This window comes from Micromonospora sp. NPDC085948 (assembly GCF_040686315.1).
Classification (GTDB): domain Bacteria; phylum Actinomycetota; class Actinomycetes; order Mycobacteriales; family Micromonosporaceae; genus Micromonospora.
In genome coordinates this window covers 55517-170859 of record NZ_JBFBJW010000014.1, presented here as the reverse complement: position 1 = coordinate 170859, position 115343 = coordinate 55517, and the positions used below count along the sequence as shown (strand labels likewise).

The 115343-nt window shown below is 71.5% G+C and carries 95 protein-coding genes and 3 tRNA genes (1 of these 98 cut by a window edge); 39 read left to right on the top strand and 59 right to left on the bottom strand.

Annotated elements, in window-relative coordinates; translation table 11 throughout:
- On the bottom strand, positions 1-987 hold the 5' portion of the coding sequence (locus AB0O48_RS28225; protein WP_357250529.1) for an NAD(P)H-dependent glycerol-3-phosphate dehydrogenase. The gene continues 21 nt to the left of window position 1, outside the view; 987 of the gene's 1008 nt are visible here — the first part of the coding sequence; it begins with the start codon at positions 985-987; its stop codon lies off the left edge, out of view.
- Positions 988-1045: 58 nt separating this feature from the next.
- Positions 1046-1783, bottom strand: a complete 738-nt coding sequence (locus tag AB0O48_RS28220) for a lysophospholipid acyltransferase family protein (protein WP_357250532.1) — start codon at positions 1781-1783, stop codon at positions 1046-1048.
- Positions 1784-1910: 127 nt separating this feature from the next.
- Between AB0O48_RS28220 and cofC the strand changes: the two genes are divergently transcribed.
- The 5 genes from cofC (at position 1911) to AB0O48_RS28195 (ending at position 7656) form a co-directional block, all read left to right on the top strand.
- Positions 1911-2558: a 2-phospho-L-lactate guanylyltransferase gene (gene cofC, locus AB0O48_RS28215; protein ID WP_357250535.1), complete on the top strand. Its 648-nt coding sequence runs from the start codon at positions 1911-1913 to the stop codon at positions 2556-2558.
- Positions 2559-2620: 62 nt separating this feature from the next.
- A complete protein-coding gene (locus AB0O48_RS28210; protein ID WP_030335323.1) occupies positions 2621-2818 on the top strand; it encodes a hypothetical protein in 198 nt (65 codons plus the stop codon).
- Between the two features lie 54 nt (positions 2819-2872).
- The gene (locus tag AB0O48_RS28205) at positions 2873-5245 is read left to right on the top strand and encodes an RNA degradosome polyphosphate kinase (RefSeq protein WP_365069217.1); all 2373 of its coding nucleotides are present in this window, start codon (positions 2873-2875) and stop codon (positions 5243-5245) included.
- 24 nt (positions 5246-5269) lie between these two features.
- Complete coding sequence (locus AB0O48_RS28200) at positions 5270-6790, top strand: CYTH and CHAD domain-containing protein (RefSeq protein WP_365069216.1); 1521 nt, start codon at positions 5270-5272, stop codon at positions 6788-6790.
- Complete coding sequence (locus tag AB0O48_RS28195) at positions 6778-7656, top strand: NUDIX hydrolase (RefSeq protein WP_365069215.1); 879 nt, start codon at positions 6778-6780, stop codon at positions 7654-7656. Before AB0O48_RS28200 ends, AB0O48_RS28195 begins: the two co-directional genes overlap by 13 nt.
- Positions 7657-7679: 23 nt before the next feature.
- On the opposite strand, the gene AB0O48_RS28190 is transcribed toward AB0O48_RS28195, so the two are convergent.
- The 4 genes from AB0O48_RS28190 to leuC form a co-directional block, all read right to left on the bottom strand.
- Positions 7680-9677, bottom strand: coding sequence for an endonuclease/exonuclease/phosphatase family protein (locus tag AB0O48_RS28190; RefSeq protein WP_365069214.1), 1998 nt, complete (start codon positions 9675-9677; stop codon positions 7680-7682).
- A 141-nt stretch (positions 9678-9818) separates the two neighbouring features.
- Positions 9819-10511: an HU family DNA-binding protein gene (locus tag AB0O48_RS28185; protein ID WP_357572148.1), complete on the bottom strand. Its 693-nt coding sequence runs from the start codon at positions 10509-10511 to the stop codon at positions 9819-9821.
- 172 nt (positions 10512-10683) lie between these two features.
- Complete coding sequence (gene leuD, locus AB0O48_RS28180; RefSeq protein WP_357250557.1) at positions 10684-11271, bottom strand: 3-isopropylmalate dehydratase small subunit; 588 nt, start codon at positions 11269-11271, stop codon at positions 10684-10686.
- Between the two features lie 14 nt (positions 11272-11285).
- On the bottom strand, positions 11286-12731 hold the full coding sequence (gene leuC, locus AB0O48_RS28175) for a 3-isopropylmalate dehydratase large subunit (protein ID WP_365069213.1): 1446 nt from the start codon (positions 12729-12731) through the stop codon (positions 11286-11288).
- Between the two features lie 49 nt (positions 12732-12780).
- Between leuC and AB0O48_RS28170 the strand changes: the two genes are divergently transcribed.
- A complete protein-coding gene (locus tag AB0O48_RS28170) occupies positions 12781-13467 on the top strand; it encodes an IclR family transcriptional regulator (RefSeq protein ID WP_110562481.1) in 687 nt (228 codons plus the stop codon).
- Between the two features lie 172 nt (positions 13468-13639).
- Here the strand turns inward: AB0O48_RS28170 and AB0O48_RS28165 are convergent.
- From AB0O48_RS28165 to AB0O48_RS28150, 4 genes are all read right to left on the bottom strand, one after another.
- Positions 13640-13712, bottom strand: a tRNA-Glu gene (locus tag AB0O48_RS28165).
- Between the two features lie 151 nt (positions 13713-13863).
- Positions 13864-13936 (bottom strand) — tRNA-Glu (locus AB0O48_RS28160).
- A 135-nt stretch (positions 13937-14071) separates the two neighbouring features.
- Positions 14072-14143 (bottom strand) — tRNA-Gln (locus AB0O48_RS28155).
- Between the two features lie 108 nt (positions 14144-14251).
- Positions 14252-15055 carry a fumarylacetoacetate hydrolase family protein gene (locus AB0O48_RS28150; RefSeq protein ID WP_357250563.1) on the bottom strand — a complete coding sequence of 268 codons (804 nt, stop codon included), beginning with the start codon at positions 15053-15055 and terminating at the stop codon, positions 14252-14254.
- Between the two features lie 174 nt (positions 15056-15229).
- Between AB0O48_RS28150 and AB0O48_RS28145 the strand changes: the two genes are divergently transcribed.
- Positions 15230-16753 (top strand): hypothetical protein, encoded by a 1524-nt coding sequence (locus AB0O48_RS28145; RefSeq protein WP_357572149.1) that lies wholly within the window; start codon positions 15230-15232, stop codon positions 16751-16753.
- A gap of 35 nt (positions 16754-16788) precedes the next feature.
- Positions 16789-17655 carry a 3-methyladenine DNA glycosylase gene (locus tag AB0O48_RS28140; protein WP_365069212.1) on the top strand — a complete coding sequence of 289 codons (867 nt, stop codon included), beginning with the start codon at positions 16789-16791 and terminating at the stop codon, positions 17653-17655.
- Between the two features lie 30 nt (positions 17656-17685).
- On the opposite strand, the gene arfB is transcribed toward AB0O48_RS28140, so the two are convergent.
- The 7 genes from arfB to AB0O48_RS28105 all read right to left on the bottom strand — a co-directional run bounded on the left by arfB (position 17686) and on the right by AB0O48_RS28105 (position 23157).
- Positions 17686-18111: an alternative ribosome rescue aminoacyl-tRNA hydrolase ArfB gene (gene arfB, locus AB0O48_RS28135; RefSeq protein ID WP_357250581.1), complete on the bottom strand. Its 426-nt coding sequence runs from the start codon at positions 18109-18111 to the stop codon at positions 17686-17688.
- Positions 18112-18145: 34 nt separating this feature from the next.
- On the bottom strand, positions 18146-18442 hold the full coding sequence (locus AB0O48_RS28130) for a hypothetical protein (protein WP_357250584.1): 297 nt from the start codon (positions 18440-18442) through the stop codon (positions 18146-18148).
- A gap of 96 nt (positions 18443-18538) precedes the next feature.
- Complete coding sequence (locus AB0O48_RS28125) at positions 18539-19393, bottom strand: trypsin-like peptidase domain-containing protein (protein WP_357250587.1); 855 nt, start codon at positions 19391-19393, stop codon at positions 18539-18541.
- A gap of 38 nt (positions 19394-19431) precedes the next feature.
- Positions 19432-20391, bottom strand: coding sequence for a VWA domain-containing protein (locus AB0O48_RS28120; RefSeq protein ID WP_357250590.1), 960 nt, complete (start codon positions 20389-20391; stop codon positions 19432-19434).
- Positions 20388-21389, bottom strand: coding sequence for a DUF58 domain-containing protein (locus tag AB0O48_RS28115; RefSeq protein ID WP_365069211.1), 1002 nt, complete (start codon positions 21387-21389; stop codon positions 20388-20390). The genes AB0O48_RS28120 and AB0O48_RS28115 overlap by 4 nt, the downstream gene beginning before the upstream one ends.
- A complete protein-coding gene (locus AB0O48_RS28110) occupies positions 21386-22435 on the bottom strand; it encodes a MoxR family ATPase (protein WP_365069210.1) in 1050 nt (349 codons plus the stop codon). The genes AB0O48_RS28115 and AB0O48_RS28110 overlap by 4 nt, the downstream gene beginning before the upstream one ends.
- A 212-nt stretch (positions 22436-22647) precedes the next feature.
- Positions 22648-23157, bottom strand: coding sequence for a hypothetical protein (locus tag AB0O48_RS28105; RefSeq protein ID WP_357250598.1), 510 nt, complete (start codon positions 23155-23157; stop codon positions 22648-22650).
- Between the two features lie 405 nt (positions 23158-23562).
- Between AB0O48_RS28105 and AB0O48_RS28100 the strand changes: the two genes are divergently transcribed.
- Complete coding sequence (locus AB0O48_RS28100; RefSeq protein WP_365069224.1) at positions 23563-24498, top strand: endonuclease/exonuclease/phosphatase family protein; 936 nt, start codon at positions 23563-23565, stop codon at positions 24496-24498.
- A 13-nt stretch (positions 24499-24511) separates the two neighbouring features.
- On the opposite strand, the gene cimA is transcribed toward AB0O48_RS28100, so the two are convergent.
- Positions 24512-26095: a citramalate synthase gene (gene cimA / locus AB0O48_RS28095; RefSeq protein WP_357250601.1), complete on the bottom strand. Its 1584-nt coding sequence runs from the start codon at positions 26093-26095 to the stop codon at positions 24512-24514.
- Positions 26096-26411: 316 nt separating this feature from the next.
- On the opposite strand from cimA, the gene AB0O48_RS28090 reads away from it, so the two are divergent.
- Genes AB0O48_RS28090 through AB0O48_RS28075 form a run of 4 tightly spaced genes read left to right on the top strand, consistent with a single transcriptional unit; the run spans position 26412 to position 28455 of the window.
- On the top strand, positions 26412-26585 hold the full coding sequence (locus tag AB0O48_RS28090) for a hypothetical protein (protein ID WP_365069209.1): 174 nt from the start codon (positions 26412-26414) through the stop codon (positions 26583-26585).
- Positions 26586-26587: 2 nt separating this feature from the next.
- Entirely contained in the window at positions 26588-27157 is a 570-nt protein-coding gene (locus AB0O48_RS28085; RefSeq protein WP_357250606.1) for a carboxymuconolactone decarboxylase family protein, read from the top strand.
- A gap of 25 nt (positions 27158-27182) precedes the next feature.
- Positions 27183-27641 (top strand): PRC-barrel domain containing protein, encoded by a 459-nt coding sequence (locus AB0O48_RS28080; RefSeq protein WP_357572153.1) that lies wholly within the window; start codon positions 27183-27185, stop codon positions 27639-27641.
- Between the two features lie 55 nt (positions 27642-27696).
- Positions 27697-28455 (top strand): tyrosine-protein phosphatase, encoded by a 759-nt coding sequence (locus tag AB0O48_RS28075; RefSeq protein ID WP_357250612.1) that lies wholly within the window; start codon positions 27697-27699, stop codon positions 28453-28455.
- A gap of 73 nt (positions 28456-28528) precedes the next feature.
- Here the strand turns inward: AB0O48_RS28075 and AB0O48_RS28070 are convergent, their stop codons facing one another.
- A complete protein-coding gene (locus AB0O48_RS28070; RefSeq protein WP_357250615.1) occupies positions 28529-29626 on the bottom strand; it encodes a branched-chain amino acid aminotransferase in 1098 nt (365 codons plus the stop codon).
- Between the two features lie 163 nt (positions 29627-29789).
- The gene (locus AB0O48_RS28065; RefSeq protein WP_365069208.1) at positions 29790-30821 is read right to left on the bottom strand and encodes a 3-isopropylmalate dehydrogenase; all 1032 of its coding nucleotides are present in this window, start codon (positions 30819-30821) and stop codon (positions 29790-29792) included.
- A 226-nt stretch (positions 30822-31047) separates the two neighbouring features.
- Between AB0O48_RS28065 and AB0O48_RS28060 the strand changes: the two genes are divergently transcribed.
- Positions 31048-31890 (top strand): FAD:protein FMN transferase, encoded by an 843-nt coding sequence (locus AB0O48_RS28060; protein ID WP_357250621.1) that lies wholly within the window; start codon positions 31048-31050, stop codon positions 31888-31890.
- Positions 31891-32190: 300 nt separating this feature from the next.
- Positions 32191-32547: a hypothetical protein gene (locus tag AB0O48_RS28055; RefSeq protein ID WP_357250624.1), complete on the top strand. Its 357-nt coding sequence runs from the start codon at positions 32191-32193 to the stop codon at positions 32545-32547.
- Between the two features lie 76 nt (positions 32548-32623).
- Here the strand turns inward: AB0O48_RS28055 and serA are convergent, their stop codons facing one another.
- Positions 32624-34222: a phosphoglycerate dehydrogenase gene (serA, locus tag AB0O48_RS28050; RefSeq protein ID WP_357250626.1), complete on the bottom strand. Its 1599-nt coding sequence runs from the start codon at positions 34220-34222 to the stop codon at positions 32624-32626.
- 268 nt (positions 34223-34490) lie between these two features.
- Here serA and AB0O48_RS28045 point away from each other — a divergent pair, with 268 nt between their 5' ends.
- Positions 34491-35477, top strand: coding sequence for a hypothetical protein (locus AB0O48_RS28045; RefSeq protein ID WP_365069207.1), 987 nt, complete (start codon positions 34491-34493; stop codon positions 35475-35477).
- Positions 35478-35566: 89 nt separating this feature from the next.
- Here AB0O48_RS28045 and ilvC read toward each other — a convergent pair whose 3' ends face one another.
- From ilvC to AB0O48_RS28025, 4 genes are all read right to left on the bottom strand, one after another.
- Positions 35567-36580, bottom strand: coding sequence for a ketol-acid reductoisomerase (ilvC, locus tag AB0O48_RS28040; RefSeq protein ID WP_357250632.1), 1014 nt, complete (start codon positions 36578-36580; stop codon positions 35567-35569).
- Positions 36581-36671: 91 nt separating this feature from the next.
- Complete coding sequence (gene ilvN, locus AB0O48_RS28035) at positions 36672-37187, bottom strand: acetolactate synthase small subunit (RefSeq protein WP_124815780.1); 516 nt, start codon at positions 37185-37187, stop codon at positions 36672-36674.
- Positions 37187-39079, bottom strand: coding sequence for an acetolactate synthase large subunit (locus AB0O48_RS28030; protein ID WP_357572155.1), 1893 nt, complete (start codon positions 39077-39079; stop codon positions 37187-37189). Before AB0O48_RS28030 ends, ilvN begins: the two co-directional genes overlap by 1 nt.
- A gap of 187 nt (positions 39080-39266) precedes the next feature.
- Complete coding sequence (locus tag AB0O48_RS28025) at positions 39267-41639, bottom strand: bifunctional diguanylate cyclase/phosphodiesterase (RefSeq protein ID WP_357250638.1); 2373 nt, start codon at positions 41637-41639, stop codon at positions 39267-39269.
- Positions 41640-41750: 111 nt separating this feature from the next.
- Here AB0O48_RS28025 and ilvD point away from each other — a divergent pair, with 111 nt between their 5' ends.
- Positions 41751-43598 (top strand): dihydroxy-acid dehydratase, encoded by a 1848-nt coding sequence (ilvD, locus tag AB0O48_RS28020; protein ID WP_365069206.1) that lies wholly within the window; start codon positions 41751-41753, stop codon positions 43596-43598.
- 227 nt (positions 43599-43825) lie between these two features.
- Positions 43826-44668: a hypothetical protein gene (locus tag AB0O48_RS28015; RefSeq protein WP_365069205.1), complete on the top strand. Its 843-nt coding sequence runs from the start codon at positions 43826-43828 to the stop codon at positions 44666-44668.
- A gap of 84 nt (positions 44669-44752) precedes the next feature.
- On the opposite strand, the gene AB0O48_RS28010 is transcribed toward AB0O48_RS28015, so the two are convergent.
- The 3 genes from AB0O48_RS28010 to AB0O48_RS28000 form a co-directional block, all read right to left on the bottom strand.
- The gene (locus AB0O48_RS28010; RefSeq protein ID WP_365069204.1) at positions 44753-45571 is read right to left on the bottom strand and encodes a DUF3152 domain-containing protein; all 819 of its coding nucleotides are present in this window, start codon (positions 45569-45571) and stop codon (positions 44753-44755) included.
- A gap of 188 nt (positions 45572-45759) precedes the next feature.
- Positions 45760-47736, bottom strand: coding sequence for a hypothetical protein (locus AB0O48_RS28005; protein ID WP_365069203.1), 1977 nt, complete (start codon positions 47734-47736; stop codon positions 45760-45762).
- A gap of 38 nt (positions 47737-47774) precedes the next feature.
- The gene (locus tag AB0O48_RS28000; RefSeq protein WP_365069202.1) at positions 47775-48026 is read right to left on the bottom strand and encodes a hypothetical protein; all 252 of its coding nucleotides are present in this window, start codon (positions 48024-48026) and stop codon (positions 47775-47777) included.
- 243 nt (positions 48027-48269) lie between these two features.
- Here AB0O48_RS28000 and AB0O48_RS27995 point away from each other — a divergent pair, with 243 nt between their 5' ends.
- The 6 genes from AB0O48_RS27995 to AB0O48_RS27970 all read left to right on the top strand — a co-directional run bounded on the left by AB0O48_RS27995 (position 48270) and on the right by AB0O48_RS27970 (position 51064).
- On the top strand, positions 48270-49154 hold the full coding sequence (locus AB0O48_RS27995) for a helix-turn-helix transcriptional regulator (RefSeq protein ID WP_365069201.1): 885 nt from the start codon (positions 48270-48272) through the stop codon (positions 49152-49154).
- Positions 49147-49341: a DUF397 domain-containing protein gene (locus AB0O48_RS27990; RefSeq protein ID WP_365069200.1), complete on the top strand. Its 195-nt coding sequence runs from the start codon at positions 49147-49149 to the stop codon at positions 49339-49341. The genes AB0O48_RS27995 and AB0O48_RS27990 overlap by 8 nt, the downstream gene beginning before the upstream one ends.
- A 130-nt stretch (positions 49342-49471) precedes the next feature.
- Positions 49472-49735, top strand: a complete 264-nt coding sequence (locus tag AB0O48_RS27985) for a hypothetical protein (RefSeq protein ID WP_365069199.1) — start codon at positions 49472-49474, stop codon at positions 49733-49735.
- A 15-nt stretch (positions 49736-49750) separates the two neighbouring features.
- The gene (locus tag AB0O48_RS27980; RefSeq protein ID WP_365069198.1) at positions 49751-50011 is read left to right on the top strand and encodes a hypothetical protein; all 261 of its coding nucleotides are present in this window, start codon (positions 49751-49753) and stop codon (positions 50009-50011) included.
- Positions 50008-50652 (top strand): hypothetical protein, encoded by a 645-nt coding sequence (locus AB0O48_RS27975; RefSeq protein WP_365069197.1) that lies wholly within the window; start codon positions 50008-50010, stop codon positions 50650-50652. The genes AB0O48_RS27980 and AB0O48_RS27975 overlap by 4 nt, the downstream gene beginning before the upstream one ends.
- Complete coding sequence (locus tag AB0O48_RS27970) at positions 50636-51064, top strand: hypothetical protein (protein WP_365069196.1); 429 nt, start codon at positions 50636-50638, stop codon at positions 51062-51064. Before AB0O48_RS27975 ends, AB0O48_RS27970 begins: the two co-directional genes overlap by 17 nt.
- Before the next feature lie 150 nt (positions 51065-51214).
- Here AB0O48_RS27970 and AB0O48_RS27965 read toward each other — a convergent pair whose 3' ends face one another.
- From AB0O48_RS27965 to AB0O48_RS27940, 6 genes are all read right to left on the bottom strand, one after another.
- Positions 51215-53368: a UvrD-helicase domain-containing protein gene (locus tag AB0O48_RS27965; protein WP_365069195.1), complete on the bottom strand. Its 2154-nt coding sequence runs from the start codon at positions 53366-53368 to the stop codon at positions 51215-51217.
- Complete coding sequence (locus AB0O48_RS27960; RefSeq protein ID WP_365069194.1) at positions 53368-59745, bottom strand: DEAD/DEAH box helicase; 6378 nt, start codon at positions 59743-59745, stop codon at positions 53368-53370. Before AB0O48_RS27960 ends, AB0O48_RS27965 begins: the two co-directional genes overlap by 1 nt.
- Entirely contained in the window at positions 59742-64457 is a 4716-nt protein-coding gene (locus tag AB0O48_RS27955) for a class I SAM-dependent DNA methyltransferase (protein WP_365069193.1), read from the bottom strand. Before AB0O48_RS27955 ends, AB0O48_RS27960 begins: the two co-directional genes overlap by 4 nt.
- Before the next feature lie 55 nt (positions 64458-64512).
- Positions 64513-67377, bottom strand: a complete 2865-nt coding sequence (locus AB0O48_RS27950; RefSeq protein ID WP_365069192.1) for a helicase-related protein — start codon at positions 67375-67377, stop codon at positions 64513-64515.
- Between the two features lie 146 nt (positions 67378-67523).
- On the bottom strand, positions 67524-68645 hold the full coding sequence (locus tag AB0O48_RS27945) for a hypothetical protein (protein ID WP_365069223.1): 1122 nt from the start codon (positions 68643-68645) through the stop codon (positions 67524-67526).
- Complete coding sequence (locus tag AB0O48_RS27940; RefSeq protein ID WP_365069191.1) at positions 68645-69160, bottom strand: DUF4365 domain-containing protein; 516 nt, start codon at positions 69158-69160, stop codon at positions 68645-68647. The genes AB0O48_RS27945 and AB0O48_RS27940 overlap by 1 nt, the downstream gene beginning before the upstream one ends.
- Before the next feature lie 600 nt (positions 69161-69760).
- On the opposite strand from AB0O48_RS27940, the gene AB0O48_RS27935 reads away from it, so the two are divergent.
- Entirely contained in the window at positions 69761-70723 is a 963-nt protein-coding gene (locus tag AB0O48_RS27935; protein ID WP_365069190.1) for an HNH endonuclease, read from the top strand.
- Between the two features lie 242 nt (positions 70724-70965).
- Here AB0O48_RS27935 and AB0O48_RS27930 read toward each other — a convergent pair whose 3' ends face one another.
- Positions 70966-73404, bottom strand: coding sequence for a glycoside hydrolase family 2 protein (locus AB0O48_RS27930; RefSeq protein ID WP_365069189.1), 2439 nt, complete (start codon positions 73402-73404; stop codon positions 70966-70968).
- A gap of 112 nt (positions 73405-73516) precedes the next feature.
- On the opposite strand from AB0O48_RS27930, the gene AB0O48_RS27925 reads away from it, so the two are divergent.
- The gene (locus AB0O48_RS27925) at positions 73517-74539 is read left to right on the top strand and encodes a LacI family DNA-binding transcriptional regulator (RefSeq protein ID WP_357250659.1); all 1023 of its coding nucleotides are present in this window, start codon (positions 73517-73519) and stop codon (positions 74537-74539) included.
- 6 nt (positions 74540-74545) lie between these two features.
- On the opposite strand, the gene AB0O48_RS27920 is transcribed toward AB0O48_RS27925, so the two are convergent.
- Positions 74546-76927, bottom strand: coding sequence for an EAL domain-containing protein (locus tag AB0O48_RS27920; protein ID WP_365069188.1), 2382 nt, complete (start codon positions 76925-76927; stop codon positions 74546-74548).
- Positions 76928-77142: 215 nt separating this feature from the next.
- On the opposite strand from AB0O48_RS27920, the gene AB0O48_RS27915 reads away from it, so the two are divergent.
- A complete protein-coding gene (locus tag AB0O48_RS27915; protein ID WP_365069187.1) occupies positions 77143-77517 on the top strand; it encodes a PH domain-containing protein in 375 nt (124 codons plus the stop codon).
- 9 nt (positions 77518-77526) lie between these two features.
- Here AB0O48_RS27915 and AB0O48_RS27910 read toward each other — a convergent pair whose 3' ends face one another.
- Positions 77527-78453 carry a 2-hydroxyacid dehydrogenase gene (locus AB0O48_RS27910; RefSeq protein WP_365069186.1) on the bottom strand — a complete coding sequence of 309 codons (927 nt, stop codon included), beginning with the start codon at positions 78451-78453 and terminating at the stop codon, positions 77527-77529.
- Between the two features lie 186 nt (positions 78454-78639).
- Between AB0O48_RS27910 and AB0O48_RS27905 the strand changes: the two genes are divergently transcribed.
- From AB0O48_RS27905 to AB0O48_RS27895, 3 genes are all read left to right on the top strand, one after another.
- Positions 78640-80457, top strand: a complete 1818-nt coding sequence (locus AB0O48_RS27905) for a GAF domain-containing SpoIIE family protein phosphatase (protein WP_357250670.1) — start codon at positions 78640-78642, stop codon at positions 80455-80457.
- Between the two features lie 72 nt (positions 80458-80529).
- Positions 80530-81702, top strand: coding sequence for a PQQ-dependent sugar dehydrogenase (locus tag AB0O48_RS27900; protein WP_357250672.1), 1173 nt, complete (start codon positions 80530-80532; stop codon positions 81700-81702).
- 61 nt (positions 81703-81763) lie between these two features.
- Positions 81764-83386 (top strand): metallophosphoesterase, encoded by a 1623-nt coding sequence (locus AB0O48_RS27895; RefSeq protein WP_357250675.1) that lies wholly within the window; start codon positions 81764-81766, stop codon positions 83384-83386.
- On the opposite strand, the gene AB0O48_RS27890 is transcribed toward AB0O48_RS27895, so the two are convergent.
- The 3 genes from AB0O48_RS27890 to gatB all read right to left on the bottom strand — a co-directional run bounded on the left by AB0O48_RS27890 (position 83370) and on the right by gatB (position 88415).
- Complete coding sequence (locus AB0O48_RS27890) at positions 83370-84356, bottom strand: aminoglycoside phosphotransferase (protein ID WP_365069185.1); 987 nt, start codon at positions 84354-84356, stop codon at positions 83370-83372. The two genes, AB0O48_RS27895 and AB0O48_RS27890, sit on opposite strands and share 17 nt — an antisense overlap.
- Before the next feature lie 79 nt (positions 84357-84435).
- Positions 84436-86793 carry a pyruvate dehydrogenase gene (locus AB0O48_RS27885; RefSeq protein WP_365069184.1) on the bottom strand — a complete coding sequence of 786 codons (2358 nt, stop codon included), beginning with the start codon at positions 86791-86793 and terminating at the stop codon, positions 84436-84438.
- A 122-nt stretch (positions 86794-86915) separates the two neighbouring features.
- A complete protein-coding gene (gene gatB, locus AB0O48_RS27880; protein ID WP_238670992.1) occupies positions 86916-88415 on the bottom strand; it encodes an Asp-tRNA(Asn)/Glu-tRNA(Gln) amidotransferase subunit GatB in 1500 nt (499 codons plus the stop codon).
- 218 nt (positions 88416-88633) lie between these two features.
- Between gatB and AB0O48_RS27875 the strand changes: the two genes are divergently transcribed.
- Entirely contained in the window at positions 88634-88828 is a 195-nt protein-coding gene (locus AB0O48_RS27875; protein ID WP_365069183.1) for a hypothetical protein, read from the top strand.
- Positions 88825-89340 carry a hypothetical protein gene (locus AB0O48_RS27870; RefSeq protein ID WP_357572168.1) on the top strand — a complete coding sequence of 172 codons (516 nt, stop codon included), beginning with the start codon at positions 88825-88827 and terminating at the stop codon, positions 89338-89340. Before AB0O48_RS27875 ends, AB0O48_RS27870 begins: the two co-directional genes overlap by 4 nt.
- A gap of 61 nt (positions 89341-89401) precedes the next feature.
- Here the strand turns inward: AB0O48_RS27870 and gatA are convergent, their stop codons facing one another.
- The 4 genes from gatA to ligA form a co-directional block, all read right to left on the bottom strand.
- Positions 89402-90877: an Asp-tRNA(Asn)/Glu-tRNA(Gln) amidotransferase subunit GatA gene (gene gatA, locus AB0O48_RS27865; RefSeq protein WP_357250691.1), complete on the bottom strand. Its 1476-nt coding sequence runs from the start codon at positions 90875-90877 to the stop codon at positions 89402-89404.
- The gene (gene gatC, locus AB0O48_RS27860; protein ID WP_007456314.1) at positions 90874-91179 is read right to left on the bottom strand and encodes an Asp-tRNA(Asn)/Glu-tRNA(Gln) amidotransferase subunit GatC; all 306 of its coding nucleotides are present in this window, start codon (positions 91177-91179) and stop codon (positions 90874-90876) included. The genes gatA and gatC overlap by 4 nt, the downstream gene beginning before the upstream one ends.
- A gap of 147 nt (positions 91180-91326) precedes the next feature.
- Entirely contained in the window at positions 91327-93966 is a 2640-nt protein-coding gene (locus tag AB0O48_RS27855) for a bifunctional diguanylate cyclase/phosphodiesterase (RefSeq protein WP_365069182.1), read from the bottom strand.
- A gap of 157 nt (positions 93967-94123) precedes the next feature.
- Positions 94124-96259 carry an NAD-dependent DNA ligase LigA gene (gene ligA, locus AB0O48_RS27850; protein WP_357572170.1) on the bottom strand — a complete coding sequence of 712 codons (2136 nt, stop codon included), beginning with the start codon at positions 96257-96259 and terminating at the stop codon, positions 94124-94126.
- Between the two features lie 450 nt (positions 96260-96709).
- On the opposite strand from ligA, the gene AB0O48_RS27845 reads away from it, so the two are divergent.
- A complete protein-coding gene (locus AB0O48_RS27845) occupies positions 96710-97252 on the top strand; it encodes a type II toxin-antitoxin system PemK/MazF family toxin (protein WP_365069181.1) in 543 nt (180 codons plus the stop codon).
- A 311-nt stretch (positions 97253-97563) separates the two neighbouring features.
- On the opposite strand, the gene AB0O48_RS27840 is transcribed toward AB0O48_RS27845, so the two are convergent.
- The 7 genes from AB0O48_RS27840 to AB0O48_RS27810 form a co-directional block, all read right to left on the bottom strand.
- A complete protein-coding gene (locus AB0O48_RS27840) occupies positions 97564-98574 on the bottom strand; it encodes an ADP-ribosylglycohydrolase family protein (protein ID WP_365069180.1) in 1011 nt (336 codons plus the stop codon).
- A 29-nt stretch (positions 98575-98603) separates the two neighbouring features.
- Positions 98604-98969: a VOC family protein gene (locus tag AB0O48_RS27835; RefSeq protein WP_357572171.1), complete on the bottom strand. Its 366-nt coding sequence runs from the start codon at positions 98967-98969 to the stop codon at positions 98604-98606.
- Between the two features lie 36 nt (positions 98970-99005).
- Complete coding sequence (locus AB0O48_RS27830) at positions 99006-100010, bottom strand: methionine synthase (protein WP_357572172.1); 1005 nt, start codon at positions 100008-100010, stop codon at positions 99006-99008.
- Between the two features lie 37 nt (positions 100011-100047).
- On the bottom strand, positions 100048-101121 hold the full coding sequence (gene mnmA / locus AB0O48_RS27825) for a tRNA 2-thiouridine(34) synthase MnmA (RefSeq protein ID WP_357250715.1): 1074 nt from the start codon (positions 101119-101121) through the stop codon (positions 100048-100050).
- Positions 101122-101348: 227 nt separating this feature from the next.
- The gene (locus AB0O48_RS27820) at positions 101349-102524 is read right to left on the bottom strand and encodes a cysteine desulfurase family protein (RefSeq protein WP_365069179.1); all 1176 of its coding nucleotides are present in this window, start codon (positions 102522-102524) and stop codon (positions 101349-101351) included.
- A gap of 103 nt (positions 102525-102627) precedes the next feature.
- Complete coding sequence (locus AB0O48_RS27815; protein WP_357572174.1) at positions 102628-103281, bottom strand: class F sortase; 654 nt, start codon at positions 103279-103281, stop codon at positions 102628-102630.
- Entirely contained in the window at positions 103278-104108 is an 831-nt protein-coding gene (locus AB0O48_RS27810) for a DUF4397 domain-containing protein (RefSeq protein WP_357250724.1), read from the bottom strand. Before AB0O48_RS27810 ends, AB0O48_RS27815 begins: the two co-directional genes overlap by 4 nt.
- Positions 104109-104338: 230 nt before the next feature.
- Here AB0O48_RS27810 and AB0O48_RS27805 point away from each other — a divergent pair, with 230 nt between their 5' ends.
- Together AB0O48_RS27805 and AB0O48_RS27800 are read left to right on the top strand one after the other, a co-directional pair.
- A complete protein-coding gene (locus AB0O48_RS27805) occupies positions 104339-104941 on the top strand; it encodes a sigma-70 family RNA polymerase sigma factor (RefSeq protein WP_357250727.1) in 603 nt (200 codons plus the stop codon).
- Complete coding sequence (locus AB0O48_RS27800) at positions 104895-105794, top strand: anti-sigma factor (protein WP_365069222.1); 900 nt, start codon at positions 104895-104897, stop codon at positions 105792-105794. Before AB0O48_RS27805 ends, AB0O48_RS27800 begins: the two co-directional genes overlap by 47 nt.
- Before the next feature lie 96 nt (positions 105795-105890).
- On the opposite strand, the gene AB0O48_RS27795 is transcribed toward AB0O48_RS27800, so the two are convergent.
- The 4 genes from AB0O48_RS27795 to AB0O48_RS27780 all read right to left on the bottom strand — a co-directional run bounded on the left by AB0O48_RS27795 (position 105891) and on the right by AB0O48_RS27780 (position 109040).
- Complete coding sequence (locus AB0O48_RS27795; protein ID WP_365069178.1) at positions 105891-106850, bottom strand: electron transfer flavoprotein subunit alpha/FixB family protein; 960 nt, start codon at positions 106848-106850, stop codon at positions 105891-105893.
- A gap of 14 nt (positions 106851-106864) precedes the next feature.
- Positions 106865-107644, bottom strand: coding sequence for an electron transfer flavoprotein subunit beta/FixA family protein (locus tag AB0O48_RS27790; RefSeq protein ID WP_357250736.1), 780 nt, complete (start codon positions 107642-107644; stop codon positions 106865-106867).
- A gap of 188 nt (positions 107645-107832) precedes the next feature.
- Positions 107833-108246 carry a hypothetical protein gene (locus AB0O48_RS27785; protein WP_357250739.1) on the bottom strand — a complete coding sequence of 138 codons (414 nt, stop codon included), beginning with the start codon at positions 108244-108246 and terminating at the stop codon, positions 107833-107835.
- A complete protein-coding gene (locus AB0O48_RS27780; protein WP_357250741.1) occupies positions 108243-109040 on the bottom strand; it encodes a GNAT family N-acetyltransferase in 798 nt (265 codons plus the stop codon). Before AB0O48_RS27780 ends, AB0O48_RS27785 begins: the two co-directional genes overlap by 4 nt.
- 42 nt (positions 109041-109082) lie before the next feature.
- Between AB0O48_RS27780 and AB0O48_RS27775 the strand changes: the two genes are divergently transcribed.
- The 3 genes from AB0O48_RS27775 to AB0O48_RS27765 are packed head-to-tail and all read left to right on the top strand — an operon-like array spanning position 109083 to position 110221.
- The gene (locus AB0O48_RS27775) at positions 109083-109475 is read left to right on the top strand and encodes a DUF202 domain-containing protein (protein ID WP_365069177.1); all 393 of its coding nucleotides are present in this window, start codon (positions 109083-109085) and stop codon (positions 109473-109475) included.
- Entirely contained in the window at positions 109472-109777 is a 306-nt protein-coding gene (locus AB0O48_RS27770; protein WP_365069176.1) for a DUF202 domain-containing protein, read from the top strand. The genes AB0O48_RS27775 and AB0O48_RS27770 overlap by 4 nt, the downstream gene beginning before the upstream one ends.
- 27 nt (positions 109778-109804) lie before the next feature.
- Entirely contained in the window at positions 109805-110221 is a 417-nt protein-coding gene (locus AB0O48_RS27765; RefSeq protein ID WP_357250750.1) for a PLD nuclease N-terminal domain-containing protein, read from the top strand.
- A 3-nt stretch (positions 110222-110224) separates the two neighbouring features.
- Here the strand turns inward: AB0O48_RS27765 and AB0O48_RS27760 are convergent, their stop codons facing one another.
- The 4 genes from AB0O48_RS27760 to AB0O48_RS27745 form a co-directional block, all read right to left on the bottom strand.
- Positions 110225-111034 carry an ABC transporter permease gene (locus AB0O48_RS27760; RefSeq protein ID WP_357250753.1) on the bottom strand — a complete coding sequence of 270 codons (810 nt, stop codon included), beginning with the start codon at positions 111032-111034 and terminating at the stop codon, positions 110225-110227.
- Complete coding sequence (locus AB0O48_RS27755) at positions 111031-112002, bottom strand: ATP-binding cassette domain-containing protein (RefSeq protein ID WP_365069175.1); 972 nt, start codon at positions 112000-112002, stop codon at positions 111031-111033. Before AB0O48_RS27755 ends, AB0O48_RS27760 begins: the two co-directional genes overlap by 4 nt.
- A 149-nt stretch (positions 112003-112151) precedes the next feature.
- Positions 112152-113774, bottom strand: coding sequence for an acetolactate synthase (locus AB0O48_RS27750; RefSeq protein WP_357250759.1), 1623 nt, complete (start codon positions 113772-113774; stop codon positions 112152-112154).
- 122 nt (positions 113775-113896) lie between these two features.
- A complete protein-coding gene (locus AB0O48_RS27745; protein ID WP_365069174.1) occupies positions 113897-114670 on the bottom strand; it encodes an enoyl-CoA hydratase-related protein in 774 nt (257 codons plus the stop codon).
- A 98-nt stretch (positions 114671-114768) separates the two neighbouring features.
- Here AB0O48_RS27745 and AB0O48_RS27740 point away from each other — a divergent pair, with 98 nt between their 5' ends.
- The gene (locus AB0O48_RS27740; protein ID WP_357250765.1) at positions 114769-115248 is read left to right on the top strand and encodes a DUF6232 family protein; all 480 of its coding nucleotides are present in this window, start codon (positions 114769-114771) and stop codon (positions 115246-115248) included.
- Positions 115249-115343: the final 95 nt, after the last annotated feature.

Below are 115343 nucleotides of genomic sequence, written 5' to 3'. Positions count from 1 at the left end.
GGCGGTCCGGCTCATCAGCGTGTCCACGGCGAGCCGCGGGTCCATCCCCTCGTGGCAGATCCGCTCGACGTGCTCGGTGATCGGCATCTCCACACCGTGCGCCCGGGCCAGGTCTCGGATCGCCAGGCAACTCTTCACACCCTCGGCGGTCTGCCGGGTGGCGGCCTGGGCCTGTTCCAGCGTCTCCCCGCGGCCCAGATGCTCACCGAAGGTGCGGTTGCGGGCCAGCGGGGACGAGCAGGAGGCGACCAGGTCACCCATGCCGGCGAGGCCGGCGAAGGTGATCGGGTCCGCGCCGAGTGCCACGCCCAGCCGGGCCGTCTCGGCCAGCCCCCGGGTCATCAGCATGGCCCGGGTGTTGTCGCCGAAACCCATCGCGGTGGCGATGCCGTACGACAGGGCGATCACGTTCTTGACGGCCCCGCCCAGCTCACAGCCGATCACGTCGTCGTTCGTGTAGGGGCGCAGGTAGGGCGTCCGGATCGACGACTGCACGAGCACGGTGCGGTGGCTGTTCGTTCCGGCGACAACCGTCGCGGCGGGTTGCTCGGCGGCGATCTCCGGAGCCAGGTTCGGGCCGGAGACCACGACCACCCGGTCGGCGGCGACCCCGGCGGTCTCCACGATGACCTCGCTCATCCGTTTGGTGGTGCCGAGTTCGATGCCCTTCATCAGCGACACCAGGGTCGAGTCGGGGTGCAGGTGACCGGCCCATTCGGCGAGGTTGCCGCGCAGGGTCTGCGACGGCACGGCCAGCACCACCACCTCGGCGCCGGTGATCGCCTCGGCGGCGTCGGCGGTGGCGGTGACCCGAGCCGGCAGCAGCACACCGGGCAGGTACTCCGGGTTGCGGCGCTCGGTGCGGATGCTCTCGGCGACCGGCGCGCGACGGGCCCACACGGTCACGTCCCGCCCCGCGTCCGCGAGGATCTTGGCGAACGCGGTGCCCCAGGAACCAGCACCGAGTACGGCGACGTGGCCGGTCACGCGACCGCTCCGGAGCGCGTCGGGGCGACCCCGGTGCCGGAGCTGACGCTTCGCCCGTTCACGCCGCCTCGCCCTGCTGCTCGCGCCCGCCGGAGGACCGGGCCGGTCGCTCCCACAGCGGCGGCGGGGTGCCGCCGCGGACCTCGCCGAGCATGTCCCGCAGCCGCAACATGATGGTGTCCGTCATCTCCTCGAGGGTGGCCCGGGTCGGCTGGGCATCCGCCCACCGGCTCAGGTCGATCGGTTCCCCGGCGACAACTGTCACCGGAATCCGGGGGCGCGGGTTGACGCGGCTGGTCCGGGGGTCGAAGAGCCGTTCCGGTCCCCACATCACCACCGGTACGACGGGAGCCCCGGTGGCCAGGGCCAGCCGAGCGGCACCGGTCTTGGCCCTCATCGGCCACAGCTCGGGCTGCCGGGTGGTGGTGCCCTCCGGGTAGATCACCACGGCGCCTCCCTGGTCGAGCGCGGCGACCAGGGAGTCCAGTGAGCGGACCGCGTCGACGCTGCCCCGCTCGACCGGGATCTGCCGGCACCGGTGCAGGATCCAGCCGACCACCGGCACCCGGAACACGCTGGCCTTGCCCAGGTACTGCGGCCAGCGCCCGGAGTCGTAGATGAAGTGCGCGGAGACCAGCGGGTCGGCGTGCGAGATGTGGTTCGCCACGATGATCATGCCGCCGTCGTGTCGAAGGTGCTCCTGGCCACGCCAGGTCCGCCGGGTCCACACGGTCATCACAGGCTTCACCAGCCCCACGGCGAACCGTTGCCAGAACCCCAGCCTCCGCCGTGCCACTCTGCCTCCTCGTCGCGCCCCAACCCGCCGCGAAACCCCGCCCGCGACACCCGCAGCGGAAATCATGCCTGCTCGCCCCCGGTACGGCCAGCGAGGGTCCCGCCGTCCCCCTGGCAGGATTGCGGGCGTGAGTCAGCCGAGGTGGGCCGTGGTGGTGCCGGTGAAGCATCTGGCGGCGGCCAAGAGCCGGCTGCGGGGCGCTCTGCCGGACGTACCCCACGAGGAGCTGGCGCTGGCCCTGGCGGCCGACACGCTCCGCGCGGTGCTGGCCTGCCCGGCGGTCGCCGAGGCCCTGGTGGTGACCGACGACGACCGGGTGGCGGCGGCGGCGCGGTCCGCCGGCGCGCGGGTGCTGCCCGACGAGCCGGCCGCCGGACTGAACGCCGCGTTCCGGCACGGCGCGGCAGGAACGACCACCGGGTGGGTGGCCGGGCTCACGGCGGACCTGCCGGCGCTGCGCCCGGCCGAGCTGGCCGGCGCGCTGCTCGCGGCGCAGAACGGGCGAGAAGTGGTACGCCGTTTCGTGCCCGACGCGCCGGGCACCGGCACCGTGTTGCTCACCGCGCCGCCGGCGGTACCGCTGGACCCCCGCTTCGGGGTGGGCTCGGCGGCCGCGCACGCGGCGAGCGGGGCGCTGCCACTCAGCGGCGACTGGCCCAGCCTGCGCCGGGACGTGGACACCGCCGCGGACCTGACCGCCGCCGCCCGGCTCGGGCTGGGGCCGCGCACCGCCGCGCTGGTCACCGCCGCCCGCCCGGCCCGCTCGGCGGGCTGACCCGCCCGGCCCGCTCGGCGGGCTGACCCGCCCGGTCCGCCCGCCGGGTGTACGGTGCCAGCATGCAAGGCACGGTGGCCAGCTACGACGCGGCGACGCGCAGCGGTGTCCTGCTGCTCGACGACGGCACCGAGATGCGTTTCCCCGCCCGGGCCTTCGACGCCTCCGGGCTGCGGCTGCTCCGGCTCGGCCAGCGGGTTCGCATCGACACCGATCCCGACGGAGAGGTCGTCCGGGTGACATTGCCGACGATGATCTGAGCCGGCGGGCCCAAGTTCATTTTGCGTTAACCGTAATCGGGTGATTATGAGCGGGTGAGCACCCCTCGCGAGCACCCGGCCAACCCGCCCGCCACCGACCTCCGCAACGGCTCCCGTACGCGCGGCACCGACGGCCGCTTCCGCCCGACCCGTGCCGAACGGGCCGGCGCCGCCCGCGCCGACACCCTCGCCGACGATCCCGGCGGCGCCTCCTCCGGGCTGGACGAGGTCCTCGACCCCGGGCCGACCGTCGAGGCGACCGGCCCGACCGGCGGCGGCGTCCACCAGGTCCTGCCCGACGACCTGCCGACCGGCGCCGGCGCCGGCGACGAGGACGAGGACGAGGACGCCCCGCCGCCGACGCCGCTGCCGGAGGACCGGTTCCTCAACCGGGAGCTGTCCTGGCTCGACTTCAACGCCCGGGTGCTCACCCTGGCCGAGGACCAGCGCACCCCGCTGCTGGAACGGGCCAAGTTCCTGGCGATCTTCGCCAGCAACCTGGACGAGTTCTACATGGTGCGGATCGCCGGGCTGAAGCGGCGGCTCTCCGCCGGCCTGCCGGTACGCGGCGGGGACCGGCTGCCGCTGCGGACCCAGTTGGAGCTGATCGCCGAGCGCACCGGGGCACTGGGTGCCCGCCACGCCGCCTGCTTCGTCGACGACGTCCTGCCCAGGCTGGCCGACGAGGGCATCCGCATCCTGCGCTGGGCTGAGCTGGGCGACCCGGAGCGGGAACGCCTGCGCACCTACTTCCGGGAGCACATCTTCCCGGTGCTGACCCCGCTCGCGGTGGACCCGGCGCACCCGTTCCCGTACATCTCGGGGCGCTCGCTGAACCTGGCGGTGGCGGTTCGCGACCCCGATGGCGGTTCGGAGCTGTTCGCCCGGGTGAAGGTGCCCAACAACGTCCCCCGCTTCGTCCGCGTGGACCGGGACCAGCCGGGCGTGCGGATGCTGCCGGTGGAGGACCTGATCTCGGTGCACCTGGGCCAGCTGTTCAGCGGCATGCAGGTGGTCGAGTGCCACCTGTTCCGGGTCACCCGCAACGCCGAGGTGGAGGTCGACGAGGACCGCGACGAGGACCTGTTGCAGGCCCTGGAACGGGAACTGGCCCGGCGGCGGTTCGGCCCGCCGGTGCGCCTGGAGGTGGCCGCGTCCATCTCCGACCACGTGCTGGAGCTGCTCGTCCGCGAGTTGGACATGGACGACCAGGACGTCCTGCGGGTGCCCGGCCTGCTGGACCTGTCCGCGCTGTGGCAGGTCTACGGCGAGGCCGACCGGCCGGACCTCAAGGACCCACCGTTCGTGCCCTCCACCCACCCCCGGCTCGCCGAGGGCGAGGTGCCGCGCAGCGTCTTCGCCACCCTGCGCGACGGGGACATCCTGGTGCACCACCCGTACCACTCGTTCGCCACCAGCGTGCAGCGCTTCATCGAGCAGGCGGCCGCCGACCCGAACGTGCTGGCCATCAAACAGACCCTCTACCGCACCAGCGGCGACTCCCCGATCGTCGACGCGTTGGTCGACGCGGCCGCCGCCGGCAAGCAGGTGGTGGTGCTGGTGGAGGTGAAGGCCCGCTTCGACGAGGTGGCCAACATCGGCTGGGCCCGCACGCTGGAACGCGCCGGATGCCACGTGGTGTACGGCCTGGTCGGCCTGAAGACGCACTGCAAGACCGCGCTGGTGGTCCGCCAGGAGGGCAACCAGATCCGCCGTTACTGCCACATCGGCACCGGCAACTACCACCCGAAGACCGCCCGACTGTACGAGGACTTCGGCATGCTCACCGCCGACCCGGAGATCGGCGCGGACCTCACCGACCTGTTCAACGTCCTCACCGGCTACAGCCGGCAGACCGCGTACCGGCGGTTGCTGGTCGCCCCGCAGGGCATTCGCAGCGGGCTCATCGAGCGGATCGAGCGGGAGATCTCGCACGTTCGACTGGGCATGCCCGGCCTGGTCCAGTTCAAGGTCAACTCGCTGGTCGACGAGGGGATCACCGACGCGCTGTACCGGGCCTCCCAGGCCGGCGTCCACGTCGACCTGCTCATCCGGGGCATGTGCACGCTGCGTCCCGGGGTGCCCGGGCTGTCGGAGAACATCCGCGTCCGCTCGATCCTCGGCCGTTTCCTGGAGCACTCGCGGGTCTTCCGGTTCGGCAACAACGGCGAGGCCGAGTTCTGGATGGGTTCGGCCGACCTGATGCACCGCAACCTGGACCGTCGGGTGGAGGCGCTGGTGCAGGTGACCGACCCGATCGCCCGAGCCGAGCTGGATCACGTGCTGACGGCCGCGATGAGCCCCGATGTGGACGCGTTCGAGCTGGCCGGCGACGGCAGCTGGACCCGGCGGACCAGCGCCGACGACAACGCCCGGGCGCACCTGCAGGAACTGCTGTTGCGCCGCGTCGGTGGCACGGCCGGCTGACCGATCACCGCATAGGCTTGGCTGATGGTTGAGGAGGAGCAGAAGTACGAGGTGGACGACGCCTACGTGCTGCCGGATCTGGCCGCCACGGCCCCGGCCGGCGGTCGGGTCCGGGCACTGCCAGCGGTGACGCTTGTCGCCCGTTATCTCGACACCGTCGACCTGCGGCTGGCCCGCGCCGGCGCCTCACTGCGTCACCGCAAGGGCGACGAGCTGCCCTGGACGGTGAAGTTGCCGACCGGGACGCCGGGCGTCCGGCACGAGATCTCCCGCCCGGGGCCGAAGGGGCAGCCACCACCGGAGTTGGTGGAGCTGGTCACCGTCCTGCACCGAGGTGCGCCGCTGGCCCCGGTGACGGTGGTGCGGACGGTCCGGCACGCGTACGAGGTGTGCGACAAGGCCGGCACCGTGCTCGCCGAGGTGGTGGACGACCGGGTGACCGTGCTGGACGACTCCGGCGCCACCACCGACACGTTCCGCGAGCTGGAGGTGGAACGCAAGGCCGGCGACCGCGAGCTGCTCGACCGCATCGGGGCGGTGCTGCGGGAGGCGGGCGCCAAGGGCGGGTCGTTCACCCCGAAGCACGTACGGGCGCTGGGCGCGGCGGCGCAGGCCGATCCGGACCTGGTCACGCCGGCCGGGCTGACCGCCGAGGCGAGCGCGGGCGACGTGGTGACCGAAGCGGTCCGCAAGGAGATCCGCCGGCTGCTGGCGCACGACCCCCTGGTCCGGCTGCGCGCCCCGGCCGGCGGTGGGGACACCGCCGTGCACCAGATGCGGGTGGCCTGTCGACGCCTGCGCAGTGATCTGCGTACCTTCAAGCCGCTCATCCGCAAGACCTGGTCCCGCCCGCTGCGCGACGAGCTGCGGTGGCTGGCCGGTGTCCTCGGCGCGGCCCGCGACGCCGAGGTGCTGCGCAAGCGGTTGCGGGACACCGCCAGCGCCGATCCGCTCAGCCCTCTCGACCAGGGCGCGGTGGACCGGCTGGACGAGGTGCTCGCCCAACGGCAGGGGCAGGCGCTCGCCGCCATCGACGAGGCGATGCGCTCCCCGCGCTACCTGGCCCTGGTGGACGCTCTGGTGCTGGCCGCCCGCGCGCCCCGACTCACCCGCGCGGCGGCTGCGCCCGCGGCGGAGGCGTTGCCCGCGCTGGTGGCCCGGCCCTGGCGGCGGCTGACCGGGCCGGACGGCGTCGACGGGCTCGACGCCCAGGCGCCGGACGAGCGCTGGCACGCCGTTCGCAAGGAGGGCAAACAGGCCCGGTACGCGGTGAACGCGGTGGCGACGACCGTCGGCAAGGGCGCGCGCCGGCTGTCCCGCGCCCTGGCCGGTGTGCAGGACGTGCTCGGCGAGCACCAGGATGCGGCCGTGGCGGCGGACACCTGGCTGGAGGTCGCCGCCGAGCGGCCGGACGACCACGAGCTGGCGGTCACCGCCGGGCGGCTGGCCGAGCGGGAACGCCTGTCGGTACGCCGGATGCGGGACCTCTTCCCGGCCGCCTGGCACCGGGCCACCCGACGGCGGCGGACCAGTTGGCTGCCGTGATCGGCATCCGGGCGGCGGGCGGGGTGGCCTGGCGGCCGACCCCCGAGGGCGTACGCGTCTGCGTGGTGCACCGCCCCCGCTACGGCGACTGGACGCTGCCGAAGGGCAAGTTGGAGCCGGGTGAGCACGCGCTGGCCGCCGCCGTACGCGAGGTCGCCGAGGAGGCCGACGTCCGGGGCGTACCGCAGGTGCGGCTGCCGTCGGTGCGGTACCGCAGCGAGGGGCAGGACAAGCTCGTCGACTACTGGTCGATGCTCGCGGTGGCCCGCGGCGGTTTCCAACCGAACACCGAGGTGGACGACATTCGGTGGCTCGCGGTGGACGACGCGATCCAGTTGGTCAGCTACCCGCACGATGCCGAGGTGCTGGCGGCGTTCGCCGCGCTGCCGGCGGTCACCGCGACTGTCGCGCTGGTCCGGCACGCGCACGCCGGTAAGCGGGCCACCTGGTCCGGCCCGGACGTCGGCCGCCCCCTGGACGCCAAGGGGTGGGCGCAGGCGGCCGCGCTGGCCGATCTGGTGGCCCTGATCCGACCGGCCCGGCTGGTGTCGGCGTCACCGCGACGCTGCGTGCAGACACTGGACCCGGCCGCCGCGCTGCTCGACCTGCCGATCGAGATCTGCGGCGACCTGGACGAGCCACAGCCCGGCCAGCAGGCCGACGAGCAGATCCTCGCCACCGCCGCCAGGCTGCTGGAGTTGGCCACCGCCGGTGGGCAGGTGGCGGTGTGCAGCCAGGGCAAGGTGCTGCCGGGTGCCCTGCAACGGTTGACCGGCCGCACCGACGAGGACTTCAACACCCCCAAGGGCGGCGGTTGGCTGCTCGCCTTCGGCGGCGACCGGCTGCTCGCCGCCGACCGCCTCTAGTCCCCGCCCACGCGGGCGCGCGGTCAGCGGGGTGGCAGGGTCAGGGTCACCGCCACCGGCAGGTGGTCGCTGGCTGTGCCGCGCGGTGCGACCGGGTTCGTCGCGGTGAGATCGGGCGAGACGAAGACGTGGTCGATCTGCTCGCGCGGATCGTCGGCGGGGCTCGTCGCCAGCGGTCGGGCCGACGCCAACGCGTCGACCAGACCGGCCGCCGTGAACTGCCCGAACGCCTCGTCGCCCGGCTCCGTGTTCAGGTCACCCGCCACCACCAGGGGCCGGCCGGCCGCGTACCCGGTGGCGAAGTCGGCGACCGCGCGGGCCTGGACCACCGGACCCCGCCCGGGTGGAGGTTGCAGGTGGGTGCTCACCACAGCGGTGCGGACGCCGTCACCGAGGTCAAGCGTGACGGCGAGCGCCTGCGCGCCGGTGGGCGCCCCGACGGCCGGCAGGGCGAGGGCCCGTGGATCGGTGACCGGCCAACGGCTGAGCACCGCGTCGCCCCAGACCGGGTCGGCGGCCGGCCCGAAGACGTACGACATGCCGAGCCGGTCGGCCAGCAGGTCCAGGGTGTCGTGCCCACCGTTGAGCAGCCAGGCCCGGTCCACCTCGCTGAGCAACACCACGTCCGGTCGTTGTCCGTCGACGGCCTCGGTGAGCCCGGCCAGGTCCAACCGGCCGTCCAGCCCGAAACCCATCCGGATGTTGTACGCCACCACGGTCAGCCGCTCCGGTGGACCCTCCCGATTGCTGGCGACCGGCACCTCGTCGGCGAGCACCGGCGCCAGCAGGGCCAGCGCGGTGACCGCGCCAGCGGCCCGGAGCGGCGGAAACGGTCCGGGGGTCGGGTCCGCCACGGGACGGGCGGCGAACGCGACCACGGCGACCAGCAGGGCCACCAGCACGGGCACCGAGGCGTTGGGGTAGCCGAGGTCGTAGGCGGAGTAGTACCCGACGGCACCCAGCGCGAAGACGAGCATGCCGGCGGCGACCGCGTACCCCCGACGAGCCGCCCACCGCCTGTCGACTCCCTCGTCGCCGGCACCGTCAGCCGGGGCGGCAGCAGCGAGACCGGCACCGTCCGCGAGACCGGCGCTGTCCGCCGTACCGGCGGCGGGGTCGCTCGTCGGGAGGCTGGCGTCGTCGGTGCGGGCGAGGCAGGCGCCGAGACCGACGGCGGCGAGGAGAATGGCGGGGAGGAGCAGGTCACCCTGGTCGAGGGCGAACAGCACGGCTCCAAACACCACCGCCACCGGTCCGTACACTCGGCTCCACCGCTGCGGTCGGGTCAACGCGGTGCACAGGAAGGCCGCCACCGCCACCGGCACCGGCGCCATGCCGAACAGCGGCGAGCGCGCCACCGCACCGCCGACCTGCAGGTACGACATTCCGGTCTCGGCCAGCGCCGGGGAGAGCGCCACCATTCCGGCCAGCAGCAGCGCCGGTCCGGCCAGCAGCCACGCCCGAACCCCACCGACGCCCGCCCGGCTGCCGGACCGCGCCGTACCGTCCCCGTTGCCGGACCGCGCCGCACCGAACAGGAACAGGGCCACCGCGACGGAGCTGAGCAGCCAGGCCACCCAGTCGCCCCGCCAGACCAGGTCGACGGTGTCCAGCACCGCGTGCAGGGCCGCGTTGACCGCGAACCCCAATGCCAGCCCCGGGACCGGGCGGTCGGTGTCGGCGGCGACGCCGACCAACCAGACGAGCCCGGCGAGCAGCCCGGCGGTGGCCAGCCAGAGCTGCGTACGCCCGCCGGGGGCGGCGCTGAGTGTGAGCCGGGCGACGGCGAGCGCGACGGCGGCGACGACCGTGACCGGGCGGGCGCCGACCCGGCGAACCACCGCGGGTGCGCCGAGCGCGAGCACGAACCAGCCGAGGGCGAACGCGCCCATCAGCTCGGCCGGGGTGGACGCCGCCTGACCGAAGATGGTGATGATGCCGGGCAGCCAGACGCGCAGCACGTCGATGAGGAGGATGACGCCCAGCGCGAGCGTCCCGGTGGTGACCTGGCGGTAGCGCACCGGCGCCCCATTTCGGTGTCGGCGGGGCCGGCGGAGGGGACCGGCACGGCGATTCTGCGTGAGCGCGCCGACCGGGTCAACGGCCCCCGTACGCCGAAAGGGCGTCCACCCGTGGGTGGACGCCCTTTCGGAGCTGGTCGGTCAGCGCTTGCTGGCCGCCTTCTTGGCCGGAGCCTTCTTCGCCGGCGCCTTCTTGGCCGCCGTGCTCTTGCTCGCCGTCGCGGTGGTCTTCTTCGCCGCGGTCGACTTGGTCGCCGCGGTGGTCTTCTTCGCCGCGGCGGTGGTCTTCTTGCTGGCGGCCGTCTTGGTCGCCGTGGTGGTCTTGCTCGCCTTGGCCGGGGCGGTCTTCTTGCTGGCGGCCGTCTTGGTCGCCGTGGTGGTCTTGCTCGCCTTGGCCGGGGCGGTCTTCTTGCTGGCGGCCGTCTTGGTCGCCGCGGTGGCCTTGGTGCCCGCCGCCTTGGTGCCTGTCGTCTTGGTGCCCGCCGCCTTGGTGCCGGCCGTCTTGGCCGTGGCGGTGGTGGTGGCGGCCTTCTTCGTCGCCACCGTGGCCTTCGGCACCTTGCCGCTAGCCACCATCTCCTTGAACCCGGCGCCGGGGCGGAAGGTCGGGACGGATGTCTTCTTGACCTTCACCGCCTCGCCGGTACGCGGGTTGCGCGCTGTTCGCGCACCACGCACACGCTTTTCGAACGCTCCGAATCCGGTGATCGCCACCTTCTCGCCCTTGGTGACCGCCGCCTGGACCTCGGTGAGGACCGCCTCTAGGGCGTTCGTCGCCGTCTTCCGGTCCCCCAGGCGAACGGCGAGCGCCTCGATGAGCTCGGCCTTGTTCACGACTTCCTCCCGATTGTGCAACTGACTCTTCGCGAGCCATTCTGCGCGCACGTTATGCCCTGTGCTGCCGGGACACAAACATTCGGTAGAAAAAAGCCCTTGTGTCGTAACGGATTCACCCCCACCGGTCGGACCGATGGGGGTGGAATCCGCTGTGCGGCCGGGCGTACGGCTATGCCACGGAGGGCAGGAACGGCAGTCGCCGGGCCTCGTACGAGTCGATGTCGGCGACGTTGCGGAGGGTGAGTCCAATGTCGTCGAGGCCTTCCAGCAGCCGCCAGCGGCTGAAGTCGTCAAGCGGGAACGACCAGTTGGCGTCCCCGGCGCGGAGCTGGCGGGCGGTGAGGTCGACGGTCACCGGGGTGGTCGGGTCCGACTCGATCAGGTCCCACAGCTCTTCGACGGCTTTCAATTCCAACTCGACCGGCAACAGACCTTCCTTGAGGGCGTTGCCGCGGAAGATGTCGCCGAAGCGCGGCGCCACCACCGCGCGGAAGCCCCAGTCCCGCAGTGCCCAGACGGCATGCTCCCGGGAGGAGCCGGTGCCGAACTCCGGGCCGGCGATCAGGATCGACGCGCCGGAATAGCGCTCATCGTTGAGAACGAATGTCGGATCTTCCCGCCACGCGCTGAACAACCCGTCGGCGAAGCCCGTTCGGGTCACCCGCTTGAGGTACACGGCAGGGATGATCTGATCGGTGTCCACGTTGGACCGCCGCAGCGGCACGGCCGTGCCGGTGTGGGTGGTGAACTTGTCCATCTCCTCGGTCCCTTCTACAGGTCGGCGGGGGCGGCCAGTCGGCCGGCCACGGCGGTGGCGGCGGCGACCGGCGGGGAGACCAGGTGGGTACGCCCACCCCGGCCCTGACGGCCCTCGAAGTTGCGGTTCGAGGTGGAGGCCGAGCGCTGGCCCGGCTTCAGCGTGTCGGGGTTCATGCCCAGGCACATGGAGCAGCCGGCGAACCGCCATTCGGCCCCGGCGTCCGCGAAGACCTTGTGCAGTCCCTCGGCCTCGGCGGCCTCCCGGACGGCTGCGGAACCGGGCACCACGAGCATCCGGACGCCGTCGGCGACCTGGTGGCCCCGCAGCACGTCGGCGGCGGCCCGCAGGTCCTCCAGGCGGCCGTTGGTGCAGGACCCCACGAAGACCACGTCGATGGGCAGCTCGCGCAGTGGGGTGCCGGGGCGCAGGTCCATGTATTCCAGGGCGCGGCGGGCTGCGGTGCGCTCCGAGTCGGTGAGGAAGTCCTCCGGGTCCGGCACCGGCGCGCTCAGCGGCGCCCCCTGCCCCGGGTTGGTGCCCCAGGTGACGAACGGGGTGATCCGGCTGGCGTCCAGGGTCACCTCGGCGTCGAAGCTCGCGCCCTCGTCGGTGGGCAGCGTCCGCCACCACGCCAGCGCCGCGTCCCAGTCCGCGCCCCGCGGCGCGTTCGGCCGACCCTTGAGGTACGCGAAGGTGGTCTCGTCCGGCGCGATCATGCCGGCCTTGGCGCCCCACTCGATGGACATGTTGGCGATGGTCATCCGCCCCTCCATGGAGAGGGCCTCGATCGCCTCGCCGCGGTACTCGACGATGTGCCCGCGCCCGCCACCGGTACCGACCTGGGTGATCAGCGCGAGCACCAGGTCCTTGGCGGTGACGCCCGGGGCCAGCCGCCCGGTGACGTTCACGGCCATTGTCTTCGGCCGGCTCTGCGGCAGCGTCTGGGTGGCCAGCACGTGCTCCACCTCGCTGGTGCCGATGCCGAAGGCCAGCGCGCCGAACGCGCCGTGGGTGGCGGTGTGCGAGTCACCGCAGACGATCGTCATGCCCGGCTGGGTGACACCGAGCTGGGGGCCGATCACGTGCACGATGCCCTGGTTGTCGTCGCCGAGCGGGTGCAACCGCACCCCGAACTCGGCGCAGTTGCGCCGCAACGTCTCGATCTGCGTACGCGACGTGGGGTCCTCGATGGTGAGCAGGTCACCACGGCGCAGGCGGAACGCCGGGTCGGCGTACCCGGTTGGGGTGTTGTGGTCCTCGGTCGCGAGGGTCAGGTCGGTACGACGCACCCGGCGACCGGCGAGCCGCAGCCCGTCGAACGCCTGCGGGCTGGTCACCTCGTGCAGCAGGTGCAGGTCGATGAAGAGCAGATCCGGCTCACCAGCGGCGGACCGTACGACGTGCGCGTCCCAGACCTTCTCGGCCAGGGTCCTCGGCTCAGGAGTGACTCCCACCATCTGGACATCCTAAATTCTGGGAGGTAAGTTTCGGCTTGTGGGACACAGTATGAGCGGTGTCGGCGTTCTCGACAAGGCGGTGGTCATCCTGGCCGCCTGCGTCGACGGCGCCAGCCTGGCCGAACTCGTTGATCGCACCAAGCTGCCCCGAGCCACCGCACATCGGCTGGCCCAGGCCCTGGAGATACACCGGATGCTGGTGCGGGACACCCAGGGCAGATGGCGCCCCGGCCCCCGCCTCGGCGAGCTGGCCAACGCCGCACCGGACGTTCTGCTGACCGCCGCCGAGCCGTTGCTGGCCGCGCTGCGCGACGCCACCGGCGAGAGCGCACAGCTCTACCTGCGCCGTGCCGACGAGCGGATCTGCGTGGCCGCGGCGGAGCGCGCCAGTGGCCTGCGGGACACCGTTCCGGTCGGCTCGGTGCTGCCGATGACGGCCGGCTCCGCGGCGCAGATCCTGCTCGCCTGGGAGCCGCCGGAGGCGGTGATGCCGCTACTGCCGCGCAGCAAGTTCACCGGCCGCACGCTCGCCGAGGTGCGCCGCCGTGGCTGGGCACAGAGCGTCGCCGAGCGGGAGGCCGGTGTGGCGAGCGTCTCCGCCCCGATCCGCGACCGCACCGGGAGGGTGATCGCCTCGGTGAGCATCTCCGGCCCGATCGAGCGCCTGGGCCGCCGCCCCGGCGAACGCCACGCCATGGCCGTAGTAAGAGCCGGCCAACGCCTATCCGGCCTCTAACCCCACCCCCCACCCCCACCCCCTCCCCACCCCACCCGCGGTGATCAAGAAGTTTGCGTCACGACACGCCGGAGCCGGTGACGCAAAGCTCTTGATCACCGAGGCATGGGGGGCGGGACAGGGTGGGTACGAGAAAGGCTCATCTCGCTCGAGCGAGATGAGCCTTTGGTTGTAGCCCCGACCGGATTCGAACCGGCGCTACCGCCTTGAGAGGGCGGCGTCCTGGGCCACTAGACGACGGGGCCAGAACTTTACCGTTCACCGCCCTCGCGGGCGGTACGGCTGTAGTCTAGCGGCACCGTCGCACCGGCATGATCGCGGGGTGCGGGGGCACAGCGGGCGGCGCGGAGAAACGAAACAGCCCGCCTCACCTGGTGAGACGGGCTGTGCACGATGTAGCCCCGACCGGATTCGAACCGGCGCTACCGCCTTGAGAGGGCGGCGTCCTGGGCCACTAGACGACGGGGCCAGAACTAACTCTTGCTCCCCCACCCTGACGGGCGGAGGAGCTGCACTCTACCGAAGACCACTCTCCGCCCCCGAAGGGACGGAGCCGAACTTCGTCAGAATCCAGCGTCTGGAACTCTCGCGAATTCCAGCAGCGCTGGGGTACCAGGACTCGAACCTAGACTAACTGAACCAGAATCAGTCGGGCTGCCAATTACCCCATACCCCATTGGCCCCTTGCGGTGCCGGGAGTGAACTTTACCCTCCCGGTGCCAGCAGGCCAAATCGGATCCCCCCGAAACGCGTGTGAGCTGCGAAAACGGGGGCATCCGACGGATCAGGCGACGGGGACCACCGGGTTGGTGAGCTCGCCGATGCCCTCGATCCGCACAGTGACCGTATCCCCCTCGACGAGCGGGCTAACCCCGGCCGGAGTGCCGGTGAGAACGACGTCGCCGGGCAGCAGGGTCATCACGTGCGAGATGTACGACACCAGACCCACCACGTCGAAGACCATGTCCTTCGTGCGGCCGAGTTGGCGTACCTCCATCTCCTCCGGGTTGCGACCGACCTCACACCGGATCTCCACGTCGGAGACGTCCAGTCCGGTGGTGATCCACGGGCCGATCGGGCAGAAGGAGTCGAAGCCCTTGGCCCGGGTCCACTGCCCGTCCGAACGCTGGAGGTCCCGAGCGGTGACGTCGTTGGCGCAGGTGTAGCCGAAGATGGCGCGTTCGGCGGCAGCCCGGTCGGCGCGACGCGCGCCGGGCGCCCCGATGACGACCGCCAACTCCGCCTCGTGCTCGACCTGCTTGGAGAAGATCGGCAGTCGGATGGCGTCCCGGGGGCCGATCACCGAGGTCGAGGGCTTGAGGAAGAGCAGCGGCTCCTTGGGCACGTCGTTGCCGAGTTCGGCGGCGTGGTCGGCGTAGTTGCGGCCGACGCAGACGACCTTGCTGGGCAGGATCGGCGAGAGCAGTCGGACGTCGGAGAGGGCCCAGCGGGCCCCACTGAAGGAGAGGTTGCCGAACGGGTGGCCCTCGATCTCGGCGATGGTCAGGCCCTGCGGCCCGGCCTCCGGTTCGCCTTCGACGGCTCCGAACGACATTCCCTTGGCATGGGCGAAACGAGCGATACGCACCCCGCCAATCTAGCCCCGCCACCCCCTCGACCGGCCAGGACCGGCCGTCGGGTGTGCGCAACCCGTCAGCGCGCGGCACCCTACCGGGGCTGAAGGTGACCGGGGTGGGGTTCGCGGCTTCGTACCCGCACGGAGGCAGCGCGCCCCTAGCGTCGGCTCCGGAGGTTCGTTCGTATGCCTGCATCGACACGACACCACAGAGCCCTCGCAGTGTTCGTACACTGCCTCGGCATCCTCGCCGCCGTGCCGGCCCTGCCGGCAGTGGCGCCGGAGGCCGCGCCGCGACCACCGGCCGCGACAGCCCGACCGGTGGACGCCACGTCGCGACCACCGGCCGCCACCGCACGACCGTCGGAAGCCACAGCCCGACCGCCGGACGCCACCGCACGGCCACCGGGCGGCGCGACCCGACCGAGCGCGGCGCCGACCGGGGTGCCGACGGCCGCGCCGGGGCGGACCACGCGACCACCGGTCGCGGTGGTCGCGCGGATGTCCGCCGAGCCCACCCCGCCGTCGGCGCCACCGGCGGTGGCGCCTCCGTCCCGGGCGCCCGCGTCGGCGCCGCCGCAGCAGGTCACGGTGGCCGTCGCGCCGGAGAGCAGCCCCGCACCGAAGTACCGGATCCAGGTGCGCAACGTGGGCAACGCGCCGGTGGACACCACCGTGCGGCAGGAGCTGCCGCCCGGGTCGTCGCCGACCGCGATCAGCGCCGGTGGCCGGTCCACCCAGGCGGGCGGGTCCAGCACCGAGGTGACCTGGCGGTTGAGACTGCCGGCACACAGCAGCGCCACGCTGGGCACCGCGCTCGCCACGACCGCGCCCGGCCGGCCACTGACCGCGCCGGCCTGCGCGTTCACGAGTGACGGCACCCGGCCGTACGACTGCGCCACGGCCACCTGGAACGCGGCGGCCGCCCCTGCGGCCGAGGTCACCGACGCGCCGCCGTGGCGCCGGTACCCGGTGCTGCTCGCCGGACTGGCGGTCCTGCTGCTGATCAGCGCCGCCCTGGTGTGGGTGTGGCGACGTCGGCGTGCGGGCCGGGTCACGGCCACCGCGCTCGCCAGCCGTAGCGGACCCGCCGACGGTGGTCGCGGAACGATCTACCCGCGACCGGCAGCTCCGAGTGCGACGCGGCGTCGGCGTACCCCGCCGGTCTGGTTGTTGGTGGGTGCGGCCGTGGCGGTGCTCGCCGGCGTCGTCGGCACCGCGGGCTGGACGGCGACCCGGCAGGTCTCGGCGATCGACACGCAGAAGCAGCCCACCAGCGGCGCGTGGACGGGGACCGGGGTAACCGGGCCGGTGGGGGTGCCCCTTCGCGAGTCGGCGTTCGAGTTCACCGTGTACCGGATGTCGTGCGGAGCGCCCGGCACCGCCGGGAAGGGCGACGGCGGAGGTGCCGCGCCGGCCAACGGCCGACGTTGCCAGGCCACCGTGGGTGTCCGCAACGTCACCGGGGACCACCAACCCTGGCACGGCCAACTGCAACGGGCGTACCTGCCCGGTGGGCGCTGGGTGAGCACCGACGAGTCGGCCACCCGGGCGGCCAACCTGGGTCGGGACATCTTCGCCGACCCGATGGCCGCGGGCAGTCGGACGGTGCTGCCGCTGGTCTTCACCGTCGACGGACGGGACCCGCCGCAGCAGCTGGAGCTGCGCAGTGGGGTGTTCTCCGCGGGTGTGCGGGTGCACATGCCCTGACCGGATGCGCGGGCGGCGGTCGTACCCTGGGGTGCGTGACCGCCGCCCTCGCTCCCGCCGTGCTCGACGCGGCGCAGTGGCAGGCCCGCCGGCGCGCCCACGAGGAGCGGGCGGACGTCTGGCTGACCCCGCACCTGGCCCGCCGGCGGCGTGGTGAGCGGCATCCGGTGGCCGACTTCCTGTTCACCTACTACTCGCACCGCCCGGCCCAGCTCCGTCGCTGGCACCCGGGCGCCGGGGTCGAGCTGCGCGATGCCGATCCGGCCGAGTTCGGCCCGGACTACCGCGCCACCACCGCCGGGGTCATTCTCGACACCGAGGGGGTACGCGCGCGGCGCGGCGACTCGGTCGCCTGGATCCGCTCCCTGCTGGCGGCCACCGCGGGGCGGGCGCCGCACTTCGGCTGCTTCGGGATGCACGAGTGGGCGATGGTCTACCGGCAGACCCGCGAGGAGGTGCGGCACAACGCCTGGCCGCTGCGGCTGACCCCGGAGCGGACCGCCGCCGTCGTCGAGGAGCGGGGCGTGCGGTGCAGCCACTTCGACGCGTTCCGGTTCTTCACGCCGCCGGCCCGGCCGTTGAACCTGCTCACCCCGACCCGGGAGACGCAGCACGCGCACGAACAGCCGGGCTGCCTGCACGCCAACATGGACCTGTACAAGTGGGCGTACAAGTTGTCGCCGCTGGTGCCCTCGGAGCTGGTCGCGGACTGCTTCGAGCTGGCCCGGGACATCCGCACGCTGGACATGCGGGCCAGCCCGTACGACCTGGCGGCGCTGGGTTACCCCGCGGTGCGGGTGGAGACTCCGGACGGTCGGGCGGAGTACGCGGCGGCGCAACGCGGGTTCGCCGAGCGGGCCGCCGTGCTGCGCGACCGGTTGCTCGTCGCCGTCCCGGACTAGCCGCCGTCCCGGACCGGTCGCCGTCCCGTTCTAGTCGCCGTCGGCGCGGCGGTCCCGCTTGCGCTGGGACTGGCGCTTCTTCTCGGCCAGCCGGCGTTCCTTGGCCCCACGGGACGGGCGGGTCGCCCGGCGGGGTGGCGGCGGAGGTGCGGCGGCCTCCCGCAGCAGCGCGGTCATGCGTTCGCGGGCCGCCTCCCGATTGGCCAGCTGGGCCCGGTGCTCACTGGCGGCGATCGTCAGCACCCCGTCGACCAGGCGGTTGGCCAGCCGGGCGAGTGCCCGTGTCCGCAGCCAATCGGGCACGGCCGGTGAGTTGGCCAGGTCGTAGCTCAGCTCGACCCGGGAGTCCGCGGTGTTCACACCCTGCCCACCCGGCCCCGACGAGCGGGAGAAGCGCTCCCGCAGCTCCCCGGCGGGAACGATCCACCGATCGGTCACCCGCAGTCCGTCGTCCACGCCCCGAGGCTAACCCGCGGCGACCCGCCAGGGGTCATCGGTGCGGGGTCTTGCTCTGCGTGGGCGACTGGCTGGGCGCCGGCCCCGCGGCCTCCTCGTCGGAGCCGACCGCCGCGTACGCCACCGCGCCGAAGAGCAGGAGCGCGATCACCCCGGCCTTCACGGCGACCCCACGGATCAGCGACCAGGCGCCTCGACGGGCGCCCGGCACCGACTTCCGGACCGTCTGGTAGTCGTTCCACCCGCGTCGTGCCCGGGCGTACGCCGACCCCACCGCACATCCGATGACCAGGCCCACCAGCAGGAGGACCGCGAGAAGAGGACGCTCCACCTCCGCCAGTATCCATACCGACAGTGATATTTCCATAGCCCGATGCGGTCCGGCCGGATATCCGACACTGGCCGCGCGAGCGGCTGTCCGGGCAGGTCAGCCGCCCTTACCGATGATCGTGTCGGCGGTCTGCTGCACCTGGTCGATCGGGATGGCGAAGCCGATGCCGATCGAGCCGCTCCCGTCGATGGTGGCGATGGCGGTGTTCACTCCGACCACCTCCCCGCGGGCGTTGACGAGCGGCCCTCCCGAGTTGCCGGGGTTGATGGACGCGTCGGTCTGCACCGCGCGGTGCCGGTTGTTGCCCAGCCGTACCTCGCGGTCCAAGGCGCTGACGATTCCCGCAGTGACGGTTCCGGCCAGGCCGAGTGGTGAGCCCACCGCGAGCACCGATTCACCGACCCGGGTCGCACCCGGTTTGGCCATCGGCAACGGGGTGAGACCGGCCGCCGCCGGCACCTTCAGCACCGCCAGGTCGCTGCGCGGCTCCCGGCCCACCACCTCGGCGGCGAACCGGCGGCCGTCGGGCAGCTCGACGGTCACCGGCCCGCCACCACCCTTGGCCAGGATGTGGTCGTTGGTGATCAGGTGCTGCTGGTCGTCCACCGCGAAGCCCGAGCCGGTCGCGGATCCGGCCGACGTGCCGCCGGCCAGCACCGACACCACCCCGGGCACGGTCTTTTCGGCTGCGGTGACCAGCTCGGCGGGCACCGGGGCGGCGGACGCGGCAGCCGGGCCGGGCGCCCCGTCCCGGGCGGCCACCACGCCCCCGGCGACGGCCCCCGAGACGGCGGAGAGCGCCACCACGGCCAGTGCGGCGAGCAGCCGTCGCGGCCTCCGCTCGCCCGGGTCGCGCTCGGGCGGGTCCCACCACCCGCGCCCGTCCGGGTCGAGTTGGGGTGAGACGAACCAGGGACCGCGTGGTTCGCCCAGTCCGGTCTGTACTGCCATGCGTACTCCTCACGGTCGACGGCGGTGGTGCGCGGCGGTCAGGGCAGGCGGGAGAACCAGCGCATCGATCCGGCGGCGGCGCCCATCGCGAACACCAGTCCGAGGCCGATGAACCGAGCCGAGACGTCCTGCCGCTCCGTGCGGTAACCGACCGAGCTGCCGATGTCGTCGTAGACGGCCCGCAGTTCGTCGGTGGTGCTGGCCTCGTGGAACATCCCGCCGGTCTCCTCGGCGACCTCCTTGAGGGTCTGCCCGTCGACCGGCACCTGGATGGGCCGTCCGCCTCGGTCGACGAACCCGGACGGTGTCCCGAAGGAGATGGCGTGCACCGGCACCTCCGCCGTCACCGCCTCCGCGGCCGCTTCCATCGGGTCCATTCCGGAGGTGTTGGCACCGTCGGAGAGCAGGATGATCCGGGCTGGTGGTGTCTCCTTCGCGGCCTCGCTGTCCAGGCTCTTGACCGCGCCGAGGGACGTGTTGATGGCCTCGCCGATCGCGGTGCCCTGCACGCCGGTGATTCCCTCGGCGAGCCGGCCGATCCCCTCGTCGAGGGCGTCGCGGTCGGTGCCGGGCGGCACCAGCACGGCCGCGCTGCCGGCGAACGCGACGAGACCCACGTTGAACTCGTCGGGCAGGCCCTCGACGAACCGCCGGGCCGCCTGTTTCGCCGCCGCCAACCGGTCCGGTTCCACGTCGGTGGCGAGCATCGACGTGGACACGTCCACCGCCACCATCACCGTGGCCCGTTCCCGCGGCACCTGGACCTCGGCGCTGGGGCGGGCGAACCCGACGACCAGCAGGGCCAGCATGGCCAGGAAGAGCCCGGCCGGTACGTGCCGACGCCAGGCGGGCCGCTCCGGCGCCACCCGGTCCAGCAGCCGCAGGTTGGTGAAGCGGACCGCGTACCGGCTGCGCCCGCGCTGCATCAGCAGGTACGCGCCGACGAGGGCGAGTACGCCGAGCAGCAGCCAGAGTCGCAGCGGCGACTGCCACGTCACGCGACACCTCCCCGTACCGGGGCGACGGGCGCGGTGGCCAGTCGACGCTGGGCGTGCACGTGCCGGACGATGTCCGCGCTCCAGTCCCCGTCGGTGCGCAGGGGCAGGTGGGTGGCACCGCTGCGGCGCAACGACTGGTGGATCTGGTCGCGCTGGGCGGCGGCGGCCTCGGCGTACCGCTCGCGCAGCCGGCGGTCCGATGTGCACACCTCGCGGCGACGGCCGGTCTCCGGGTCCATGAGCGTGATCAGGCCGACGTCCGGCAGCTCCAGCTCACGCGGGTCGGTGACCTCGATCGCCAGCACCTGGTGCCGGACGGCGAGCCGGCGCAGGGTGCGCTCCCACGGCGCTGGCTGGGCGGGGTCGTCGGGCAGGCCGTCGAGGAAGTCGGAGACCACCACGACCAGACCGCGCCGGTTGGCGATCCGGTGCAGCGCGTCGAGCCCGTCGGCCAGGTCCGGCGGCCTCCACCCCGGTCGGTCGCCGGGCGCGGTGGGTCGCGGGGCGGCGAGCAGCGTGCGCAGCAGGGTGAGCAGATGGGTACGTCCGCTGCGGGCCGGGAAGCGGCGTACCCCGTCGGCACGCAGCACCTGGGCGCCGAGGCGGTTGCCGACTCCCGCGGTCAGGAAACCGACCGCCGCGACCGCGGCCACCGCCAACTCCCGCTTGTCCAGCTCGGCGGTGCCGAACTCCATGCTGGCGCTGCCGTCGACGAGCAGCCAGGTGGTCAGTTCCCGGTCGGAGTCGATCTGGCGGACGTGCGGTACGCCGGTGCGGGCGGTCACCGCCCAGTCCATCCGGCGGACCTCGTCCTCGCCCGGTCGGTACTCGCGGCTGCCCGCGGGTTCACTGCCCGGCCCGGGCAGCAGGCCGCGGTACTGGCCGTGCAGCAGTCCGTTGAGCCGGCGCGTGACGGTCAGTTCCAGGCGACGGACCCGCTGGTCCGGGGCCAACTCGGCCAGGCCGGGGTCGGCCGGCGCGACGGTCGCTCGTCTCATGCCGCCGCCAGATCCGGCGTCTGCTGCGGGTGACCGGTGGCCAGCCGGGGCGGTGGCACCGCCTCGACCAGCCGCCGCACCAGGCTCTCCGCCGACACCCCGTCGGCCACCGCGTCGAAGGAGAGCACCAGCCGGTGGGCGAGGACGTCGACAGCCAGCTCACGGACGTCCTCGGGCAGCACGTACTCCCGTCCCCGCAGCAGGGCCTGTGCCCGGGCGGCGGCGACCAGGCCCAGGGTGGCTCGCGGGCTGGCGCCGTACGCCAACAGCGGGGCGATCTCGGGTAGCCCGAAGCGGCCCGGGTCACGGGTGGCGAGGATCAGCCGTACCACGTACTCGGCGAGCGCGTGGTGGACGAAGACCCGCTCGGCGTGGGCCTGGAGGTCCCGCAGTCGTTGCGCGTCGAGCACCGGGCGCGGGACCGGCCGGTCGGTGCTCATCCGGTAGAGGATGGCCAGCTCGTCGGCGTCGCTGGGGTAGTCGACCACCACCTTCATCAGGAACCGGTCGCGCTGCGCCTCCGGGAGTTGGTAGACCCCCTCGGACTCGATCGGGTTCTGGGTGGCCAGCACCAGGAACGGTTCCGGGACCGGCCAGCTGCGCCCGCCGATGGAGACCTGCCGTTCGGCCATGGCCTCGAGCAGCGCCGACTGCACCTTGGCCGGGGCACGGTTGATCTCGTCGGCCAGCACCAGGTTGGCCATGATCGGACCCAGTTCGATGTCGAAGGTCTCCTTGGAGGCCCGGTAGATCCGGGTGCCGACGATGTCGGAGGGGACCAGGTCCGGGGTGAACTGGATCCGGGAGAAGGTGCCGCCGACGACTGTGGCGAGGGTCTGCGCGGCCAGGGTCTTGGCCACCCCGGGTACGCCCTCCAGGAGGCAGTGCCCGTTGGCGATCAGTGCGGTGAGCAGGCGTTGGACGAGCCGATCCTGCCCGACGATCACGCGTTTGACCTCGAAGAGGGTCTGTTCCAGCTCGACGCCGGTCGGCTCGGGATCGACCGAGCTGGGCATGCTGGCCAGGGTGTCCGAGATGTCCGTCACGGTGCTTGCTTCCCGGGCCGGGGCCTCGGCAAACGTGGGATTGTGCGGCCCGGACCGGCCCGGAGTGGCCCGAACGGGGATGAGTCGCACGCAAGCGTGACGATCGGCGCGAGGCATCGCGAGAACGGCTGATCGACGCCGAGGGTCCGCGGCAGCGCCCGGGAAGCGAACGGCCCCCGCGCACGAAGCGCGGGGGCCGGGTCTCGATTCGATCAGGGCGTGTGGGTGTGCAGGGTGAAGCCCCGGTCGGCCGGCACTCCCGCCGAGTCGCGGGTCTGGATGAAGACCGCGTTGGGCGTGCCCAGCCGCCGAGCGACCGCGACCTCACCACCCGGCGGGATGCAGCAGGAGTCTTGCCGGGAGATGGTGGCCAGGAAGGCGCCGGGCGACACGTTGTAGCCGAACTGCACCTCGTACTCGCCGACGCCGTACTTGAGCACGGTGCCGGTGCCGCGCGCCTTGGTGCCGTTGGCGTTGACGACGGTGAACCAGCTGGCGGCCGCCATCGTGGTGACCCCGCCGGACTTCAGCGCGGCCTTCGCCGAGCGGGCGGATTCGGCGGTGACCGGCGGCTGGCTGTTCGTGTCCCGGGCCGTCGGCTTGGCGGCCGCCTGCGGCGCCTTCGCCGACGGCTGGGCGACGGCGATCCCCCCGCCGACCAGAGTGAGCGCCAGGACAGCGAACGTGACCGCTGCCGCCTTGCGTCGGAAGGATGTTTCCATGACAGGTCCCCCTTGTGTGACCGTGCGAATTCGGCCGACCCGCGGGGCGGGACGGATGACTGCCCATGAATAGGCGGACGACGACACTGGGGTGCGGGAAACCTAGCCCACTGGCAACGGTGAGGTTGATTTCTGAACGATCTACATCCCATCTGAGCTGCTATTACTACTCAGAGTTGCGTCGTATGAGCCAGATGGAACGTAGCACCGCAAAAAGCCGGACGTCAATAGTTGATCTCGCTTTATCGAGTTGTCGATCAGCCGTCAGATAATTGTGAAAGGTGAACGTGTCGCCATTCACGAAATAGTTTCGGCACACTCGTTAGGATCAGCGTCATGATCGTCGACGGGCCACCCACGCCCATCCCCTCAGCGCGGTGGTACCGCAGCGCTCGGCTCGGCACGGTGCTCTGCTGGCTGACGGTCGCGCCGATCGCCCTCTGGGCCGCCGTCCGACTGCTCGGCCTGGACCGGGGTCCCCTGGTGCAGGCGCTCGCCTTCACGCCGTACGTCGCGGGTTTCAGCGTGCTGCCACTGGCCCTCGCACTCGCCCTGCGGCGCTGGTGGCCGGCGGCGGTCGCGGCCCTGACCGCGGTGGCCTTGCTCGGCGTCGTCGCACCCCGGACGCTGGCCTCCCCGCAACCCGCGGCGGCCGGGCCGACCGTGCGGCTGCTCACCGCCAACCTGCTCGCCGGCACCGGCGACGCACGCACGCTTGTCGAGCAGGTCCGGCGGCACGGGGTGGACGTGCTCACCGTGCAGGAGTTCACGCCGGAGGCGCGGGCCGCCCTGGATCAGGCCGGCCTCGACCGGCTGCTGCCACACCGGCAGCTCAACCCGGAGATCGGCACGCCCGGCTCCGGGCTCTACTCGCGGTGGCCGCTGACCGACGTCGGCCTGCGGCGCAACCTCAACGGGTGGGGCTTCACCCAGGCGTACGGGACGGTGGCCGTCCCCGGCGCACCCCCGGTACGGGTCGAGTCGGCCCACCCCTCGGCCCCGTACGCGCTGGACCAGGTCGGCAACTGGCGGGCCGACCTGACCGCCCAACCCCCGGCCACCCCGGACGGTGGCCTGCGGATCCTCGCCGGGGACTTCAACGCCACTCTCGACCACGGTCCGCTGCGCGCCCTGCTGCGCACCGGCTACGTGGACGCCGCCGACGCCACCGGCGAGGGCCTGACCGGCACCTGGGGTCCGTACGACGGTGACCTCATCCCACCTGTCACCATCGACCACGTCCTCGTCGACCGCCGCATCGCGGTCCGGTCGGTGCGGGTGCTCACCCTCCCCGGCAGCGACCACCGCCCGGTCCTGGCCACGCTCACCCTCCCACAGTGATCCTGCCGCCGGGTCAGACCGAGGCGGGGGCCAGGCCGTAGGTGAGAGCGTCGATCAGGGCGTGCCAGCTGGCCTCGACCACGTTGGGGTGTACGCCCACCGTGGTCCAGTCGCGGCCGGTGCCGTCGGCGGTCTCCAGCAGCACCCGGGTCACCGCGCCGGTGCCGTGGCTGCCCTCCAGGATGCGCACCTTGTAGTCGGCCAGCTCGAAGCCGCGCAGCTGCGGGTAGTGCTTGGCCAGCCCCACCCGCAGCGCCTCGTCGAGCGCGTTGACCGGGCCGTTGCCCTCGGCGGTGGCGATCACCCGCTCGCCGCGTACCCGGATCTTGACGGTCGCCTCGGAGACCACCGAACCGTCCTCCCGGTGTTCGACGAGCACCCGGTACGACTCCAGGGTGAACGGTCGCGCCGGACCCCCTTCCGGCAGCTCGGAACGGACCAGCAGCTCGAAGGAGGCGTCCGCGGCCTCGAAGGACCAGCCGCCGGCCTCCAACTCCTTGACCCGCTTGGTGACCCGGGTCAGCGCCTCCGGGCTGCCGGCCAGGTCCAGACCGAGCTCACGACTCTTCAGCTCGACACTGGCCCGGCCGGCCATCTCGGTGATCAGGATCCGCATGTCGTTGCCCACCACCGACGGGTCCACGTGGTTGTAGAGCAACGGGTCGACCTTGATCGCGCTCGCGTGCAGCCCCGCCTTGTGGGCGAAGGCGGCGGCCCCGGCGTACGCCTGGTGGGTGTCGGGGGCGATGTTGGCGATCTCGGCGATGGCGTGCGAGACCCGCACCATCTGCGCCAGGCAGCCCTCCGGTAGGACCGGCATGCCCAGCTTGAGTTGGAGGTTGGCGACGACCGCGAAGATGTCGGCGTTGCCGGGGCGTTCGCCGTACCCGTTGGCGGTGCCCTGGACGTGGCGGACACCCGCCTCGACGGCGGCGATCGTGTTCGCCACCGCGCAGGAGGTGTCGTTCTGCGCGTGCATGCCGAGCAGACCGGCGTCGATCCCCAGCCGGTCGGTCAGGTCGCCGATCACGGCGGTCACCTGGGACGGCAGCATGCCGCCGTTGGTGTCGCAGAGCACCATCCGCTCGGCGCCGGCGGCCAACGCGGTCTGCACCACCGCCGCGCCGTACGCCGGGTCGTGCCGGTAGCCGTCGAAGAAGTGCTCGCCGTCGACGAAGACCCTCCGGCCCTCGCGGACGAGGTGGCTGACCGTGTCGTGGATCATCGCCAGGTTCTCCGCGCCGGTGGTGCGCAGCGCCCGCTCGACGTGCCGGCTGTCGGCCTTGGCGACGAGCGCCACCGCCGGGGTCTGCGCGTCCAGCAGGGCCCGCACCTGGGGGTCGTCGGCGACCGCGACACCGGCCTTGCGGGTGGCGCCGAACGCGACAAGCACGGCGTGCCGCAGGTCCAACTCGGTACGCGCCCGACGGAAGAACTCGGTGTCCTTGGGCACCGCGCCCGGCCAGCCACCTTCGATGAAGCCGACGCCGAACTCGTCGAGCAGCCGGGCCACGGCCAGCTTGTCGACCACCGAGTAGGTGAGCCCCTCGCGCTGGGCGCCGTCGCGCAAGGTCGTGTCGAAGACCTGGAACGTCATCAGGATCCTTTCTCGGAGCAACAAAAAGACCTCCCGCGGGTGCGGGAGGTCTGCGCGCTCGGCGGAGGGGAGAGCCGGCGCGCTAGGTCGCAATAATCAGGGCGGTGCTGGTCACGATGGCCACTCTGCCACTCCTCACCTCTTTTTGGGAGGATCAATCCACATAGCGGGACAGTGACTGAGCGTTCGTTCACCCCGAACGGTCGCTCGTGATCGGCTTCACAAGCCACCGGGCCCCTCATCGGCAGAAACAGTCGTGCGGAAGCATCTGCAACGGATCCAGTGGCGGCCACCGTGCCGTCGGCAAGGAGGACCTGTGCTCACCGTCAGTGACCGCTTACCTGAGCACGGACCCACCGCCCGCGTATCGCTGGACGCCACCAACGCGTCCGCGACGATCAGCCACCCGTCCCACGAGGGCACGTGGCGTCTGGTCCTCGTCGGGCCGATGGAGTTCACCTCCATCGGCCCGACGGAGATCGGGGTCTGACCATGGGCCTGGACGCCATCAGGGCGGCCCTGCCGGAGTACGCCAGGGACATCGCGCTCAACCTGGGCGCCACCATCGGCACCTCGGCGTTGACCCCGGCGCAGAGCTGGGGCACCGCGCTGGCCTGCGCGGTGACCGCCCGCAACCCGGTGGTGCTGCGGGAGATCGCGGCCGAGGCGCTCGGCCACCTCGGACCGGAGGGTGTCGAGGCGGCCAAGGGCGCCGCGGCGATCATGGCGATGAACAACATCTACTACCGGGCCAAGCACCTGATCGGCGACGAGCAGTACGCCTCGATGCCGGCCCGCCTGCGCATGCGGATCATCGCGAGGCCAGGGGTGGACAAGGGCGACTTCGAGCTCTGGTGCCTCGCCGTGTCGGCCATCGCCGGCTGCGGGGTGTGCCTGGAGTTGCACGAGAAGAAGCTGCGCGGCAGCGGCTTCACCCGGGAGCAACTGCACGAGACCCTGCGGATCTCCGCCGTGGTGCACGCCGCGGCGGTCACCCTGGACGCCGAGGCCGCCGTTTCCGGCCCCCGACAGCCGGGTAGCTCCTGCCAAGACATGAGCTGATCGGTGACAGTCAGGAGTGAACGGCATGGACAGGATCGATCCGCACGCCACGCACGCCGGGCCGGACCCGCTGCACGGCGGCGACCAGGGCGTCGTGCCCGGTGGCGCGCCAGCCGGCACGTTCGACCCCTGGCGGTACCGGGACCAGGCCGGGGTGGCCGACGCCGACCTGGTCGGCTACAAGGTCGAGGCCAGCGACGGTGGCGTCGGCAAGATCGACAGTGCCAGCCACGAGGTGGGCGGCAGCTACCTGGTGGTGGACACCGGCCCCTGGATCTTCGGCAAGAAGGTGATGCTGCCGGCCGGCACCGTCAACCAGGTCGACCACGACCAGCGCACCGTCTCCGTCGACCGCACCCGGGACCAGATCAAGGCCGCCCCGGAGTACGACGAGAGCAGCCACAGCGACCCGACCTACCGGGATCAGCTGGGCGGCTACTACGACGAGACGTACGGCGCCCTCCCGCCGGGCACGGCCCGCTGACTGTTCGACCCGACGGCCGGTGGGGTGTGGTCCCACCGGCCGTTACCGTGTGAGCGTGGACGCCATCGACGAAAATCGTCAGACCTCGCTGCTGCCCGCCACCTTCAACTTCCGCGACGTCGGTGGCCACCTCGGCCACGGCGACCGACCCGTACGCCGGGGCCGGCTCTTCCGTTCCGACTCGCTGCACCGCCTCACCGAGCAGGACGGGGACGCGTTCGCCGCGATCGGGATCCGCACCGTCATCGACCTGCGCCGCCCCAGCGAGGTGCAGCGGGACGGCCGGGTGCCGGCATACCAGGGGCTGACCTACCGCAACATCCACCCGGAGCACGCCGACTGGGCGAGCACACCGCACCAGGAGGGTGCCAGCCTGGCCCGTTACCTCGCGGACCGGTACGCCGACCTGGCCCAGACCGGCACCGCCGGGCTGGCCGAGGCGGTCGGGTTGATCGCCGACTCCGCCAATGCCCCGGCGGTGGTGCACTGTGTCGCCGGCAAGGACCGTACCGGCATCGTCTGTGCGCTGACGCTCTCCGTGCTCGGCGTCGACGACGCGGACATCACCGCGGACTACGCCCTCAGCTCCGAGGCGTCGGCCCGGTTCAGTGCCTGGCTGGCAACCACCAGCCCGACTGGCCCGGCCGTGCCGGCGCCGTTTCTGGCCTCGCCCGCCGAGGCGATGCAGCTCTTCCTCGACGAGCTACGCGAGGGGTACGGCTCGGTCGAGGCGTACCTGCGGCACGCCGGGGTGACCGACGAGCAGCTCGCCGCCCTCCGCGACCACCTGCTCGAGGAGCCGACCGAGGCGTAGCCCGCCGGGGCCGACCACGACCGCCGACTGCGCCGGCCCGTCCGATGGGGACGGGCCGGCACGGCCACGGAGGTCAGAGGACCCGCTGCACCCAGCCGTACTCGTCGGCCGCCTTGCCGCGCTGGATGTTCACCAACTGCTCGCGGATGCTCATGGTGACCCGGCCGGGCTCGCCGCCACCGACCAGGAACTCACCGTCGGGGAAGCGGACCCCGCCGATCGGGGTGACCACCGCGGCGGTGCCGCAGGCGAACACCTCCCGGAGGCGACCGCTGGCCGCGTCGGCCTGCCAGTCGGCGAAGCTGACCGGTCGCTCCTCGACCACGTGCCCGGCCGCGCCGGCCAGCGTGAGGATCGCGTCGCGGGTGATGCCCGGCAGGATCGTGCCGGTCAGCGGCGGGGTGACGATCGAGTTGTCGTCGTAGACGAAGAAGACGTTCATGCCGCCCAACTCGTCCACGAACCGGCGCTCCACCGCGTCCAGGAAGACGACCTGGTCGCAGCCAGCCTCGATCGCCTCGGCCTGGGCTGCCAGCGACGTCGCGTAGTTGCCGCCGCACTTGGCCGCGCCGGTGCCGCCGGGCGCGGCCCGGGTGTAGTCCGGCGAGACCCAGACGGTGACCGGCTTGACCCCACCGGTGAAGTACGCGCCGACAGGTGAGGCGATCACCAGGTAGAGGTATTCGTTGGCCGGGCGGACGCCGAGGAAGACCTCGCTGGCGAACATGAACGGCCGCAGGTAGAGGCTGCCGTCCTCGCCGGTGGGGATCCACTCCTGGTCGATCTCGATGAGCTTGTGCAGCGAGTCGACGAACACCTCGGGCGGCAGCTCCGGCATCGCCATCCGCTGTGCCGACGCGACGAACCGGGCCGCGTTGGCGTCCGGCCGGAACATCGTCACGCCGCCGTCGGCCGTCCGGTACGCCTTCAGTCCCTCGAAGATCTCCTGCGCGTAGTGCAGCACCGCGCTGGCCGGGTCCATCGGGATCGGGCCTCGCGCCTCCACCCGGGCGTCGTACCAGCCCTTGCCCTCGGCGTAGCGGACGGTGACCATGTGGTCGGTGAAGACGCGGCCGAACCCGGGGTTGGCCAGCAGGGCGGCCCGGTCGGCGGCGGATACCGGCGCGGGATTCGGACGGATCTCGAAGTCGAGCATGTCACCACCGCTCATCGGGCTGACCTCCCTGCGGGACAACGGCATGCGGGACCGCACACCGAATTGGCTGTGCCAGAAACTTACCCGAACGGCCGTTCAGCGGGTAGCGCCGCTCGGGCGAGACGGGCGGTCCGGCCGAGCCGAGGGCTGGGCCGGCCGCTGCTGGGGCCGGGGGCGGTCAGGCTACGGCGTGGGCCGCGAGCCGATCCCCGACCTCTTCGGTCCGCAGCGCGACGCCCGGAGTGCGGGCGGCCAGCTCGGCGGCGACCGCCGCGTTGACCCGGGCCGCGGACTCGGTGTGCCCGAGCTGCTCCAGCAGCAGTGCGGCGGAGAGCACGGCGGCGACCGGGTCGGCGATGCCCCGCCCGGCGATGTCCGGCGCCGAGCCGTGTACCGGCTCGAACATCGAGGGGTACGCCCCCTCGGGGTTGATGCAGCCGCTTGCCGCCAGCCCGATCCCACCGGTGACGGCGGCGGCGATGTCGGTGAGGATGTCACCGAAGAGGTTGTCGGTGACCACCACGTCGTAGCGCTGCGGCTGGGTGACCAGGAACATCGCGGCGGCGTCGACGTGCTGATATTCGGTGGCGATGTCCGGGTGCTCGGCGGCGACCAGGTCGAAGGTGCGCGACCAGAGCGACCCGGCGTGGGTGAGCACGTTGGTCTTGTGCACCAGGGTGACCTTGCGTCGCTCCCGGCGGGCGGCGCGGGTGAACGCGTCGCGGATCACCCGCTCCACGCCGTGCCGGGTGTTCAGGCTCTCCTCCGTGGCGACCTCGGCGGGAGTGTCCCGGTGCAGCGTTCCACCGGCCCCGGCGTAGAGGCCCTCGGTGCCCTCGCGGACCACCACGAGGTCGACCTCGCCCGGCTTGACGTTGCCGAGCGGGCCGGCGACTCCGGGCCAGAGCCGGGACGGGCGCAGGTTGACGTACTGGTCGAACGCGAACCGGAGCTTGAGCAGCAGTCCCCGCTCCAGGACACCGGGCGGGACCGTCGGGTCACCGACCGCGCCGAGCAGGATCGCGTCGTGCCCGGCCAACTCGGTCAGCACCGAGTCGGGCAGCACCTCTCCGGTACGGTGCCAGCGGGCCGCGCCGAGGTCGTACTCGGTGGCCTGCACGCCCGGCAGCACCGCGTCGAGGACCTTGCGGGCCTGCGCGACCACCTCGGGCCCGATGCCGTCTCCGGCCACCACCGCGATCCGCGCCACGACCGCACTCCTCTGCTCAACGGGTCCGTCCCGGCAACGGTACGTCGCTGTCCCGCCTCCCGGTACGCGGGGTCCAACATCTGAGAAATTGTGATGCACAGCAGCCTCTCAGCTGGGACTCATGAGGCGGTCATGTCCGCTGCCTACGGTGTGGTCAGCGGGTCACGGGGGCCTGCTGACCGCCGGGTCGCGACGACGCGGCACCGAGTGCGAGGGGACAGATGCGATGCGCATCGACGAGCAGCCGCGGACCCGCTGGCCGGACCCGTCGGCATTCCGCAGTCGTCGACCGGACCTTCGCCTCGGCAGCCGCCGACAGCGGATCGACCCGGCCGGCGCCACCGAGGGCCGGATCGCCGTGCAGCACACCGTCCGCACCGCGACCGCCGAATACACCCTCCTCCTCAACGCGCCCGAGTGGCTCGGCCGCCGGGGCGTGGGCGAGGCTCTGCGGGACAGCGTCGCGGAGCTGCGCGCCATCGACCTCACCTACGGCCCCAACCGGCCGGAGAGCCTGGTCTCCCGGTTGCGCCGGGGTGAGATCAGCCCGGATTCGTACGCCCCGCTCGCCGACCTGGTGGACCGCTGCGCGGCCATGCGCGCGGCCACCGACGGGTGGTTCGACGCCTGGGCGGTGCCCGGCGGCTTCGACCCGGGCGGTCTGCTCGGTGGCTGGGCGGTGGAACGGGCCGCCGAGAGGCTTCGGGCCGCGGGAATCCACGACTACGCCGTACTGGCCGGAGCCGACCTCGTCGTCCGCGGCCACGCGCCGCACGGTGGGCCGTGGCGGGTCGCGGTGCACCACCCCACCGCACCCGAGCGCGCACCGCTGGTGTTGGAGATGACCGCCGGCGCGGTCGGCACCTCCGGGGTGACCGGGCGACAGGGGCACGTGGTGGACCCGCACACCGGCGAGCCGGCCGACCAGCTCGTCGCCGCCACGGTCGTGGGTCCGGACCTGACGATCGCCGACGCCTACGCCACCGCGCTGTACGCCGCCGGCCCCACCGGCCTGGCGTGGTTCCGGGGCAACTCCCACTATCGGGTGCTCTTCGCCCACCGACGCTGAGTGTTGCGATCGGCCCCCACGCTCTCGGCAACGATCGTGGGGGCCGATCAGCGACGAGTGCGCGTGGCTCGCACAATCGAGGGGTGCGGACCGGTCGCGCCGGATGCCGACCGCGCCACCCGAAGACGGGCCGGCGCCTCGAACTCGGCCAGTGACCGCAGTACGTACGCTAGCGAATCGACGCAACTCGACGCAAGAGTCTCTACACCGGACCGTCGGGACGGGAGACTCCGGACCCGATGGTTGACCGGCGGCGAGGCAGTTTCGACATGGTGAACGGCGGATGGCACGCTATCCGCCGTGAGTTTCGATCTGAGCGTGTGGGCCCTGGAGGCCGGGGCGACGCCCGAGGACGTGCGGACAGCGGTCAACGGTTGCCGGCAGGGGCGACACGTGGACCGTTACCCGGATCCGCGGGTGGTCAGCTTCTACCGGGCGATCACCGCGTCCTATCCGGACCGTCACCCCGGCGCGAACAGCCCGTGGGCGGTGGCACCACTGCACGCAGCCCACGATCATGTCGAGCTGAACCTGCACCCGACCTGCGCGGACCAGGTGCTGCTGGACATCGAGCGGCTGGCCGGCGAGCACGGGCTGATGCTCTTCGACCCGCAGGACGGCTCGGTCTACCCGCCCCCGGCGCGACTGCCCGGCTGACCTGACCGGCGGCACGGCCTGGGAAATGACGAGGGGCCCGGCGAATCGCCAGGCCCCCCACGGTGCGTGTCGGTTACTACTCGTCGCGCAGATCAGCGGCGCTGGCCGCGGTCGCGCCGATCGACTCGGCGGCCGAGGTGAGCAGGTCGGCGCCGAGCGCCTGGTCGACGGTGAGCGTCATCAGCGTCTCGCCGCCCGCCTCACGCCGGGCCACCTGCATGGCGGCGATGTTGATGCCCGACTCGCCGAGCAGGGTGCCGACCGTGCCGACGACACCGGGCCGGTCGGCGTAGCGCAGGAAGAGCAGGATGCCCTCCGCGCCGATCTCCACGTCGAAGCCGTCCACCTCGGTCAGCTTGAGCACGTCCCGAGCACCCGAGTGGGTGACCGTGCCGGAGACACTCACCGTCCGGCCGTCCGGCAGCGCGCCGCGTACGGTGACCAGGGTGGGCTGCTCGGCCGTCTCGGCCAGGGCCGCCAGGGTGACCTCGACGCCCCGCTCCGCGGCCAGGTGCGGCGCGTTGACGTAGGTGACCTGCTCCTCGACCACCGAGCTGAACAGGCCCTTCGTCGCGGCGAGCTTCAGCACCGACACGTCGTGCGCGACGATCTCGCCGCGAACCTCGACGGTGACGCTGGCCGCGATGCCGCCGGCGACAGCGGTGAACGCCCGGCCCAGCTTCTCGGCCAGCGGCAGCAGTGGCCGCACGTCCTCGGCGACCACGCCGCCGGCCTGCACGTTCACCGCGTCCGGCACGAACTCGCCCTGCAACGCGAGCTTGACGCTCTTCGCCACGGCGAGACCGGCCTTGTCCTGCGCCTCGTTGGTGGAGGCGCCCAGGTGCGGGGTGGCCACCACGTTGTCGAAGGCGAACAGCGGCGAGGAGGTGCACGGCTCCTTGCTGTACACGTCGACACCGGCGCCGGCGACCCGGCCCTCGGCGATGGCGTTCGCGAGCGCCTGCTCGTCGACGAGGCCACCACGGGCGGCGTTGACGATGCGAACGCCGGGCTTGACGATCGCCAGCTCCTTCTCACCGATCAGGCCGACCGTCTCCGGCGTCTTCGGCAGGTGGATGGAGATGAAGTCGCTCTCCCGCAGCAGCTCCTCCAGCCCGACCAGGCGGACGCCGAGCTGCGCCGCACGGGCCGGCTGGATGTACGGGTCGTACGCGATCAGCCGGGTGCCGAACGCGGCGATGCGCTGCGCGAAGAGCACGCCGATGCGACCGAGCCCCACCACGCCGACGGTCTTGCCCTGCACCTCGACGCCCGTGTACTTCGACCGCTTCCACTCCCCCGCCTTGAGCGCGGCACTGGCGCTGGCGGTGTTCCGGGCGACGGCGAGCAACAGCGCGACGGCCTGCTCGGCGGCGGAGACGATGTTGGAGGTGGGCGCGTTCACGACCATCACGCCCCGCGCGGTGGCGGCCGCCACCTCGACGTTGTCCAGCCCGACGCCGGCCCGGGCGACCACCTTGAGTCGCGGTGCGGCGGCGACCGCCTCCGCGTCGATCTGGGTGGCGCTGCGCACGATGACGGCGTCGGCCTCGGAGAGCGCCGAGAGCAGGGCCGGACGGTCGGTGCCGTCGACGTGCCGGACGTCGAAGTCGTGGGCGAGCACCTCGATGGCGGCGGGGGCGAGTTCTTCGGCGATCAGTACGACAGGATTCATCGGTCCTCGTAGAGGTCGTGTTTGCGATCGGCGCGGGCGGCCGGGCGCAGCACTGCGCCCTGCGCTGATCCGTGCCGTGGCCGTCAGGTGCCGGCTGCTGCACCTACAGGCGATCGTAGGGGCCGGGCTGGTCGACGTGTTCCGGTCTTCGGGGTGAGTGCCCTCACACGCCCGGTCGAGCGACGGACATCGGCCGTTCACCGCACCGACACGGTTGCCCGCGCCCGCTACAACCGGAGACACACCCCTGCGGGAGGAGCCACAATTGTTGCTCGCCGTGCGTCGCACGCTGCTGCGACAGCTGACCCGCATCGATCTCACGCGGTTCGGTCCGAAGCTGGCCGAGGCGTTGGTCACCCGGTCCCAACAGGTGAAAATCCGACGCAGCTTCGTGTCCCGGCGCACCGCCGCCGCGGACGAGGCGGTCGCGCTCTACCGGCGGCTGGTCCAGGACCGGCCGGGCCGGCACGAGGTGGGGCTCGCGCGGGCGCTCGTCGCGCAAGGATCCGTCCCCGACGACCGCACGGTCGAATCCGCGGTCGCGCAGGGCCGGGAGGCGATCGGGTACGTCGGGAACGCGACCGACCGAGACGGCCTCGTCGTCCTGGCCGCGGCGCAGCTGATGGTGGCCATGCAACTCCGCTCCGACGCACCCCGCGACGCGCTGCTGCTCGCCGACCAGGCCCGGGATACCTGGCTACGGTGCGCGCCGCTCGGCGCCCGTGAGCGGATGGCGTTGGCCCGGTCCCTCACCGAGCTCGGCTACTGCCGGGCGGTGCTGGGCGAGCCGGCCGCGGCGCTCGCCGCCCGGGAGGAGGCGGTCGAGTTGTTCCGGCGGCTTCCCCTCTGGATGCGGCTGAAGCACATGCCCGCCCGACTCGAGGCGATGACCGGGCTGGCGGAATCCCTCGTCTCGCATCGTCGGTGGGCCGAGGCGCTGACGCTGACCACGGGTGCCCGCGAGGACCTGACCTTCATGAGCCGTGTGGAGCCACTGCGGTTCCGGCCGATGCTCGGCAGACTGTTGTTCGTGATCGCCAAGTGCCACGTGGGGCTCGGCGAACCGGAGGCGGCTGTTGCGGCGGCCGAGGAGGCGGTCGGGCACTACCGCTGGTTGGCCGAACACGACCCCGTTCGATATCACAGTCGGTTGGTCGTCGCGCTACGCGCGTTGGCCGGCATCCTCAACGCCCTTGGGCGGTACGAGAGGGCAGCCTGGGCAGCCGCTGAGGCCGAGGCGACGGAAAGCCGCTGACGCGGGGCGTTACGGCCAGCGGCCGGCGACCCGCGCTGGGGAGAGCGCGGGATCGCCGGCCGCTGGTGGACCGTTTCGGGTCGTACGGGTCAGGCGGTCTCGGTGATCGGGCGGTCGACCCAGCTCATCATGCCGCGCAGCTTCTTGCCGGTCTCCTCGATCGGGTGCGCCGCACCCTCGGCCTGCCACTTGGTGAAGTTGGGCCGGCCGGCCTCGTCCTCGGCGACCCACTCGCGGGCGAACTCGCCGGACTGGATCTCGCCCAGGATCTTGCGCATCTCGTCCTTGACCCGGGAGTCGATGATGCGCGAGCCACGGGAGAGGTCGCCGTACTCGGCGGTGTCGGAGATGCTGTAGCGCATCTTCGCGATGCCGCCCTCGTACATGAGGTCGACGATCAGCTTCAGCTCGTGCAGGCACTCGAAGTAGGCGACCTCCGGGGCGTAGCCCGCCTCGGTGAGCACCTCGAAACCGGTCTGCACCAGCGCCGAGGCACCGCCGCAGAGCACCGCCTGCTCGCCGAAGAGGTCGGTCTCGGTCTCCTCGGTGAAGGTGGTCTTGATCGCGCCGGCGCGGGTGCCGCCGATCCCCTTGGCGTACGCGAGGGCGAGGGCGAAGGCGTTGCCGCTGGCGTCCTGCTCGACGGCGACGAGACAGGGCACACCCTTGCCGTCGGCGTACTGGCGGCGGACCAGGTGGCCGGGGCCCTTCGGCGCGACCATCGCCACGTCCACGTCGGCCGGCGGCTTGATCAGGTCGTACCGGATGTTGAAGCCGTGGCCGAAGAAGATGGCCTTGCCCGCGGCGAGGTTCGGGGCGATCGACTCCGAGTAGATCGAACGCTGGGCGGTGTCCGGCGCGAGCACCATGATCACGTCGGCCTCGGCGGAGGCCTGCGCCGGCGTGAGGACCCGGAAGCCCTGCTCCTCGGCCTTGGGCCGGCTCTTCGAGCCCTCCGGCAGACCGATCACCACGTCGACGCCGGAATCCCGCAGCGACAGCGCGTGGGCGTGGCCCTGACTGCCGTAGCCGATGACCGCGACCTTCTTGGCCTGGATCAGGCCGAGGTCGGCATCGTCGTCGTAGAACACCTCAACGCTCATGAGAACTTCCCTTTCGTACGACGGACGGGGCGGCCCGTCGTGGCTGTGCGGATGGGTTCGGGTACGGCCCGGCCGGGCCGACCGGTGGCGGTCAGGCGGCCCGGAGCGCGGGCCCGGCGGTGATCGAACGCGAGCCGCGCCCGATCGCCACCAGCCCGGACTGGACCATCTCCTTGATCCCGAAGGATTCAAGATCACGGAGTAGCGCGTCGAGCTTGTCCGGGGTGCCGGTGGCCTCGATGGTCAGGGTGTCCGGGGCGACGTCGACCACCCGGGCGCGGAACAGGTTGACGGTCTCCAACACCTGGGACCGGGCGGACCGGTCGGCGCGGACCTTCACCAGCAGCAACTCCCGGGCGACCGAGACCTGCGGATCCAGCTCAACGATCTTGAGCACGTTGACCAGCTTGTTGAGCTGCTTGGTGACCTGCTCCAACGGAGACGACTCGGCGTTGACCACGATGGTGATCCGGGAGACGTCCGGGTTCTCGGTCTCGCCGACGGCGAGACTGTCGATGTTGAACCCGCGCCGGGAGAACAGGCCGGAGACCCGGGCGAGCACACCGGGCTTGTTCTCCACGAGCACGGACAGGGTGTGCATGGTCATTAGATATCATCCTCGTCGAAGACCGGGCGGACGCCGCGGGCGAACATGATCTCGTCGTTGCTGGTGCCGGCGGCGACCATCGGCCAGACCATCGCGTCCTTGCCGACCACGAAGTCGATCACGACCGGAGCGTCGTTGATCTCCATGGCCGCGGCGATGGTCTTGTCCACGTCGTCGGCGGTCTCGCAGCGCAACCCGATGCAGCCCAGCGCCTCGGCGAGCTTGACGAAATCCGGAATGCGGTGCTTGTGGGTGCCGAGGTCGGTGTTGGAGTAGCGCTCGTTGTAGAACAGCGTCTGCCACTGCCGGACCATGCCGAGATTGCCGTTGTTGATCACGGCGATCTTGACCGGGATGCCCTCCAACGCGCAGGTGGCCAACTCCTGGTTGGTCATCTGGAAGCAGCCGTCACCGTCCACCGCCCAGACCACCGTGTCCGGCTTGCCGACCTTCGCGCCCATCGCCGCCGGCACCGCGTAGCCCATCGTGCCGAGGCCGCCGGAATTCAACCAGGTGTACGGCTTCTCGTAGGAGATGAACTGGGACGCCCACATCTGGTGCTGGCCCACCCCGGCCACGAAGATCGCGTCCGGGCCGACGATCTCGCCCAGGCGCTTGATCACGTACTGCGGGGAGAGCGTGCCGTCGGACGGCTCGTCGTAGCCCAGCGGGTAACGGTTGCGCAGGTCGTCCAGCTGAGTCCACCAGTCGCCCAGGTCGGTGCTGCGACCCGCCGACCGCTCGACGGTCACCGCGGCGATCAGCTCGTCGATGACGTGCTTGGCGTCTCCGACGATCGGCACGTCCACGTGCCGGTTCTTGCCGATCTCCGCCGGGTCGATGTCCGCGTGCACCACTGTCGCGTCCGGGGCGAACGAGTCGAGCTTGCCGGTGACCCGGTCGTCGAACCGCGCGCCGAGCGCGACGATCAGATCCGCCTTCTGCAGGCCGTAGACCGCGGCGACGGTGCCGTGCATGCCGGGCATGCCCAGGTGTTGCTGATGCGAGTCGGGGAACGCGCCGAGCGCCATCAGCGTGGTGACCACCGGGATGCCGGTCAGCTCGGCCAGTCGGCGCAGCCCGTCCGTGGCGCCGGCCTTGAGGACACCACCACCGACGTAGAGCACCGGCCGGCGGGCCGCGGCCATCAGCCGCGCCGCCTCCCGGATCTGCTTGCCGTGCGGGTGCAGGGTCGGCCGGTAGCCGGGCAGGTCCAGGGTGGGCGGCCAGGCGAAGGTGGTCTGCGCCTGGAGAACGTCCTTGGGGATGTCGACGAGCACCGGGCCGGGCCGGCCGCTGCTGGCCAGGTGGAACGCCTCGGCCAGCACCTGGGGGATCTCCTCGGCGTTCTGCACGAGGAAGTTGTGCTTGGTGATCGGCAGGGTGATGCCCTGGATGTCCGCCTCCTGGAAGGCGTCGGTGCCGATCGACGGGCGGGCCACCTGCCCGGTGATCGCCACCATCGCCACCGAATCCATGTACGCGTCGGCGATCGGGGTGACCAGGTTCGTCGCACCCGGGCCGGAGGTGGCGATGCACACGCCGACCTTGCCGGTGGCCTGCGCGTACCCGGTCGCCGCGTGCCCCGCGCCCTGCTCGTGGCGCACCAGGATGTGCCGGACGCTGGAGTCGTAGAGCGGGTCGTACGCCGGCAGGATCGCGCCGCCCGGGATGCCGAAGACGACGTCGACCTCGAGCGCCTCGAGGGACCGCACGAGCGAACCGGCCCCGGTGACCTGGGTCGGCGCGGAGGGCCGTACCGCCGGAACGGCCGGGGTGGCCGGGGTGGCCGCGGAACGCGCGGCGGCCGGGTCGACGTCGACGGTCGGGTCGACGGCCGCACGGGCCCGGCGGGCGGAGTGGGCGAGGGTCTCGGGCGTGGGTCTCGTCATGACGGTTCTGGCCTTCGGCTGGAGTGGCTGGTGGCTAGTCAAGCGATGCGACGCGGGCGGAGCCCGCCTCGCCAGGTTCCGATGGCAATAAAAACGGCCCTCGTGCAGATGCACGGGGCCAGCGCACTCTCAATGGGGAGAGTGCGCTCAGGTAAGTACTCGCAGCGACCGGTACGACGACATGCGGCTAAGCCTGACGCATCTCACGCGATGAGTCAACTGCTCCCACATGTTGGTCAACGGACGTCGGCGAGTCGCCCGGCGACTCGCCATCGGCAGCCGGGTTGACCTGCGCGTAACCGCCCGGAACCCGGCGTGGCGGGGGCACCGGCGTGGGCCGTGCACCCGGTGAGGTGGCCGCCTCCAGCATCGCCTCCAGGTGCTCGGCCGGCACCCCCCAGCCGAAGAGCGCGCCCTGGCCGAAGCGGCAGCCGGCGGCCACCACCGCGGCCAGCTCGGTAGGCGTGGTCACCCCCTCGGCGATCACCTCCAGGCCCAACTGGTGGCCCAGTCGCATGACGATGTCGACCATCGGGGCGAACGCCGGACCGTCCCGACCGACCGGCCGGACCGGCTCGTGCTCGGCCACCAGACTGTGGTCGATCTTCAGAATGTCGATCGGCAGCCGGCGCAGCTGCCCCAGCGACGAGTAGCCGGCCCCGAAGTCGTCGAGCGCGATCCGGACACCTGTCAACCGCAGGGCGGTCAGCCGCCGGATCAGCTCGTCCAGGTCGGTGGCGACCGCGTGCTCGGTGACCTCCAGCACCAACCGCTGCGGCGGCACGTGGTGGGCCCGCAGCGCCTCGGCGACCTGGACCACGTACTCCGGGGCGTGCAGCTCGCGCGGAGAGACGTTCACCGACACCCAGACGTCGTGGCCGTCCGCCAGCCAACGGGACAGTTGGTAGCAGGCCTGGTGCAGCACCCACGCACCCAGCGGGGCGATCATGCCGCACTCCTCGGCGAGCGGGATGAACTCGTCCGGGCCGACGTTGCCCAGCTCGGGGTGGTGCCACCGCAACAGCGCCTCGGCGCCCACCGGCCGCACCGACGGCAGCGACGCCACCGGCTGGAAGGCCAACCGCAGCTCGTCGCGATCGATGGCGCCGCGCAGCTCGTGCTCCACCGTCGTCCGCCGGCGCAGCAGCTTGTCGTACGTGGCGTCGTAGCGTTCGATCCGGTTCTTGCCGCGCTGCTTGGCGTAGCGCAACGCCAGGTCGGCGTGGCGCAGCAGCAGGTCCACGTCCGGCTCGCCGACCCAACCGGCCACCCCGATGCTCACCGAGAGGAAGACTGGCCCCTCCGGCTCGTCGTACGGCCGGTTGACCACCCCGAGCAACCGCTCGGCGACACGGTCCGCCTCGGCCGGGCGGCCCTGCATGAGGACGGCGAACTCGTCGCCACCCAACCGGGCGGCCACGTCGCCGGGGCGCAGGTTGCTCCGCAGCCGCCGCCCGACCTCGGCCAGCACGGCGTCACCCACGTCGTGGCCGCGCATGTCGTTGACGTTCTTGAAGCCGTCCAGGTCGAGACCGAGCAGCACGCACGGAGTGCCCGCCGCGGCGCTGTCGTGAAGTGCGCGCAGCAGTCCGCGCCGATTGGCCAACGACGTCAGCGGGTCGGTGTGCGCCAGCTCGCGGAAGTGGGCCTCCCGCTCGGCCAGGCGGCTCGCGTACCCCCGGACGTCGCGCAGGGTGAGGTACTGCCGCGCCACCAGGGCGAAGCCCTCCACGCTGCCGGCCACGATGCCCGCCGCGGTGAAGCGGCCGTTCTGGGCGAGGTGATACATCGCCGAGGCGGCCATCGCGACCATCGGGGCGATCGCGTACTCGCCGTCGCGACCGATCAGATCCACCTCGACCTGCCCCGGCCGGTCGGCCCGGTGCACGGCGAGCGCGACGGTCAGCAGTCCGGCGGCGAGCACTGCCGCGCCGGTGAACGCCATGGTCGGCCCGGTCTGGCAGAGCCCGGCACTGAGACCCATCCCGCCGCAGCTGACCGCACTGACGCCGACGCCCAGTGCGGCGAGCCGTCGACGTGGGGCGGCAGCCCGGAAGATGACGATCACGGCGAGCCCGGCACCGAGCGCGGCACTCACCGTGACCACCAGGATCGCCGGGCAGGCAGTCGGGGTGGCGGCGCCGAGCAACCGGGTGGGCTCGGAGAACAGCACCCAGCCGACGAACCACAGCGCCGCCGCCATCACCAGCCCGTCCAGGGCGAGCCGGGCCGTGCCCGCCGCGGTGGCCGCCACCCCCGGCAGCCGGAGCAGCCCGGCGGCGAAGGCCAGCCCACTCACCGCCGTGCCGATCGCCACCACGGTCGCCCAGCCCGTGCGCTGCCCCTGCTCGTGGGTCCAGTGGGGGTTGGCGTTGAGCGCGGCGACCACCCCGGCCAGCAGGCTGAGCAGGGCGACCCCGGCGGCCACCGCGAGCAGCACGTGTGCCGGTCGACGCGGCCCGGTGCGCCGCCGGGCGACCAGGGTCAGCAACACGGCGGCCGCAGCGGCGACGAGCCCGCTGAGCCCCGCGACAGCGACCATGCCCGGGGGGAGTTGCACGCCTTAAAGAGTGCCGGATCGACGCACGCCGTGGGGGGCTGGGTGTGCAACTGTTGGGACACGGCGCATACGCGGGAGGGTAAGCGCGGCGACGGTGGCATGCTGGTACGTATGCCTGAGCTGCGGTCGAGGACCTCCACACACGGTCGGACGATGGCCGGCGCCCGGGCCCTCTGGCGGGCCACCGGGATGACCGACGACGATTTCGGCAAGCCGATCGTCGCCATCGCCAACAGTTTCACCCAGTTCGTGCCTGGTCACGTCCATCTCAAGGACATGGGTGGCCTGGTCGCCGACGCGATCGCCGAGGCCGGCGGGGTGGGCCGGGAGTTCAACACCATCGCGGTCGACGACGGCATCGCGATGGGTCACGGCGGCATGCTCTACTCGCTGCCCAGCCGTGAGTTGATCGCCGACGCGGTGGAGTACATGGTCAACGCGCACTGCGCGGACGCCCTGGTCTGCATCTCCAACTGCGACAAGATCACCCCCGGGATGCTGCTGGCCGCGCTGCGGCTCAACATCCCGACCGTCTTCGTCTCCGGTGGCCCGATGGAGGCCGGCAAGACGATGGCGATCGAGGGCGTCGTGCACAGCAAGATCGACCTGATCGACGCGATGATCGCCTCCTCGAACGATTCGGTCACCGACGAGCAGCTCGGCGAGATCGAACGCTCCGCCTGCCCGACCTGCGGCTCGTGCTCCGGCATGTTCACCGCCAACTCGATGAACTGCCTCACCGAGGCGATCGGGTTGGCGCTGCCCGGCAACGGCTCGACGCTGGCCACCCACGCCGCGCGCCGGTCCCTCTTCGTCGAGGCCGGCCGCACCGTCGTGGAGATCTCCAAGCGGTGGTACGACGGCGACGACGACTCGGTGCTGCCCCGCACGGTCGCCTCCAAGGCCGCCTTCGAGAACGCGGTCGCCCTGGACGTGGCGATGGGCGGCTCCACCAACACGGTGCTGCACCTGCTCGCCGCGGCCCGCGAAGCCGAGCTCGACTTCGGCGTCACCGACATCGACGCCATCTCCCGGCGGGTGCCCTGCCTGGCGAAGGTCGCGCCCAACTCGCCGAATTACCACATGGAGGACGTGCACCGGGCCGGTGGCATCCCCGCGCTCCTCGGCGAGCTGGACCGGGCCGGGCAGCTCAACCGGGACGTGCACGCCGTGCACTCCCCCTCGTTGGCCCAGTGGCTGACCGACTGGGACGTGCGCGGCGGCTCCCCGACCCCGACGGCGGTCGAGCTGTTCCACGCGGCGCCCGGTGGTGTGCGTACCGTCGAGCCGTTCTCCACCACCAACAGGTGGTCGTCGCTGGACACCGACGCGGCCGGTGGCTGCATCCGGGACCGCGAGCACGCCTACTCCGCCGACGGCGGCCTGGCCATCCTGCACGGCAACCTGGCACCGGAGGGCTGCGTGGTGAAGACCGCCGGCGTGCCGGACGACTGCCTGACCTTCCGTGGCCCGGCGAAGGTCTACGAGTCGCAGGACGACGCGGTGACCGCGATCCTCGCGAAGGAGATCGTTGCGGGCGACGTCGTGGTGATCCGGTACGAAGGCCCCCGGGGCGGGCCGGGCATGCAGGAGATGCTCTACCCCACCTCGTTCCTGAAGGGCCGCGGGCTGGGCCGGTCCTGCGCGCTGCTCACCGACGGCCGCTTCTCCGGCGGCACCTCCGGGCTCTCCATCGGCCACACCTCCCCCGAGGCGGCCTCCGGCGGGCTGATCGCCCTGGTCCGCGAGGGCGACGAGATCGTCATCGACATCCCGGCCCGGTCCATCGAGCTGAACGTGCCAGCCGACGAGCTGGAGGCGCGACGGGTGGCCGAGGAGAAGCGCGACAAGCCGTACACCCCGACCGATCGGCAGCGGCCGGTGTCGGCGGCCCTGCGCGCGTACGCCTCGATGGCCACCTCGGCCAGCGACGGTGCCTACCGCCGCGTCCCGGAGTAGGGACGCCGCGCGGCCGCGTCCGCCTGATCGACACGAGCTCAGCGATATCGGGGTGTCCCCTGTAGGCGGACACCCCGATATCAGCAATCTCGTGTCGATCAGCACCCCGATGAGTGCCCGGGTGGAGCCGACGGGCCGGCGAAAGGCGGTACCTCCGGATCGACCGCATGGGTTAGCGTGGCGTCGATCTATCTGGGAGGACCCAGATTCCTACGGGGGGAAACAGCGTGCACGTGGCATTGTGGAAGAAGACTGCCGGGGTGGCGGTCGCGGCGCTCACGGCGCTGACTGGCGTCGCCTGTGGCCCGCAGGGTGGGTCGACCGAGACGCCGGACAAGCAGCCCGGCGTCCTGGAGTTGCTTGCCAGTGATCTCAAGGGGTCGCTGCAGAAGACGGTCGACACCACGACCAAGACCGACTCGGTGACCGTGAAGATGACGGGCACCATGAGCGGTCAGCAGATCTCGATGCAGGGTGTCCTGGACCTGGGTGGCGCTCCCAAGGCCGAGATGACGGTGACCGACCCGGAGGGCACCACGGTCGCCGTCCGGATGATCGGCACGGTGTTCTTCGTCGAGATTCCCGCGGAGGACCGCGCGAGCACGGGCGGCAAGCGCTGGGTGAAGATGGATCTGACCGCGGTGGCCGGCAGCAAGGCGGGCGCGGACTTCAGCAAGCAGTTCGAAGAGATGGACCCGATCAAGCAGGTCAAGACGCTGCTCGCCATCGAGGGCACGACGGTGGTGGGGCAGGAGACGGTGAACGGGGCGCCGACCGTCCACTACACCGTCACCACGCCGGTGGCGACGTACCTCGCGCAGATCGACTCCAAGCGGCGGGAGAGCACCGAAGAGATGTTTGCCCAGCAGGGCGTCAAGGACATCAAGGTCGACCTGTGGGTCGACGAGCAGTACCGGCCGCGTCGGGCGGGCCTGGGCATGGGCAAGATGGGCGACATGGTCATCGACTACACCGACTACGGCAAGGCGGTGACCATCGAGGTGCCGCCGGCAGCGGAGACCGCCGACCTGGCCGAGATGCTGAAGGGCATGACCACCACCGGCACCTGACCAGCACCGGATTGCTGCCCGGTCGGCGAGGAGACTCACCGGCCGGGCAGCGCCGTCTCTGTGGTCGCCTTGGGGGTCGCCCGATCAGGACGGTGCCCAGGGGCCGCTGATGAACGTGCCGTTCGCACTGAACGGACTGACGTTGGGCAGGCACCCGCCCAGGTCGATCGTCTGGGTCATCATGACCGGCCCCGGCTTGCCCGGCCCGCCGCACTTCATGTGCGCGAAGCCGAGGAAGTGGCCGAACTCGTGGTTGATGACCCCGGCGTGATAATCCTCGATGCTGACCGGGTATCCCGGTGAGCCCTGGAGCCACCGCCGTAGATTGATCATGATGGTCTTGCCGTACTTGCAGGAGTAGACCCCCTCGGTGTCGACGCCGCTCGCACCGCACAGCCGGTCCACAGTCCTCGGCGTCGCGAGCCGGACATCGACGTCGACACGTCCACCGCCGACCCGCTGGAAGGACCACGACGCCCGGGTCAGATTCACCGCGTCGTTGGTGACCGGGTGCTGCGCCGAATCGGCCCACCCGTTCGGCGCCGCCAACACCTGCTCGATGCTCTCGGCGAACCGGTCCGGCCTCCAGGCCCGGATGTCACCCCAGGCGATCCCCTTCTCCACCGAGACGCTGTAGCGCACCCGCTTCTTACCCGTACCGATCACGCGACCGTTGCCGGTGGCGGTGGTGAAGGTGCCGGCGGCCCTGGTAGGAATCTCCGCGTCGGTCGGGATCTCCGGACTCGGGCTGGAGGTCGGCGTATCGCTGCGGTGCGGCTCACTCGCATCTGAGCGCGGGATATCGGCGCCACCGGAAGCCGGCGTCGACCCCAGACCACAGGCGGCGGTCGCCAGCACCATCGCCAACGAGATCGGCGCGAGCAGCCGTCCGTTGATCCGCACGTTGCAACCTCCAGGATCGATCACGGTCAGGTGAGGAACACCGGAAGGCTAGGTGACTACGGGTAAGGAAGACATCAGGACGACTAGTGTCGATACTCCGGCAAAGGTTGGTGGAGCGGACAGGCCACCTTACGGTCCGTCGTTTTCTGACAGCGGACCATCTGGACGGCGACGGCCGAGGATCTGCCCTACGGCAGACCGCGTAGGTCGTGGGTTCGAGCGAGGAGGCGTACGCCGTCGTCGTCGTGGCGATGCACCGCACAGCCGGCGCGGGTGAAGCGCACGGTGACCGCCTGCCCGGCGTGCCGCGCAGCGAGCCGCAGCAGATCCGGCACCGGGTCGGCGACAGCGCGCGGCTCCGACCAAGGCACCGGGATGGAGACGGCCGGGTCGGCCGGGGCCGCGCTGGCGACGGCGTCGGTCAGGCATTCCTGGCACGAGGCGAGAGCGGCAGCAAGACTCGGCCGGTAGGGCAGGTCGTCGGGGAGGACGGGTGCGTCACGCGGCTTCACCTCGACCGACCAGCGCAGACCGTCGGCCAGCAACGGATCGCCGGTGTTGTGCCGCAGGTCGCAGACGGCCACCACGAGGGCCAGGTCGAGGCCGAGGGCGAGCCGCAGCAACTCGGGCAGCGACGGCGCGTCGGGGGGTGCCGCCACCACGATCAGGCGACCCGCTGCGATACCCCGTCCGGCGCTGCGCGTGTACTCCCCCACCGGGTCGGCTCCGGCCCAGGGCAGGGTGACGTACCCGTCGCGCAGGTTCCGGTCGAGGTCATGGCCGCCGTCGGCGTCGCGGAGGTCTTCGGGTCGCGCGCCGAGGACGGCAGCCCAGAAGCCGAGCCGGTACCGATCGGGGAGCTGGACGACGGGCCGACCGTTGGGCTGGGTGGCGACCAGCGGGGCCACCTCTGGCGCGCCGGTCTGCCAGGTCAGGTGCACCACGCGGTGCCGCAGGTCGGTGACGGTGACCAGCACGGTCTGGTGCAGGCGGTGGGTGTCGCCGCAGGTGAAGCAACGCAGCGCCGACGGACGCAGGCCGGCCCCACAGCAGTGCCGGCAGTCGCTGTCGGCCTGGCGGCCGCCGAGCCGGCAGTCACAGGCGCGCAGCCGGCTGCCGGGCCGGCAGTCCGGGCAGGGCCGCCAGTCGACGGGTCCGCCCAGCCAGGACGGACCGGGCGGTTCGTAGCCGCGGCTCGACGGCACCCGAACCCGACGGACCACCTGACCGGTGGACTGCTCCGCGAGGGTCTCCTCCGGATCGCCGGAGCGGAGGGTGGTGTGCCACCAGCGGCCGTCCCGCCAGATTGCCTGCGCGCCGGGAAGCTCGTCGCCACCACCCGGGTCGACGCAGTCGGCGAGGACGCGTCGTTCGAGCTGATCGACGTCCACGGCCGGGGCGACGGGTGGGCGGGGCGAGTCGGGGCGCAACAGCCGGGCGGGGACGGCCAGGCCGCGCTCGGCGAGACCGGTGAGCGCGTCGCCAACGTCGGTGTGGGTCAGCACTTCCGGCAGGTCCCGCCACCGGCTGGGCGACCCGGACGGCACCGGGGAGCCGGGCACCTCGTACCGGACGGCCCAACCGAACCCGACGCCCTGCCGGCGGGCCTCGACGACCAGGTCCAGCAGCAACAGGTCCGCCAGCGCGCACAGCCGGGCCAGCCGTGCGGCCGGATCGACGGTGGGCGCGGCGGTGGAACGGCCCAGCACCAGCCGCCAGGGGGCGTGATCAGCCCGCAGAATGGCGTGGGCCTCCAGTTCGTGCCGAAGCTCCGCGGGCAGGTCGGGTCGCCACTGCCGGTCCAGCCACAGCGACGGCACGTCGGCGTCGGCCACGACGGCGCCGACGGTGGCGGCGAGTTCGCGTACCCGGGAAGCAAGGTCGACCACCCAGCGGCCCGCCGGGTCGCGGTGGGGGTCGAGGCCGCCGGGCACGACCTGGTGGGACGCGACCGCGCCGGTGTCCAGGTTGGCGACGGTGACCACGAGCTGCGCCCGCCGCCGGCCGCGCCGGTCGCAGCGATAACAGGGGTACGCGACGCTGCCCGCGCCCCGACACTGCTCGCAACCCCGGTACGCCTCCCGAGGCGGGGCGGGGACATCGGCGTCGGCGAGGAACCGGTCGCCGTAGGTGGTGCACCGGCACGGGTCCAGCGTGAAGGTCATCCCGTCACAGTCGGGGCAGGTGACGACGGGTGCGGCGGTCACCGACACCGCCGGGCCGTGCAGTCACCGTCGTGCTCCACGCGGCGCACACACCGCCGACCACCGTCGAGCGGCAGGTCGCAGAAGACCCGATGACGTACGCCCTGAGCGTCCTCGGCGGACACGGTGGTCTCCCCTTGATCCACTTCGGACAGGAAACTCAGGGATCGGGCCAGCGTGCCGGCGAAGTGCTGGGCGGCCGGCAGATCGGCGGCGGTGAACGGCAGGTGCGCCACCCAACGGAGGCTCATTGGACGGCCGTCAGGTCGGCTCTAAGAAACGCGCACATGCCTTCTCCTCACTGACGGATTAGTTGAACAATCGGCGACCGACGGGAATTGCGCGGTCATCGCCTTTGTCGGACCCATCTTGTAAGGTCAGAGGCACTATCTCAATGAATGTCGACTCACACTGTTCCGTTATTTGTGGGCAACATTCCCCTGTTGCAGAACGGCCGTCGGGATGTTGCAAAATTCAACAGGAAGGAGAGCCGCGTGACCGACGACATGGGCTCGACGGTGCCCCGACGGCAGCTCGGCAGGGCGCTACGCGACCTGCGCACCGAGGCGGGGGCAACCCTGGATGCGGTCGCCGAGGCGCTGGAGTGCAGTCGGCAGAAGGTGTGGCGGATCGAGAGCGGGCTGGGCTCGGTGCGCGGCGTCGACGTCCGAGCGATGTGCGAGCTGTACGGGGCGACGGGCGAATTGACTCGGGCGCTGACCTCCCTGGCCGGCGAGACCAGGGCCAAGGGCTGGTGGCACGCGTACGGCGATGCCGTCCCCGAATGGTTCGAGCTGTACGTCGGCCTCGAATCCGCCGCGTCGAGACTCCGGTTCTACAAGAACACTCTCGTGCCGGGCATTCTGCAGAGTCGCGACTACGCCCGAGGCATTTACCGCATCGATCAGCCCGATATGAGCGAGGACGACCGGGAGCGTGCGGTCGAACTTCGCCTACAGCGGCAGTCCCTGCTGACCCGTCGTCTGCCCCGAGCACCGCAGGTGCAGGTGGTGCTCTGCGAGTCGGTGCTCCTTCGGCCCGTGGGCGACTCGGCAACAATGGCAGGGCAACTGGCGCATTTGCTGACGATGGCCAGCCTGCCGAACGTGTCGCTTCGGATCCTGCCCCTCGCTGCTGGCCCCCACCATGGCGCTGTCGGGGGTGAGTTCGTCCTGCTCGGCTTTCCACCCGGCAACAGGAGCACCCCCGAACCGGCCGTGGTCTACAGCGAGTCGTGGACCGGCTCGCTGTACCTCGACAGACCCGCCGAGGTGGCCGCCTACGAAAGGGTCTGGTCGGGGCTGCTCTCGCTTGCCCTCGATGAGGAACAATCAAAGCAACTGATCGACAAGATCATCGGGGAGGTCCACCATGACTGATCTGACCAGCGCCCGGTGGCGCAAAAGCACACGCAGTGGCGGCAACGGCGGCGAGTGCGTCGAGGTCGCCGACAATCTGCCTGGCATCGTCGCCGTCCGCGACAGCAAGGACCCGGACGGCCCGGCCCTCACCTTCACCCTCAACGCTTGGGCAAGCTTCGTGAGCGCCACCCGCACCTCCTGCTGACGCTTGGTGGGTGTCTCGGGTTACTCGGGACGCCCGCCCTCGCGGGACTGCAGGCAGCACTTATCTCCGATAGTGTCCGTCCGACCACGCAAACGTGAACTCGTCGCGCGATCGGCAGACGGAGGGTGGCATGGCCAGCATCGAGGAAGTTAAGGCTGCACTGATGCAGGCCGCCGAGCAGGGCAACCACACGATCAATCAGATCCGGGCCGCAGCCGAGAACACCGAACAGATGCTGACCCGGCTACGCGCCATCTCGGCCGGCACCGGGCACCCGACGATCGCCGAAGCCATCGCCCGTGGCGAACAAAGCAAGCAGCGCCTGGCCGAGGCCATGGCCTTGGTGCAGGGCAGCTCGGAGGCGGCACGCCGCTACATCAGCGTCCTCGGCTGAGCGCCAAGCACCGCGATGAGCGTTGGCGAGGTCAAGGCATCCCTGCGCGCCGCCATCGAAGCCGCCCGCCAGGGACGGCAGGTGTTCGACCAGGCAGCCTCTGACGCGGAGACGGCGACCCGAATGGCGAACGCCGTCCTGCGCGGGAGTCAGAACGACGACGTGACGGCAGTCCGTAAGGCGCTCGCCGCTGCGGATGCAGAGGTCGAGCCCACTCGCCGCCGCTTCGACAACACCTCCACGCACGCGACCGCCTACCTCACCCGACTCGGATGAGTGGCAGCATCGCCGAGCTGGTCGCGCAGCTTCTCGCCGTACGCGAAAAGCTCGACACCGCCGCCATCACGGCGCTGCGGGCCCGGACGGATGCCGAACAGGCCCTGGCGCACCTGGTCGGGGTCCGGCGGGGCAGCACTGACCAGGGGCTGAGCGCGGCAGTTGCGGACGCCGAGGTGGCCCGCGACAAAGCCGGCCGCTACGCCCGCCTCCTGGCCGAGGCCGCCCGACACATCACCAGCTACATCAACACCATCGCCCCCGGCGCCACATCCTCCGGCCCGGATGACGCCGCATCGCCCTCCGGGGAACGTCTGGTGACTGAGGCCGAAGGGCGTGGCCGACGGGCCGACATCGCCTGGCGGAAACAGGTCCAGAAAGCCGACACCACCGAGGACAACCTGAAGAACGCCGAGACCAGCGCCAAAGAAGTCTTCAAGTTTTTCAAGCAACAGCAGGGCGGTGCCACAAGCGGCACGACGAGCCCGCAATCCACGCCGGCTCACGAGCGGCCGCAGGTCGACAGCCCGGTGACCGCCGTAGTCATGGCGGCCGGCGCGTTGGCGGTGACCGCGAAGGCCATATGGAACCATGGCAAAGCTCGACGATCGAGGAAGCGAGACGATGATGATCAAGGCTGAGTTGCCGGAGTACATCCGCACCATGGTGCGCGGCGATCACGCCGCCAACGACGCGGTTGAGGCAAGGCTTGACGCCGATGGGTGGGACGGGCTTCCCCGCTTCCTCGCGGCGGTCTTCTTCCTCGCCGTCGATCGCCGCTTCGGCCAAACCGCCGGGCGTTCGGAGGTCATCGCGTTCGTCGGCGACCTCCGAGCGGGGCTCGCCGGCGGTGGGCCGGAGATCAACGCCGAAGCCGCAGAAACGCTCATCATGTCCATCATCGATCCGTCGGTCGACTACTCAATCAACCAGGAAATGATCGGTCGCATCCAGGCAGCCACGGTGCAGAAGATCCTGACGGAGGAAGACCTGACGGACGACGAACTGGATGCCCTGCTTGCCGAAGCGGTCAGCCTCGCCTCACAGGCCTGATGCGAACAGCCTCGACGTTGACGGCACACGCTGTGATCAAGAGCGCTGCCGCCCACTGAAGGCAATCCGCTACCTCAGTAGAGGCTGGCAATGCCCCGGTGTCGATTCGCGTCTTGCCCCTCGTTGGAAGCTGGCCTCAGCCGGATAGGGCTATGGGCGCTGGACCACCAAGAGCTCATCGCGAGCGCGGGTTGCCGCCACGTACACCAATGACCGGGCCCGCAGCTCAGCGTCGTGCCTCTCGATAGCATCCAGGTCGTTGAGCCTGGCCTTCTCGGCGGCCGATTGAAACCCGACGTCGGCGAGTACGACCTTGGCGAACTCCATGCCCTTGGCCCTGTGCATGGTCATCACCAACACCCGGCCTTCCCCAGGGCGGTCGCGGTCGACTGCTCGTGCGGGCACGCCGCGTTCGTTGAGCGCGTTGACCACCCGCTCCCGCTGGAACTTGTCAGGTACGAGGACGGCGATCGTCTCGGGTGTCGCCCCGGCATCGCACCAGGAGTCGATGCGCTCGGCGATCATGTCGAGCTCAGAGACGAGCGATTCCACCGTCTCCACCGCTGGTGTCGGCCCCGATCGCGCCGAACGGTAGCCGGTGATCTCCGTCTGCTCTTCGAGGTCGACGTAGTCGCCGCCGTCGAGCACCGTCATCGCGTAGCGCAGGTTCTGCGCCGTGGTGCGGTAGTTGAGGCTGAGCCGCTGCGATCGGCCGACAATCTTGATGCCGTACCGGCCCAGGACGGCTCGGCTGCCGTAGATGCGCTGGTGGGAGTCCTCCGCGATGAACAGGTCGTCCTCGCCCTCGGTAACCAGGGCGCGCAGCATCTGCCAGTGCGTCGGCGACAGGTCCTGACCTTCGTCGACGAGCACGTGGTCGGCCTGGCCGCCACTGGCCGTCAGGTGGGCGGCGGCGACAGCGGCCGCCTCGGCGAAGTCGAGTGTGCCGTCGATTCGGCACTGCGCCCGGTAGGCGGCGATCAGCGCCCAGACTCTGTCCCGCTTGGCGCGGTCCAGGGCTAGCCCGCGGCCGGGCCGGCGTACTCGGCGGTATTCGTTCTCATTCTTGACCTTGTTGGGTAGGACGATCAGCGCGTACTCGGCGCTGAGGAAGGTCTCGTTGGCGATCTCCGGCGGCAGCGGGGTGGCCGACGCTTCGATGACCTCCCGCCAGCGGCCGGTCGGAGTCCGGCCGGTCGGGGTCGATCGGGCTTCGCCCAGGACGGCTTGGCCGGCGTCGGCAATGCTGGCGCCGGCAGAGCGAATGACGGTGGCCGCCAGCGCGTCGACACCGGTGATGTGTACGCCGGGCACGTTGAGCGCGGTAGCCTGCGGAACCGTCGGGTCGAGTTGACCGAGGCCGTCGCGCAGCGCGTCCGCCAGGTTCGTGGTGAAGGTCGTCAGGACGATCCGCGCGTCGGGCCGTTCGCGGGCCAGCGCTCGGGCTCGATGAAGGAGGACGACAGTCTTGCCGGTGCCGGCGCCACCAGAGAGCCGGAAGGGACCCCGATAGCGGCGGACGGCGTAGTGACGCTGCTCGGGGTGCAGGAACACCCGCCACGACCCGAAGTCGCCGTTCTCGATGACCCGGCGAAGTTCCTCCTGGCCGTCGATGAAGGCGAATTGAGCCTGAGCGGCTGGTTGCTGGAGCGAGCGCAGCAGGTCGGCGTCGGCGTCACCGGTCTGCTCGGGCGCTTCGAGGTGCAGCCGCCCGGCGATGTCATCGATCGAGTCCCGAGTGGCGAGGTCTACCAGGAGCAGCCCCAGCCAGCCTTCGTGGCGTTGAGCGAGCTCCAGGATGGCATCTTCGTTCGGCGCGGCCAATGCCTGGTCGGCGACGTCGGAGGGAACGCCGAGCCGGTCTACGAGATCGCCGTGGGTCCGCCCGAGCTGGATCAGGAGCGGCTCCACCGGGGCAGCGTGGGGTGCCGCCGAACCGGACGGAGCAGGGGGGCCGACGTGCGGCGACGCAACGCTTTCGGCCTCCTCGATCTGGGGCAGGCCGTTGATCGGGTTGACCTTGAGGCGGACCCGGCCGGCGACGGCGATGGCGTCGTCGTGGGGCCAGACGCCGTGGATGACGTAGTGGCACCCCCCCGCGCCGTCGAGCCGGAACATCACGGCACGCCAGAACTGGTCGACGCGGCCGGTGCGGACGCGGGAGTCCGCCGCTCCGGCGATCGGTTCGACGTGCAGGCCGGGGGTGGTGTCGTCGGCGGAGAGCTTCTGGAGGAAGGTCATCGCCTTGGACTTGATCGAGCCGTCGATCTTGACGGGCCACTTGGTCATGATGATCGTCGGCATCAGGGCTCCCTGCGGTCAGTGGTGCCCGTCAGTGCCGCGACGATGGCATCCGGGTCCGGCGGCACGACGTGCCACCCGGCGGAGCTGAGGTCGGCGCGGTCCTCGTCGGGCATGTCGTAAAGATCCACGGCGATGTGCCGTTGTGGCCAGCAGATGTCCATCGGGATGCCCTGCGGTCCTTCCACCCCGATCAGTGGGGCGTCGAAGCCGCCGTGGATGGCGAGAAGCCGGATCAGATCGCGTTCGGCGCCCGGGGCGGCCGACTCGTACGCGGACACCCAGTTTTCGTCCACGCCGTCGGGAAGCCCGTCGGAGCCATCGGGTCCCGGCGCGGCCGTCGCGGTGGTGGTGCTGCCCACCCGGCTGGTGGTCGTGATGACGGTGGGCCAGTCGCGCAGGGACATGGCGTTGGACAACTGCAGCCACAGTCGCCAGGCGTCGGCGTGTGCGGCATCGAGGGCCTGTTCCCGGTCGTCGAGCACGATCGCGGCGTGCACTGCCGACTGCGTCGGTTCGACGACGACGGCCAAGGCGCCGAACTGACGTACCAGGACGGTCCGCTCGCCGGGTGGGAGCTGCTCGTCGAGCAACGCGGCCCGTCCGACTGAGGCGAGGCTGACCCCGTCGCCGCAGGTGCGCCGGGACTTACCATCGACGAGGAACATCGGCACGGCCCGCGCGACGATCCCCAGGTCCGCGGGTTTGGGCGCGGACACCCAGGCGAGCAGCCAGGAGATCGGGCCGGAGCGCAGTCCGTCGTACGCGCTCGGCGCCGCCTGGAACGCGGCCTGCTTGATCAGTCTGGCCACCGTCGCCTCGGCGAACCAGGCCGGGGCGGTGCCGGTCTCCTGCTCGGCTGCGGCGAGGTCCGCCGCGGTGACGGCCAGGACGATCCGGCCGGTGTCGCGCAGGATCTGTCGTTTCTCGGCGTCCTCGGCGAGCCGGTTGCGGGCCGCGACGGCGTGGAAGGCGCGGCCGTCGGTGAAGACAGCGACCGCCGGTACGGAGGTGTCGTTGGATTCCAGCAGGAAGTCGGGGCGGGAGTTCTCGACGTTGACCTGCGGGGTGAGCGTCCACTGCCGGTGGTCGCCGGGCAGGGTGAAGCGCAGGGCGTTGCCCCAGGGTTTCGGTACCTCGGTGGTGGCTGCCCCGATCGCCTTCAACCGCCGTGCGATCAGTTGGCGGAAGCGAAGTTCCAGGTGCGACTCGGGGCTGTCCTGCGGCGGGGTCTGCACGAGCGTCCACGGCGGGCCGTCGGCGGTGTCGGCCTCCGGACGTAGGCCCAGCAGGAGGGCGAGGTGCCGTTCGGCGGCGGCGCGGGACGTGCGGCGCAGGGCGGCGGGCGGGGTGAACGGCAGCAGACAGCGATGGCAGGCGAGGCGTTCCTCGTGGCGACATTCGCAGTCGTGCACTCGCTGCCAGGCCAGTGCCAGCAGGTCGCGCAACTGTTGCGGGTCGGCCAGGTCGGCCAGGTATCCGGTGCCGCCGGGCACCACGTCGTGCAGCAGCAGCGCGTCGTGGTTGTCGGTGCCGTCGCTGAGGGTCGGATCGACGACGTGCTCGATCCGCAGGTGGTCGGGGTGCCCGCCGATCTGCTCGCGCAACCCGAGCAGGACCGCCGCCGCCAGGCTCGGCACGGCGAAGTCGTCGCCAAGGGTGACCGCGTACGGCAGACGCAGCAGGAGCCCTTGGGTACGCAGGGTGCGGGAGAGGGCGACAGCGGTGGTGTTCTCCACGGCCGACCTTCGGTACGGGCACCAGGCGCGGTGTTCGTGCGGACGGTTGCGGCCAGAGTCGGTGTCGAGCTTGCCGCATCCGCTGCACACCCGGAACAACGCTCCGGTGCGCTCGTCGGCCGAGATGATCCGCGTTATGCCGTGACCGGGTACGCCAACGTTCAGCCAGCGCAGATCCATGGTGCGCAGGTAGGTGCAGCCCAAGCCGGTGTTCTCGGCGAACCACTTCGCCGCGACACCGGCCGGGTCGATGTCGGCGGCCGTGATGAGCTGGAACGGAATGCGGTCGCGTTGGTCGCGCCGGTCGGAGATCTTCACTTCGTCGCGGCGCACCTCGGCGGAGACGTGGGACAACTCGACGACGTCGAGACGCTGGCCGGTGTCGGCGATGCCGGTGCTGCCACACCGAGGGCAACTGGCGATCTGCTGCTCCTGCCCGGTTGCGGCGATGTCTGCCGCGTAGCCGCAGGCGGGGCAGAACACCCAGGGGCGGATGGATTCACCGTCGATGCCGAGGTCGATCGCGTCGACGGCGATCTCCCACCCGCGGGCGTAGAAGGTGGCGCCGGGTGCGAACTCGCGGATGGCCTGCGCGGAGCCGCGCTGGAACTGGGCGCTGTCGCTTTCGAACTCGCCGGAGTCGGGGTTGGTCCAGCTGATCCCGACAGAGAGGGTGACAGTGTCGTCGAGCAGCGTGTAGTTGGGCAGCAGGCCGTACTCCTCCAGCACGCTGATCCAGTATTCGCCGCGCAGGTGTCCGAGTTGCCCGCCGATCAGCTTGCGGGTGGTCCTGGCCGATCGCAGGGCACGCTTGTCGTCGTCGGTGACGGCCGGGGACGCGGCCTTGGCCTCGAGTTCAGGCAACACCTTGTTGATCTCGGTCTGGCGCCGTTTGAGTGTCTCGACGGTCTGCTGCCAACGCCGGCTGGCTGCGTGCACGTGCCCGGCGAACAGGCTGGTGCCGACTCCGGCCACCGGGTTTACCCAGTCGATGAGCGCATCGACCGTGGAATCGGGCAATGACCCGACGGTGCCGGTGAACCGGCGCACCGCGTCGGCGCGGCCCGTCTCGGCAACGGCGATGAGTTCGCCGAGGAACGAGCCAGGATCGGTGGATCCGATGGCCTGCTGTGCGCTGTTCGGGTGGGTGTGCCGATCGTCGCGGGCCATGCCATCGACGAGGCAGGCGGTGAACTGCCGGCGCAGAATCTCCTCGGCGCTCAGGTAGGTGGCGGGCGGGCGGACCTCACCGTTGATGACCGACAGCGGGTCACCCAGCTTGGGTAGCTGATCGCCGCGCCCGGTCAGATAGGCCAGGTTGAGGGCGTTGCCGGTGATGCGCCCGGCTCGCCCGATCCGCTGCAGGTAGGACGCCACGGTACGGGGCAGTGACGAAAGCAGCACCGTCGACAGGTCGCCGATGTCGATGCCCATCTCCAGGGTGGGTGTGGCGACCAGCACGTTGGGCGCGTTCGGCTCGGTCGAGGACTTCTTGAAGCCGTCCTCGTAGCTCAGTCGGGTGGCGTCGTCGAGCAGGCTGGTGTGCTCGCGTGCGACGATTCGGCGCATGTCCGGCGAGGCGTAGAGCCGACGGTAGAAGTTGTCGACCAGGGCTTCCCGGGTCAGCCGACCGTGGCAGCGCACCAGCATGCACGGAGCCCCGTCGAGTTGGTCGACCGTGGTGCGGCTGCCGGGCACCAGCGCTCGGCAGGTGTCGCAGGCCAGCAGGTGGCGTTTCTCGGTCAGGTCGTCGAGCCGGGCCGGGGCGACCACGACGCCGGACGGCGGAATCGCGTAGACGGTGGCGCCGCTCTGGCTGGTCACGGTGGTGAGGACCCCGTCGCGGGCGAGCCGGTCGAGCAGCAGCCGGGTGAGCCGCCCACCGTCGGCCGGGCTGACCGACAGTGCCCGTGAGGTCCAGCGCGCGTACCAGGACTGGGCCGAGGTGACGGCGTCCAGGTCGCTGTCGCGGACCGGATTGGCGGAGCCTCCGACGCGGGGGTAGCTGGGGGCCGGCCGGGTGTTGGGGAAGGCGGGCATGCCCTCGCCTCGGGGCCGCCCGCCCCAGATGGACCAGCGGTTGCCGTCCTCCTGCCGGAAGATCGTGAACCAGGGATGGTCGATGGCGCCCTGCGCCCGCATCCGGTCCAGAACACCGCGCACCCACCGCACAAGCGTCTCGTCGGCCGGCTCGGCGTCGTCCGCGCCGAGTGGGCTCTGCACCGCGAACCCGGTCAGGACGGTTCGGGCGGCGGTGGCCATCCTGTTCGGTGGGCCGGCGTCCACCTCGACGGTGGCGGCGCCGGTCAGTTCGAGGGTCCGGCCGGTGCGCGAGTTGAGCCCGAACTCCAGGGCCACGTCGAGGGCGAGCCGTTTGCGGACCCGGGACATCACCCGGGCGGGCACACCGCGCAGGGTCTTCGACGTCCAGAACGGTGCGAACGACTCCCTGTCGACGCAGTCGGGGCCGAGCAGGCGGTAGCGCTGGAAGCTGTCCTCGTCGGTGCGCCGGATCGTGTCCTCGACCAGCGCGTCCAGAGTGAGGGTGCCGGGGGTGATCGCGGCGTTGAGCGCGGCCCGCAGGGTCAGGGTGTGCGAGCGGGCTTCCACGAAACCGGCTCGGTGCGCGGCGTCCTGCACCGAGTCGGTGAAGACCAGAGCTTTCTTCTCCCGCACGTCCAGAGTCGCCGACCCGAACAGGGTGGACAGGGACACCGACAGCAGGGTGGCGATGGCGCTGCCAAGGAACCGGATGCCGTCCGGCTGGGCGCAGGATGGGCAGGTGTCGTCGCGAGCGTGCTCGTCGGCGTCACGGCCGGCGCTGGTGAGCACCGGCAGGATCCACCCGTCGCGCAGGTCGAGGTCGTCGTCCGACGGGGCGGCGGTCAGCAGTTCCCGGCCACGTACCGAAAACCAGGCCAGCCCGTCGGGCTGCACGGCCCCGTCGTAGGCGGCGTTTGCTTCGGCCGGCGCGTACAACAGTGCACGGAAGCGTCCCTCGCGGGTGGCGTGGTTACGTCGGATGGTCTCGTCATCGGCGGCGAGGCCGGTGCCGACCGGGGCGAGCGCGACCCCCCAGCCGGACCGGCCGCAGAACCGGCAGTAGACGGCCGGGAACGACGGCCGGACGTCCTCGGTGTCCCCGCCGGCCACGGGCGGCCCGTCGTCGCCCCAACGGAACCGGGCCGTCGTGTCGGCGGCCCGGTCGATGCGGGTGAGCTCGCGCACCCACAGGTGCACGTCGACGGCGAGCGCCTCCCGTCCGGCGACCGCCCGGATGTGCCCGAGGGCCGCCACCACGGCCGATATCGCCAGCGACCAGTCGGTGTCGAAGCCGCCTGCCGCGAGCCGGGAGGTGCGCCGGCCGGCCTGGCCCGCGATGGTGCGCACGACGTCGTCGACGCTCGTCGCGTCGAGGGTCTCGAAGGTGAGTTCCTGCACCAACGGGTGTGCTCTCGCCAGGGCGAGCAGCAAGTCCGGCCCGGCCGCCGCGAGCCGGTCACGGTCCCCGGACCAGAGCAGACCCAGGATGGTACGGGCGAGAGCTGCACCGTCCGGGTCGGTGCCGAGCGCCTCGACTGCCGCGCGTACCTCGTCGGCCCGGAACGCGTCGGCGACGGTGAAGCCGGCGTCGGCGACGACGGTCTCCGCGTCATCGACCCATTCGGCGAGGTCCTTGCGCGACTCGGTGACCACCGCGTCGGCGGGGAACGGCTCACCGAACACGGTCTCGGCGAAACTGAGCATGGCGACCGGATCGCCTTTGTCACCCAGGGTCGCCGACGTCGCCACCGGGGTGATCAGCCCCAGCGCCCGGGACCGGGCGGATTCGCTGACGGCCGGGTCGTCGGCCCGCCAATGGCTCTTCAGAGCCAGGCCGAGACGACGCAGCAGCATGGCCACGTCGGTGCCCTGCGCGCCGTCGTAGGTGTGGAACTCGTCGAGCACCAGGTAGCGCAGGCTGGTCGCGGACTGCTGCCACAGTCGTTGGTCCTCGTGGCGCAGCAGCAACTGGTCGAGCATCTTGTAGTTCGTGAGCAGGATGTCGGGCGCGGTGTCCCGGATGATGCCCCGATCGGTGATCAGTCCGTCCGCGGTGACCATCGTCCGCGGCTTGCCCTTCTCTCCCGTGTAGAGCGCCGCAGTGATCGACGCCAGCTCCGGGTGGCCGGTCAGCAGCTCGGTGAGACGGCCGGCCTGGTCGTTGGCGAGCGCGTTCATCGGGTAGAGGATCAGCGCCTTGGTCCCGGTGACGCCCTCCAGGCGGGCCCGGCGCACATGATCCAGGATCGGATACAGGAATGCCTCGGTCTTGCCCGAGCCGGTGCCCGTGGTGACGAGCGTCGGCTGCGGACGCCGCGCACCCAGCGAGGTCAGCCGGGCGAACGCGGCGGCCTGATGACCGTACGGGTCCGGGCCCGCGTACCAGTCGAGATGCTGCCGCCAGCCCTCCTGCGCGGGCCGGAACGGCAGCCGCAGGCGCACGTACGGGCCCTTGAACATGCCGGTTACCGGATCGGACAGGAACGTGTCGAGGCCGTCCCGGGCATCGGTGTCGGTCAGCGCGAACGTCGTCGTCAGGTAGTCGACGAGACTGTCGCGGACGTTGGCCGCCTGGACGGTGGGCAGCAGCTCGGTCACGAACGCTCCCGCAGGCGCTCCGCGAAGACCGCGTACGCCTGGCGCATGTCCGCCTCCCGATCCAGGGTGACGAACGGCAGCTCATAGGTGTAGGTGTTGCCGGCCTGGTTGGTGGCGGTGCGCTCCTCGGCGGTGATCCGGTCGTCGCCCTTCCTACGCCAGACGGTGAGCACCGAGTTGGGCACCAGCCGGCCGTTCGCGTCGTAGAAGTAGACGTTGCGGTCGTAGCCGCGCAGCACGGCGAACTGCGTCCGGTAGATCGAACACAACTCGTCGGCGGTCAGGCCGAGGGCGAGGGCGACTAGCGCGTCGATCTCCACGAGCGCCTGCCGCCGGTCGGCAGCGATCCGCAACGGCGTCTCCGGTGTCCACTCCGGCCCCACCTGCCCCAGAGGGCGTCTTGTCCTATTTTTAACCCGTCCCGCCCAATCGTGTGTCGCAAAATCGACCCGGAAACAAGCTCGCCAAAGATCAGCGTATGCGCCTGTTACGCAATTCAGGCGGAGGCTTCGGTGCACCATATCGTCGACATAGTTTGAATCCCTGAACGGCAGCGCATTAATATTGGCGGGAAGAATGTCCGCTCTGGGCGCACAACGAATCCGGAAGTCGGATACCAGAGAGGAGAGAAATGCTGACGTTACCATTGTTGGAGATGGCCCGTTAGTATGCGCTCCGCTTCGAACTGTAAAAACGTGGGCGGCGCCAGGCGGGATGATCGCCGGGATCAGGGTGCGTTCCCCCTGGTTAGCGGCCATGCGCCGCCAGGCGATGCGGTAGTGGTCACGAGCCGGGTCGGGGTGGTCCTCGTCGCCCCAGTCGGTGTAGGCGCAGTCGTAGTCGTAGCGGTCGCCTCGGGGTTGGTAGGCAGTGGCCGGGATCGCGTCCGCCGACAGCGCCTCAAAGTCAGTCACCGACCAGTCCTGGTTGTTGCGCAGCGACTCGTTCGGCTCCTTGTAGAGCGGCGTTGACACAAACAGATGCGGACCCTGCAGGATCACGTCGTCCCAGGAGTCCGGCACACCCCACTCCGACTCGAAGTAGCCCTTCTTGCGATCGATGCTCTCGTCCCAGCCACGCGAGAAGCGCAGGCCGAGGTCGCCGATTCGTCCAGCGTGGGAGAGCTTTTCCAGGACCGCCGCACTAGACTGATTCACCGCGTACACCATTCGGGTCTGCCGGATCGGCACCTCATCGGTCTCCATCGTGGCGTGCCAGGCGCGCAGCGTCTCCTCGGTCACCATGGTGATCCGCGAGGCGTGCGGGCGGACGTCCCAACGACCTTCGTCGTCCTTGAGCCCGGGTTCTGGCCCAGATCCGTCGTGCACCCTTGACCGGACCGCCGTGTCGGGGTGATACAGCCAGCTCGCCTGGATGAACCTTGGCCCGGCCTGCCGTGACCCGTGCACCGTGATGCCGTAGTGCTTGTGGTCTTCAATTTCGAAGAGCAGCAGCTCATTGACGAAGTGCCAGTGTCGGCGGAGGCGCAGGTACAGCTCAGCGCGGAGGAGACCTGCCTTCTCATCGGTGAAGTGTGAGTTCAGGTGGATCATGCCAACGGTGCCGCGGGCCGACCCGTGCCGCCACATCACCTCCATGAAGCAGCGGTACAGGTCCGGCTGAAGGCCTTGCAGGTGCGGGTACTGCCCGACCGAGCCGACGAACGCCGCGATCGACAGCACCTCCGCCGTGCCGTCTACGACCAGTTCGGTTATGCCCGGCAATGCCAGGGTCGCGGCCCGTCGGGTCGCGACCTGCGCCTGGCTGGGCTTCAGCGCCAACTGCCACCACGGGTCACCCTCGGCCAGCAGGGCGTCCACGTCCGAGCGGGGCCGCACCCAGGGCGGGTTACCTACCTGGAGGTCGAAGCCGCCCCGGGCGAACACCGTGGCGAAGTCCAACTGCCAGTGGAAGAAGCCCTGCCGCCCGGCGATGCGCTCACACACCACCAGCCACGGGTACTCCCGCAGTACCGTCTCGACGGTCTTGGCGTTGGCGAAGCCGATCTCCATCCGCTCGGCCTCGTTGAGTTCATGCCAGCTCATCCCGACGGTCAGTGTCGGGCCGGACGCCTTGCGTTTGCGCAGCTCCGGGTTGCGGCCGAGCAGCGCCTGCAACCCGGCCACCCACTGCGCGACCGTCGGCGGGGCGATCACCTCGCCGTCGACCGTGGCGGGTTCGTCGGTGAGCGGCCAGAACCACAGCGCCGCCCAGGCGTCCATCGCCCGGTGCAGCCGTCGGTAGGCACCGTCCTCGTCGGCGAGCGCCGCCTCGATCTCCTCGCGCTGCACCGCCCCGCCGGCCGGCAGCTCGCCCGCCTCCCACACCGGGATGCGTCGACGGATCTGCTGCTCGGCGAGGTCCAAGCGCCGGTAGGCGATCTGCCACAGCGACTCGACGCGGTGCGCCAGTTCGGCGTACGCGTCGATGGTTTGCTTTGTGGGTTTGGTCTTGGTGCTCCCCCGCCAGGTCTTGAGCCTCTTCGCGGCGGCGGGGGCCAGTGCGGCGGCCTCCTTGGCGTCGGCGGCCGAACCCCAGCCGTCGGCGGGCAGCAGGAAGTGGTGGATGCCATCGGTGGCGATCCGGCCGGCGGCCATGTCGTCGAACAAGGAGGTCAGCGGCAGCTCCGCCGGCACCGCACCCAGCCATGACTTGTCGGCGATCTGGCTGCGGCGGTAGACGGCCCGACGGGCGCCGATCAGCGAGTTGCCACGCCGCAGGTGCAGGCCGAACCAGGGCGCCGGCAGTCCCGGCACCATGGTGTCCAGCCACAGGGTGATTTCGGCGAGTTCCACGGCAGTGGCGTTCAGGTCTACGCCGTAGACGTTGTGCAGGGCGAGGTACGCCTTCACCTCTTGCAAGCGCTTCGGATAGTCGTCCGGGTCGATGGTCTTGCCCTCGCTGGCCAACTCCTCCTTACGGCGTTTGAGATACTGCTCGGCGAGCTGCCGCACCGCCTCGATGGCGAATGCTCCTGAGCCGAGCGCCGGTTCGCAGATCGTCATGCCGAGGATGTCGGCCGCCGGTGTGCGTACTCCGTTCTGGTCGAGCAGTTCCTCCAGCGCCTGTCCGACGGTGAACTTCGTCAGCACCTCGGGGGTGTAGTAGGACGCCGACTGCTGGCGTTCCCGACCGGCCAGCCGAAACACGAACGAGCCCTGCGGATGCAGCACCGGCCGCAGCTCGCCGGTCACCGGGTCGGCCAGCTTCACGAAGTCGGCGGCGGCGATGCCACCCGCGCGGTTCACCGGCACCACCCAGGAACCCTTGCTGCCGTCGCCACCCTTGGCAACCTCGTACAGGTCGGTGTCGGCGAAGAAGCCGGTGTACGACATCAGCCCCTCGTAGACCGCGCCGAGCTGGTTGATGCCCAGTTCCGCGTACGAGATGAAGCCTCGGTCCCGACCGCGTCGCTCCTTGCTCAGCAGCAGGTGGGTGAGGACCTCCTGAAGTGCGGCGTTGCCGAGGCCGACCGCGTCGATGTGCGAGGTGGCACTGGGCCGGAACAGGTCGGCGCGCAGCGGGTTGAACAGGAGCCCCGGCGCGGACAGTGCCTCCTCGTCGGCCGGCTCGGTGATCTGGTGACCACGGTCAACCAGGCGGAACAGCACACCCAGCGACTCGTAGAGGTGGGTGCCCGCTCGGGCGTGCGGGGTGGCCAGTTCGACCTGGACGAGCTCCCGCAGCCGGTCCAGGCTGTAACCCCGGTCGTACTCCGGTGCACCAACCGGCAGTACGCCCAGCTCTGGCGACGCCTCCGCGTACAACAGGAACAGGATGCGGTAGAGGAATCGCAGCGCCTGCTTGGCCAGCGGCTGCGCCTCGGAGGCGGGCAGTGGGTCGAGGCCCCGGGCGCGGCGACGGGCCACCACGTCGTTGGCGATGATCTCGATGGAGAGACGTACGCCCTCGCGAAGGTCCTTGGAGACCCCCACGGTGTGTTTGATCGACTCGTCGAGAACGCCGCTCCACCACAGGTTGCCGTCCGCGTCCGGTGCGATCGAGGCGGCGGACAGGCAGGTCAGAGCCCGGTCGACCTCCCCGCCGCGTCTGGTGTCGTTGCGTTCGCAGATCAGTTGCAGGTCGACGGCGAGGTAGCGGCCCTCGGCCCAGCGTTCCCGTTCGGTCAGGACCGCCCAGCGGCCAGCCAGGATGAGAATCAGATCGGGGGCGTCGTCCTCACCGAACAGGGCGGAGGTAAGCCGCGCGGCCGAGATGAGTTCGTCGCCGTCGTCGTTCAGGCGCACCGGCGCGGCCAGCGTCTGGCCGTCCTTGGCGAGAACGTCCTCGACCGTGGCAACCGGCTGGGCGAGCACGACGACGAGTGGCGTCCGTTCGGTGATGCCGGGAGCCGACACGCGCAGGATCGGCCCGTCCTCGTCGACGACGAGGCCGTGGCCGCGTACCTCCAGGATGCCGACGATGCGCTGATGGATCGACGCGACTGCGGCGGCGGTGGTCTGCGGATCGCTGGCACCGAGGTCTGCCTCGACATCGGTCAGCTCGCTGAGCTTGGCGAGGTCGGCTTCCAACTCCTGCCGAAATTCGAGGAACTGGCTGCGCGGGGTGGGCCGGCGTGCGTCGGTCTCCGCGTCCCATGCCTTGCGACGTTCCAGCACGCGGGCGTGGAACGACTCCTTCGTCGCGTCGGTGGTGAAGTAGTGCTCGGAGATCCAGCCCTCACCGACCAGGATCGCGTCGGACACGCTCATGCGGTGCCTACCTTTCGCATGCCCTCGCGGCCCTCGCTGCGCTCGGTGCACTCGCTCATGCGGTGCCTCCGGTCTGCGGCACGACGACCAGCAGTGGCCGGACCAGTTGCCGGTCCGGGTTCATGTCGGCCACCAGCCTCTGCTCCTGGGCGATGCTGACCCGGCGTTGCTTCAGGTCACGGCGTTGGATCAGCGCATCTGCCTCGTCCTGCCACTGGGCGAGCCGGTGCGACCACTGCTCGACCCGGTGTGCGACGTCCTTCTCGGCCGCCGCGAACAGGTCGCGCATCTGCGCCCGGGCATGCTGTACGGCCGGGGCAATGAACCTGCCGAGCGCATCAGCTCCGGGCACCGGGCCCGGGTTGGCCCGCGTGGTGTCGAAACCCAACGCGGCCAGCGCCGCGGCGGCAGACGGGTGCGGAGTCACCGGGGCGAACGACAGGGTTTCGGGCACCGGAAACTCGACGGTCAGCCACGCCGCCGAGACGACCTGCCCGCGCCGGTTGGTGAGCGTGCCCAAGAGCAACACCGTCGGATCGTCCACGTCGCTGCGGACCGCGAACACCTGGTTGCGGCCCAGCCCCGCCAAAGCACGGTCCGAAGCCCAGTCCAGCACTGGATGTAGCGGACTCAGGTAGTGCGCGTCCGGCCAACTGGAACCGGTGTCGTCGCGGAGCGCCTGCTCCAACCGGTCCTTGCCCCGAGCCAGGGTGGTAGCCAGGACGAGCCGGTCGGTGACCCGCCGGTCGGCCAGATAGCTCTGCGGCAGAACGTCGAGACGTTGCACCAGGTCGGGAGGCGGGGTCAGCTCGGCCGTCCCGAAAGCGGTATTCCGTCGCCAGGCGACACCGTTGTTGCTCGGCGGCCCGGTCGGGTCGACGAAGGCGGCGTGTAACGCCTCTTCGAGGTAGGAGACCTCGTCGGGATAGAGCCCGGAACCGGCGGCCTCGGTCGTCTCCGGCAGCGGCGCTTCCTCGTCGTCAGCGTCGACGATGCCAAAGAACATCGCCGAAAGGTCGTCACCGGCCAGTACCTCGTCCGGCGTACGCACCACGTCGTCCAGGTCACGCTGCCCGGCCAGGACGGCACGGATGGCGTCCTCCTCGCCCTTGACGTCGTACCGGCCCATCAGCGAGGCGACGTCGCCGAGTGCGCGGTGCGCCTCGTTCTCCTTGTCGACCAGCTTCGCCAGGATTCGGATGTCACCAGCGAACCGGCCGCCGTCCGGCTCCAGTAGCAGGGCGGTGATCCGGGGCGGATGTTGCTGGCCGTAGCGGTCGATGCGGCCGTTGCGTTGCTCAATGCGGATCAAGCTCCACGGGATGTCGTAGTGGAACAGCTCGTGGCACTGGGCGTGCAGGTTGACCCCCTCGGAGGCGACGTCGCCCGTGACCAGGACGCGGATCGGGGCGTGTCCCTGCTTGAACGCATCGACGATTTGCTGCTGCTCCTTGTCGGGCAAGCCACCGTGCATGATCGCCACAGCATCGGTGGGTAGGCCGAGGTCGATCGGCAGGTGCTCGTGCAGCCAGGTGAGCGTGGTTACCCGTTCGGCGAACACCACAGCCCGCGCCGGTGAACCTGACGCCACGCCGATCTCCTGGAGTCGGCGTACCAGCTTGGCGTACTTGGCCGAGCCCTCGGCCAGCGCCTTCGCGTTGAGGTCGGCCAGGTTTTCCAAGGCCGTGCGTTCTCTATCGGCGGCGGCGTCACGGCGGAGGCCGCTCAGCCGCCGCCGAATCGTCTCTGCCAGCGCGGCCGGCGACGACAGGAATGCCTTGGCCAGCGTCCACGGAAACAGTGACGCGTTCTGCCCCGAGTAAGGGGTGCGGCGGTCCGGCGGCCACAGCCACACGTCCTCAAGTTCGCGGGCGACCGCGTTCTCCGCCCGGCTCGCGGGCACCAGCACGTTCTCCGGCTCCTGCCGTTCCGCCCAGTCGGCGCCGACGACGCCAGCCACCTCGTCGCTGTGCCGGTGACGGCGAATCACCAACCGTTCGATCTCGGCGGCCACCAGGTCACCACCGGGTGGGATCGCGGACGGGTCGAGCAACCGGACCAACTCGGCGAAGGACTCCTTGCGGCCGTTGTGCGGAGTCGCCGACGCCAGGATCAGCGTTTCGGTATTGCGGGCCAGTGTGCGGGCCAGCCTGTTGTTCTGGGTGGTCGAGTTGGCAAGGTTGTGCGACTCGTCGATAACGACCGCGTCCCAGCGCTGCCTCTTCAGGCTGGCCGCGTACCGCTCGGACTTCAGCGTGTCGATCGAAATGATCGCTCGCCGGAAGTACGTGAACGGGTTGCGGTTCGCGGGGAGCTTCTGTCGGACCCGTTGGATGCCGGAAGAGTCGAGACGAACGAAGGGCAGGGCGAAGCGCGACCACAACTCCTGCTGCATCTGCTCGAGAACGTGGCGGGGAGTCACGATGAGGATGCGCTCGCCTCTGCCACGGCGCACCAACTCCGACAGGATCATGCCAATTTCCAGGGTCTTGCCGAGCCCCACCGCGTCGGCCAAAAGAATCCGGGGACGCAGGTTGCCCGGGTCCAGGGCCTTGCGCACGGCGGTCTGCTGGTAACTCAACGGAGTGGCGAGCGCCTGGGTGGCGACGGTGAGCGAACGATCGGCGAGCGGAACCGCGGTCTTGCGGTAGGTGGACTCCAGCCAAAGGCGAGCGTTGCGGTAACGCGGGCTGTCGTCCGCCACGACGCTCGCGGCTGCCGGGTCGAGTGGTGCGATCCGGTCGAGGGAGGCGTAGAAGCTGGCCGTGACGTCACGAACCAGTTCGCTCAGTCCCCGGACGTGCACGAGGGGCCCGTCCGCCGTCTCCTCCGAGGTCTGCACCAGCCATTCCTCGTCACGGATGACCACCACCGACCCTGGCGCCACGTCGAGTGCCGACTCGGAACTTGGCTCATTCACAGTCGTCCACCTCCCCCATCGAGCCTCTGTGGTCCGGAGATCCTATGTAGATAGTTACGATTTGGAGACCCCTCATCCGTGCCGGCTGACTGGATCAAGAGCGCCCGCCGTCGTACGAGTGGTGGAATCGCCGCAGGGTGGACCGGTCAGGATGCGGTGATGCCGCCGAGAACCTCGACGCGGGAAACACGCTCGATTCGCCCACGTATCGCGAATCCCGTTACTCGCACGAGTTGCCGGCGACCGTGTGCCTCGACGAGCCGCTGATAGAGCACATCCGGCAGAAGCACCCGGACGGAGCGCTCAGAGGAGCCGTACACGGTGGAAATTGGGCCCCGCACAGTCGCCTGACCGCCCTCGCCGACGTCCCGCCGGAGCTTGCTGACCTGGCCCTCGACCGTGACCTCGCCGTCCGGGACTGCCACCTTGAGCTGCTCGGCGGCAGCGTGCAGCACCTCGATGCGGCGGGAGCTGAATCGAAACGATCGCGCCGGCACGGAGGACGGGAGCTGAACAGCCCAGTTGAACCGGACGTCGTAGGGAACACCGTCGCGGCCAAGCTTGGCGAGCGCGTCACAGACATTCGCCGACACGCCCTCCCGGGTACGGCGGAGAAAAAGCTCAAGATCGAAGTCGCGCTGCGCCTCGCCCGAGGCGGCGAAGCATGCCCTCACCGCCCGGTGCATCTGCAGCGACACCTGTCGGGCCAGCGGCGGGGCGGCGTTCGCGTCGGCGGGTGGAACAGCAAGCTGCGCCGCGATCGCCCAGCTCCCGGCACGTGGCGTTCCCAGTCGGACGGTGCGCGCGAAGTCGAAGGCGCTGTCCGGCCGCCGGCCCTGCACCAGCATCGGTTGCTCGGTCATCAGCGCGTAGGTGGAGGAGACAACCAACTCCCGCACTCCGGCCAACGCGTCCACGGCGTTGAACAGGGGAATCGTCCCGGATGGGCCGCTTGGCAGGAGCCGGAACGAGAGCGTGTCCGCGCCGGTGGTCTCCAGATCGTCGAGGAGGAGCCGGATCGGGCGTTCCTCGACGGCTGCCACGGTGGCGAGGAAGTCGGAGATGCGACTCGCGTAGTCGCGCAGGGCCTGATCGCCGGGGACCAGCACCTGGAAGTCCCCGTCGGCCTCGCGCCGTGACCACAGGGTCGCCCGTTCGAGACGCTGTTCCGGCGCCCAACCAGTTGACGACAGATAGCCGCTTAGCGTCTCGGGTGTCAGGTCCGACGCGGCGCGCAGCTCGTCCGCACTCATGGCGACGGACGGCATCATGACGCGGGCACCCGTTGCGCTGGACGGGGTTCGAGAAGCGATCGCAGGCCCTTGACCGTCAGCAGGTTGCGCTTCGGCACGGGAACCGTGACGTGGCGCTGCGCGGCCTGATCGATCAACGGCGACTTCCGCAGGGACACCCAATATCCGCAGTGACTGAGTCGCAGGGAAGTCTCGTCCGCGTACGCGTACTGACCGACATCCGGGGGGACGATGATCAGGAAGAGGTAACGCGACACGGCGAACCCCTCACCAGCGAGGTTGTTGTAGTGGCGCACGTCCATGGGGTAGAGCCAGTCCAGGCCAGTCCCCTTAGGACTGGACCAGGACTTGACCTGCGCCTCAATCTTGGGGAAGCGGACCGTACCCCGCATCCCCGGGAAGTCGATGGAGAAGTCCACCCCGGTGTGGTCGACGTCCTGTTGACCGGCGATCAGGCCGGCGGCACTGGCCAGGACACGCACGAAACTCTCGCCGAAATAACCTTGATGGTTGTACTTGCCGTAACTCATCCACCTTGCCCCAGGCCCACACCGGACGCGCTCCGTGGGCGTAAACATACTTGCGGTCACCGTTGCTGAAAACCCCTCAGGTCGACGCGATCGATCATCGCCGAGACCTCACTGTGCCGGGGTTTCGTCCTGCGGTGGTCGCCGACCTGCCCCGGAGGGCAATCCGTCCACCTCGGTCGGGCAGGCATCGCAACGCTCCGTTGACTGCCAACCTGCATTCGACAAGCTGCGATCAGCGTCTCCGGTTCATCCGGAGGCATCAGCTCTTGGCACCCGCGCTGGAGAGCCGGACAGGGGGCCCTGCCGGCCGGGGGCGTTGCCGCTGTAGTCGCAGACCCAGCGCGGCACACACGACAGCCTGGATGACACACCCCAGCAGGGGGCGGAAAGGGGACCTCCACCGATCATCGACGCCGCGGCCGCGTAGGCGTCGGCGGCGGCGCTCGGAACGGTCCGATGAGCAGTTCGACCAATCCGCTAGCGCGGATGATCGTCGGTGCCGAGCCTCTCGACAGGGGCTGGCCCCTGCGATCGCTCCCATGCCAAAGTGCCCGTCGATCAGGTTTAACATGGTGGTGCTGATCGGGCGGGGCTGACGGATTGGCTGTCGAGCGACAAGATAGTGCCGTGAGAGCCTATGTCGGAGTCACCGACGGGGACTGGTTCCGGTTCCTGGCGGCTCGCCCGCACCTTGCCGAGGTCAACTTCTGGCGTCCCGCCGGCTCACGGGCCTTCCGCGCGCTGTCCCCCGGCGAGCCCTTCTTCTTCAAGACCCACCACCCACACAACAGGGTGGTGGGCGGTGGCTTTTTCAGTGGCTTCGCGCAGTTGCGCGTATCGGAGGCTTGGGACCTGTTCCAGGAAGGCAACGGAGTCTCGGATCTCGCCGGGATGCGGCGGATCATCGGGAGATACCGGCCAGCACCGATCCCGGCCTCTGAGGATCCGCTGATCGGCTGCGTCTTGATCCGCGACACCGTCTTCTTCCCTGCCGAGGACCCCACCGGGCCGCCGCCAGACTTCGCCTCGAACATCGTTCAGGGCAAGGGATATGTCGTCGCGAAGGAGACGCCCTTCGGCTACTTCCAGGTGCTGATAAGCCGACTGCTCGACGCGCCCCTTGAGGTCGATTTCAGCGAGCCGTGGCACAGGCCCGGCCCGGTCTTCGGGGACCCTCGCCTGACGCCGAACCGGTTGGGACAACAGTCGTTCAAGGCAGTGGTGCTCGACGCCTACGGTCGGCGGTGCGCTATCACCGGTGACCGGATTCAGCCGGTGCTCCAGGCAGCGCACATCAGACCTCTCCCTGCCGGAGGTGAGCACAGGTTGGACAACGGGATGCTGCTCCGGTCCGATGTGCACACTCTCTTCGACCACGGCTACCTCGGCATCGACCCCAAGCATCGGTTGATGGTCAGTCCGCGTCTGCGGGCCGAGTTCGGTAACGGCGAACAGTTCTACGCCCGAGCCGGCACGTCGATCACCGTCCCGACCGCCACTCGCGACCGTCCGCATCGCGAGTTCCTGGAGTGGCACCTCGACGAGGTGTACCAAGCAGCATGAGTTCCCGGGGTACCCAACCCGCAGTTCCTCCCGTACTGCCGTCGGGGTGACCATCTGCGGACTGCGGAGAGCGTGATGCCACTGAGTCATCAAGATGACTGTGGGGCATCACGCGCATCGCACAATCCATCGCCGGATGCGAGGCTGCTCGATCAACACGAGATCGCCAAGATGGCGGTATCGGGGCCGCCGGACACCGCCATGTCGGCGAAGTCATGTTGATCAAGCAGTGGACGGCTCAGTCATCCCAGGTCGTTGACGCAGCGCAGCACCGGGCGTGCGGTCAGGGCCGCAGGATCAAGCGGCCCGCTCGCCCGCACGATTAAGGTGACAGACTCGCCCGGCAGCAGGGTGACCAGGGCTCTGTTCACAGTGGCGGCGGCGTCCAGTCGGTCCGGGAAGAGGGTCAGGTCGCGCAGCACCGTGCGGGCGGTAACCCGGACCCGCTGGCCGCCGTCCACCGGTTCGACAGTCGCGTCCCAGGCCGCCGCCGGCCAGTCGACGTCCCGGTCCTCGGCGAAGAACCACAGCGCCCGCTCGACGCCCGCCTCGGCCACGAGCAGCTCGCGCCGGGCCTCGTCCGGACGGGCCAGGTCCGCCGGCAGAGCCAGCGTCACCGCGGAGTACGCGGGCACCTCCAGCTCCATCGTCGTCTTCGCGCGGGGCTCACCGGCGAGGGTCAGCCGGGTCACCGAGGCCGGCGCCCGCCAGGTCGTGCCGCCGTCGTTGACCGCGACGAGGGCCAGCCCGCCGTCGCGGGGTTGGACGGTCAACAGCCGGTCGGCGTACGCGTGGCGCAGCGCGTACCACAGGGGTTTGCGGCGGCCGTCGCCGTCGACGGCCGACCAGGAGGTCACCGGCCAGCAGTCGTTGAGCTGCCAGACGATGGTGCCCGCGCAGATGCCCCGGTGGGAGCGGAAGTGTTCGACCCCGAGTTGGATGGCCCGGGCCTGGTTGAGCTGCGTCAGGTAGTGCCAGTCGTCGAAGTCCGCCGGGGCGGGCAGGTGCGCGTCCAGGCCACGCTGCAACTTCACGTCACCGCCGGCCGCCTTCTGGTGGTGGGCCATGCCGGGTGAGTCGTGCGCCAGGGGTTCGTCGCTCAGTGCCCGGCGCAGGGTCGCGTACGTCGGTGGGGCCTGGTAGCCGAACTCGGCGACGAAGCGCGGCACGTACTCCCGGTATTTGGTGTAGTCGTCGGTGTTCCACACGTCCCAGATGTGGGTGGTGCCGTGTGCCGGGTCGTTGGGGTGGATCGCCTCGGTGCCCGACCAGGGGCTGCCCGGCCAGTACGGGCGGGTGGGGTCCAGGTTGCCAACGATCCGGGGCAGCACGTCGAGGTAGTAGCCGCGCCCCCAGGTGCGGCCGGCGAGGGCCGACTGCCAGTCCCAGTCGTGCCAGGCCCAGATGTTCTCGTTGTTGCCGGTCCACAGCACCAGCGACGGGTGGGGCGTCAACCGGGTCACCTGTTCGGCGGCCTCGGCGGCCACCTCACTGGCGAAGGGCTCCTCCTCCGGGTACGCGGCGCAGGCGAAGAGGAAGTCCTGCTGGACGAGGAGTCCACGCTCGTCGGCGAGGTCGTAGAAGTCCGCCGACTCGTACCGGCCGCCGCCCCAGACGCGCAGCAGGTTGACGTTGGCTTCGGCGGCCTGGTCGAACCGTTCGGCGAGCCGGTCCCGGGTGATCCGGGTGGGGAACGTGTCGTCGGGGATCCAGTTGACCCCGCGGACGAAGACCGGGACGTCGTTCACCGACAGCGTGAACGGGGTGCCGTGGTCGTCGGGAGTGGTGTCCAGTCGTACCGAGCGGAAGCCGATCCGGTGCGACCAGGTGTCCAGGGTGTCGCCGTCCGGCGCGTGCAGCGTCACCTCGATCGGGTGGCGGGCCTGTTCGCCGTACCCCCGGGGCCACCAGAGCGCGGGCTCGCGGACGGCGAGGATCAGCACGGCCGTGCGCTGCCCGGCCGGGACGACCGTCTCGGCGTGGGCGCCGGCGACGACGGCCCGGACGGTGAGTGGCACGTCCGCGACCCGCTCGATGTCGACGTGCAGCTCGACCCGGCCGTCGCGGCCGTCCATGGTGACAAGTGGACGGACGGTGGCCAGCCGGGCGGTGGACCAGGCGTGCAGGCTGATGTCCTGCCAGATGCCGGCGGTGACCAGGGTCGGCCCCCAGTCCCAGCCGAAGTTGCAGGCCATCTTGCGGATGAAGTGGAACGGCTCCGGGTACGCGTTGGGCCGGTCGCCGAGCCGCTCGCGCTGCGCCTCGGCGTAGCGGTACGCGGAGTCGAACGCCACGGACAGGTCGTTGTCGCCGTCGCGCAGCAGCGCGCGGACGTCGAACCGGTAGCCGCGGTGCATGTTCGCGGTGCGGCCGATCTCGACGCCGTTGACGGTGAGCGTGGCGACGGTGTCCAGGCCGGCGCAGACCAGGTCCACTCGGTCGTGGTCGCCGGTCGGGCGTCGGAAGCTCGTCCGGTAGTGCCAGTCGGTGCGCCCGATCCAGGCCACGGCCAGCTCGTTGTCGTCGAGGTAGGGATCGGGAATCAACCCCGCGTCGAGCAGGTCGGTGTGCACGCAACCGGGTACGGTCGCCGGCACGGCCCGCCCGGCGATGTCGGCGGGCACCTCCGCTTCGGATGCCGCCCGCAGGGTCCAACCGTCGTAGAGTGCCTGTCGGCTCAACTCCGCACCGCACCTTCTGCATCGAAAGACGCCTACTGAACCGGATAAGCTGAGCCACCGTACGGTTCGGTAATTCGGACTGTCAACGGCCCGAGAGCGAAGGAGTACGCCGGTGAAGCGGCCGACCATCGCCGACGTCGCCCGGCACGCCGGGGTGTCCAAGGGCGCCGTGTCGTACGCGCTGAACGGGCAGCCCGGAGTCTCCGAGGCCACCCGGCAGCGCATCCTGGCCATCGCCACGGAGATCGGTTTCAGCCGCAGCAGCGCCGCCCGCGCCCTCTCCGCCGCCACCGCCGGGGCGGTCGGCCTGGCCCTGTGCCGGCCGGCCCGGATCCTCGGCATCGAGCCGTTCTTCATGGCGCTGATCAGTGGCGTCGAGGCCGAACTGTCCGCCCGCTCGTACGCGCTGACCCTCCAGGTGGTGGCCGACCCGGACGCCGAGATCGCGGTCTACCGGCGCTGGTGGGGCGAACGTCGGGTGGACGGGGTGCTGATCTGCGACCTGCGCACCGACGACCGCCGCATCCCCGCCCTGGAGCAGCTTCAACTGCCCGCGGTGGTGATCGGCGGCCCCGGTGGCACAGGTGCGCTGGCCAGCGTGTGGTCCGACGACGCGGCAGCGCTGACCGAGACGGTGGAATACCTGGTCGCGCTCGGGCACCGGCGGATCGCCCGGGTCGCCGGCCTGCCCGACCTGCGGCACACCGAGATCCGTACCGACGCGTTCGCGGCGGTGTGTCGACGGCTCGGCCTGGTCGACGCGGTCACCGTCTGGTCCGACTACAGCGGCGAGGAGGGCGGGCGGGCCACCCGCCGGCTGCTCAGCGCCGCCCAGCGGCCCACGGCGGTCATCTACGACAACGACGTGATGGCCATCGCGGGGCTCTCCGTGGCCCAGGAGATGGGGCTCACCGTGCCCGGTGATCTGTCCATCGTGGCCTGGGACGACTCGCCACTGTGCCGGCTGGTGCACCCACCGCTGACCGCGCTGGGCCGGGACATTTCGGCGTACGGCGCGCACGCCGCCCGGCAGCTGCTCGCCGTCATTGGCGGGGAGCCGGTGAGCCGGGTGCAGGACGAGACACCGCGCCTGACCCCGCGGGGCAGCACCGCACCACCGCCCCGAGGGAGATGAACCGGTTCAGCGGGAGGCGGAGGGAAACTCCTCGAAGTACGCCTCCACCCGCTCGGCCGTCGCCGGGCGGGCCAGCGCGAACCCCTGCCCGTACCGGCAGCCGCCCCGGCGGGCCACCTCGACCTGCGTCGACGACTCCAACTCCTCGGCGACGATCTCGACGCCCAGCCGCTCACCGACGTTGACCACCACGTCGATCAGCGGTGGCTGCCCGTCCGGCCGGGCGCCCACCACCTCCGGGCCCACCTTGAGCAGGTCGATCGGCAGCCGGCGGAGCTGGGCCAACGAGGCGTGCTCGGCCCGGAAGTCGTCCAACGCGGTGCGGACGCCCAACGACCGCAGCCCGGCCAGCCGGGCCACCACTGTCGGCAGGTCACCCGCCACCCTCGGCTCGCTCACCTCCACCACCAGCCGCTCCGGTGGCACCCCGTACGCGGCCAGCACGGCCGCCGTCCGCTGCACGAAGTCGGGTGTCGTCAGCTCCCGGGTCGTGACGTTCACCGCCATCCACAACTCCCGGACGCCCACCGACCAGTCGGACAACTGCCGGCAGGCCCGGTCCAGTACCCACCACTCCAACTCGCCGACCAGGTCCAGGTCCTCGGCGACCGGCAACAGCTCCGCCGGGAGCACCGTGCCGAGCACCGGGCTGCGCCAGCGCAGCAGCGCCTCCGCACCCACCGGTTGCCCGTCGGCCAGGTCGACCACCGGCTGGTAGACGAGATCCAACTCGCCACGGGCCACCGCACCCGGCAACTCGCGTTCCAGGTCGAGCCGACGTACCAGCTGTTCCTCCAGGAACGCGTCATACCATTCGACCCGGTCCCGGCCCAGCTGCACGGCCCGCCGTCGGGCCAGCTCGGCCTGCCGGAGCACGTCCGCCGGCCGGTCACCGCTCACCTCGGCCAGCCCGATGCTGGTCTGCACCCGCACCTCCGCACCGGCCATCGGGTAGGGCGGGGCGAGCGCGGCCAGCAGCCGGGTGCCCAGCGCGTACGCCAGTACCGGGCCGGCTGCGGTGACCACGGCGAAGCCGGCACCCGTGCAGCCGGTGACCAGATCGTCGGCAGCGATGACGGCGCGGACCCGGTGCACCGCCTCGGCCAGCACGTCCTCCCGGACGGTCGGGCTGATCCCGTCGGTGACGTGCAGGTCCACCAGCAGCAGCGCACCTGACGGTGCCGGCACGTCGCCGATCGCGGCGAGGGCGTCCAGCAGGGCTGCCCGGTCACCGGGCGCGCCACCTCCCGCCGGAGCGGGCCGCCGGTTCAGCGCCGACCAGCCGGCGTCCTCCTCCGCCGGCCAGGCCGAGCCGGTGCCGTGCGCGGTCACCGGGTCAGCCGGGTCGCGCCTGTCGTGTGCGGGGTCGGCCAGCGGGAGATGACCCAGCCAGCGTGGTGGGACCGCGTGGCGGTGCCGCACCGCGCTGCCGGCGGGTCGGCGATGGGCGGCGGGACGCGCGGAGGTGGGGGCGTCACCCGCTCGCAGCAGCTCGCGCAGCACCAGGGGCGGCACCGCCGCCAGCGCCAGCAACACGCTCGTCCGATCCGGCGCGCGGCCGGCGGCCAGGTGCACAGCCGTCGCCAGCAGGAGCACCGCGGCGGGGAGCACCGACCGCGGCCACGCCGAAGCGATCGGCTCCACCGGCTCGCCGTCGCCCGCGTCCGCCGCGTCGACCGCACCGACCGCGACCAGCAACATTCCGAGCACCAGCGGGGGTACGGCCAGCAGGGTCACCCGCCCGCTCGGCGTGGACGGCAGCGTGGCCAGCAGCACCAGCCCACCCAGGGTGAGCAGGACACCGCCCCGGCAGACCGCCGTGCCCGTACGTCGCCGCGGCCCGGCGAACGCGGTGAGCGCGGCCATGCCCAGCCCACCGAGCGCCAACGCGGCCACCAGCCGGAGCGGAACCGGCGGGCCGGCACGGGGTAGCAGCAGCCAACCGGCGAGAGCCAACCCGACGGCCGGGCCGCTCGACTCGACCAGCCCGCGCAGCCGGACCCCGGCGGACGGGCGCGTCCGGCCGGGAAGCCGGCACAGCCCCGCCCCGGCGAGGGCTGCCACGACCAGAGACCCGACCAGCACGGTGACGGTGTGCCCGCCAGCGACCAGCGGCAGTGCGACAGCGGTCAGACCGGCCGTCACCACCGCCGCGTCGAGCAGCACGCCCGCTCGCCGCAGTGGGCTGTGGACGCGACGCGAGACGGCCAGCCGGGAGAGCCGCACTCCGGCGAGCGTGGCACCGGCGCCAGCCGCCAGCGCGATCACCACCGGAGTCGGCACCAGGTCGAGGGCACCGGCGACGAGAAGCAGCGCCACCGCCGCGGACGTGGCGGTCTCCAGTGCCCGGCGGGGGGCGAGGACGCGGAACGGGTACGCGAGGAGCACGGCGGTCGCCTTCGTGAGGGGGCACGGGGCGGTACGACGGTGCGGGACATCGACCATTCCTGGTCCGCTGTCCAACAATTGTGAACGATCGGCGGCCACATCGGTTACGTGCCGGTCACCCAGAGGAGGCAATGACCTGTGTCACTGTACGACGTACCACCCCCTCGGCACCGCCCGCCGCGAGCCGGACCGGTCCGGGGTGGGATCATCGGAGGGTGAGTAAGCCCGACACGGTCCGCTTCCGCTACAACCAAGCCATCCTGGTCGCCTCGGTCATCGCCTTCATCGGCGCCCTGCCCCTGGCGAACGCCCGGACCTACCTGCTGCCGGTGCTGCTCGTCCCGCTCGCCGTCGGGGTGTGGGCCTGGCGGGCCGGCACCGACGCCGACGCGCGGGAACTACGCATACGCGCGTTGGTCGGGCAACGCCGCCTCACCTGGGACCGGGTCGTCGAGCTGACCGCCGACCAGCGCGGGCGGGCCGTCGCACGGCTCGACGACGGCCAGCAAATCACCCTGCCGGCCGTCCGTGGCGCGGACCTGCCCCGGCTGATCTCGGCCACCGGTCAGACGCTGCCCCACGCCGACTGAGGTGTCCGGTCAGTAGCCGTCCACGACCGCGTTGATCAGCGGCTGTCCGGCGGCGAACCGGCGAACCTGGTCACCGACCAGGCGGTAGGCCCGCGGCAGCAGGCCGCGCACCGAGCCCGCCACGTGCGGCGTGAGCAGCACGTTCGGCATCAGCCAGAGCGGAGAGTCGGCGGGTAGCGGCTCCGGGTCGGTGACGTCCAGCGCGGCCGAGATCCGGCCGGTGCCCAACTCGGCGACGAGCGCCTCGGTGTGTGCCACCGGCCCACGGGCGGCGTTGACCAGCAGCGCCCCGTCCGGCATCGCGGCCAGGAAGTCCTTGTCGATCAGGCCACGCGTCTGGTCGGTGAGCGGCACCAGCACCACCACCACGTCCGCCTCGGGCAGCAGCCGGGGTAACTCCTCGACCGCGTGCACCCCCTGTTCCGGTCGGGCCGTCCTGGCGACCAGGGTGAAGGTCACCTCGAAGGGGGTGAGCCGGTCGCGCACCGCGGTGCCGATCGAACCGGCGCCGATGATGAGCACCCGCTTGCCGGTCAGCTCGTCGGTCGGGGTGTTCCCCTGGTTCGACCAGCGCCGGTCGGCCTGGGCCCGGACGAACGCCGGGAACGCCCGCAGTTGGGCGAGGATCGCGGTGACGACCCACTCGGCGGTGGACGGGTCGTGCACGCCCCGGGCATCACAGAGGGTGACACCCGGAGGTGTCCGGCCGGCCCAGGCGTCCGCCCCGGCGGAGAGCAACTGCACCACCGCCAGGTCGGGCAGCTCACGCAGCAGCGCCGTCGCGTCGGTGCCGGTCAGGAACGGTGGCACCCAGACGCGGACGTCCGCCACCTCCGAGGGCAACCGGTCGGCGTGCTCCAGAACCTCGACCGTCACATCCGGGGGCAGCTCACCCATCAGCTTCAGGCCGGCCTGGTTCGGAATCCATACCTTCACGTCAGCCGACGATAGTCCCCTCCGCCGCGGCCGGAGTGGGCGCGGGCACGAACCGGCGTCCCGGGGGATGGCGCGCCGGGCCGGGGCGGGCGAGACTCAGCACACCGATGTTCGACCCGGGCCTGGACGAGGTATAACGAAGGGTCGGAGGGCCGGTCGGCCTCCGCCCCAGCAGACAGGTGCTCGATGACCGACGGCTCCCCCGGCACCGCCCGGCGTCCAATCGCCTCACCTGCGGCGCTCGGCGACCCGGGGCGGCTGCGCGCGCTCGCCGACACCGGGCTCGACGCCGTCCCGGACGAGGCGTTCGACAGGTTCGCGCGGCTGGTCAGCGACCTGCTGGACGTGCCGGTCGCGCTGGTCTCCCTGGTCTCCGCCGACCGGCAGTTCTTCCCGGGCGCGGTCGGGTTGCCGGAGCCCTGGTCGGAGCACCGGCAGACCCCGCTGAGCCACTCGTTCTGCCAGCACGTCGTGGACATCGAGGTGCCGATGGTGCTGCCGGACGCCCGGCTCTACCCCCGCGTTCGGGACAACCTGGCCATCGACGACCTCGGCGTGGTCGCGTACGCAGGGATGCCGCTGACCGACCTCTCCGGCCGGGTGCTCGGCTCGCTCTGCGCCATCGACAACAAGCCCCGCGCCTGGACGGCCGCGCAGCTGCGGACCCTGGCCGATCTGGCTGCCGCCTGCTCGTCGGAGCTGCGGCTGCGCATCGCCCTGGACGGCGCGCAGGAGGCACGGCGGCGAGTCGTGCAGGCGCACGAGCGGCTGGAGTTGCTGGCCGGGGTGAGCGAGACACTGGCCGGCACCCTGGACGTGGGCACCGCGCTGCGCCGGCTCGCCGCCGCCATGGTGCCGCTGCTCGCCGACTGGTGCCTGCTCACCCTGATCGGCCCGACCGGCCTGCCGCGCGAGGTGGTCTCGGTGCACCGTGACCCGGCCCGAGCAGCGGACATCGACCGCTTCGGTGAGTTGCTGCGCACCGGGCTGAGCCCGGACTCGTCCATCCGGGCGGTGCTGCGGACCGGCCAGCCCCGGCTCGGCAGCATCGCGTCGCTGGCCGACGTGACGAGGGGCACCACCCACCCGGAGATGGCGCCGATCGCCGCCCGCCTGGGCATCGCGTCCTACCTGAGCGTGCCGGTGCCGGGTGTCGGCGGCACCGTGCTGGGCGCGATCACCCTGGTCAACGGCACCGGGCGGCAGCAGTTCGACGACCGCGACCTGCTCACCGCGGTCGAGATCGGCCGCCGGGCCGGCCAGGCCGTCGGCAACAGTTCGATGTACGGCGAGCAGCGACACGTCGCCGAGGTCCTGCAACACAGCATGCTGCCGCGGCTCCCGGTCGTGCCGGAGCTGGAGTTGGCGGCCCGCTACCAGCCGGCGGCCGACCGGGTGGAGGTGGGCGGCGACTGGTACGACGCGTTCGTCCAGCCCAACGGCGATCTGATCGCGGCGATCGGAGACGTGGCCGGGCACGACATCGAGGCGGCGGCGACCATGGGCCAGCTGCGCAACCTGGTGCGGGGCAACGCCTACGGCCGGCCGGACACGGTCGGGGCGCTGCTGAGCAACCTGGACGGCGCGATCCGCGGCCTGCGGCTGCCGATCGCCGCCACCGCGACGCTGGTCCGGATCTGTCCGCAGGATGCCGGCGGCCACGAGGTGACCTGGTCCAACGCCGGGCATCCGCCGGCCCTGGTGGTCCGTGTCGGTGGGACTGTCGAGATTCTCGTGGCGACACCGGAACCACTGCTCGGTCTGGCCCGGCCGTCGTCGCGGACCAGCCAGTCGACGAGCCTGACCACCGGCGACACCCTGCTGCTCTACACCGACGGGCTGATCGAGCGGCGGGACCGGTCCATCGACGAGGGACTGGCCGAGCTGGTGGTCCGCCTGAACGGCACCGACACGCTGCCCCTCGACAAGCTGTGCGACCTGCTGCTCGCCTCGATCCGCCACCGCGAGGACGACACCGCGCTGCTGGCCGTGCGGGCACGGTGAACGATGCACCGCCCGGGTTGGCCGACACCCATCGGGCTCGACCGAGCCGTCCGGCGGGCTACCCTGGGCCGGGTGAGAGCCCGTCCCCCGTACCCTCGCGTTCGTAACCTCCGGCTGGCCCTCGCGGCGTCCTGCGCGGCGCTGCTGCTCAGCGCGGGTTGCAGCTTCGGCGAACCGGATCCCGACCCGGCCGGCGAGCCGCCCAACCTCCCGACCCCGTCCGTGTCGGCGAGCCCCGGCGGCGCCGGCCAGCAGGCGGTGGCGACGGTCCTCGCGAAGGGTCTGCGGGTGCCCTGGGCCATCGCCTTCCTGCCGGACGGGGCCGCGCTCGTCACCGAACGGGACAGCGGTCGGATCCTGCAGGTCGGCCCCGAGTCCGGGCCGGACGGGCTGCGGGTCCGCCCGGTGCAGACGATCACCGACGTGGCCGCGGCCGGCGAGGGCGGCCTGCTCGGCATCGCCGTCTCCCCCGACTACGCCAAGGACCGGACGGTCTTCGTCTACTACACGGCCGAGCGGGACAACCGGGTCGCCCGGCTGCAACTCGGTGGGCAGCCCACCCCGATCCTCACCGGCATCCCCAAGGCCAACGTGCACAACGGCGGCGGGTTGGGGTTCGGCCCGGACGGGCAGCTCTACGTCAGCACCGGTGACGCCGGTCAACGTCCCCTCTCGCAGGACGTGAAGAGCCTCGGCGGCAAGGTCCTCCGGATCACCCGGGAGGGCAAGCCCGCCCCGGGCAACCCGTACCCCGGCTCGCCGGTCTGGTCCCAGGGTCACCGCAACGTCCAGGGTTTCGCCTGGGACGCCGCCAAGCGGATGTTCGCCGTCGAGTTCGGCCAGAACACCTGGGACGAGATCAACCAGATCACCAAGGGCGGCAACTACGGCTGGCCGGAGGTCGAGGGGCGGGCCGGCGACAAGCGGTTCACCGACCCGATCACGCAGTGGGCGACCGAGGACGCGTCCTGCTCGGGTCTGGCCGCCACGGACCGGCTGCTGGTCACCGGCTGCCTGCGCGGCAAACGCCTCTGGGTGATGGAGCTGACCGACACCGGCACGCTGCTCGGCCAGCCCAGTGAGCTGCTCACCAACCGCTACGGCCGACTGCGCGCGGTGGCCGCCGCGCCGGACGGTTCGCTCTGGGTGAGCACCTCCAACCACGACGGGCGGGGCAACCCCGGGGGCGACGACGACCGGCTCCTGCGGGTGGTCTTCGCGGGCGGCGACGGCGGCCGCAGCTGACCTTCGTCACCATCCGTTCAGGTTTACCAAGATCTTCCGACGGGCAGGTCAGAATTTCAGCATGGACGGGCAGCGCGACGAGCAGCACGACGACGCCAGTGATCGGGACGTCCCGGTGACCGACGGCGATTCGCCACGTTCGACGCGCTCGCTGGTCGGCCCCGGCGGGCCGCTGCGCCGCATCGGGCTGATCGTCGCCGTCCTCGCCGTGGCCCTGTCCGGGGCGGTGCTCGGGGTGCTGGCCGGTGGTCAGGTCGACACCGACATCGGGCCGTTCCGGGCCAACCTCAGCATCTCCCCCGCCCGCGACGGTGGCACCACCGTCGACATTCCGCCGCTCGGCGCGTTGCTGCTCGACAGCCACGACGGGCCGACCCACCTCACCGTGCGGCTGGGCGCACTTGACCAGGGACGCACCGAGGCGCTGATCGACGACCCGGCCAGCATCAGCCGGGCCAGCCAGAGCGCCGTGGAGGACGTCCGCTCCGGTGTGATGCGGCTCGGCCTGCGCACCCTCGGCGCGTCGGTGCTGGTCACCCTGATCCTGGCCGGGCTGATCTTCCGCAACGTCCGACGGACCGCCTGGGCGGGTGGGCTCGCGCTGCTGGTCACCGCCGGGAGCCTCGGCACGGCGGCGGCCACCGTCCGTCCCCAGGCGATCGAGGAGCCACGTTACGAGGGGTTGCTGGTCAACGCGCCAGCCATCGTCGGTGACGCCCGCCGGATCGCCAACGACTACACCAAGTACGCCGAGCAGTTGCAACGCCTGGTCGGCAACGTCAGCCAGCTCTACACCACCGTGTCGGCGCTTCCGCTGTTGGAGCCGACCCCGGGCACCACGCGGGTGCTGCACGTCTCCGACATGCACCTCAACCCGACCGGCTGGCAACTCATCCGGACGGTGGTGGAGCAGTTCGGCATCGACGTGGTGATCGACACCGGCGACATCACCGACTGGGGCAGCGAACCGGAGGCGTCCTTCGTCGGCTCGATCAGCCTGCTCAAGAAGCCGTACGTCTTCATCCGCGGCAACCACGACTCCGGCAAGACCGCCGCCGCCGTCGCCCGTCAGCCGAACGCGATCGTGTTGAACAACTCGACGACGACGGTCGCCGGCCTGACCATCGCCGGCATCGGCGACCCCCGCTTCACCCCGGACAAGAACACCTCACCCGCCGGCAGTGGCCTGACCCAGCAGGTCGCCGACCAGGTGATCGACGCGGGCGAGCAGCTCGCGACCACGGTGCGCCGTTCACCCCAGCCGGTGAACATCGCGCTGGTGCACGACCCGGCGTCGGCCGGGCCACTCGCCGGCACCTGCCCGCTGGTGCTGGCCGGGCACACCCACGCGCGGCAGGTGTCCCGGTTGCCCCAGGCGCCCGGCCAGCAGCCCACCGCGCTGATGGTCGAGGGCTCCACCGGCGGCGCGGGCCTGCGCGGCCTGGAGGGCGAGAAGCCCACCCCGCTGACGATGACGGTCCTCTACTTCGACCAGCAGAAGATGCTCCAGGCGTACGACGACATCACCGTGGGCGGCACCGGTCAGTCCCAGGTCAACCTGGAGCGGCACGTGGTGGCCGATCCGGCGCAGGGCGCCCCCGCGTCGGTCACCCCGACGCCGACCGGGGGCGCGCCGGAGTCACCCCAACCCCTGGAAAGCCCGACCCCTACCCCGACCGGCTGATCCGGAGTGCTTTGGTGATGTTCCACTCGGCCAGATCGAGCATCCACTGCCTGTTGGGGAAGTCGGTGTCGGCGATGCGAAGGGGGCCGTCGATCAGGGACAACACCTGCGCATACCGGTAGAGGTCAAGTCTGTGGGGATCGAGGTCTACTGGGCGCAGGGCCGGATAGGCGTCGCCGAAGCGCATCTGGAGCCAGGCGTGTTCCCACTCGACGTCGAAGTAGGCGAGCCCTTCAATGTCGATCATGGCGGGTTCGCCGGTGGGTGTGACAAGCACGTGATCTGGTCCGAGTTCGCCGTGCACCAAGCCGTATGCGTGGCGGGCGGTAACCGCGCCGTGCAGGTGCCGCACATGATCAGCGATCTGGTCGTGCGCGGCGGAGAGCCGGGTGTCGCGAGCCGCCGCTGCGGCGAGGTGGCCGAGGGCCCGGTCGGCGATGATGTCCTCGGTACGTCGAGTCTGGGGCGCCTCGCCGCGCGCGACAGCGGCGAGCTTGCCGTATTGCGGGCTCAGCGTGGTGTGCATGCGGCGCAAGGCTTCACCCAGGGTGGACAGCGGGGTGGCGGCAGCGGCCGGGTCACCTTCGAGCAAGGCTTCAAGCGTCCTCGTGCCGACGTCCTCCACCAGCGCGATGTCGGAGTCCAGATAACCGCCGTCGCGGTCGAGCATCAGCAGCCGGGGGGTCCGCACGCCGGCGGCGGCGAGTGCCGCGTGGTTGACGGCGAACAGTTCCGCGCCCGACGCGTCAGTGAACGGGTCGTCCGGAACAGTGGGTGACGGCGGCCAGTAGTTCTCGCCGGCCGCCCACAGGTAGAGGATCACCGTGGTCTGGTCATCCAGCTGAAGCCGGTAGACACCTTTCTTGCTGCCGCCGGTCAGTCGGTCCAGGGCGGCGAGCTTGCGGTCAGCGCCGAACTGGTGCGCCACCAGGTCGCGTACATCGTCCGGCTGGAGGAACGCCCGTGTCATGGTCGCCTTTCCGTTGGCGGGCCGAGTTGCTGTGGCCGCCCGCCAGGTCGATGCGACCACCAACCCAGCCCCGGCCGGGTCAGCGTAGGGCGATGGCGGCCAGGGCGGCGTTGACGATGCTGCCGGGCAGCAGGTCGTGCAGGTCGTACAGCTCGGCGACGGTGCCGGACTGGCCGAACTCGTCCACGCCGAGCGGCACCGCCGGAGCGCCGACCGCCGACCCGAGCCAGGCCATCGCGTGCGACGCGGCGTCGTGCACGGTGACCACCGGCACCCGATCGGCGAACGCGGACCGCAGCGCGCCCGGCACGCTGGGCACGGTGGCCGTCCGTACGCCCTGGCGCAGAGTGCGCTGCCAGGCCCGGTAGAGCCGGTCGAGGCTCGTCACGTCCACCACGTGCGCGGCGATGCCCTCGTCGGCCAACTCCGCCGCGGCGGCCAGCACCTCGGGCAGCACCGCGCCGGAGGCGGCCAGCTGCACCACCGGGGCGTCGACCAGGTGCGGGTACGCCTGGTGCGCGTCGACCAGCCGGTACGCCCCGGCGACCACCTGGCGACGCAGGACCGCGTCACCGAGGCGCGCCCGGGCCGCCTCGAACGGCACCTGGTCCAGCGGTCGGGTGCTCAACCGGAAGTAGTACGCGCCGTCCTCGGCAGGCGCGGCGGTCGCGGCCGGGGTCGACCCGCCGGCGATCTGCCCGAGCGCGTCGCAGAGCAGCCAGTCCAGGGTGGTGGCGTACGCCGGCTCGACGAAGGTCACCCCGGGCAGCTCCAGGCCGACCGACGCGGTGATGGTGGACTGGTGGGCGCCACCCTCCGGGGCGAGGGTGATGCCGGACGGGGTGCCGGCCACCACGAACCGGGAGCCGGAGTAGGTGCCGTACAGGAACGCGTCGAGGCCGCGCAGCACGAACGGGTCGTAGACCGTGCCCACCGGCAGCAGCGGCTGCCCGGACAGGTCCCAGGACAACCCGAGCTGGCCGAGCAGCAGGAACAGGTTCATCTCCGAGATGCCCAGCTCGATGTGCTGCCCAGCGGGGCTCTCCGTCCAGCGCAGCATCCGGTCCTCGGTCCAGGAGCGCTGCTCGGTGGGGGCGAACACCCCGGTCTTGTTGATGAACCCGGCGAGGTTGGTGGAGGTGGCCACGTCCGGGGCGGTGGTGACCAGGTAGCGGCCCACCTCCCGGTCCCGCGCCAGGTCCACCAGCACCCGACCGAAGACCTCCTGGGTGGAGATCGGCTTGTTGGCGCGTACTCCCGTGCTCTCCGGGACGGTGACCCCCAGCGCGCGCTCGCGCGGCGCGCGGGACAGCGCCTCCCGGCGGGCGCCGGCCCGGATGCCGGCGGGTGACGCCGGGTCGAGACGGTCCCACTCGGTCTCGGCGGTCAACCCCTGCGCGGCGCGCAACGTGTCGACCTGCTCCGGGCTGAGCAGCGCGGAATGGTTGCGCGGGTTGCCGGCGATGGGCAACCCCCAACCCTTCACGGTGTACGCGAAGACGACGCTGGGCCGGTCGGTGACCGCGTCGCACTGGGCGTACGCGTCGAGCATCGCCTGAAGGTCGTGGCCGCCCAGATCGGTGACGAGCGGACCCAGCTCCTCGTCGTCGACGTGGGCGATCAGCTCGTCGATGCCGGCCGGCGCGCCGTCCAGGAACTGCTTGCGCAGCAGCGGGCCGGTCAACCCGAACAGCGACTGGTACTGCTCGTTGGGCATCGCGTCGATCCAGTCGCGCAGCGCCTCGCCACCCGGCCGGGCGTACGCCTCGGCGAGCCGGCGGCCGTACTTGACCTCCACGACGTGCCAGCCGGCCGCCTCGAACTGGCCCCGCCACTGGTTGATCCGGATGCCCGGCACCACCCGGTCCAGCGACTGCCGGTTGAAGTCGACGAGCCACATGACGTTGCCCAGCCCGGTGGTCGCCGGGTCGGCCACCGCCTCCCAGATGTTGCCCTCGTCCAGCTCGGCGTCACCGATCAGCGCCACGAACCGGGAGTGCGGGCGGGCACCGAAGTGCGCGTCGACGTACCGCCGGGTGGCCGCGGCGAAGAGCGGCGCGGCGGCGCCCAGGCCGACGGAGCCGGTGGAGAAGTCCACCTCGTCCGGGTCCTTGGTGCGCGACGGGTACGACTGGAGGCCGCCACGGGCGCGCAGCCGGGGCAGGTAGGAGCGGTCGAGGTTGCCGAGCAGGTACTGGATGGCGTGGAACACCGGGGACGCGTGCGGCTTCACGGCGACCCGGTCCTCGGCGTCCAGGTGCGCGAACCACAGCGCGGTCATCGCCGTGACCAGCGAGGCGCTCGACGCCTGGTGGCCGCCGACCTTCACCCCGTCGCCGGTGGCCCGGTCGTGGTTGGCGGCGTCCACGATCCGGGTCGCGAGCCAGAGCACCCGCCGCTGGATCTCGTCGAGGACATCGAGGTCGTGCTCGGTCACGGTGGCTCCATCCGGGCGTCGCCGTTGACGCCCTCGCGAGGGGTGCGGGGTGGCCGCATAGTCGACAGGGTTACGGAAGGCCGCCGCCGGGTCACGGCGACGGCCTGCTCCGGGTGGGTCTCTCAGCCCTGGACGCCGAGGCGCTCCAGGATCAGCTCACGCAGGGTCTTCGCGTCGGCCTGACCCCGGGTGGTCTTCATGACCGCGCCGACCAGCGCGCCGACCGCCGCGACCTTGCCACTGCGGATCTTGTCGGCGATGCCGGGGTTCGCGGCGATGGCCTCGTCCACGGCGGCGGTGAGCGCGCCGGTGTCCGACACGACCTCCAGGCCCCTGCTGGTCATGATCTCGGTGGGCGAGCCCTCACCGTCGACCACGCCCTCCAGCACCGTGCGGGCCATCTTGTCGTTGAGCTTGCCGGCGTCGACAAGCCCCTGCAGCTCGGCGACCTGGGCGGGGGTCGCGCCGATCTCGGCCAGCTCCACGCCGCTCTCGTTGGCCCGGCGGGACAGCTCACCCAGCCACCACTTGCGCGCCGCGGCCGGGGTGGTGCCCGCCGCCACGGTGGCCTCGATCAGCTCGACCGCGCCGGCGTTCAGCACCGACTGCATGTCCAGGTCCGACAGGCCCCACTGCTCCTGGAGCCGACGCCGGTGCACCCGGGGCAGCTCCGGCAGGGCGGCCTTCAGCTCGGCGACCCAGGCCGGGTCCGGAGCGATCGGCACCAGATCCGGCTCGGGGAAGTACCGGTAGTCGGTGGCCGTCTCCTTCGAGCGCCCCGGGGTGGTGTCACCGGTGTCCTCGTGGAAGTGGCGCGTCTCCTGGGTGATCCGGCCGCCCGCGTCGAGCACCGACGCCTGGCGCAGCATCTCCGAGCGGACCGCCCGTTCCACCGACCGCAGCGAGTTGACGTTCTTCGTCTCGGTACGGGTGCCCCACTCCGCGCCCGGCAGGTTGAGCGAGGTGTTCACGTCGCAACGCAGCGAACCCTCCTCCATCCGCACGTCCGAGACGCCGAGGGTACGGATCACGTCGCGCAGCTCGGCGACGTACGCCTTGGCCACGTCGGGGGCGAGCGCACCGGTGCCGGTGATCGGCTTGGTGACGATCTCGACGAGCGGAATGCCGGCCCGGTTGTAGTCGACGAGCGACTCCGTCGCGCCGTGGATGCGGCCGGTGGCGCCACCGACGTGCAGCGTCTTGCCGGTGTCCTCCTCCAGGTGCACCCGCTCGATCTCGATCCGCACCGTCTCGCCGCCCACCTCGACGTCCAGGTAACCGTCGACGCAGATCGGCTCGTCGTACTGGCTGATCTGGAAGTTCTTCGGCATGTCCGGGTAGAAGTAGTTCTTCCGGGCGAAGCGGCACCACTCGGCGATCGAGCAGTTCAGCGCCAGGCCGATCCGGATGATCGCCTCGATGGCCGCCTTGTTGGCCACCGGCAGCGAACCGGGCAGGCCCAGGCACACCGGGCAGACCCGGGTGTTCGGCTCGCCACCGAAGTCGGTCGGGCAACCGCAGAACATCTTGGTGTTCGTGCCCAGCTCGACGTGGGTCTCCAGGCCGATCACCGGTTCGAAGCGCGCGACGACCTCGTCGTACGCGGGCAGTGTCGTGGTCATGAGACGCTCCAGGCGCGATCCGGACAGAACCGGTCCAGCCTAGTGGGGTTGTCGGGCCGCCCGTCGCCCGGGTTTCCCGAGACACCTGGCAATGGTTGTAACCGGGTGTGTCCACGCCGACACGTGGGTATCTGTCGACCATGACGAATACGGGGAATGATCGATCTATTCGCCGGGCCGGACCGGGGCGGCGCCACGACAACAGGCGGGTCCTGCTGGTGGTGCTGGCCGCATGGGCGGTGGGGGCGGTGGTCGCCCTGATCGGCTGGACTGTCGCCGGCGGCGAGCGGCAGCCGGACGACCTCCGGATCCTGGTGGTGCTGCTCATCATCCCGGGCCTGATCGGGCTGGCCGTCGCCTGGGGGACGGGCAGGTTGACGGCCTGGCGCCAGCGTGACCGGACCGGGTCGTGACCTCGCCGCCTCCCCCGCGGCGACAGCCGATCGGCCGCCGCGCCGTGCTGGTCGCCGCGGGTCTGGCGGTGGGGCTCCCGGCGGTGGCGGTGGCGGTGATCGCCCTCGACGGGCGGGACACCTCGCCGGGCGGCCTCCTCAAGATTTTCCTGATCGCGCTCGTCTTCGGGGTGCTCGGCGCGGCAGTGGCCCTCCTGGCCAGCCACCGGCTACCCGCACCCCGGACCACCAGCCCGGCGGCCCGCCAGGCCCTGCGCGCCGGGCACACCGACGACCCGCGCGTCGACGCCCTCGCCCGTCAGGAGGCCGAACGCCGCCGGGGCAGACGCTGGGTGCTGTGGATCCTCGGCGTCGCCGTGCTGGCCGAGGCGCTGCTGGTCGTCGGCGCGTCCCGCCCCTCCACCCGGGTGATCGCGGTGGTGCTCGGCGTCTTCTGGGCGGCCCAGGGCTGGCTGCGCTGGCGTGACCTGCGGGAAGCCGACCGCTACCTCGCCAACCACCGCACCACCTGAGCGCCCCCGGACAGACCACCGGCCCCGACGGACGGATCCATCGGGGCCGGTCGCGGCGGCGCTACAGCGTCGGCGGGGTGAACGTGCCGACCGCGGACTCCAACGCGGCGGCGACCCGGTACATCCGGTCGTCGGCCATCGTCGGGGCCATCACCTGCAGGCCGACCGGCAGCCCCTCGGAGAGCCCGCACGGCACCGAGATGCCCGGCCCGCCGTACAGGTTGGTCGGGATCGTGTACAGGTCGGCGAGGTACATCTGGTACGGGTCGGCGGTGCGCGCGCCAATCGGGAACGCCACCGACGGGGTGGTCGGCGAGATCAACGCGTCGACCCGCTCGAACGCGGCGGTGAAGTCCCGGGTGATCAGCGTCCGGACCTTCTGCGCCTGCCCGTAGTACGCGTCGTAGTAACCCGACGACAGCGCGTACGTGCCGATCATGATGCGGCGCTTGACCTCCGGGCCGAAGCCGGTCTCGCGGGTCAGCGACATGACCTCCTCCAGCGACCGGTTGCCGTCGTCGCCGACCCGCAGGCCGAACCGGACGCCGTCGAACCGGGCCAGGTTGGAGGAGCACTCACTCGGGGCGATCAGGTAGTACGCCGGGAGCGCGTACGCGAACGTCGGGCAGGAGATCTCCACGACCTCGGCGCCCATCTTGGTCAGCGCGTCCACCGACTCACGGAACGCGGCCATCACACCCGGCTCGGCACCCTCGCCGACGAACTCGCTCACGATGCCGAGCCGTACGCCGGTCAGGTCACCTGTCGCGCCGAGCTTCGCCGCCGCCACCACGTCCGGCACCGGCTGCGGGATCGAGGTGGAGTCCCGCGGGTCGTGCCCACCGATCACCTGGTGCAGCAGGGCCGCGTCGAGCACCGTACGGGCACACGGGCCGGGGGTGTCCAGCGACGAGGAGAAGGCGACCAGCCCGTACCGGGAGGTGCCGCCGTAGGTGGGCTTCGCACCCACGGTGCCGGTGACCGCGCCGGGCTGGCGGATCGAGCCGCCGGTGTCCGAGCCGATCGCCAACGGCGCCTCGTACGCGGCCAGCGCGGCGGCGCTGCCGCCACCCGAGCCACCCGGGATCCGGGTCAGGTCCCACGGGTTGTGCGTCGGCCCGTACGCCGAGTATTCGGTGGAGGAGCCCATCGCGAACTCGTCCATGTTGGTCTTGCCGAGCATCACCGTGCCGGCGTCCCGCAGGCGCTGCACGATCGTCGCGTCGTACGGCGGACGCCAACCCTCCAGGATCTTCGATCCCACGGTGGTCGGCACACCCCGCGTGGCGAGCACGTCCTTCACCGCGACCGGCACACCCGCGAGGGGACCCAACTCCTCACCGGCGGCCCGGCGCTCGTCCACCGCGCGAGCCGCGGCGAGCGCGCCGTCGCTGTCGACGTGCAGGAAGGCGTGCACCCGGTCGTCGACCGCGGCGATCCGGTCCAGGTGCGCCTGGGTCACCTCGACGGCGGAGGTCTCGCCGCCGGCGACCAGGCTCGCGATCTCCGTCGCGGTCATTCGCGTCAGATCGGTCATGAAGCCACATCCTCGGTCAGGATCCGCGGCACGCGGAACCGCTGGTCCTCGGCGTCGGGCGCGCCCGACAGCGCCTCCTGAGGGGTCAGGCACGGCGTGACCACGTCCTCGCGGAAGATGTTGGTCAACGGCACCGAGTGCGAGGTCGGCGGAATGTCCGCGGCGGCGACCTCGCCGACCTGGGCGACCGCCTGGAGGATCACGTCGAGCTGGCCGGCGAACGTGTCCAGCTCCTCCTCGGTGACGGCGAGCCGCGACAGGCGCGCCAGGTGCGCGACCTCCTCGCGGGAGATGGCGGCCATCCGTGCCCCCTTCTGATGTCCTGCTGGTCGGGCGGTGTGCCGGCCGCACGACGACGGAAGCGTGACGCGCGGTGACCGGAGCGAGTCTATTGTTCCGCTCCGGTGCCGCGTCCCCGGACTCCCCCTCCGACGGCCCCCGGTGCCGGGTCAGCGGGTGGGGCGGCGCGTGACGTCGGCCTGCGGGTGCCCGCCCGTGGGGCGCACCGGCCGGTACCGGGCCAGCCAGGTGACCAGCTCCGCGGCGGGCATGGGTCGGGCGTAGAACCAGCCCTGCGCCGCGTCGCAACCGGCGGCGTGCAGCATCCGCCAGGTCCGCTCGTCCTCGACGCCCTCGGCCACCACCCGCAACCCCAGCGCGCCGGCCAGCTCGATCATCGACCGGACGATCGCCGCGTCGTCGGCGTCGTCGGCCATGCCGAGGACGAACGACCGGTCCACCTTCACCTCGGACAGCGGCAGCCGACGCAGGTGCTGCAATGACGAGTAGCCGGTGCCGAAGTCGTCGAGCGCGATGCCCACCCCGATCCGGTGCAACTGGGAGATGGTCGCCAGCACCCGGCGCGGGTCGGCCATCAACGCACCCTCGGTGATCTCCACCTGAAGCCGCTCGGCGGGCACCCCGTAGCGGGCGAGCCGGTCGGCGATCTGGTCGGCGATCTCGCCGGTGTGCAGGTCGCGCACGCTGACGTTCAGCGCCGCGCGCAGGCCGATACCGGCCGCCGACCACGTGGCGAGTTGCTCCACCACGTCGTCGACCACCCGCCGGGTGAGCAGCCGCATCACGGCGCTCTGCTCGGCGACCCGGATGAGCTCCTCCGGGTCGACCATGCCCCGCCGTGGGTGTCGCCACCGCAGCAGGGCCTCGACACCGACCACCTCGCCCGTCGCGATGGCGATCTGCGGCTGGTAGTACATCGTGATTTCCCCGGCGTCGTCGGCCGGTCCGTCGTCCGCGTGCGCCCAACCCGTCGGTTCGAGTGGTCGCCCCGGTGCGTCCGGTCCGACGTCCCGCCGTGGCCCGAGCCCGCCGGCGCCCAGCGCGGCGACCGCGCTCACGTTCGGCGACCGCCTGCCGTTTCCGAGCCCGGCGCGCCGCTCCCGACCTCGACCCGGCCGGTTGCCGCCGACCGCGCCGCGGGTGTTGCGGCCCCGGATCGGGTCGGCACCTGTCGCGATCTGGTTGATCAGCTCGTCGGCGTGCACCAGGTCGGCGTCGTCGCGCCGCCGGCGTGCCCACCACCGGCCACCGGACGGGGGTGCCGTCGCGGTCGCCGGCGCCGGGTCCGCGTGCGGCGCGGCTTCGGCCGGCGTCCCGGTGGGCAGCGCCGCCCCGTCGCCGCCGCGCACCTCGGCCGTCACATCGAGGGGTACGCCGACAACCTCACCCGGCACGCCGTTCCGGCCGCGCCCGGCCTGGTCCGGCGCTCCTCCGAGGCGACTGTGGCCGGCCGGCTCGGCGTCGAACGGCCCGTCGACCGGCGGCCCGGACTCCAGTACGCGGCGCAGGTCGGCGAGGAGGCCGAGACGCTCGGCGGAGTTGTGGTCGGACTCGGGGGCGTAGACGGCCACCGTGTCGTTGCGGTGCTTGGCGTCGTACATCGCCACGTCGGCGTGGCGCATCAGGGTGGCGAAGTCCTCGCCATGCTCGGGGAAGAGGGCGATCCCGATCGACCCGCCCACGTCCAACGGAAGCCCGTCGAGCGGCACCGGCTCGGCCAGCGCCTCGACCACCTCGTCGGCCAACTCCCGCGCCTGACCGACGTCGGTCAGCCCGGTCATCACGATGGCGAACTCGTCGCCGCCGAGCCGGGCGATCATCTGGGGTCGAGGCCGCACGTCGGTGAGCCGCGCGCTCACCTCGACCAGCAGTCGGTCGCCCACGGCATGCCCGAGGGCGTCGTTCACGTTCTTGAAGCGGTCCAGGTCGATCAACAGCAGTGCCAACTGACCGTCGGGTTCGCCGCGGGCCGTCCGCTCGGCATGCACGTGCACCTGCTCGGCCACCTCGGTCAACAGCGCCTTGCGGTTGGGCAGACCGGTGAGCGGGTCAGCGGCGGCGAGGTGCTGCTGTTCGACGGTCAGCCGCGCCATCCGGTAGACGGCGAACAGCGGCACCAGCACCAGCGGGATCAGCGCCGCGCTGACCCGCGCCGCCGCGACGAGTACCGGGGCGAGCAGCAGCAGGGAGCCGGTGGAGAGCAACTCGAAGCCGAGCCCCTGCCGCAGGGTGGGCCACCACCGGTCTCCGAAGCGCAGCCGTACCGCCCAGCTGACCAGCCCGTAGTTGACGACGAACCACGCCAGCGTCGCCCCGCCGACGGCTGCCACGTCGGTCCAGTGCAACCGCCCGCCGGAGAAGATGGCACCCGGCCCGAGCAGGATCACGCCGTACGCGGCGGCGAGGGCACACGCGTACTGCCCGACGTTGAACGCCGTCCGCCACGCCGCGTGCCGCATCCGCCAGCCCGACACGACCACCCCCACCGCCTGCACCAGCACCGCCGGACCGAGGCCCCAGCCGAGCAGGATCGCGAAGGTGAAGCAGGTGGAGGGGAACACCGCCGAGGTCTGCCGGCGCCCCGGCGGGACGAACGGGCGGGCGTCGCAGACCACGGCGAGCGCGGCCATCGTCCAGAACGCCACCGGCAGCCGGGACACCTCGTCGGGAAGGGTCGCGAGTGGAACGGCGGCGGTCACCGCGGCCACCACCAGGATGCCGACGACGAAGGTGGCGAACGGCGCCACCCGTCCCGGGGGCAGCGAGTTGCGTGGGTCGGCGACCTCCACGACACCTCCCGACCGACGGTCGGCGTGCGGGTGCGCACGCCGTGACCCAATGAAACGCCCTCGGCCCCCGGTTTCCCGGTATGACAGTCACGAATCGGTCGTAGTCGTAATTAAGTTGGTATACGCGACCAGTCGCCGCGCATCGCCGCCCGCGCGGTCAGCCGCCCGGTTGAGCGACCTCCCGTGCGGCGTCCGGGCCGGCATCCAGCAGGAGCTGGAACCCGGCCTCGTCGAGCACCGGCACCTTCAGGCTGGCCGCCTTGTCGGCCTTGGACCCCGGGTTGTCCCCCACCACGACGAAGCTCGTCTTCTTGGAGACCGACCCGCTGACCTTGCCGCCCCGGCTCTGGATGGCCTCGGCGGCCTGATCCCGGGAGAAACCGGCGAGCGTGCCGGTCACCACGACGGTCAACCCCTCCAGCGGGCGCGGCCCCTCGTCACCCGCCTCCTCCACCATCCGTACGCCGGCCTCGGCCCACTTGCGGACGACCTCGCGATGCCAGTCCACCGCGAACCACTCGCGGAGGCTCGCCGCGATCGTCGGCCCGACCCCGTCGACCGAGGACAGCTCCTCCTCGGTGGCCGCGTCGATGGCGTCCATCGAGCGGAAGTGCCGGGCGAGCGCCTGGGCGGCGGTCGGGCCGACGTGCCGGATGGAGAGCGCCACCAGCACCCGCCACAGGTCCCGTTCCCGGGCGACGGCCAGATTGTCCAGCAACTTGCTGGCGTTGCTGCCCAGGCTGCCGTCCTTGTTGACGAAGAACGGGGATCGGGACAGCTGCTCGGCGTCGAGCTGGAAGAGGTCGCCCTCGTCCGCGATGACCTCCGCGTCCAGCAGGGCCGCCGCGCCCTTGTAGCCGAGCGCCTCGATGTCGAAGGCACCGCGACCGGCAAGGTGGAACACCCGCTCGCGCAACTGGGCCGGGCAGCTGCGGGTGTTGGGGCAACGGATGTCGACGTCGCCCTCCTTCGACGGCGCGAGCGGGGTGCCGCAGGCCGGGCAGGTGGTCGGCATGACGAACGGGCGGGCGTCGGCGGGACGCAGGTCGACCACCGGGCCGAGGACCTCGGGAATCACGTCGCCGGCCTTGCGCAGCACCACCGTGTCACCGATGAGCACGCCCTTGCGCTCGACCTCACGGGCGTTGTGCAGGGTCGCGAGCGCGACGGTCGAGCCGGCGACCCGCACCGGCTCCAGCACGGCGAACGGGGTGACCCGGCCGGTGCGCCCCACGTTGACGTCGATGTCGAGCAGCTTGGTGGTGACCTCCTCCGGCGGGTACTTGAAGGCGATCGCCCACCGGGGCGCGCGGCTGGTCGAGCCCAGCCGGCCCTGGATGGAGACCGGGTCGACCTTGACCACCACCCCGTCGATCTCGTGCTCGACGTCGTGCCGGTGCTCGGCGTAGTAGGCGATGTATTCGGCGACGCCGGCCAGGTCGGGGACGACCCGCCAACGGTCGCTTGTCGGCAACCCCCACGACTTGAGCGCCGCGTACGACTCGGACTGCGCGGTGGGCTGGAACCCGCGACGCGCGCCGATGCCGTGCACCACCAGGCGCAGCGGCCGGGAGGCGGTGACCCGCGGATCCTTCTGCCGAAGGCTGCCCGCCGCGGCGTTACGGGGGTTGGCGAAGGGCGCCCGGCCCTGCTCCACCAGGCCGGCGTTGAGATCGGCGAACGCGGCGACCGGGAAGTAGATCTCGCCCCGAACCTCCACCAGCTCGGGAATGTCCGGGAATTCGGCGGACGGGGTGAGCTGACCGGGCACGTCCCGGATGCTGCGCACGTTGGCGGTGACGTCCTCACCGGTGCGGCCGTCGCCCCGGGTGGCGGCCCGGACCAGCCTGCCCTTCTCGTAGGTCAGGTTGATGGCCAGCCCGTCGACCTTCAGCTCGCACAGGTAGGGCGCCGGGCCGCCCGCGTCCCGCTCGACCCGCTCGGCCCAGGCCGCCAACTCCTCGTCGGCGAAGGCGTTGTCGAGCGACATCATCCGTTCGGCGTGGGTGACCGGGGTGAAGTCGGTGGAGAACGTGCCGCCGACGCGTTGGGTCGGCGAGTCGGGTGTCCGCAGGGCGGGGAACTCCGCCTCCAACGCCTCCAGCTCACGCAGCTGCTTGTCGAACTCGGCGTCGGGAATGGTCGGCGAGTCCAGCACGTAGTAGCGGTACTGATGCTCGGTCAGCTCCTGACTGAGCGTGGCATGCCGCTCCCGGGCCTGCGGCGTCGGCTCGGCCCCGGCCGCCGCCTCCTGCGCCGGGCTGACCTGCTGACCGATCTGCTCCTCGGACACACCGCCACCTTCGGACACGCCTGCGACCTCCCTGATCACGCTACTCCGGCACGGTATCGGGCCGGTGAGACAATCCGTTGCCCGCCCGCACTCGCAGCGACGTTCCTCTCCGCCGCGTTCCGTGGTCACTCGATGCTCGGTAGTCGTCGACGCCAGATCCGGCTGCTCACCCTCAAGTGATCAAGGGGGTGTCCCCAGGGTGCCGCGGGGCGTCGGGGCAGCCGCGGTGTGGTTGGCGGGCGGCACGGGCGACGGCGTGCGAGGATCGCCGGACGGTGCGGCCCGCGAGCCGCCACGAGGCGGGGGTACGCCCGCCGTCAGGCACGAGGCGGCGACACATCCGCCGTCACGCACGAGGCGGAGGCACATCCGCCGGTACGCACGAGGCGGGGTACCCGCCGGTGGGCAGAGCGGCGGGGATTCGTCCGTCGGTGGGCAGGAGGTTGTGCGATGCGCGAGGCACTGCTCTGGGCGGTGGCGATCCTGCTGGCCGTGGGTGCGGGTTGGGCCTGGAACAGCTGGCGGCACCGGGTTTCCACCCGACCGTCGGGCGCCCGACCGGATCGCCGTGCCACGGCCGGCACCGGCGGTCGTCGGCCCACCCCACCTCGACCGCGCGGCACCGACCGGCCGGGCGCAAAGCCCCGCTCACGCGACGCCGACCGGCGGGATGCCCCGGCGCCGGGCGAGATCTGGTGGGCCGACGTGCCGTACGCCGACGGCACTGGCTCGAAGGTCCGCCCCTGTCTGGTGCTGCGCGCCGACTCCCGGGGCGCCGACGTCCTCAAGATCACCAGCCAGGACAAGAGCGACCGCGACGACCACGTGCGAATCCCCACCCGGGACTGGGACCCCGGCGCGGAGCACGACAGCTACCTCAGCCTGACCGAGCCGGTCCGACTCAGCTCGGCCGCCTTCGCCGACCACGCCGGGCGCTGCGACGCCGACCTGTGGAAGAAGGTCCGCAACCTGCGCCACCTGCCCACCCCCTGACCACCGCACCGCCGCGTCACCGCGTCACCGCGTCACCGCGTCGCGGCGTCGCGGCGTCGCGGCGTCGCGGCGTCGCGGCGTCGCGGCGTCGCGGCGTCGCGGCGTCGCGGCCCGACCAAAGACGGCGTGATCGACTCGGTTTCCTGCACACCGCGGCATCCGACACCACGGGACACCCCGACTTCCAGGAACCCGAGCGGATCACGCCCGCGGACCAGCGCCGGGCAGACCAGGGCCGGGCAGACCAGGGCCGGGCAGACCAGGGCGGGCCAGGGCGAGCAGGGCCAGGCCGCGTGGGCCAGGCGGGTCGGTCAGTCCCAGGCGGCGCCCAGGGTGGCGAGTTGGTTCGCGTACTCGATGCGGTCGACCCAGCCGGTCGGCCAGGCGGCCATGCCGGCGGCCGCGCCCACGAACGCGCCGGCCAGGGCGGCGATCGAGTCGGAGTCGCCGGCGGTGGTCGCGCCTCGGGTCAGTGCCGCGACGGGGTCGTCGACGTGCCGTACGGCGCAGAGCAGCGCGGTGGCCAGCGCCTCCTCGGCAACCCAGCCCTCCCCGGTGGCCCGGCACGGGTCGCCGCCGTCGTCCGGCTCGCGCAGAGCGTCCGTCAGTCGGTCCAGCACCGCCAGGCACTCGTCCCAGCCCCGGGCGATGAACTCCTCCGGCGTCCCGACCCCCGGGCGCTGCCAGAGATCACCCAGCCACTGCTCCCGGTAGACCAGGCGCTGGGACCGCGCCCGCTCGGTGAGGATCGCGGGTAGCTCGGGCAACGTGGCGCCCGCGCGCAGCGCGAAGACGGCGTACGCGGTCAGCTCGCTGGCGGCCAGCCCGGTCGGGTGCCCATGGGTCAACCCGGCCTGCAACTGGGCCAACCCGGCCATCGTGTCCAGGTCCACCTTCAGCAAGCCAACCGGGGTGACGCGCATGTTGGCCCCGCACCCCTTCGACCCGGCCACGGTCGCCTCCTGCCAGCGCAGCCCACGGCTCAACTCCGCGCAGGCACGTAGGCAGGTCATCCCCGGGGCGCGGTTGTTGTCCGGGCTGACCGCCCAGGCCAGAAAGCGCTGCCGCAGCAGCGGCTCCACCGCCTCCGGGGTGAGCGTCGGTGCCTCGTACAGCGCCCAGCCCACCGCGAGCGCCATCTGGGTGTCGTCGGTGACCAGTGCCGGCTCGCCGGACAGCTCACGTGGGCCGGTCGGGCCGTACCGGTGCTCGATCTCGGCGACGGTCAGGAACTCGGTCGGCTTGCCGAGCGCGTCACCGTAGGCGAGGCCGAAGAGTGAACCGGAGGCGCGCAGCGAAGAGGTGGGAGTCACGGCGGCCATGATGCCCGGCCGCCGCAACCCCGTCGGGCTCAGTCCCAGCAGAGGCAGAACGGGTGGCCGGCCGGGTCGGCGTAGACCCGGAAACCCTCGCCCTCGCCCGGCAGTCGCCGAGCCCCGAGCGCGAGTGCCGCCTTCTCCGCGCTCTCGATGTCGTCCACCGTCACATCCAGGTGGAACTGCTGAGGGCGCTCCGGATCCGGCCAGGCCGGTGCCCGGAGGTTGAGCGCCTGCTGGAAGGCGAGCCGCGGCTGGTGACCGGGCGGGCCGCCCAACACCACCCAGTCGTCCTCCATCTCACCCTCGGCGAGAGGCACGCCGAGCAGCTCGGCGTAGAACATCGCCAGCGCCCGCGGGTCCGGGCAGTCGATCACCACTGAACGCAGCTGTCCAATCATGAGCGTCATCCTGCCCACCGGGTACGACAGGAAACCTCACACCTCGGCGAGCCGCCGGCCGGCGTCCCGGCACGCGGCGAGCACCGCCCGCGCGTACTCCGGGGTGGCACCGGCGAGACCGCAGGCCGGGGTGACCACCACCTGCTCGGCGAGTTGCCGACGGGGAAAGCCGAGGCGGTCCCAGACCTGGCGTACCCGGTCGGCGATCTGCGCGGACGTCGGTGCGCCACCGGCCGACGGCGGTCGGGTGGGCGCGGCCCCGGCCAGCAGTCCGAGGCCGGCGTCGAGCGCCTCGCCGAGCGGGTCCAGCTTGGTGACCAGATCCAGGTCGAGGGCGACCGCGACGGCGCCGGTGGAGCGGATCAGCTCCAGCGGCACGTCCGGGGCGCAGCAGTGCACGAGCGTCGGTACGCCGACCGCGTCGACGACCGTGCGCAGCAGCGCGGCGGCGTCCGCCCCGTCGACCGGCCGGTACGCGCCCAGCCCGCTCTCGGTCGGCACCCGCCCGGCCAACACGGTCGGCAACGACGGCTCGTCCAGTTGGAGCAGCACCGACGCCCGGGGCAGTCGCCGGGTCACCGCCGCGACGTGCGCGCGCAGCCCCTCGGCGAGGGAGCCGGTCAGATCGCGGACCGCGCCGGGGTCGCGCAGCATTCGGCCGCCGATCGGCAACTCCAGGGACGCGGCCAGCGTGAGTGGGCCGGCGGCCTGCACCTTGATCGGCCCGGTGTACTCCTCGGCCTGTTCGGCGAGCTGGTCCAGGTCACGTTCCATCAGGTCAGCGGCCCGGCGCAGGTCGCGGCCGGGGCGTGGGGCGACCCGCCAGCGTCCGGCGTACACCTCGACGGGCAGCTCGACCAGCAGCCCGGCGGACCGGCCGATCAGGTCCGCGCCGGGACCACGGGCCGGCAGCTCGGGCAGGTGGGGCAGCTCGGGAAGCTCACCGAGGACCACCCGCTGTGCCTCGCCGATGTCGGTGCCGGGCAGCGAACCAATTCCGGTTGCCGCGCCGGTCGGCCAGGGCCACGCCTGATCTGTCACGGGCGAAGGCTATCCTGCGAGCACCGGGGCCGTGCGGTCAGCCGGTGATGGTCGCGGAGCCGAGGACCACGTCGCCGGCCGGGTCCGACCGGTACGCGACCACGGCCTGACCGGCGGCGACGCCGCGCACCGGCCGGCGCAGCTCGGCGTGCAGCAGGTCACCGTCGAGCGCGACGGTCGCCGGCACCACGTCGCCGTGGGCACGCAGTTGCACCTCGCACTCCACCGGCGCGTCCGGGCGCGCACCGCCGGTCCAGACCGGACGAACGGCCCGGACCTCGGACACCTCGAGCGCCTCGGCGGGGCCGACGGTCACGGTGTTGGTCTTCGGCGTGATGGAGAGCACATAACGCGGCCGTCCGTCGGCGGCCGGCCGGTCCAGGTGCAGGCCGCGCCGCTGCCCCACGGTGTACGCGTACGCGCCGCTGTGACTGCCGACCACCGCGCCGGTGCTGGCGTCCACGACGTCGCCGGGCGCCTCGCCGAGCCGGCCGGCGAGGAAGCCACGGGTGTCACCGTCGGCGATGAAGCAGATGTCGTGTGAGTCCGGCTTGTCGGCCACCGCCAGACCACGCTCGGCGGCCTCCGCGCGCACCTGCGCCTTTGTCGAGTCGCCCAACGGGAAGATCGACCGGTCCAGTTGCTCGCGGGTGAGCACGGCCAGCACGTACGACTGGTCCTTGGCGATGTCGACGCTGCGTCGCAGCAGCCCGTCCGGGCCGAGTCGGGCGTGGTGCCCGGTGACCACCGCGTCGAAGCCCAGGGCCACGGCCCGGTCCAGCACCGCCGCGAACTTGATCTTCTCGTTGCAGCGCAGGCAGGGGTTCGGCGTGCGCCCGGCGGCGTACTCGGCGACGAAGTCGTCCACCACGTCCTCGTGGAAACGGTCGGCCATGTCCCACACGTAGAACGGGATGCCGATCACGTCGGCGGCCCGCCGCGCATCCCGGGAATCCTCCAGGGTGCAGCAGCCGCGCGCCCCGGTCCGATAGGTCTGTGGGTTACGGGCCAGCGCCAGGTGTACGCCTGTCACGTCGTGCCCGGCCGCCACCGCCCGCGCCGCCGCCACGGCCGAGTCGACCCCGCCCGACATAGCCGCCAGAACCTTCACCAGCGAACTCCCTTCCCCGTCCCCGCGACAACCCTATCCACCACCCCAACCCCACCCCACGCCCACGCACCAACGCCCGTCACCCCCACCGTCGATCAAGGAGTTGTGGTGCCTGGAATGAGGTGGACGGCGGCCTTTGTCATCCACCACAACTCCTTGATCGACAAGGGCGGGGGCGGGGGCGAGGGCGAGGGCGGGGGCGAGGGCGGGGGCGGGGGCGGGGGCGGTTAGCGGGGGGTGCGGAGGGCGGCGGCCCGGCGGGCTCGGTCCACCGCTGCCGGGAGGGCCGCGATGAGGGCGTCGACGTCGGCCTGAGCGCTCGTGTGACCGAGGGTGAAGCGCAGCGAGGAGCGGGCGCGGTCGTCGTCGGCGCCCATCGCCAGCAGGACGTGGGAGGGCTGGGCCACCCCTGCGGAGCAGGCCGACCCCGTCGAGCAGGCGATGCCCTGGGCGTCGAGCAACAGCAGCAGGGCGTCGCCCTCGCAGCCCGGGAAGGAGAAGTGCGCGTTGCCCGGCAAACGGTCGGTCGGCTCACCGTTGTAGATCACCTCGGGCACCGCCCGACGAACCCGCTCGACCAGGTCGTCGCGGAGTGCGGCCACCCGGGCCGCGTACTCCTGTTGGCCCTTCACCGCCGTCTCGACGGCGACCGCGAAGGCCACGATGCCGGCCGTGTCCAGGGTGCCGGAACGGATGTCACGTTCCTGGCCACCGCCGTGCAGCAGGGGCGTGGCCGGCACGTCCCGGGCGAGCAGCAACGCGCCCACTCCGGTCGGGCCACCCAGCTTGTGCCCGGTCACGGTCAGCGCGGCGACGCCGCTGGCGCCGAAGTCGACGGGCACCTGACCGACCGCCTGGATGGCGTCGGTGTGGAACGGCACCCCGTGCTCGGCGGCGACAGCGGCCAGCTCGGCGACCGGCTGGATGGTGCCCACCTCGTTGTTGGCCCACATCGCGGTGACCACGGCCACCCGGTCGGTGTGCGCGGCCAGCTCGGCGCGCAGGTCCTCCGGGTCGAGCCGACCGGCGGCGTCCACCGGCAGCCAACCGACCTCGGCCCCCTCGTGCTCGACGAGCCAGTCGACCGCGTCCAGCACCGCGTGGTGCTCGACGGAGCTGGAGACCACCCGACGGCGGCCCGGGGCGGCTCCCCGGCGGGCCCAGAAGATGCCCTTGACCGCGAGGTTGTCGCTCTCCGTGCCCCCACCCGTGAAGATCACCTCGGACGGCCGGGCGCCCAGCACCGCGGCCACCTTCTCGCGGGACTCTTCGACCCGGCGGCGGGCACGACGACCCGCCGCATGCAGGGAGGACGCGTTGCCGACCTCGCGGGCGGTAGCGACGTACGCCTCCAGTGCCTCATCGAGCATCGGAGTCGTCGCCGCGTGATCCAGGTAAGCCATCACCGACCAGCCTACGGCCGACACCGCGGCGCCCGGATGGCGGAGGGACCCAGTGCCGGAGCCGGGGTGGGAAATTCCACCCCGGCCCCGGCTGCGGCCCCGCTCAGGCGGGCACCGCGGTGACGACGATGTTGTCGCGGTACTTGCGCGCCTTGGCGTCGAACGGTCCGCCACAGGTGATCAGAGTCAGCCGGGGCTTGCCGTCCCGGGCGAAGTACCGGTCCAACGGAATCTTGGTCTTCGCGTACTCCTCCCGGGCGACCACCCGGTACCGCCGGGCCGTGCCGTCGCTGCCGGTCACGGTCAGGGTGTCGTTCTGGTCGAGTTCACGGAGTCGGAAGAACGCGCCCCTGCCCTGCTTGGCGCTGTCCACGTGACCGGCGACGACCACCGAGCCAGCGGTTGCCTCCAGGCCGGGTCCGTAGCGGTACCACCCGATCTGGTCGACGCTCGGCGGCACCTCGAACTCGTTCGTCCGCTCGTTGATGCCGACCGCGTTGACGGTGGCGGTGACGTCGATCCCCGGGATCACCAGCCGTACCGGCGGGATGATCGCCGCGTCGGCCGGAAGCTCACCGGCGGTGACCGGCACCGAGGGGGCGCTGGCGGTGGCCGCTGGGGTGCTGGCCAGCGTGCTCGCCTCCTCGGCACCCACGTTCCCCGCCGGTTGGGCACCGCACGCCACCACGGCGGCGACGGTGAGCGCGGCAACGCCGGCGGCCAGGGCCGCCAGCGCGCCGCGGTTGCGCACCGTCACCTGCGACCGGTCCGTGCGGTCGCCATCCGCACACCACCGACCAACAGCAGGAGTACGCCGGCACCGGTGAGCACGTACCACCAGGTGTCCACCCCGGTGCCGGCCTGACCGCCGTCACCGCTGGGCACGCCGCCCGGGGCGGAGTGCAGGCCGGTGATGGTCTGCGCCACCACGCCGAGCGTCTTGCCCTCGGCGGAGCCGATCGCGTAGACGATCGTCGCGGTGCCCTCCTTGAGGTTGAGGTCCGCCGGGCCGATGGCCACGGTGTCGGTGCCGGCGAGCACCACGTCCGCCTTGACGCTGCCCGCGGCGACGTCGCCCTTGGCCTCGTTCGGGTTGGTGAGGCCCTCGAAGACCGGGGTGCCACCGGCGCGTACGTCCACCTCGGGGGCGGCGGCGGTGTGCCGGACGATGAGCCGGGCCTTGCCGGCGGCGACCTTCGAGACGTCGTTCACGAACGGGGTGATCTTCGGCTGGCCGGCGGCGTCGAGGTGGGCCGCGATGCTGATGTTCGCGCCGCCCGGGACGGCCGCGTTGTCGACCTTGAGGATCGCGCTGCCGATCGGCTCGCCCGGCTTGGTGAGCGCGATGTCGTAGTCGCCCTCCTCCAGGTTCAGCGGGCCGGCCACGTCACCGGGCTTGAAGTTGTCGAGCGTCTTCTTACCGTTGACGTAGACGTCGACCGGGGTGTCCGGGATGCCGTGCACGACGGAGACCTTCGACGTTGCGGCGTACGCGGGGGTGGCGCTGAGTGCGCCGACTCCGGCGAAGGCCAACGCGGCGACCGCGCCGCCCGCCGCGACCCGACGGAAGTACGAGAGCTGCATGTCTGCCTCCTGGTGATTGGTGCTGATTCGTCAGGCCTGGCTTGCAGAACTGGTTACGCCGCCGTCCGGACGGGCGGATGCGGATCGGAGGGACTTTTCTTCTTCGGCCCCGACTGCATCCGAACCGGGGTCGCGAGACGAATAGCTGCTGAGATGACATCGACCGGGAGAGTGGGGCGGAGACTGTGGCAGCTACAGTCGGGCATGCCCCATCGAAGGCGAGCCGCCCGATGACGGCCCCGCACGAGGAACCGGACCCCCCGGTGGACGACCTCGACCTCCGCTTCCGCGCGGGCGACGACGTGGCGCTGCGCGAGGCGTACGACCGGTACGGTCGGGCCGTGTTCCACCTGGCCACCTCGATGCTGGCCAACCGCGCCGACGCCGAGGACGTCACCCAGGCGACGTTCGTCGCCGCGTGGCTGGGTCGGGACACCTTCGATCCGGCCAAGGGATCGCTGATCGGCTGGCTGCTCGGCATCGGCCGGCGCAAGGTGATCGACCGGATGCGCGCCTCCGCCCGGGAGACCCGGGTGGTGGAGACGGTCCGGCAACTGCCGGAGCCGAAACCCGCCGACCCGGACCCGGACCGCGTGGTGGACCGGTTGGTGATCGCCGACGAGCTGGCTCGTCTCCCGGACGACCAGCGGCGGATGCTGGAGTTGGCCTTCTACGACGATCTGACACACCAGCAGATAGCCACGGTGACCGGAGTGCCGTTGGGCACCGTGAAGAGCCACATCCGGCGCGGCATGGCGAGCTTGAAACGCAGATGGGAGGTGGATGGTGCAGCACCTGGGCCACGAGCGGCTGGTCTTTCTGGCGCTCGGTGAGAGCGAGGCGGACAACGGGGAGAGCACCCACCTCGGCACCTGCGCGCTCTGCCGGGCGGAGGTGTCGACCCTCCAGCAGGTGGCCGGCCTCGGCACCGAGACGCAGGGTCTGGCCGACCTGCCCGACCCGCCGGAGCATGTCTGGCAGGGCATCGCCGCCCAGGTCAGGGCGGCGGAGGCCGAGCCGTCACCGATCGAGGCACGTCCGCGGCGGCTCCCCGGGCAAGCCGTCGGCACCCGGGCCGAGCCGATCAACCACACGCCGATCGGGCAGGCCACCGAAACGGCCGCACCGTCCACCGACACGACGGGTGAGCGCCCCACCGGCACGGCCGCACCGTCCACCGGCACGACCGGCGAGCCGACAGTCATCCGGCTGGATCCGGCGCGGCGATCTCGCCGGGGGGCCGGCTGGTCGCGCTGGGCGGCCACCGCCGTCACCGCGGCAGCCGCTGCGGCGGTGGGTGTGCTGGGCACGGTCTCGGTGCTGCGGCCGGACGACCCGGCGCCCGCTCCGACGCCTGTGGTGGTGGCGAGTGCGCCGCTGGCGGCGTACGGGTCGACGCCCCCGGCGGCCAAGGGTGACGCCCGGGTTCTGCGGGACGGCCAACTACATCTGCATGTGGCGAATCTCCCGCGCGTCCCGGGGTACTACGAGGTCTGGCTCATCAACCCGACGACGATGAAGATGTTTTCGGTCGGCACCCTGGGTGGCGGCGCGGATGCGCTGCTACCCCTGCCCCCGAATGTCGACCTCAAGAGCTATTCGGTGGTCGACGTCTCCGCCGAGCAGTACGACAACAACACCGCCCATTCCGGCGACAGCCTGCTGAGGGGCACCCTGACGGGCTGATCGGCGGGCCGGTTCAGCTCCCCGGCCCGCCGATCAGCTCCCATCGAGAGACAGTGGCCGCCCCCGTCGGGGGCGGCCACCGGTCTCAGCGCGGGGTCACTTGCGCTTGCGGATCTCCTCGGCGGCCTGCGGGACGATCTTGAACAGGTCGCCCACCACGCCGAAGTCGGCCAGCTCGAAGATCGGCGCCTCGCCGTCCTTGTTGACCGCGACGATGGTCTTCGAGGTCTGCATGCCGGCCCGGTGCTGGATGGCACCGGAGATGCCGAGCGCGACGTAGAGCTGCGGGGAGACCGTCTTGCCGGTCTGACCCACCTGGAACTGGTGCGGGTAGAAGCCGGAGTCGACGGCCGCGCGGGACGCGCCGACGGCGCCGCCGAGCAGGTCGGCCAGCTCCTCGACCAGCTTGAAGTTGTCGGCGTTGCCGACACCGCGACCACCGGAGACCACCACGCCGGCCTCGGTCAGCTCGGGCCGGGAGCCCTTCTGCTCGGCGACCCGCTCGACGACCCTGGCCAGCTTGTCGGTGTCGGTGACCGACACGGTGAGCTGCTCGATCGTCGGGGTGGCCGCCGCCGGGGCGGGGGTGACCGAGTTGGGCCGGACGGTGACCAGCGGCAGGCCCTTGGTGACCTTGGACTTGACGATGGTGGAGCCGGCGAATGCGATCTGGGTCGCGGTGCCGTCGGCGTCGAGGCCGACCACGTCGGTCAGGATGCCGTTGTCCAGCTTGACGGCGAGCCGGGCAGCGATCTCCTTGCCCTCCTGGGCGGAGGCCAACAGCACGGCGACCGGCTGCACCCGCTGGACCAGCTCGGCCAGCACGGTGGCCTTGGGGGCCACCAGGTAGCCGTCGATCTCGTCACCCTCGGCGGCGTAGATCTTCTCCGCGCCGTACTCGCCCAGTTTGCCGCTCAGCGCCTCGGCGGCGCCGGCGCCGCCGAGCACCACCGCGCTCGGGGTGCCCAGCTCACGGGCGATGGTGAGCATTTCCAGGGTGACCTTCTTGACGCCGAATTCCTTCGTGGCTTCGACGACGACGAGAACCTCAGACATGTCGGAACCCCCTCTCACACGAACTTCTCGGTGGCGAGGAACTCGACCAGCTTGACGCCGCCCTCGCCCTCATCGGTGATCTTGGCGCCACCGGAGCGCGGGGGGCGCTTGGTGTGCTCGACGACGGCGCTGGTGGCCCCGTCGAAGCCCACCTCGGTGGGCGCGACACCCAGGTCGGCCAGGGAGAACGTCTGCACCGGCTTCTTCTTGGCGGCCATGATGCCCTTGAAGGAGGGGTAGCGCGGCTCGTTGATCGTGTCCCAGACGGAGACCACGGCCGGAGTGGCGGCGGTGACCACCTCGTAGCCCTCCTCGGTCTGCCGCTCCACGGTCAACGTGCCGCCGTCGACGGTGAGCTTGCGGGCGCCGGTGAGCGCCGCGACGCCCAGCCGCTCGGCGATCATGTGCGGCATGACCTGGACCCGACCGTCGGTGGACTCGGCGCCGCAGATCACCAGGTCGGCGTTCAGCTGACCGAGAGCGGCGGCGAGCACCTTCGAGGTGGCGACGGCGCAGGAACCGTGCAGGGCGTCGTCCAGCACGTGCACGGCCTTGTCCGGACCCATGGAGAGCGCCTTGCGGATCGACTCGGTCGCCCGGTCCGGACCCATGGTCAGGATGGTGACCTCGCCGCCGTGCGCCTCCTTGATCTTCAGCGCCTCCTCGATGGCGTACTCGTCCATCTCGTTGATCACGTTGTTCGCCGAACCGCGGTCGACGGTGTTGTCGTCATTGCGCAGGTTGCGGTCCGCGCCCGAATCAGGCACCTGCTTGACGAGTACGACGATATTCATCGCGCTTCGACGACCCTCCTGTGTGGTGATGCGATTCGCTCGCCCGGTCTGGGGCGCAGCGTCGCGCGTCGGTCGACGCCAGGTCAACCGCGGGCTGCTGTGCAGTTGCCCACGACGCAATGTTACCTGTCGGTAGCTTGCGCTCCCCGGGGCACTCGGAGTGACACAGCTCACCGCGGGGCGGACGGTCAGGCCGGGTCGGCCAACGCGCCCCGGATCTGGTCGATGGCCGCCGCCTCGGCGGGCGCCACCCCGGCGTGCGCCCGGGCCACCCGGTCCGCCGCACCCAACACCACCGAGCGGTACGCCTCCACGTCCTGCGGTGACTTGTCCCGCAGGATCCGCACCGCGTGCCGCAGCGCCGGCAGCACCACCGACTCGATCTCCAACTGCGAGTCCCGGGGAATCCGCGGCAGCGGACCGGTGGTGAGCGCCTCCTTGACCGTCCCGCTGGCGTTGGCGAGTGCGCTGGACGCGGCGACGCTCTCCCGGATCACCCCCAGCACCCCCGGGTCGGCGTTGGACACCAGGAAGACGGCACCGAAGGCGCCGGTCTTGAGGATCGAACGCTCCTCGTCCGTCAACCGCTGCTCCATGATCACGGAGTGTAGACGTACGGGGTGGTGGTGGTGACCGCGACGAGGCCGAGCCGCTGGAGGATCGGCCGACTGTCCTCGGAGCAGTCGACCTGCATGAGCGTCCGACCTCGCTGTTCGGCCAGTCGCGCCCGGTAGTTGACCAACGCCCGGTAGATGCCCCTGCGCCGCCACTGCGGCAGGGTCGAGCCGCCCCACAGGGTGGCGAAGCCGGTGTTCGCCGGGAAGCGCACCCAACCGGCGCTCACCACCGTGTCGTCCGCCTCGGCCACCACGACGGTGATCGAGTTCGGGTCGGCGTCGATCTCCTTGCCCAGACCCGTGACGAGGTGCGAACGGTCCTCCTGCCAGACCTCCTCCTCCATGGCGGCGATCCGCTCCAGGTCGGCGCGGGAGGACACCTCACGCAGGCGTACCCCCTCGGGGGTGACCGGCAGCGCGGCGGCCAGCGGGGCGACCGGCCCGACCACGACGGTCTCCCGGTCCTCCGGCACGAAGCCGGCCGCGCGCAGCCGGTCCGCCAGGTCCGCCGGTTCGTCGTGCTCGTTGAGCTTCCACTCGACCGACTGGCCGCGCTCGCGGAACAGGGCGACCTGCCGGGCGATCAGCTCGTCCAGCGCGCCCCCGGTGAGTCCGCCCAGGTCGCGGTAGGTGAGGAAGCCGCCGGCGTCGAGCCCGACGATGCGGACCAACGGACCGTCCCGCTCCACCGTCACGCCGGCCGGAACCGGGTCGGGGATCTCCGGGCGGAGCTGGTTGTCGTAGGCGGCACGCAGGGTCGACACGTCGAGATCAGTCACCGAGTCAGGCTAAGCGGGATGGGAAGCGGATATTCTCCCCCCGTGTGGGCGGCGATCAGGCGATGGTTCGACCCGGCGGAGCTGGGTACGGTCGGTGAACCGCCGGACTACCGCTTCTCGCTGGCCAACGAACGGACCTTCCTCGCCTGGCTGCGCACCGGGTTGGCGCTGGTCGGCGGCGGGTTGGCCGCCGCGCAGTTCCTGCCGCCGCTGCCGATGAGCCACCTGCGGGAGATGATCGCGGTGGCGCTGCTGCTGCTCGGCGGGGCGGTCGCGATCCGCGCCGTGGACCACTGGGCGCGTACCGAGCGGGCCATCCGGCTCGGTCAGGAGCTGCCCGCGTCCCGGTTTCCCGCCATCCTGGCCCTGGCCGTGGGCGCCGGCGCGGTGCTGCTGGTGATCGCCGTCCTGGTCCGGGCTGTCGGCGGGCGGTGAGCACCGGACGCGACGCCGGGCTGCAACCCGAGCGCACCCGTCTGGCCTGGCGACGCACCCTGCTCACGCTGACTGTGGTGACCGCGCTCGCCGTCCGGTTGGCGTCGGCGGGCGGCCCGGCCGGGGCGCTGATCGCCGGCGTGACCGTGCTGGTCTGGGGCACCCTGCTGGTGCTCTGCTGGCCGCGCGGCACCGGCACCGGCCCGGCCCGCACCGGCGGTCGGACACTGCCGCTGGCCGCGGTGGGCACCGTGGGGCTCGCGCTACTGGGAGTGCTGCTGGTGCTTCGCGGACTGTGGTGACGAGCCTCGGTGCGCCATGATGGGTGGATGGCCCGGCTGTACGTTCTCCTCTTCCTGGCGCAGATTGTCCTCGCCGTCTGCGCGCTGATCAGTTGCCTCTCCGCCGAGGAGGGTCAGATCCGCGCCCTCCCCCGGATCGCCTGGGTGCTGATCATCCTGTTCTTCCCGCTGGTCGGCTCGATCGCCTGGTTCGTCGCGGGCCGGGAGCCCAGCCCCGGCGCCGGGAAGAGCTGGCCCGGCGGTGCCGGTTCGCCCCAGCGGCAGCGCCCCCGGCCGGTCGCCCCCGACGACGATCCGGAGTTCCTCCGCTCCGTGCAGGATCGCGCCCAGCAGCAGGACCAGGAGCTGTTCCGCCGCTGGGAGGAGGACCTGCGCCGACGCGAGGACGACCTGCGGCGGCACGACGGTGAGCCGCCCCGCGAGGGGGACCGGCCGGAGGTGTGAGGCTCAGACTCGACGCCTGAGCGCGCGCACCGCCAACGGCGCGAAGATCACCGCGATGCCGAAGCCCCAGAGCAGCGTCTGGAGGACCGGACCGGCCACCGGCCCACTGACCAGGAGCCCGCGCAGCGCGTCGGCCACCACGGTCACCGGGTTGAGCTCCACCCACCTCTGCAACCAGCTCGGCATCTGGTCGGTGGGTACGAAGATGTTGCTGGTGAACGTCAGCGGGAAGATCACCGTGAAGCCGAAGATCTGCACCTTGTCCGGTTCGCTGACCAGCACGCCGACCAGCACCGAGATCCACGACGCGGCCAACGTGAACGCCAGCAGCAGCGCGAACGCCCCGACCACCCCGAGCAGCCCGTTGCCGACCCGGAAACCGAGAATCGACCCCACACCCAGCAGCAGCGCGATCGACCAGGCCTGCTTGACGGTGTCGGCGAGGATCCGGCCGGCCAACGGCGCCCACCGGGCGATGGGCAGCGCCCGCAGACGGTCGAACACGCCCTTCGTCAGGTCGTTGTTCAACCCGAACCCGGTCGTCATCGTGGCGAACAGCGCGTTCTGCACCATGATGCCGGGCAGCATGAAGGTGAGATACTCACCCGACGACCCGGCGATGGCGGTGCCGAACACATAGGTGAACAGCAGCACGAACATGACCGGTTGGATGCTCAGGTCGAGCAGTTCCATCGGGTTGTGCTTGATCTGTACCAGGCTGCGCCAGGCCAGCGTGACGGTGTGCCGGACGCCCGCGACCGGGCTGACCCGGCGGGTCGGCGCCAGCGGAGCGGGGATGGTGGCGGCGGTCATGCCGGGGTCCTTTCCAGATCGGTGGCGGCCGGCGAGTCCTCGGCCCGGTGGCCGGTGAGCGAGAGGAAGACCTCGTCCAGGCTGGCGCCGCGCAGTGCCAGCTCGGCGACCGCGATCTCGGCGGCGTCGAGGCGTCTGACCACTGCGGGCAGGACGCCGGGATCGTTCACGGCGACGGTGACGGCGCTCTGGGCCACCTCGGGGATCGCACCGGACACCTCGCCGACGATGGCGGTCACGATGCCCAGGTCGCTGCCGTCCGCCGGCCGCACGGTGAGGGTCTGACCACCGGTCTTGGACTTCAGCTCCTCCGGCGTGCCCTGGGCGATCACCCGGCCGTGGTCGACGACGGCGATCTCGCCGGCGAGCTGGTCGGCCTCCTCCAGATACTGGGTGGTGAGCAGCACCGTCACGCCGTCGGAGACCAGAGTGCGGACGATCTCCCACAGGTCGTTGCGGCTGCGCGGGTCCAGGCCGGTGGTCGGCTCGTCCAGGAAGAGCACCTGCGGCCGGCCGACCAGACTGGCGGCGAGGTCCAACCGGCGCCGCATCCCACCGGAGAAGGTCTTGGCGGCCCGGTCGGCGGCGTCGCTGAGGTCGAAGTCGGCGAGGAGTCGGCGGGCGCGCTGTCGGGCGTCGGACCTGCTCAGGCCGAGCAGCCGACCGATCAGCAGCAGGTTCTCCGCGCCGGTCAGGGTCTCGTCGACCGAGGCGTACTGGCCGGTCAGACCGATCAGCTGACGCACCTGGTGCGCGTCGCGCACGACGTCGAAGCCACCCACCGTGGCGTGCCCCTCGTCGGCCCGCAGCAGGGTGGCGAGCACCCGCACGGCGGTGGTCTTGCCGGCGCCGTTCGGCCCGAGCAGACCGAAGACGGTCCCGGTCGGAACCTCCAGATCAACTCCGGCGAGGGCGGTGGTGGCGCCGAAACGCCGCACCAGGCCCTCGGCGCGGATCGCGTGGTCCATCGCAACTCCTGTCGTCGGGCGACAGGTTGACGTCCCGCCGTTCCCGCGCTGACGTTACGACGACCGGAGCTAACTTTCCGTGTATTTAGCTGCGGGAAGACGCCGCGCCGCCGCCGCCCGCGAGGGGCGACGGCGGCGGCGGGTGCGCCTCAGGCCAGGTTCGACGACCGGGGGTACGCGTCGGTCGGGTCGGTGAGCACGTTGACCAGGTACGGCACTCCGGCGTCGAACGCCCGCTGGAGGGCCGGACCCAGGTCGGCCGCCTTGGCGACCGTCTCCCCCGCCCCACCGAGCGCGCTGACCACCGTGTCGTAGCGCAACTCCGGTTGGAGGTCGGCGGCCACGTCGTAGCCGTACATGGCCCGCATCGGGTGCTTCTCCAGCCCCCAGATGCCGTTGTTGCCGACGACGATCACCACCGGCAACTTCTGGCGGACCAGCGACTCGACGTCCATCAGCGAGAAGCCGGCGGCGCCGTCTCCCATCAGCACGCAGATCTGCCGGTCCGGGTGACTGACCCGGGCGCCCATCGCGTAGCCCATGCCGGTGCCCAGGCAGCCGTACGGGCCCGGGTCCAGCCAGGTGCCGGGCTGGGCCGGCTCGAGGTACCGCCCGGCGTACGACACGAAGTCGCCGCCGTCGCCGATGGTGATGGCGTCCGGGTCCAGCACCCGACGCAGCTCGCCGTAGATCCGGGCGGGGCGGATCGGGTCGGTCTCGGCGGCCATCTCGGCGGCGTCCCGGGCCTTGGCCGCGTCCTCGGCCACGCGCAGGTCGGCGATCCAGTCGGTGTGGTCGGCCCGGTCCCCGGAGTGGTCGGCCAGCGCGGAGAGGATCAGGCGCAGGTCGCCGGCGGGGGCGGCGGCCGGCTGCACGTGCGAGGCCCGCTGGCTGGGCGCGTCGACGATGTGCACCACCTTGGCGTCGCCGAAGTCCCCGAAGCTGAGCCGGAAGTCCAGGGGGGTGCCGACCACCACGACCACGTCGGCGCCGGAGAGCGCTGCCCGACGGGCCTTGGCGAACGCGAGCGGGTGCGTGGGCGGGAGTGAGCCGCGGCCCATGCCGTTGGTGAAGACCGGCACCTGCAACGCCTCGGCCGCCTCGCGTAGTGCGGCGATCGCGTCGCCCGCGTACACGTCGGAGCCGGCGATGATGACCGGTCGCTGTGCCCCGGCGATGAGCATCGCGGCGCGGCCGACCTCCTCCGGGTCCGGCACGACCGGGTCGACGCCGGAGGCGGTGGGCTGGTCGACCTCGGCGACCGAGAAGATCGTCTCCAGCGGGAAGTCGAGGAAGGCCGGACCACGGTGCGGGGTGAGCGCGGCGGTGAGCGCGGCACCCACCGCACGCGGGATGTCGTCGGTGCTGAACACCGTCTCGGCGTGCTTGGTGACCGGGGTGACCAGCGGCAGGTGGTCCATCTCCTGGAGGCTGCCGGAGCCCCAGCGGAACGCGGGCGCGCGGCCGCCGAGCACCAGCACCGGGGAGGCGTTGAAGAACGCGCTGGTCATGCCGGAGATGCCGTTGGTGACACCGGGTCCGGCGGTGAGCACCGCGAGGCCGGGCCGGCGCTGCAACTTGGCGACCGCCTCGGCGGCGAACACGGCGGACTGCTCGTGCCGGACGTCGTAGATCGGGAAGTCGGTCTTGTACGCGGCATCGTAGAGCGGGAAGACGTGCCCGCCGGAGAGTGTGAACATCTCCCGTACGCCGTGCGCGCGTAGGGCCGCGAGCGCCAGCTCGCCGCCGTGACCCTCGATCCGCTCCGTCATGTCGCTCCCATCGTCCGTGGCCGGGATCACAGGTTACCGGCCAGTCACTTGGCCGTCCGACAGTGGTCCCGGCCGGTGGACGCTACCGAGGTCAGGGGGCGGTTGGAGGGTGGACCGACGGGTCAGCGGCCGGTGAAGTCCGGCTTGCGCTTCTCGACGAAGGCCGCCATGCCCTCGCGCCGGTCGTCGGTGGCGAACAGCGCCGCGAAGAGCTGACTCTCCCAGGCCAGGCCAGAGTTCAGGTCCATGTCCAGGCCGCCGTCGACCGCCAGCTTCGCCGCGCGCAGCGCCTGCGCCGGCCCGTTCAGGTACGGGGTGACCAGCGCGACAGCCGTGTCGTACACCTCGGCGGCCTGGGCGACCCGATCGGCGAGGCCGATCCGCAGCGCCTCCTGCGCGTCCACCATCCGCCCCGACATGATCAGGTCCTTGGCGCGGGCCGGGCCGATCAGGCGGGCCAGCCGCTGGGTGCCGCCCGCGCCGGGGATGATGCCCAGCTTGATCTCCGGTTGGCCGAGCTTGGCGTCCTCGGCGACCACCCGCCAGTCGCAGGCCAACGCCAGCTCACAGCCGCCACCGAGGGCGTACCCGGTGATCGCGGCGACCACCGGCTTCGGGATCCGGGCGATCGCACCCAGAGCGCTGGACAGGTTCGCGGCCCGATCGGCCATGTCGACATAGGACATCTCGACCATCTGCTTGATGTCCGCACCGGCGGCGAAGACCTTCTCCCCGCCGTACACGATGACGGCGCGGACCTCGGGGTCGGCGGTGGCCGCCGTGGCGGCGGCGCGCAACTCCTCCTGCACCTGGGTGTTGAGCGCGTTCATCGGCGGCCGCTCCAGCCGGATCGTGCCGATGCCGTCAGTGGTCTCCAGCCGAACGAACTCGCCCACACTGCCCTCACTTCCTCGTCGAAGTCGCGTGCCAACCTTACGACCCGGCTCGTTTGGGTAAGTAGTGTGGTGTCAGCCCCGTGGGCGGGAGTCCAGACATGGTCACGTATTACGACGACAGGTCGGTGCAGGTCACCTCCACCACCTTCCGAGCCGACGGCCGCAGCTACGCGCTCACCGACATCACCATGATCTGGCACCGCCGCGGCAGCCGTTCCTGGCGCGTCCTGGTGGGGCGTGGCGCGATCGGCGCCGCCCTCGCCGGTCCGCTGGTCGCGGCGGTCCTCGGCATCGGCGTGGCCATCTGGCTGCACCGCTCACCCACCGTGACGATCGCGATCGTCGGCGCGTCGGTGCTGGTCGGGCTTGCCGTCGGGCCGGTCGCCGACTTCCTCTTCGAGCACCTGGACCGCTCGTACGCCCGGGGCAGCCGCCAACTGGAGATCTGGGCCCGCTGGCGCGGCCAGCCGGTGCGGCTGCTGCGCACCGGCGACGCGTTGCGTTTCGGGCAGATCTACCGGGCGGTGCAGCGCGCGGTCGAGCACAGCCAACCGGCCCGCCCCGGCACCCGTCGCTAGCGGTCTGCCAATCGTGGACAGTCTCCGTCAGCCGCTGACGGAGAACCGTCCACGTTTGCCGAGGCGCGGGTTGCCTGCCGGTGGTTAGGCTTAGT

Excerpts from the sequence above, each read along its gene's own strand:
- AB0O48_RS27790 (WP_357250736.1), bottom strand. The coding sequence starts at position 107,644 with ATGAATATCGTCGTACTCGTCAAGCAGGTGCCTGATTCGGGCGCGGAC.
- AB0O48_RS27890 (WP_365069185.1), bottom strand. The coding sequence starts at position 84,356 with ATGACACGGGCGTTCCTCCAGCCGGACGATGTACGCGACCTGGTGGCG.
- ilvN (WP_124815780.1), bottom strand. The coding sequence starts at position 37,187 with ATGACCATGCACACCCTGTCCGTGCTCGTGGAGAACAAGCCCGGTGTG.
- AB0O48_RS28105 (WP_357250598.1), bottom strand. The coding sequence starts at position 23,157 with ATGGAAACATCCTTCCGACGCAAGGCGGCAGCGGTCACGTTCGCTGTC.
- AB0O48_RS28170 (WP_110562481.1), top strand. The coding sequence starts at position 12,781 with ATGAGCGGTGTCGGCGTTCTCGACAAGGCGGTGGTCATCCTGGCCGCC.
- leuC (WP_365069213.1), bottom strand. The coding sequence starts at position 12,731 with ATGGTGGGAGTCACTCCTGAGCCGAGGACCCTGGCCGAGAAGGTCTGG.
- AB0O48_RS27840 (WP_365069180.1), bottom strand. The coding sequence starts at position 98,574 with ATGGCCGCCGTGACTCCCACCTCTTCGCTGCGCGCCTCCGGTTCACTC.
- gatB (WP_238670992.1), bottom strand. The coding sequence starts at position 88,415 with ATGACCACGACACTGCCCGCGTACGACGAGGTCGTCGCGCGCTTCGAA.
- AB0O48_RS27955 (WP_365069193.1), bottom strand. The coding sequence starts at position 64,457 with ATGAGCGTGTCCGACGCGATCCTGGTCGGTGAGGGCTGGATCTCCGAG.
- leuD (WP_357250557.1), bottom strand. The coding sequence starts at position 11,271 with ATGGACAAGTTCACCACCCACACCGGCACGGCCGTGCCGCTGCGGCGG.
- AB0O48_RS27820 (WP_365069179.1), bottom strand. The coding sequence starts at position 102,524 with ATGGCTTACCTGGATCACGCGGCGACGACTCCGATGCTCGATGAGGCA.
- AB0O48_RS27845 (WP_365069181.1), top strand. The coding sequence starts at position 96,710 with ATGCGCGAGGCACTGCTCTGGGCGGTGGCGATCCTGCTGGCCGTGGGT.
- AB0O48_RS28085 (WP_357250606.1), top strand. The coding sequence starts at position 26,588 with ATGGGCCTGGACGCCATCAGGGCGGCCCTGCCGGAGTACGCCAGGGAC.
- gatA (WP_357250691.1), bottom strand. The coding sequence starts at position 90,877 with ATGACCGATCTGACGCGAATGACCGCGACGGAGATCGCGAGCCTGGTC.
- AB0O48_RS28145 (WP_357572149.1), top strand. The coding sequence starts at position 15,230 with ATGCCTGCATCGACACGACACCACAGAGCCCTCGCAGTGTTCGTACAC.
- AB0O48_RS27975 (WP_365069197.1), top strand. The coding sequence starts at position 50,008 with ATGAGTGGCAGCATCGCCGAGCTGGTCGCGCAGCTTCTCGCCGTACGC.
- AB0O48_RS27895 (WP_357250675.1), top strand. The coding sequence starts at position 81,764 with ATGGACGGGCAGCGCGACGAGCAGCACGACGACGCCAGTGATCGGGAC.
- cimA (WP_357250601.1), bottom strand. The coding sequence starts at position 26,095 with ATGACGTTCCAGGTCTTCGACACGACCTTGCGCGACGGCGCCCAGCGC.
- AB0O48_RS27755 (WP_365069175.1), bottom strand. The coding sequence starts at position 112,002 with ATGGACCACGCGATCCGCGCCGAGGGCCTGGTGCGGCGTTTCGGCGCC.
- AB0O48_RS27970 (WP_365069196.1), top strand. The coding sequence starts at position 50,636 with ATGATGATCAAGGCTGAGTTGCCGGAGTACATCCGCACCATGGTGCGC.
- AB0O48_RS27990 (WP_365069200.1), top strand. The coding sequence starts at position 49,147 with ATGACTGATCTGACCAGCGCCCGGTGGCGCAAAAGCACACGCAGTGGC.
- AB0O48_RS27905 (WP_357250670.1), top strand. The coding sequence starts at position 78,640 with ATGACCGACGGCTCCCCCGGCACCGCCCGGCGTCCAATCGCCTCACCT.
- AB0O48_RS27985 (WP_365069199.1), top strand. The coding sequence starts at position 49,472 with ATGGCCAGCATCGAGGAAGTTAAGGCTGCACTGATGCAGGCCGCCGAG.
- AB0O48_RS28080 (WP_357572153.1), top strand. The coding sequence starts at position 27,183 with ATGGACAGGATCGATCCGCACGCCACGCACGCCGGGCCGGACCCGCTG.
- AB0O48_RS27835 (WP_357572171.1), bottom strand. The coding sequence starts at position 98,969 with ATGATTGGACAGCTGCGTTCAGTGGTGATCGACTGCCCGGACCCGCGG.
- serA (WP_357250626.1), bottom strand. The coding sequence starts at position 34,222 with ATGAATCCTGTCGTACTGATCGCCGAAGAACTCGCCCCCGCCGCCATC.
- AB0O48_RS27810 (WP_357250724.1), bottom strand. The coding sequence starts at position 104,108 with ATGCAGCTCTCGTACTTCCGTCGGGTCGCGGCGGGCGGCGCGGTCGCC.
- AB0O48_RS27740 (WP_357250765.1), top strand. The coding sequence starts at position 114,769 with ATGGTCACGTATTACGACGACAGGTCGGTGCAGGTCACCTCCACCACC.
- AB0O48_RS28200 (WP_365069216.1), top strand. The coding sequence starts at position 5,270 with ATGGTTGAGGAGGAGCAGAAGTACGAGGTGGACGACGCCTACGTGCTG.
- AB0O48_RS28210 (WP_030335323.1), top strand. The coding sequence starts at position 2,621 with ATGCAAGGCACGGTGGCCAGCTACGACGCGGCGACGCGCAGCGGTGTC.
- AB0O48_RS27750 (WP_357250759.1), bottom strand. The coding sequence starts at position 113,774 with ATGACGGAGCGGATCGAGGGTCACGGCGGCGAGCTGGCGCTCGCGGCC.
- ilvC (WP_357250632.1), bottom strand. The coding sequence starts at position 36,580 with ATGAGCGTTGAGGTGTTCTACGACGACGATGCCGACCTCGGCCTGATC.
- AB0O48_RS27965 (WP_365069195.1), bottom strand. The coding sequence starts at position 53,368 with ATGCCGACGATCATCATGACCAAGTGGCCCGTCAAGATCGACGGCTCG.
- AB0O48_RS28030 (WP_357572155.1), bottom strand. The coding sequence starts at position 39,079 with ATGACGAGACCCACGCCCGAGACCCTCGCCCACTCCGCCCGCCGGGCC.
- AB0O48_RS27795 (WP_365069178.1), bottom strand. The coding sequence starts at position 106,850 with ATGTCTGAGGTTCTCGTCGTCGTCGAAGCCACGAAGGAATTCGGCGTC.
- AB0O48_RS28005 (WP_365069203.1), bottom strand. The coding sequence starts at position 47,736 with ATGACCTTCACGCTGGACCCGTGCCGGTGCACCACCTACGGCGACCGG.
- AB0O48_RS27765 (WP_357250750.1), top strand. The coding sequence starts at position 109,805 with ATGGCCCGGCTGTACGTTCTCCTCTTCCTGGCGCAGATTGTCCTCGCC.
- AB0O48_RS27940 (WP_365069191.1), bottom strand. The coding sequence starts at position 69,160 with ATGAGTTACGGCAAGTACAACCATCAAGGTTATTTCGGCGAGAGTTTC.
- AB0O48_RS27945 (WP_365069223.1), bottom strand. The coding sequence starts at position 68,645 with ATGCCGTCCGTCGCCATGAGTGCGGACGAGCTGCGCGCCGCGTCGGAC.
- AB0O48_RS28000 (WP_365069202.1), bottom strand. The coding sequence starts at position 48,026 with ATGAGCCTCCGTTGGGTGGCGCACCTGCCGTTCACCGCCGCCGATCTG.
- ilvD (WP_365069206.1), top strand. The coding sequence starts at position 41,751 with ATGCCTGAGCTGCGGTCGAGGACCTCCACACACGGTCGGACGATGGCC.
- AB0O48_RS27980 (WP_365069198.1), top strand. The coding sequence starts at position 49,751 with ATGAGCGTTGGCGAGGTCAAGGCATCCCTGCGCGCCGCCATCGAAGCC.
- AB0O48_RS28060 (WP_357250621.1), top strand. The coding sequence starts at position 31,048 with ATGCGCATCGACGAGCAGCCGCGGACCCGCTGGCCGGACCCGTCGGCA.
- AB0O48_RS27805 (WP_357250727.1), top strand. The coding sequence starts at position 104,339 with ATGACGGCCCCGCACGAGGAACCGGACCCCCCGGTGGACGACCTCGAC.
- gatC (WP_007456314.1), bottom strand. The coding sequence starts at position 91,179 with ATGGCCGCCATCTCCCGCGAGGAGGTCGCGCACCTGGCGCGCCTGTCG.
- AB0O48_RS28070 (WP_357250615.1), bottom strand. The coding sequence starts at position 29,626 with ATGAGCGGTGGTGACATGCTCGACTTCGAGATCCGTCCGAATCCCGCG.
- AB0O48_RS28115 (WP_365069211.1), bottom strand. The coding sequence starts at position 21,389 with ATGAGACGAGCGACCGTCGCGCCGGCCGACCCCGGCCTGGCCGAGTTG.
- AB0O48_RS27760 (WP_357250753.1), bottom strand. The coding sequence starts at position 111,034 with ATGACCGCCGCCACCATCCCCGCTCCGCTGGCGCCGACCCGCCGGGTC.
- AB0O48_RS28125 (WP_357250587.1), bottom strand. The coding sequence starts at position 19,393 with ATGGCAGTACAGACCGGACTGGGCGAACCACGCGGTCCCTGGTTCGTC.